This is a genomic window from Occallatibacter sp. FHG110214_02, from assembly GCF_059115385.1.
The window spans coordinates 230,687-346,029 of sequence record NZ_JBZYWK010000002.1 but is presented as its reverse complement, the minus strand read 5'-3'; the positions used below and the strand labels follow the sequence as shown (position 1 = coordinate 346,029).

The following is a 115,343-nucleotide window of genomic DNA, read 5'->3' as shown; positions in this document are numbered from 1 at the left end:
AATCCGAGCACCGGTAATACAAGCCCGTATTCTTTTTCAGTTGGCGACATCAGCCTTAGCTACTCACTCAATGATGACTCCTGGCGTATCGATAACTCCTACAGCTTCCTCGATGACATCAGCTTCTATCACGGGCGCCACACCATCAAGGCAGGTGTGGAAATTCGCGGTATGCAGGAAAACAAGCTGCATCCACTGCTGGAGCAGACCGTGGACTACAACACGGCAGACGATTTACTCAACAACAGGCTGCAGGAATATGACTACACACCCATTGGTGTAGAAACAGCCGCCCGCAAGAAGAACTACTACGGCTACATCCTGGATGAGTTCAAGCTGCGGCCAAACCTAACGATGAATCTCGGACTCCGCTATGAGTATTACGGCGTAGACCGCGAAGAGAATCCGTCCATCGGCCAGGGCTTCGATCCCTTTACCTGCGGCCTGCAGTTCTGCCCCGTTGGAGCCGCGTTCTATATGCCGAATGTGCTGGGCTTTGAGCCGCGCATCAGCATTGGCTACACGCCGGAGTTTCTGCATGGCAAGACCGCAATCCGTGCTGGCTTCAGCAGCAATGAGAGCGACGGCCAGTTTGGCGGCCTGTACGCTTTGCAGACGCAGATTGGCCAAGCCTTCAAGCTGCAGTCTTCCAGCATTCCCGACTTGAGTTGGCCTATTACCCCGTTCCTTTCGGACGCAAAGGGCAGCATCTCGTACTCTGCCAGCGACCGGAGACGCAAAAACCTTCAGGTCAACCAGTGGACGCTTTCTGTGCAGCATGAGTTGTTCAAGAACACAATTCTCTCGGCCGCTTATGTGGGCAGTAAGAGCACGCACTTGTTCAATAAAAACCTCTTGCTGAACGTCATTGATCCCGCAACCGGCAAGCGTCCCTACGCCAGCCTCACCAACTCCACAATTGGCTGGACCACCTGGAACAACATCAGCAACTACAACGCCCTGCAGATTGGCCTGAAGCGAAACTTGTACAACGGCCTGTTGGTCTCTGCAAATTACCAGTACGCGCATATCCTCGGCGACGGTTCAAATGGTGGCGGCGAATCAGATAGCCCGGAAAATGTGAACTGCCGCCCCTGTGAGTACGGCAACACAGATTTCGATGTCCGTCACAACTTCACCGCTAGCGCTATCTGGCAAGTGCCGATTGGCAGAGGCAAGCTTCTGCTGAGCAATGCCAACCCGGTTGTCGATGCTGTCATTGGCGGATGGGAATTCAGTGGCACAGGCGTTACGCGCGCCGGCTTCCCTCTCAACGTAACAATGAGCCGCAAAACGGGTGATCTTCCCGACGGCAACAACAAGAGCCAGCGCCCCGACCGCGTTCCCGGTGTGTCGCTGTACGCAGGGGGAAGCAACAGAGTCAACGGGTGGTTCAATCCAGACGCATTCGCCACACCCGTCAAGGGCCAGTGGGGCAACCTCGGTCACAATTCACTCTACGGGCCCGGATTTGCACAGGCCGACATGGGGATGCAAAAACAGTTCCACATTCGCGAAGAGATGGCGCTCCAGTTCCGCGCTGACTTATTCAATATCTTCAATTACGACCAGATTGGAAGTCCCAACGTCACGTTCTCAGGTGACGCGTCTAACCCGGGCAACTTTGGCACCATCACTAAGGCCTATAACTCAAACCCAACAGGTACCGGAACGCCGCGCCAGATGCAGTTCTCGCTGCGCTTCTCCTACTAATGGAACCCTGTATGAACCTGCGCCCGGCGCTCCGGAGTTTATCCGGCTCGCCGTGCGTAGAGCGAACGGTCAGTCTTCGCGGCAAACGGATTCGCATAGAAGGAAACAAATATGAAACTCGCCACCGCCGTTCTGCTCCTCGCCGTTGCCGGTAGCTACAGGCTTCCCGTGATTAGCCAGGAAGCAGCCCCAACGGAAACGCTGCGCAAAATACAGCCTATCCAGCTATCCAACAAGATAAGCGGTCCTTTCGATCATCTTGCCGTGGACCTAAAAAACAATCGTCTCTTCGCCACGCCGGAAAGCTACCACGCCGTTCTCGTAATGGATTTGGGCACAGGCAAAGTGATTCATGAACTCAGCGTAGTCAAGCCGCATGCAGTGCTCTACCGCGATGACCTGGACCGCATTTATATAACCGATGGCGAAGACGGCTCACTCAAAATATTCGATGGCAAAACCTATGCACTGCGTCAGCGTATTCCGCTGAAGACAGACGCGGATTCCATTGGCTACGACTCCATCTACGGCTTGCTTTATGTCGTGAGCGGTGGAAAGGATGCCGGTCAGAAGTTCTCCACACTCAGCGTCATTGACGTTGTCGCAGAAAAGAAACTCGCGGATATTGAAATCGAAGGCGATATCCTGGAAGCGATGGCGCTCGATACCTACCGGCCACGGCTCTATATAAATAATGCAGACAAAAATGAGATTGACGTAGTCGATCGCTGGACCAGAAAAGTGATTGCCAAATGGCCGGTCACAATGGGCAAGCGCAATGTGGCAATGGCTCTCGATGAAGTTCACCAGCGTCTCTTTGCCGCCTGCCGCAGTGGGCAGATCGCGGTCTTCGACACGAACACCGGCAAGGAATTGCAATCAATCCCGATTACCACTGGCGTAGACGATCTGGTCTACAACGCAGCAAGCAGTCGGCTTTATGCCATTGGAAACGGCGCCGTCGATGTTATCGGTCAGGTGGATGCCGATCACTATAAGGCGCTCGGCAGAAGTGACGTTGGCCCACTCGCTCGGAATGCTCTTCTGGTCCCAGATCTGAACCGCTATTTCGCAGCCGTCCCCCAAAATGGAGCGGATGCTGCATCCATAGTGGTGTTTGAAGTGATCAACACCCCCACACCGAAGCCGGCCCAGCTTTCCAATGCCGAGCCGCTTAGCGCGCCGTTCGCGGGCCGCTTGGTATTGTCCATGCTTTCAAGCCATCCGGACCTGCGCAAGATGGGCCTGCACGCAGTTCCTCCCGGTCGCGCCACCAGCGTCATTATTGCCAACGGAAACAGGAGCCGTGTAGGTGTTCCCACAACACAGGGCGACTTCGATGCGGTTAAGGATGGCAATACCTATTGCGCCAGCAAACAGAACGGAGCCTTTTATAACCTTAAAATGCCAATGTTTGACGCAGCAGGCCGGCGCATTGGAATTCTGGTGATGGAGATGCCGTTTACTTCAGCAGCAGACGAGGCAGATGCAATTCGCAAGGCAGAAGTGATTCGTAGCGAAGTAGCGCAAAAGATTCCGGACCTCAAGAGCCTCTTCGGAGAATGAATGCAGTGCTGTATTTTGTTTTTGCAATGGAAGAGTTTATCTAACTTCAATGGTCTCCACTAGTTCAGAATGGCCGATTGGCTCACAATCTTCTCGTAAGCCTGCCGCTTCGTCTTGGTGGCTGCCTTCGCACACAGGAAGGGGGATGGGGTAGCTATGCTAGCGCTCTCATAGCACATCAGTAGAACGTCGTTCGCTGATCTCGGGTGCCATCCCTCCATTCGTGTCTCATCCGATCTTGATAGAGGCTACATAGCGCGGATGAAAGGTCAGAGAGATTAGTGCGCTGCTCCCTCCTTGAATCTCTGTTCCAGCTTGAGAGTCATCTACCACATGGTCGAGCCTTCTAGCGCGAACGCGCGTCGTAGCACCAGCAGCCTGGGGCATATTCACCCTCGCTCATCCGTATTGTTCAACGGGAAGGTGAAAAAGGAGATTCCAGCCCCCTGTCAGGTCTTTCACCGCTTTGGACGACATGATCTGCGTGTAGTGCGCCATGGGCACGATTGTTTTGGCGTAGCGATAAATCGTCGGAAGGCCATTTAGGTTCTGAACGCTGAAACGGCAGGGGCTTTTTCCGCTGGAAGCTGGCAATGTCTGCTATTCATACTCACTCTCCGAGGCAAGTGCATGAGGGCCAAAAAGCATTGCTACTCCGAATGTAGAGGCAATCGTTCACAGCAGATCGCGGCGTAAGATGGATCATTAGATCCCGTTCTTGAAAGGCTTCAATGGTTATGGAACGGGCTGAATATAGAAGGAAAATTATCCCAGGTTGTGGTGCCAATAGAGGTGGCCGCACCTTCGTGAACTATCATTCTCGCACTACTCACACCTAAACCCAATATTGGGTAAACGACTTCGGTCCGATGGTAAGCGTTTCAATGAGTGCATAGCAGCCCATGTGCTCACGAGGCATTTGAATGCTTGTTAACCGAAGGTTTGGAACTTATAGTTTCCATCTGTTTTGAGTTAAGGAAGAATGTGACATGCCGCGACATCTGTTTCCCTGGAAACTCCTGCCATAGTTTGTGTTCGTAGCAATATTTCAAAATGCTGGGTGGGACTTGGGGATGTGATCCCGCAGGTCCGCAATGCGCTCGAAAGCCTCGGTAGATCTGTTACAAAATCTCCCGCAGCTGTTGTTCCTTCACCGTTGGTACCAGCAAGAAGAAGAATCTGGCCATTCTGATCAGGGTTTTGAATAAAAGCGATGACTGCGAAAGAGTAGCCAGTGCCGCCTCCGTTCGCGCTCGGAACATAAGTTTCCTGCTCTGGGGGGCGGGAATGAAAGTTGCGAATGAATTCGGAACCTAGCTGGTGATCGTAGACAAATCGAAAATCCAACTTATCTGCAAAAAGGGAAAACCATGGGTTGGACCGCGGGCTGCCTAAAAAAATAAAGTTATCGTTGCTCTTCAAAAAAGATAGCTGGAAGTTGCGGGCCGCCTGCACCTCCAGTTTTTTAGAAAAGGTTTGAGCAATTTGAGCAATCTTTGCGGTTGTTGGAGGATCCGGGGCTGCTGCGGAGCTTTCTTCTGTCAGGAGAATTTTGGTGATATCAACCTGTTCCGGTGTGAGCTTACCGGGATCTGCGATATATCGACGATTCGCGTAGTCAGAGAGAGACATATCTGTACGGGTAATTCCCTGGACTGCGTCGATGATGGGATCGCTTGTGACCACGTGTGTCACGGCAGAAGATTGGAACAGGGCGGGCCACGGAAGCGCCGAAAATGCCGACGAAGATACAGTATGGCTCAGCGAATGGATCCACCACCCCAATATGGTTGCCGCGATTAGAATTCCTGCCTTCTGCCAGAGAGGCCAGCTTTTCCTTGGAGCAGTAATTGCAGATGTAGGTTCAGGAGCAATGACCACTGACGGAAGCTCCACAGGCTGTAAGAGGATGGCTTCAGGCTCTGATTTTGGGGTAGCAGCATCGGCAATATCTGCCATCACAATGGCTGGCGTTGGATGAGGATCGGATGAGTGTTCTGTTATTGCCTCGGTATGAGATTTTCTGCCTATTCGGGGAACGTAGGAACCCGAAGGTAAATCAATGCGAAACTCTGAATCCGTTCCGAACCAGCCATAGTGCTGAAGGAGGCGCCTGCGCACATCCGAGGCGGTTACTCGTACAATTGCGTCTTCCCCTGTATCGTAAGAAGGCTGCCGATTGAAGAGTTGAACACCGATCAACCGCTCTTTCAGCTGGTCGAAGTTGCCGGCAATCCACGCTTCTACAACAAATTCGAGAAACTGCCCGCTACGGTGGCTTCCTCGAAAGGCCGGTCCCTGGATAATCTCCTTCAGGATCCTTCGTAATGTCGCAATATCCTGTTCCGATATATCCGATTGATGGGTTGTGGTAGTCTCCGTTTCCCTCTCGACCGTCTGATCGCTGGATTGTGCCCGCATCAACTATGGACCGCCTTCCGTTGCGCAACGGGTCCTACCCACCAAATGGGCTGACGAAGCCAGCTTATCGGCGGCCCATTTGCGCTTCCCATAAAGCCCCGGTTACCCATTTAACAACCCCCATAAAATGAATGTCAAGGCACCCTACCGAAGAACCTTGCTTGTCTTTGACTCAAGATATCTCAGGACTAATCCTGAAGATCGATAACGTTTTGCATCGAAAGCACTTTCTTCTATAGGGAGGTTTATTCCGGTTCTAGGCAAATTCCCTTGTAAAGTCAGATGCCTATACATCTGTCCGTATCTACCGTTAGGTCTCTGACTATCATTACAACTTGCTTATTATGAACAAGATATGCGAGCGTTAGAAAATTACGTAACCTTGAATTCACTAGCCGCTGAGGAGCAATGATTAAGTGTGCCTGAGGAGTTGCCTTCATGCAGAGCTTTTACATAAAGACCAGAAGCCTGCTGGAGTAGACACGGGTATCTGTCGGAAGCACAAAAGATAGCCTTAACCGCCGAACAGATACATAACTGCTAACCACTTTTCGGAGGAGCTTCAGTGAGCATCGCATCATTCCACCAACGATTAAGTCAGCCCCCATACAAATGGGAACAATCGCTTCCTGATGACTGGAAGCCCATGCTGCGGCTTTTCATTTTGCTGGCCGCTGTGGCCTGTATGGCTTCCCTGCCGGTCTTCGCCCAGGGAGCAAGCGCGAGTATTAGCGGCATCATTTCCGACTCTACGGGTGCGATCGTACCGGGAGCCACAGTGACGGCCACGAACACCGACACTATGCTGAAGCAAACTGCCATCAGCACGTCTTCCGGCGTATACTCGCTCGCACCGCTGCCGCCGGGAAATTACAGCATTACGACGGCTTTGCAGGGATTTGCACCCTATACGGTACTGCGGACGTTAAACGTCGGCGAAGCAGCCTCCTTGAACATTACGTTAAAAGTGGGAGCGGCTGAGCAGAGTGTGACGGTGAATGAGGGGCAGATTCTGATCAACACCACCAACTCGGAGATCAGTAACGTGATCGGCCAAAAGGAGATCACGCAACTGCCGTTGAACGGACGCGATCCGGCAAGCCTGATCTTTCTGTCCCCCGGCGTGCAGAATGTGCTGAACCAGAGCGGCGTGGGCACACTGCCGACCAGTAACACCTTCCTGACTGAAGTAGGCGGCTCGGGTAATGGCCTGCAGCAGGGAAGTACATTTGCCATGCTCGATGGCATACCGAACATGGATACCTACGATGGGCTGATGCAGCCGTTTCCGAACCCGGATGCGACGCATGCCTTTCAGGCGGTGACCGACAATTACAGCGCGCAATTCGGGTATTCTCCGGCGGCTGTCATTAATATTCAAACCAACAGCGGCACTAACGAGATTCACGGCAACGTATTTGAGTTTCTCCGCAATAACGATCTGAACGCCTCGAACTGGTTCAGCGGCGCGGTGGACCAACTCAAGCAGAACCAATTCGGCGGGTCCATTGGCGCTCCGATTATCAAAGATAAGCTTTTTGTCTTCGCCAACTATCAGGGAACGAGAGCTAGCGAGTCGTCGGCAACCCAGACTTCTTACACCCCTACGGCTGCCATGTTGCAGGGAGACTTCAGCGCCTTGCCGATAACGCTCAATGCCCCCTTCACCACCATCAATGGCAAAAAGAATCAGATTGATCCGGCCTTGTTCAGTCCCGCAGCAGTGAAGATGGCTCAGGAAACTCTGCCTCTCGGGCAGGTTGCCTCGAGCGGTCTCGTAACTTTTGCAGGGCCGGAAGTGGAAGAGTCGCAGAACGAAGGCTTGCTGCGTCTGGACTACACCATGTCCGACAAAATGCGCTTTTTCCTCCGCAGCTTCATCGCTGAATACGACTATCCGGGAGGACAGGTACCGGGGAACATTCTGGCGGGCGTGACCGGCCAAAGAGGCATGTTCTTTAACGAAGAGGTCAGCAACACATGGCTGCCGACACCGAGCATGGTCAATACGGTGAATGCCGCGTGGACCTATCTGAATGTGTGGGATGGAAGCCAGGTTCTGACTAAATCGGGTACGCCGTTTTGCCTTTCACAGATCATCAATGTTAGTGATCCGCAGGGATGCTATCTGCAAGCGGCCAATGCGGGTTTCAGTGTTCATGGTGGAACGCCGAACGAAAACCCCAGAACTACATGGTGGATCTCCGATGATGCCATCAAGACCTTCGGAGCCCACACTCTCAAGTTTGGCGGCAACTTTGCGCACCAGTATTCGAACAACCTGACCACCTGGCCGGCTCCGCCGACCGTCGGATTCAGTGGCCAGTTCACGGGCTATGCGAACGCCGACTTCCTGCTGGGCTACGCGAATAGTTTTTCTCAGGGCGCTGCTCAGTACACACAGATGGTTGGCGTTCAGTTTGCACTTTATGCCGAGGACCAATTTCGCGCGACCAGCAAGTTGACCCTGACCGCGGGCCTGCGTTGGGACCCTGATTGGGCGCCAACTGCGGTTAACGGAGGAGTGGGATTTGTGCCCGGACAGCAGAGCCTGCGATACCCCACGGCGCCAACGGGGGTGATCTATCCCGGAGACAAGGGATTGAACTCCACGTTGCGCGAATCAAGCAATAAATATTTTGAGCCGCGCTTCTCGGCGGCATACGCAGCTACGCCGAAACTGGTGCTTCGCGCAGGATTTGGCCTGTTCAATGCGCCCATGTTCTGGGCCTTTTACAACCACACGACAGGCATAGCTCCGACCGACCCTTCGTACAACTTATCGGCTACGGCGGACAGTTCTATTTCCTTTGAAAATCCGTGGGCCTCATTTTCGGCTACGGGTGGCAAGAACCCCTTCACGCCGGCTACACTCCTGCCGCAACCGAACCTGCCTCCGAGTCAGGCGATTTTCCTGTTGCCTATGTCCATCGGTGCAGTCTTCTCGCCTCACTTCAGGTTGCCCGTAACGCAGACGTGGAATGCCTCGATTGAAGATCAACTCACGAAATCCCTGGCGCTGCACGTGGCGTATGTCGGCAACCAGACGTATCACCAGTCCACAATTGTAGATCTCAACCCCGGCATCTTCCCATACGGCGCCCCATGTACTTTACTCGACCCCCGCCAATGTAACAGTCCGCGGACCACGTATCCGAACTTCTCGAACATTACAGAAACAAACAATGAGGGAACAGCTTCCTACCACGCGTTACAGTTAGGTGCGACCCTGCGTGACTACCGCGGTTTCGTAGTGGATTCTCACTTCACTTGGTCCAAGGCCTTGTCCTTGAGCGATTCCGGCAACACGGCCTGGCACGGTGGACTCGGTGATCCGTTCCCCGGCCAGAAAGACAAGGACTGGAACTACGGCGTGTCGGGAACCAACATTCCGTTGGCCTGGGTCTCGTCCATCGTATACACGACTCCGAAGCTGAGCACACAAAACGCCCTGCTGCGGACCATCGGCGGTTCTTGGGAAGTCAGTGGAATCGGGACACTGCAATCTGGCTACCCATTTTCGATTTGGGGCGGTAACGGAGGCGACAGCTCGGGGTCTTTGCAGTATGGTGACCGCGCCGACAGCGTATCCGGACAGCCGTTTGGCGTACGCCAGGGTTCAAAATCGCAGTGGCTTACGCACTACTTCAACACCGCCGCTTTTACTCCCAATCAGCCTGGCACCTTCGGCAATACAGGCAAAAACATACTCAAAGGGCCCGGCATGGACACGTGGGACATCAGCCTGATGAAGAACTTTTCCTATCGTGAAAGGTATAATCTGCAGTTCCGCTGGGAAATGTACAACGCGTTCAACCATCCCAACTTCGGCCTGCCTGACAACACGGTGACCGATCCAAACTTCGGGCAGATCACTTCTATAGGCGCGGTTGCCCCTCGTGTGATGCAGGGAGCATTGAAGCTGTCGTTTTAACATGTGGCTGAGTTTATCGGCCTTGGCATGGAGACATCCGTTTGCTGTCGATGAATGGCAAACGGATGTTTTCTATAGGGGAGAAAGAATTTGCAGTCGAGAAGAGCATTCCTTGGTCAACTGGTATCTGTTCCATTGGTTTCCTGCTGTACCAGCCCGATGCGGTTATTCGCGCTTCCGGGAATGGATGGGCGAACCGCACTGCTTGAGGAAACCGGGCCGCAGTTCAAGTATCCTCACGTAATCCGCTATGACGCTGACTGTTTCACGATTCACGATCGGGATGTTTTTATCTACAGCGCCGCATTCCATTATTGCCGGACGCCTAAGGAGCTTTGGCGCGACCGGATGCAGAAACTAAAACTGGCGGGCTTCAATACGATCGAGACTTATGTGTTCTGGAATTACCACGAGCCTGTCGAAGGCCAGGTGGACATGACGGAACTCGAAGAATTCATTCGTCTCGTCAAGGAACTGGATTTATGGCTGATTCTTCGCATCGGCCCCTATGTCTGTGCTGAGTGGGATGCGGGAGGTTTTCCGCACTGGCTTATTGCCAAACAGTTTCCGCTGCGCAGCGATCATCCGGAGAGCATCAAGAGTTCGCAGTATTGGTATGACCGCGTACTTCCAATTGTGAAGAAAAGCATGATTACGGCAGACGGTCCGGTAATCATGGTCCAGATTGAAAATGAGTACGATTACTGGAAGCTGCCGGACCAGCAAAAGACAAATTACATAACAGCCCTGGCACATATGGTGTGGAATGCGGGAGTTGATATCCCCATCATCACGAACTGGGTACGCCAGGCGCGCGAGAATACGAATCCGGTGATGGCCCGGATTATGGATACCGCTGATTTCTATCCGCACTGGAATATACAGAAAGAGACAACGCAGGCGCTTGCGAAGCTGCGCAAAGAAGAGCCAACTTCGCCGATTGGTGTTGTGGAATTGCAGGGCGGCTGGTTCAGCCAGTATGGCGGCAAGCTCTCAGAGGAGCAGGAAGGAGTTAGCGCCGCTCAGCTGAATCTGCTGACCAAGAGCATGATCGAGCGTGGCACAGCATTCACGAACTTCTATATGGGCCACGGTGGCACGAACTTTGAATGGGCGGCACGCAAGGTGACAACCACCTATGATTACGCCGCTCCCGTCAGAGAGCCGGGAGGTTTGTGGGACAAGTACTATGCAGCGCGCAGCATCGGGAATTTTCTCGATCAGTTTGGGCCGCTGGTGGTTCGGGCCAAAGAGGCAGAGAGTGCGACATCGACGAGTCCGGATGTCTCTGCCAGCTTGCGGAGAAATGGTAAGAGCGGAATCTTGTTCATACGAGAGAACGCGAATGAGGATCAGCAATTCCAAATCACATTTCCGGACCCCGCCGCGGAAGGCAAGAAAGGCATTACGATTCCGCGCGAAGGAAAACTCTCCATCCGTGCGCGAGGCATGAAGATGCTGCCGGTGCAGGTTGCGATCCATGGCGGGCAACTTCGCTACTCGACGGCTGAGATTCTGACCAGCGGAAGCCAGGGAGGCCGGAATTATCTGATTGTTTACGGCGAGCCGGGCGAACCAGCGGAGATTGCTCTGGCTGCGGAAGAAAAGCCTCATCTGCAAGGTGTGGTGAGCTATCAATATTTCGATGCGGAGACGAAGACTGCGATTGTGGGATTTTCGATTGGTACATCTTCGCAAATGTTTTTGTGGAACGACAAACTGCAAATTGTAGTGCTGCCGCGTGAGCTGGCGGAACGTACATGGTCGGCGGAATTGGCATTATCTGCGGGCGGAGAGACGGTTCATGCTCCGGTGATCACGGATTGCGCTTTGATGACGGCAAGCAAGGCTACGCAGGACAGCTTGGCGATAACGCTTGACTATGCGGCTGGCGAGCATGAGCTATGCGCGCTGGTACCGATTGAGCCGGCGCAATGCCTGGTGGATGGAAAGCCTGCGTACTTCCAATACAATTCACGCTTGCAACATGCACGTGTGAATATCAGCACTCCGCAACTTCCATTTCAGCCGATTTTGCTGGCAGAGGGCGAATTTCTTGTAGAGAGCTTCGATCTCGCGCATGGCGATTGGTTGAAAACTGCTCCCGTACCTCTCGAAAAGTTAGGCAAGCTTCCTTACGGCTATGTGAAATACCGGGCCACATTTGAGTATCACAAGGAAGCGAAGCTGTTTCTTGAGACACACACAGAGGACAGCAAACAGGTTTTCCTGAATGGTCAACATATTCCCGAACTTTCGAAGGCGAAGAAGTCTGTGTCATGTGATCTGGATGGGTGGGCAAAGCCGGGACAGAACGTTCTGGAAATTTCCTACGAGGCATTTGGCAGCGAAAACGGAAATGATGAGATGTCTGAACTAAAGGGCATTACCGCCATTCGCATCGGAGAAGATAGTAAATCGAGCGTGCTTGATGCCGTTGCGATTCAGAGATTTCCTGTAATGGTAACTTCGCAAGAGACAAATCGAACTGCGTCTCAAGGAACGTGGAATAAAGGGCATGCAGGCGACGCTTCAGGCGCGGAGGATCTTGTGCCCGCATTCACATGGTTTCGTGCCGAGTTTCCCTTGGCCGGCAGTCCGGAGCGCTTCACCCCCTGGAAGATCAGAATTGACGCGGACCGCGATGCACTGCTCTATGTAAACGGAAAATTCATTGGCTACTATCAGACCATCGGGCCACAGTCAGAGTTTTATCTCCCTGAGCCATATCTCCACTTTGAAGCAGGACAACGTAATGTTGTTATGGTGATGCTGGCTTACACAGATGGCCTCCAACATCTCAAGCAGTTGGTGGTATCACCTTACAGTGAATTTGCAACGCTCAGCACACAAGTTGAGTTCCATTGGAAGTCGCGCACCATTGCTTCCTGAAAGCTCATGCAACACACGATTGCGTGTGCATCAGTAGTCTCCGATGCACACGCAATCGCACAGCATGCACAGGCTCGAAACTGTATCAGTAAATCTGAATGCAGGCTCGGTTCTCTAAGACATTGCCGTCATTGCGTGCCTTCATGGTGTAGCCGTAAATTGCCGCGAGCGGCGCTGAGAGCAAAAATTCTTCTCGCATTGTTAATCAAAATGGGGGTTGTTCTGCTTAGAAGATATCTTCATCATTCGCTACTCGCCATGGGCATGTTGACTGTATCTGCCAATGCGCAGGTGGAGTATGTCGATCCGACGATCGGCAATGTAGCTATACTCCTTGCCCCGACACGGCCCACGGTCTATTTGCCGCACAGCATGGTGAGGATGTATCCGCTTCGTGAGGATGCCCTCGACGTCCGCATCCAGGCATTTCCCCTTTCGATCAGCTCTCATCGAGACAAGGAACTGTTTAGCATTATGCCCGGTGACGGAGCGCCCGCTGAGTATGATCAGGAAGTCACAACACCCTATTTTTACTCCACGCGATTCAGCAAATCGGGTGTTACAACGGAATTTACTGCAACGGAGCGCTGTGGCTATTTCCGCTTTACTTTCCCTCATGCCAAGGCTTCGCTGGCACTTGCGAATCGTATCGTCGGAGATCTGAATCTCCACGATGGCAATATCGTAGAGGGTGAAGAGCAGTTCAGCAATATGAAAGCATACGTCTATGGCGTATTCAGCAAGCCTGTCGCTTTCACTGCCAATCGCACAGCAAACAAGCAACACCTGCTAATCACTGCGGATGGCGGCGTACTTGAGTTTCGCTATGGGATATCTTTCATCAGCACGGATCAGGCGAAGAGCAATCTTCTGCATGAGATTCCGTCGCTCGGCTTTGAAGCAGTTAAGTCCGCCGCAAAGGACCATTGGGACAGCACGCTAGGCCGCATCACAGTCGAGGGCGGAACAGAAGCGCAACGCCGCGTCTTTTACACGGCGCTCTATCGTAGCTCCGAGCGAATGATCAACATAACAGAAGATGGGCGCTACTATAGTGGTTTCGATCATCGCGTTCATACAGATCCACGTCCCTTTTACGTAGACAACTGGCTCTGGGATACTTTCCGCGCGCTGGAGCCTCTGCAAACACTGCTCAATCCTGACATGGAAGCAGACAAACTGCAGTCCTACGTGCGTATGTATCAGCAGGGCGGCACCATGCCTACATTCGCGCTTGTCTCCGGACCATACGCCTGTATGAACGGCAATCACTCCGCTCCGTGGTTTGCGGACGCATGGTTCAAGGGCGTAAGAAACTTTGACCTGGCAACTGCTTATGAAGGCATCCGCAAGCGATCTCTCGACAGCACATTGTTGCCGTGGAGATTAGGTCCCAAGACTCCGCTGGACGATTTCTATGCGGAGCATGGTTACATGCCCGCGCTTCGCCCGAATCAAAAGGAAACCATTCCGCAGGTGCACCCGTTTGAGAAGCGCCAACCGGTGCCGGTTACTCTTGGCAATAGCTTCGATGACTGGTCTATTGCGCAGATTGCTCATGTGTTGAATGAGCCGGATGATGAGAAGCTGTTTCTGGGACGTGCCGCCAACTACAAAAACCTCTTTCGAAAAGAGAAAGAGCTAATGTGGCCAAAGGATGACGTCGGCAACTGGATCGAGCCAATGGATCCGAAGTTTGATGGCGGCATGGGCGGGCGTGACTACTACGACGAAAATAATGCCTATACATATACGTGGGATGTAGGCCACGACTATGCTGGGCTGATTGACATGATGGGTGGAGTCGAAAAAGCAGAAGCCAATCTTGATCAACTGTTTCGTGAACCCCTGGGCAGATCAAAGTATGAGTTCCAGGGAAAATTTCCAGATTCTACCTCGATGGTCGGTCAATTCTCGATGGGTAATGAGCCCAGTTTTGCTATTCCTTATATCTATGATCGCCTGGGGGCTCCGTGGAAGGCGCAGGCGCGTGTTCGGATGTTGCTCGATGCATTTTTTACGGACACACTTCAAGGTATTCCGGGCGATGAAGATGGCGGCGGCATGAGCGCCTTCGTCGTTTTCTCAATGATGGGCTTTTATCCAGTTACACCAACGATACCGACATACGACATCGTCAGCCCCGTCTTCGACAAGGTCACTATCCACCTTCACAACGGCAAGGATTTTGTAATCATCGCGCATAATTCTTCACGGCAGAATAAATACGTTCAGAAGATTGTGCTGAACGGAAAGCCTCTTAACCAAGTATGGTTTCGTCATGCGGACATAGCACAGGGCGGCACACTGGAACTGACAATGGGAGACACACCGAATACAGCACTTGGGTCAACCCCGCAGTCTTTTCCGCCGGATTCGATGAGCCTTCACCCCGAAGATTATCGCTAGAGTGAGATGCTGGTCAGGATTGCACGAGATGGTTGTACTGTGCTCTGAACCTCAGCAAGAAGTTACGAACTCGTGCGTCATTTTGAGAAATATGAAAGTGCAATTTTCTATGAGAGCCATCCTCTACATCGCTTTTGTCCTCACAACCGTTTCATTGCACTCTGCATCATTGCGCGGTAATGGGAAAAGCGTAACTCCAGCAGCACCCTTATCAACACCTTGGACTGCGGAAGCCAAGTCCGCAGCAGTACCCCTGCCGGAATATCCTCGGCCCCAGATGACGCGCGCGGATTGGCTCAACTTGAATGGAGAGTGGGAATACGTGGGAGGAGCCTCGCATGCGGATCCGAGTAACGCGCCGCTTAAGCCGCCCGCCTTTCCAGTCAGGCCAGAACACATCAAAGTACCTTTTCCTCCTGAAGCGTATCTTTCGGGCATCCTGCGAAACCAGGAAACCAACATGTGGTATCGGCGGAGTTTTATCATCCCGGATTCGTGGGAAGGGAAGAGGGTGTTGTTGCACTTCGGGGCAGTTGCATGCCAGTCCGCAATCTATGTCAACGGACATCTTGCCAAAACGCACAATGGCAGTTGGGAGGCTTTTGAAACTGATATCACGGACCTGCTTCACCGCGGGAGGAACGAACTGGTTGTTGGTGCAAGAGATTCTCACAATGGCCGGTTTTCCTGTGGCAAGAGCTGTCTGACGCACGGGGATTACACATTTGTATCAGGGATTTGGCAGACAGTCTGGCTGGAACCAGTTTCACGTACTTACATTCAAAGCCTGGTAATCACTCCCGATTTGAGTCGCTCGATTGTCAAAGTGCAAGCTGAAGTACATGGAGACGCAGGTCAGATTCGCATCTATGTAACCGCTGATGGGAAAGCTGTTAGCGAGGTTTCCGGCAATAGCGTAACTCAGTTTGAGATACCTATATCTCATCCGCGCCTTTGGTCGCCGTCCGATCCCTTTCTCTATGACTTAAAGGTCGAACTTACGGATCAAAAAAGCACAGGGACGGATGAGGTAAAGAGTTATTTTGGAATGCGCTCCATTAGCCTTGGAATGGTGGATGGTAAGTTACATCCTTTGCTCAATGGCAAGTTTGTTTTTCAATTGGGATTACTGGATCAAGGTTACTGGCCCGATGGTATCTACACAGCTCCAACGGATGAGGCGCTTAAGTCTGATTTAGAAACCGTCAAAAAATTTGGCTTTAATCTTGTGCGCAAGCATGCCAAGGTGGAGTCGCAGCGTTGGTACTATTGGGCAGACAAACTTGGATTGCTCGTCTGGCAAGACATGCCATCCATGTGGTATCCAGACAACCAGCCCGAGCGGACTCGGAAGCAATTCGAGCACGAGTGGCAGACGATCATCCAGCAGCATCATAATTCGCCCGCGATTGTCTCCTGGGTGCCGTTTAACGAAAACTGGGGCGCATATGATGTTTCACGCATTGCGGCATGGACCAAGACACTCGACCCAAGCCGGTTAGTGGATGGCAACTCAGGCTATAACAACGCTCCTAACTACCGTCCAGCGCCAGGTGATCCCGGCAATGGCGACTTTGGTGATATGCACATCTACGTTGGGCCCGGCGATCCTCCGCAGCCCAGCACCACGCGCGCAGCCGCTCTCGGGGAATACGGCGGTGTTGGTTTGTTCGTGCCGGGGCACATGTGGCCGGGAAAGCACAGCGCGTATGAGATGCAGCTCACGGTTAATGATTTAACGAAGCGCTTTGAGCAGATCCAGTCGTATCTACTGCCATTGATAGAGCAGAAAGGCCTTGGCGCTGCCGTCTACACTCAGCTCACTGATGTAGAAAAAGAAGTGAACGGCGCGATGACCTACGACCGCAAGTTCGAAAAAATGGATTTTAAGCGCGTGCATGCTGCCAATGAAGAAGTATTCAAAGTGGCAAACAAATTGAGCTCACCCCAATAGACGTTTTTCGTGCAGCTAGGAGCATATGCAATCGACTGCTATTCAGCAGCAATTTTTCGGCCGATCTCATCAAATGTAGTGGCATTTTCCCGAAGGCGAGCGGCATTTTGAATGGGGAATGCCGCTCGCAGCCGCGCATATTCTCGTGAAAACGGGCAAGCGCTCTCATAGCTAACAGAGGTAGCGTCCTGGTTTTCGATCACCTGCAGGTGGCGAGCCTATTGAAGACAAATTGCCTTCCGCTACTGAAGCGGACTCATGGTCGTAGCAGCCTTGAAGTGACGATGGGACGTAGACAGACTCATGCTCGGAGCCATCGGTGCTGGAAGATTCCTGCTTGAGCTCGTCTCATTGTGGGTAGTTGCTTTCCCTGCAGCTCATCGCCGATATCATCGGCGGATGATTACATAAGTCAAAAGGTTAATTGGGACCACACTCGATAGTGATGGCCCAATCAACCTTGCTTATTCGCTAATTCAACTCGCCCTTATTTGGAAGAGAGAACCTGCAGCACATAGGAAAATTCAGTCGGGTCAGACCACACAATGTATGGGTCCAGCGGTTTGGGACCACAGCTTGCAGAGCCTACACCGAGCGTTTTCGCACTCAGGATTAAGACTGTCTTGTTGCTCGCTGGCAGATCGACGGAATACTCAAGCGGGTCCATTTCCTCATCCGTATACGGCAGTGCAGAAACCTGCAGCAGCTTGCCGTCGCTCTTTGCAAGAAGGCTCGGCATGTCCTTCCCGGTTAGCTTGGCCCAGCGCACATCCTGATGATTTCCCGCCTCCATGGGCTTGGCGTACGGCGTGAGCTGCTGTTTCACAGAGCTGGAGTACAAGCCCACATCCGAGCCACGCATCCGGTCGTTATAGTTTTCCATCGGTCCGCGCCCCAGGTAAGTGAACTGGTCAAGTCGCCGGTCCAACTCCATGCGAACTCCAATGCGGGCCAGCGGAATGCGTTCCCCCTGCGGAGTGAACGTGTTCTTCACAGTGATGCTGCCGTCTCCATGAATCGTGTATGTCGCCTCATGTAAAGCAGACCATCCCGACAATCCACGCAGTGTGACTGCAGAATGCACACGCACCTCCGAAGCGCTGGCCTGTTCGCCGGCCAGCTTCACGGACTCAGCCTTGAGCTCCCTTACGCCATACTTTTCCCATGACGTAGCAGCCCACTCATCGTCATTGCGATGCGGAGCGCGCCACAGATAGAGGCTTGGCCCACCATGCGGCGTCAGCAGCTCCGTTCCATTCCGCGTAATACGGGAAATGTTGCCGTTGGCCTTGTCAAAGGCGATAGAGAATCCCTTGCCCTGTACGATGATTCCACCGTTATCTTGCTGAAGAGTTACTGGCGAAACTTCTTTGCTCGTGGTTGCCACAGCCGGCACATGCAACGGCAACTCAAACTGGTTCGTTGCAACTTCATAGCCGGTATTGGCCCAAATCTCGTTATGTACCAGCTTCATGGAAACCTGGAGGAAATACTCCTTGCCGGGCTTCGGCGTTATCTGGCTCACGGGAATATTGACCACGGTGCTCTTTCCCGGCTCAACATCCAACCGCCCAAGGTCGCCATCAGCAATGACAACTCCGTCTTCGCTGATGGTCCAGAAAGCATCGAACTTTTTGAGGTTTGTAAACGCGTAGCGATTCCGAACTTGAATCGTTCCTTGTTGCAAGTCCTCAGCATCAAAGCTGACCCACTGGTATACGCGCTTCAACTCTGGAAAATGCGGCTTAGGCGAACGATCAGAAAACACCACACCCTTGTGGATGAAGTAATGGTCATTCGGAAACTCTCCGAAGCCCCCTCCGTACGCCAGGTACACGCGCTTGGCATCACGCCGGTTCCAGATGCCTTGGTCTTCCCACTCCCATATCGCTCCGCCCATTAGCTTCGGATATTTATCGAATAGATCGTTATACTCGCCCACTGAACCCATGGAATTGTTCATGGCATGCGCGTATTCGCAGAGATAGAAGGGCTTCTTACGATTGGGGTCTTTCGCGGCCTTCTCCACATCAGGCACGCTCGTATACATGTGGCTCTCAATATCCGTCGGCTGCTTCTCTCCACCCTCAAACGGCTCGTAATGCGTCAGGCGTGTGGAGTCCATGCTTCTTACCTGCTTCAGAGCCGAAATAAAATTGCTGCCGCCACCACATTCGTTGCCCAGAGACCAGATGATTACCGAGGCATGATTCTTCAGGTTCTCCACGTTGGCAATATTGCGGTCAACAATCGCTTTCTCGAATCGCGGTTCGCGGTCCAGCACGCCGTAATATCCGTGACACTCCACGTTCGCTTCGGCCACAAGATAAATTCCATACTCATCGGCCAGCTCATACCAGCGTGGATCGTTCGTGTAGTGAGAGGTGCGCACATGGTTGGCGTTCACCTGCTTAATCAACTCCAGGTCGCGCCGCATTCGCTCTTCGGAAACATAATGTCCCGTGTCAGGCCAGTTTTCATGCCGGTTCACGCCCTTCAGCTTCACGGGGGCACCGTTAATCATGAACACGCCATCCTTGATCTCAATCTTGCGAAAGCCCGTATGCGTAGAGATATATTCTGCACTGCCTTCTGCCTCGCCCAACTTCAAAATAGTGGTGTAGAGAGCCGGAGTCTCTGCCGTCCACTTCGCAGGGTGTGCGACACGGAGCGTTACAGACACGGTCGTCTCTTCTCCGGGACCAAGCGCGGGCACATCGACGGATCCTGTCACTCCCGGAACGGTGTGCTTTGCGGAATCGACCAGTTCAACAGCCAGCTTGTTCGCTGGTGCGGCCTGCGCTGAGAAGTTCTTTACCTTCGCCGATACGTGGAGCAGCGCATCGTTGTAGTTCGCGTCCAACTCCGGCACAACAGAAAAGTCGCGAATGTGTTCATTGGGAGCGCTCCACAGCGTCACGTTGCGGAAGATGCCGCTCAGCCGCCACATATCCTGATCTTCCAGGTAGCTTCCCGCTGAGTACTTGTATACTTCAACCGCGAGAGTGTTCTTGCCCTTGGCGTGGATGTAATCGGTTACATCAAACTCCGCAGGATTGCGGCTATTGACGCTGTAGCCCACTTTCTGTCCGTTTATCCATACAAAGAAGGCGGAGTCTACACCAGAGAAGGTAAGAAAGATGCGCCTGCCTTCCCAGCCCTCCGGAACCTCAAAGTCACGTCGGTAGCTGCCCACGGGATCGCGCTCAACGTAAGCCGTATAGTTTTTCGGCGGCTCCGCCATCACACGCGGCCAGTCTTTCTTAAAGGTGTAGCCGTTGTTGCGATAGAACGGCGTTCCGTAGCCTTGAATCTCCCAGTTCGACGGAACAGGAATCTCTTTCCACTTGCTCACGTCATAGTCAAGCTTGTAGAAATCCGCGGGACGTTTCTCCGGGCGCGGCACCCAGTTGAATTTCCACATGCCGTTCAGGCTGTGCGCCCACGGTGACTTCGCGCGGTCCACCGCCAATGCCTCTACGCGTGTTGCATAGGGCATCAGCGTGGCGTGATAGGGCTCTTTATGAATGCCTAGCAACTGCTCGTTCTCAATCTCGGGAGGGACGGTGGCGTCGGCCCATGCTGGTGCTGCCGCCAACAGCACTGGAATCCAAATCAAAAAACAGAGGAAGCTCCATCCAATTCGTTTCAATGCCTATCTCTCCCAAGGAACCCTGCTTTGCAGGCAAAACCGATTCTACGCTTTGTTGCCGTCTGTTTACTGTCCCAGTTTTGCGTGTGCCGTTGCACCCGGTTTTACAGTGACAAGCGTACAGCTCTCGGGCTGGCCAGCTTCACCGCTTTTTGCCTGAGCTTTGACTACGGAGCCATCTACGATTATCGAGCCGTGAGCTCCGGCAAAACACGGCTGCCAGGTTAAATTGCTGCTGCCTTCATTGGTAAAAGCAGTTTGTTTTTCTCTCTCGTGCCGCACGGTAATGAAGCCGTCTTGTACCGGAAGATGACGCAACTCCACCCATACTGTCTCGGACGTCAGTTGCGGCAGCGTCTCCACCTCGACACGATACGGCTCATGAGGAGCCGCTAGATCCGCGCTCGCGGCGGGATGGACATTGACCCCCATCAACCCAGTCACGATCGCGCCGATTACGGAATAGGAAACTTCCGGATATTCCTGCCGCTTACGCCCGGCTCGGCTGAGATTCATAATCATGCCGTAGGCATCCTGCGACTGGCCGTAGCGATATAACACCTCCGCGTAATACGACGCTGGCTCAACTGCATCCTCTGGCGTTGCCTTCACTGCATCGCGCAGAATATGCAGTGTAGCTGCTGTTTTCTCTCCGAGATCTACCGCGTTGCGATAGAGCAGGTCGGCGCCGGCTCGTCCGTGCATCTGATGCTGCTGATCCATGAAGGAATAAAAAGAATGATCCTGTTCATTCCACCAGCGCGTATTGATGAGCTGCTTCACATCTCCCGCATGACGCTCGAAGAGCGTAGCCGTATCCTTGTCGCCGCGCATCGCTGTAATTTCCGCATAGGATTTGTATGCGGCGTACTGTGTTGCGAGCAAGTCCACGCCTACCATGATGTCGCGACGGCTTTCGTTGTAGCTCGGATCGCCTCGGAAAAACGGCGGAGGGCTCACGATGACATTGCGCTGCATCACGCGGTCAATGCCAAGGTCCCAGTGGGAGACATAATCCATAACTGTGCGGTCATAAAAATTCTGAAAGACCGGATCATGAATATAGGAGGAGTCTCCCGTCCAGAGAAACATGCGGTAAGAGGCGTCCAGAACATCGAAATTAGCAGGCAGGTTGTACCAGAAGGTCTTGTCATTGATGTAATCAACCGGAGCTGGCTGATTCTGTGAATTGATTTCCCAGTAGCTGCACCAATCGCGGGAAGCAGAGATGTTCTCCGCAAAGCGGCGCAGCATGTTGTGGTTGTAGCGGGCCAGTCCCAGAGCCTGCGCGCCCATCACCTGGTGCGAAACATCTCGCATGCAGAAAGCCCTGCGTCCCGGTAAAGCTGCCTCATACCACGGGCCCACCGGATCGCCGTCAAACACATAAGCCAACGCTTGCTGCTTGGCCCATGCAAAGGCATGCACAAGCTGCGTATCGGAAGAGGTCAATTCCAGCCGCGACTGGGCCGGATGATGTTCTTTCTGCGCCGAAAGAATGCTGCTTTTGCCTGCCAGCGATACAAACAAGATGCTCCCTGCCAAAATTGACCAACGGAAAGCGCGTGACTTACCGCTCTCCCGTCCATATACCGGCGCTTTGCCGGCCAAGATTTTCTTACCTGCAAACATCCTGTTCATTTTTCTTTCCTTTAGTTCGTAGCAATTCTTTCATCCTTCGTTGAACCAATCCGCCTAAGCGAATGCCAGCACCATGCCCGGCGCAGATTCATCTCCGGGTGTTCTCCGCTTCAATCCCACGGACTGGATGAGGTCGCCTGTAAGGTGCAGGCGGTTTCCATCTGCGCGCACATGCTTCGTAATGTCGATAGCCTCATCATCCGCAAGGTCCTGCGCCAGCACACCCTTGCCTTTGATGGGATAGTTGAAAGCAAAAGACAGATTGGTGAAGTTGCCAAAAATTCCGATGGGCCCCGGCGCATCTCCCGCATCAACGGTCACATCGCAAGCTGGCATATACCAGGCATGGTCCGGCTGTGTTCTCTCATGCGCGCCAACCGCTATCGCGCCATTCGGAAACCGCGCAGCAAAGACAAACGGCTTGTCTCCATTCGCGCGCACCTGCGGAAGAGCAATGTTACGCGTCAGAATTGCAGGTGCGCCTTGCCGCACGGTGGCGTCAAGAAGGTCTTTCTGCCATGTCTGTCCTCTGCTGAACTTCCACGCATCCGTCAGCACTTCCGTGCTTGCTGCAAACGAGCCAGTTCCCGGAGAAAACGGTTTTGCAATGCGCTGCCAGCGGATGGCGCGAACCACTTCATCCATACGCTTCTTGGTTCTGCGCGGACCGTTAAAGAAAAGGTCGAGGTCATCACCGGGCCTCTTGCCAATTAGCGAATGCCGCATGATGCCCATCGTGCATCCCATGACGGCAGCAATGTAAGCCTCGTCTTCCACGTTCAGCAGGCTCTTGATTTCGGAGTGTCCATCCGCGCCTTTCAACATTTCGCTGAGCCGGTCAAGAGTAGTCGGCACGGAAAGAATCGAAGTCACATCATACGTGCGATAGACATCAGTATTTCGCAGAATCTCAATCCTTCTTGAGCCCCACGGCTGAGCGCCAAATCTTCCGTCTCGGCGCCATTCTCCGTTCACGGGAATTTCGCCATTCACATGTTCGAAGGTCAACCCAAAGTTGTTCTGATTGCGAATCGGCACAAGATGAAACTCAGGATCACCAATATCAATCTTCCAGTAAGGAATCCCCGCATCCTGGCTGATGCGCTCCAGGCGGGCATCCTGTTCGCCTCCCGGCGTATTGCGGCACCATAACGCGGTATTGCGCCAGCCTGCCTGTTGAATCGCTTCGTTCAACCGCTTTAGCCGTTCACTTGTATCTCCCGTAAAGGACGGAAATTTCGCAGTATCTAATTCAAAGGTAGCCGTGCCACCCGCTTCCCATCCGTCATCCAACAGGAGCAGCAACTCTTTGCGTACTGCGGCGTGAAACTGGTGAGCCCAGCCGTCCTGCGCCAGCAACACATGTTCATTCATGGCATTGTGCGCCAACTGGCTGCCGGAGTCGCCCTCCAGAACCTCAGGATCAAGCTTGCTCAGCCCATGGCCGTACATATAGTTTTGCACCGCCCACGTGCACCAGTAATTCGGCGCGTTGGAAGGCTGCTCAGGCACCAGTGAACGGCCTGCCACTACTCCCCCGAGCGTGAAACGTTGTGCTTGTGCAAGTGTGACAGACGCGAAGCAAGCGCCTATAAAAGCTCTGCGATCCACTGTATATCCCCTTTTTGTTTCTTCCCGGCTGACTTGCCCGTGGTAATGGGCAGATGCTTGAAGCGGTTGTTATCACGTTTTTCTCCGCATTCGTAAGACAACACATCCCTTCTGGTTTCTGGAAGCTGCTTTGTAGACGGAGTGTGTTTGCCGAAAGAGGAGGCCGTGCGGAAAGTCTGAAGAGAGAGTGTCCGCCATCCCCCAGCATGCAGAAGGACGGCGGACAGGTTGAGTACGGAATTAGAAGGTAAAGTGCGCACCGAGCTGAAACTCTCTCGGCGTGCCGTTGGTCCCGCTGATAACTCCGAAGTTCGAGTCTCCAAGTGTCGTATCCGGAGACGAGTAATGCGGAGTATTCGACATGTTAAACGCATCGGCCTGAATGTTGAGCTTCATTCCTTCCCGCAACTGGACGGACTTCGACAACGAGAGGTCGGCGTTGTAATAGCCTGGGCTCCGTACATCGCCCTGCGTGGCGTTGCCCAGCATCAGGGGCTGCGGCGTAGCAAAGCAGCTTGTGTCAAACCACTTGGATACCGAGCCGTAGACCTTAACATGCGAGCAGGTCTGGTTGGCGCTGTTGGTGACACCGCTGCCAAGGACATCCGTGCTGGTCTTAATGCGCAGAGGCTGTCCCGCCTGCAGGCTGGTAATGGTGCTCAACTGCCAGCCGCCAAGCAGCATCTCCACCGGGCCCGATGCTGAAGAGAGCCACCGCTGTCCCTTGCCGAACGGCAGTTGATAGGCGAGCGAAGCGATGAAGTTGTGCGGAACGTCCGGCGCTTGGCTGTTGCCTACTGCGCGGTTGTACCTGTCATCCAGCGGCCACCACACATTCATGTCGTCGATTTCCTTGGACCATGTGTAGGAAAGCGTTCCTGACAGGCTATGCGTGAAGTTGGTTTTCAACTGCGCTTGCAGCGCATGATAAATCGACGAGCCATTCGCAGCGGCATGATCGATATGCAGCGCATATTGATTGCCGTCGTTGTCAAAGTACTGGTAAGGCAGGCGTGAGTTGTACGGAGTCGTACCCGGTTCGGGCGTGTTCAAGTTGTAGCGGCGGTACAGGTGCAGACCGTGCGTTCCCACGTAGGTAATGCTCAGCGCCATGGCGTTCGACAGCTTCTGCTGCACGCCAAAATTCCACGCATAGGCCGCGTCAGGCTGGAATTTCCTGTCCATCTGCGACACCTGGATGGATGCTGGGGGCACAGTGGTGCCGGTGCTGGAGGATACCGGAATGTAAGCCGGTAGACCGCTTACGCTAACGGAAGGCAGCGGTGTATTCAGCTCCTGCGCGTTGATGCTGAAGACCTCAAAGAACGGATAGTCTCTCTCAAGGAATCCGCCAATGCCGCCATAGTTTGCGGGGAAGTGCGTAATTCCAAAAGAGCCGCTAACCAGCAGGTCTCCGTGATTGGGTGTGTAAGCAAAGCCCACACGCGGCGACCATCCGCCATAGTAGGTGTCCACGTTTGGCGCACGGTTGTTGGAGTTTGCAAACGTGATAAGCCCGCTCGCCAGGTCAAAGTTGGACTGATGATTAGCCTTGTCCACTGCCGGAGTAATCAGGTCCCAGCGCAGAGCAAGATTCAGCGTCAGCCCATCGGTTACGCGGTACTGGTCCTGCGCGTAGACACCCAACAGGGTGGCGCGAGTGGCTGGTTCCGTCGCAACAAATCCGCGGTCCATGAACGAGGGCATACCAAGCAGGAAGCTGGCAAACTCGTTGCCGCCTGTGCTGCCTGAGCAGGTGGGCTGCATTGTGCAGCTTCCGGTGTAGTTCGCCTGGAAGGAAATATCGCCGTTCTTGTTCGCATCAGAGTTAGTCAGCGAGGCCTGCAGCTTTCTCCAGTCCTCTCCAACCGTCAGCGTGTGCTTGCCGAGCACCTTGATAAAGTTGTCGGTCAACTCGTATGCGGTGGTAATACGATGCGAGTTGGTCCAGCCCTGCGAGCCGGTGTTTACAATGTTGCCAATCTCGAAGTTCCCAATGCCGGTCGCGCCGAAAGCCTCGTCGTTGCCGTTGGGAATGCCCAAAGCTGTGTTTTCATTCGTTCCAATATCGTTGCCAAAGTCGGCCGTATTGAAGCGGTTGAAACCGGCGCGCAGTTCATTGGTCGTTGTCGGAGAGAAGATGTGGTTGTACCCAATCGCGGAGTTATGGTTGCGCGAGGTGGCATTCACATCCCCAACCTGGATGAACTGGGTTCCCGGAGAAGGCGCGGACAAGTCGCGGCGTTGGTACGACTCGCGAGCGAAGATACGGTCGCCATTCGAGAACTGGTAGTCGCCCTTGATGTCGAACTGGTGGTTGTGGTCCGGCTCCGAGGTATTGGCTTTGAAGTTGTTGCTGGCCAGGCTCTGGTCCGTCGCCGTGGGCCAGATTGTTGCTCCCGCTACCATCTTTGCCGAGACAGGATCGAAGCGCGAGGTGGGAATTCGCCACGCGTCTCCCTGGTCGGTAGTTGCCGTAGCGAACGGCTGCAGCGTCTGCGGGTCATAGATCGGGTTAGGGAACTGGCTCTTCAGGAAGTAGCCCTGCTTCATCAGGTCTGTCGGCACCGTCATGATGTAGCTGATGCCGTGCTCCAGCAGCAGTCCCTGGTAGTCAACAAAATAGAACGCTTTGTTCTTCAGGATGGGACCGCCCAGCGAGCCACCGAACTCATTGCTGCGGTACGGAGCCTTGCTGGTTGCGCCCCACTGCTTCGCGTTCAGTTCATCGCCGCGGTAAAACTCATACAGTGACCCATGCAGGGCGTTGGTTCCCGACTTGACGAAGGCGTTGACCTGGGCGCCGCCGTAGGTGCCCACTGAGGCATCCGCAGTGTTGGCCGAAACTTTCACTTCCTGCAGCGCGTCCAGCGGTGGAGTCACGTTGATAAACGCGTTCAGCAGCTCCATATTGTTCACGCCGTCCAGGGTGTAAGTGGTGCCGCCCCAGGGCATGCCGTTCACGCTCGCCGTAATGTTCGTGGTTGCACCGGCGCCCGCAGCCGACTCCGCCGCGCTCGAATAGCCCGCCGAAATGGAGCCGGGAACCGTCTGCACCAGTTGCGAGAAGATTCTGCCGTTCAGCGGAAGGTCCTGGATATCACGCTGGCTCAGAACCGTGCCCAGCGAGGAGTTGGTCGTGTCCACCAGAACCTCGTTCGCCGTGACTTCGACGGTTTCAGTCTTCGAGCCAATCTCCAGGGCAAAATCCGCTGGTGTCGCGTTGTCCACGGTCACCACGTTCTCTGCGGAAGTCGCCGTCTTGAAGCCGGTGGCAGACACCGTAATCCGGTAATTCCCCGGCTGCAGGTTATCAATGCGATATTGCCCGTGCGATTCCGTTTTGGCGGTTGAGGTGATTCCGGTGCCTTCATTGACTACCGTCACATCAGCATTCGCAATTACGGCCCCGCTCTTATCCTGAACGGTGCCCAGAATACGCCCGGTTACACCTTGGGCGTACAGGCCTGGGAGTCCGGCCACGAGGGAAAGAATGACCACAAGGAGCCCCGCAAAGTATTTGGGCAGCTTATTGGCCAAAGATTGTGCTTTCATACAGCCTCCAACAACATTCGTGCAGTGAGAGTTTCCGTGAATTAAATCGTGGTTTTTGTGAGACGAATTCCCGCCTCTCCAACCTGGCCAGAGAAGGATGGAAACCTTTACATTCCTTCTCCGGCTTGAACCTGCGTGACACAAAGACGTGGCACAACACCGCCGACCACCCTAGTGATTGGAAAGAACGGTTGTCTAGTTACCGCGGGAGGGGAAACGGTTAAACGTATAAATATCAATCAATTGAGGATACGTTCAGGGCACGTTTCACGATTGTTACATGGCAAAAGGGTCCCTCTTTCAGGGGAAGGCTTATTATTGTGCGCTCAAACTTCATTGCGCTCACGGTCTATGACAGTGAATTGCCGCCTCTGCCGATCAGGAAAGCGGCCTTCGTGAGCAAAGAGGGGAGCGCTAGTGCGCAGCGCTACCGGAGGGGGTAGAGCCAGGTGTCGGCGGAACTCCGGCAGAGGGCAGTCGGTGTAGTGCCAGGAGCTTGCTTTCAACCACGCGGTTGCCTCTTTCCAGCCGCACCCGGAGCAATGCCTGAAACGGCAGAATCTCTCCCTTGCTGGCGGGCGTCGCAAAAGCTGCCAGGGATTTGGACAGCTCTTCCGCGCCATATCGGGAGGTTATATATATGACAGCCCCGTGGGTGCCCATGGTATCCAGTCCCCCCAGAACCGCCAAATGCCGCCCCGACATCTCGTCGGTCTGTATCGAAATTAGGCTATAGTCCACCATCAGTACCTGCGTTTGGGGATTACGTTCCGTTTGGTACTCAGTACTTTCCCCAGGGCGTGGGGCGCTGTTGAGAATCTGCGACTGCCATGCCTGCAGGCGAAGCCCGGGCGTATTGCGCGGTGTAGGGTGATGGAACCGGAAGTCTCCGCTCACAAGCAGTTGATCCACCGCCACGTTCTGAAGCGAGGAGCCAAGCAGAATCACATTATGGTTTTTCAGGTCGCTCGGCGTAATATCCCGGCTGGGCTTGACTGTAGGCTCAATCCCCATGCGTCCAAAGAGCGCGGATAGCGCAGCAATTCCCTGCAATTCGCCGGCGCCGGTATAACCGCTCTCGTAATACAAGGTGCCGGCCTTGGCCGCCAGTTCTGGATTGGTCGCAAACTCGCGGGCCACATGTTCGTCTACGGGTGCTCCGCGGTCATCGCTGGCGCCATTAGGGAAACTGAACAAATCATTGGAGTTATCCAGCAAAAACTGGGCGTCTGGATAGCCGATGACCGGGTTCATGTCGTTGCCAAGAAAATTGGCCCAGAAGACCTTTACCGGGTCGGCAGCATCGGCTTTCGACAGCTTTACCCCGCCGGTGTGCGTCCAACTTCTGGGAAGAACCGAAGCCCCCGTAAACCACAACAGCGCCGCGCTAAGAACAGCGAGCAGCGCAATTCCCCCAGGCACATATTGGAATTTCGCATGTGAAAGAATCCAGCGGAAGCTCGCGCCGATGCCCGTCTGCGAATCTTCCGGCATGTTCGGAGCAACCGATTCGCTTACCGCAGGAGCCGAAGAATCCGATGAAGAGGCAATCTCATTCGCCGCGGTGGCCGCAGGAACCGTCTCAAAGCTCGGCAGGTAATGCCCCTTAGGGATTTCGACCAAAATCGAATCATTCTTGCCGATTGTGTCGTAGTATTCCTTCAGCTTTTGCCGAAGCCGGTGAATCTGGACGCGAACAATCGTATCTGTTTTGGGATCGAAATTCTGCGACCGGCCAAAGGCTTCCACACCGATGGTGTATTCCTTCAGCTGGTCAGTATTGCCTTCAAGAACCCGCGAGGTCAGATATTGCAGCAGTTGCTGGAGAGTGGAAGAGCTCTGAAACGTCCTCGAATGCAAAATACGATGGACTTGCTCTTTACAAGGTTCCAACGAAGTATTCATGTTTCGCGACGCTGTTTGAATATCCGCTGGCAAACTAGAATCCTCTCCAGACGGTCCAGAAGCCAATGCAGGTCTGGAGTCCTGGCGCCTTTCTCACAACGATTCCTTAACAGGTGTTCGCCTGCCAACCAGAAAATCTTTGAATGGCATGCCCTGTAGGATTTTACCGCACATTGGGATGTGGGCCCTTTGAGTCTCCGCCGTAAATGGCTATTTGTCCCGAAACACAGACAGAAAACCGCAATTCCGAAGAACTGCGGCATCTGGCTCAAAATTGAATTAGGAACGTCGAGAATACACGAGCTGAAACCCGGCCGGAACCAGGAACACCGTAAACAATACGGACATTGTGAGCCCTCCAATAAGCGCCTGCGCCAGCGGAGCATAAGACTCGCTCCCTTCTCCAAGCTTGAGCGCCATTGGCAGCAAGCCAATCAGCGTAGCAAGTGACGTCATCAGAATCGGACGCAAGCGAACGCGGCAGGAAGTAGTAATGGCCTGCCGAACATCCATCCCTTGCTTGAGTAGATGATGAGCAAACTCAACAATGAGAATGCTGTTGGAAAGCGCGATTCCTGCAAGCATCACAACGCCCATCAGCGACATGACATTCAACGTTGTTCCCCAAAGAAGGAGAGCGAGAATCACGCCGGTAATTCCAGGCGGCAGCGCAAGCAAAATGATGAACGGGTCAACGAAAGAGCGGAACTGTGCAACCAGGATGAGATACAGAAGCAGCACCGAAAGCGTAAGCCCAATCGCAAAGCTGCGGAATGAAGCATTCATCGAAGCCACGCTGCCTGCAAGCGTAACCTCAGTGCCATGCGGAGGATTGGCCGCGTTGACAATCTCCTGAATCTGCTTGGAAATCGTGCCGAGGTCTTCGCTCTGTGGACGAACGTAGATATCCATAACGCGGCGAATCTGTGTATGGTCCATCTCTGTCGGCGCATTGAATCGTTCAATATTCGCAACCATGTCCAGTCGCGTAGGCCGGGTAATGTTTGCTCCATGTAGAGGAATAGCCTTCAGATCTTCAAGAGATTGAACCTGTCCCTCCTTGTACATCACCGTCAGAAAGTAGTTATTGCCGCTCTTCGGATCAATCCAGATGCTCGGCGCAATCATCTGGTTGGAAGTAAGCGCGGTAATGATATTGGAGACAACTTCCTTCTCCGTGAGGCCAAGTTCGCTGGCGCGGGTGCGGTCGATGCCGATACGCAGCGATGGGTAATCGATATCCTGCGGAATGTAAACATCCGCCACGCCGCGCAGAGAGCGGATGCGAGAAGCAATCTGCTGCGCCACCGTATAGTCGGCGTTCATATCATTGCCCGCGACACGAATATCAATCGGCGCCGGCGCGCCCATATTAAGAACGCCATCGACAAGGCTGCCGGAAGAATAAAACGTCTGCAATTCTGGCAACTCACGAGAGACAGCCTGCTTTACTTCCTCGATATAAGTAAAGCTGCTGGTCTTGTGGTCCGGCACAAGCGCCACTTGGGTAAAGCCTGTGTGCATGGCGGAGTTAGGCGAGAACAGCGCAGAAAACCCCGGATCAACACCGATGTTTGTCACCGTCATGCTCATGTCGTGCTTGGAGACAATACGGCGCACGATTGCTTCAAGGCGCACGGCCTCACCTTCCGTTGCCTCCAGCTTGGTGCCGGAAGGAGCCTTGAAGCTGACGACAAACTGCCCCGCATCTGTACGCGGAAAGAAAGACAGCCCAAGCAACGGAAACATCAACAGACTGAGGATAAACACAATGCCGAAACAAACAAGCACGGCACGCGGACGATCAAGAACGCGGGCAACAAGACGGTCATAGCGATGCAGCAGAGTATCGAATGCGTGCGCGAAGCGAGCATTGAAACGCGCCCAAAGCCCCAGGGCATGCGTGTTTGGGCGTGCTTCGATCTCGTGTTCCTCTTCTGCCGACTCATGTACCACATCTCCATGGCCGTTCTTGATAAAGCGAGCGCAGAAAAGCGGTACAACCGTAAGCGCGACAAAGTAGGACGCAAAAAGCGAGATAACAACAGCCAGAGCCAATGCGGAAAAGAGAAACTTGCTAACCCCGTAAAGCAGCGTAACGGGGAAGAATACGACCACCGTAGTCAATGTCCCGGCAAGTACCGGCAGCGCAACTTCGCGTCCACCATTCTCCGCGGCTGCAGTAGCTTCTTCTCCCTCTTCAAGATGACGAAAGATGTTTTCAAGCACGACAACCGAGTTGTCAATAAGTCTCGAAAGCGCAAGCGCCAGACCACCAAGCACCATGCTGTTGACTGAGCTTCCGGCGATTCGGAGTACAAAGAAGGTAGCCAGCAACGACAGCGGGATAGAAAAGAAGACCGCAACAGTGGCTCTCATACTGCCCAGAAAAATAAGAATCATCAGGCAGGTAAGGAAAAGTCCGACACCTCCCTCATGCAGTAGTGTCTCGATAGCCGTCTTAACAAAGCGCGATTGGTCAAACACAACCTTGCTCTGCAGCGTTGCAGGCACGTCGTAGAGCTTTTTCAGAATCTCCTGCACGCCATTCACAATGGCGATGGTATTGGCATCGCTGCCAGCTTTGAAGATGGGAAGATAAACCGCGCGCTGACCATCTACACGCACAATGTTGTACTGAAGCCCAAAGGAATCCTGTGGTACAGCCACATCACCTACGCGCACCGGAGACTGGCCTTCCATCTTGAGCGGCACTTGAGCAATATCATCAGCGCCCTTAAGCATGGAGTTGGTGTAAATATCATAGTCGTAGCGGCCAATCTGCACGTCACCAGCGGGAAGAATAACGTTGGAATCATTGATGGCGCGCACAACATCCATCGGGCTAAGCTGGTTGGCTTCCAGCTTGTAAGGATCAGCATAAAGCATGATTTGCCGCCAACGCCCGCCGAATGGCTGCGGCACCGAGGCACCGGGCACACTGGCAAGCTGATTGCGAACGAAGTTCTGTCCCAAATCCTTTAGCTTGCTCTCATTCAGTCCCGAGCCACTAAGCGGAACCAATGCCACAGGAATACTCGACGCATCCTGCTTAAGAACAATAGGAGGATAAGTTCCCGGCGGCATATCACGCAGGTCGCTCATCGCAAGCGATGAGATAGTTGCCGCATCTGCGTCGGGATTGGTTCCCTCACGGAAATAGACCTTGATGAGGCTCACACCCGGCAGTGAGCGCGACTCCATGTGGTCGATACCAGCGGCCAGCGTGAATTGCCTCTCAAGGTGATAGGTGATATTCGTTTCAATCTGCTGCGGCGGCATGCCGGAATAGAACGTAGCCACGGCAACCACCGGAAGCTGCACCGGCGGAAACATATCAACAGGCATTTCAGAAACACTGACAGCACCGAGAATCGTGATGACAAGGCAGATCACGACAATCAGGTAGGGATTGCGAATCGAAAATCCAGACATGAGATTTCTTGGTCCTTGTCTTTTTTTATTTGGGGCTGTTTGCCGACTCGTAGGAGGCTTTGACCGCTGTTACCTTTTCCCCATCGGATAGCCCCGTATGCCTGCCAACAATCACTTCGTCGCCGCTCTGAATACCGGAGAGAACTTCAATGCGTGTCGGTGTCTCAAGCCCCGTCTTTACAGAGGCAAGATGCACAATGCCATCGCGCACAACATAGGCTTGCTCCGTGCTGGTGCCAATGCCATCGACGGCATCAAGAGGCACGCTGAGCACATTGGGCCGCGCTGCCAGATGCAGATGCACTTCGGCGTACATGCCGGGTACAACAGACCCATCCGGATTAGGCACATCCACTTCCGTATCCATCGTGCGCGTACTCGTCTGTACGCTGTCGGCGTAGCGCGTTACTTTACCGCGCAGCGTGCGTCCCAGGCTGACGACGTTGACATCGACAGCCTGTCCGTCCCGCACTTCCACCACATCACTTACAGGAACAGGCAGTATTAGGCGCAACAGGCTATTCTGAGCCAGCCGCACAATCGGCATGGCCTGTGTCTGCGACGCGGTTCCCGCTTGAATCATCGACCCGGTATTGGCGTAACGCTTCGTGATGACCCCGGTAAACGGAGCGCGAATCGTGGTGTAGGCAAGCATCGCCGCCGCACGCGCAGACTCTGACCGCGCCTCATCCAGCCGCTCTTGGGCCGCCTTCAGCGCGGAGTCCGCACGTGCAACCTGCGCGTTGGCCTCCAAGCTATGCGCTTCCGCCACGTCGATCTCTTGGCGAGGAACCAGCCCTTGATCGCGCTTGGCCACGTCTTGAATGCGCTGAAAAGAAAGAGCAGCGATTCGCTGCCCTGCCTGCGCATGTTGCAACTCAGCCTGTGCCGTGGTCACATTCGCCTGAGCAGCAGCAACACCGGCCTTAGCCTTGCTCGCTTCATCCTCAATCTCGGGCGCATCCAGAATTGCAAGCACGTCTCCTTGCCGAACATGGTCGCCAATATCCACATGGATTGTCCGCACATAGCCAGCAACCTTCGCCATCACATCCACATCTTGATAAGGACGAAACTCCGCTGTAAGAACCAGGTCATTTTCCAGCGTTGCCGGTTCTGCCGTGGCTACAGGAACAACCGGAGTAGCATTTGTCATCGGCGCCTTTGACCGGCAGGCCGTCAAAAGCCCAACCCCGGCAACAGCAAAGACACCTAGAGTACGCGTATATCGTAACTTCGCCATTAGTGCGGCCCCTTTAGTTTTCAGTTCAGCAACCCAGCAGCAAAGTCCAGCTCCGCACGCCGCGTCAGATAGGTGTATGCAGCATCGGCAGCCTGAATCTCTGCGGATGTTTCGTTTAGCTGCGCTTCATTGAGTTCCACAATGCTGCCAAGCCCCGCGTCATATCGGTCTTGAGCAAGACGCAAAGCCTCTTTGCTCTGGCTCACGAGGCGCGCACTTACGTCCAGGCTTTTCTGCGCCTCTTGAGCGCGCGACCACGCATCGCGCACCTGCTCGTTTACCTCAAGCTGCAGTTGCTGTGTATCGTGAGCGCGAGCCCTGGCCTGCAGTTCGGCTTCTGTACGCCGCGCAGCAAACAGCCCGCCTGTGAAAACGGGAATGTTGAGATTGAATCCCGCTCCTGCATAGTCATCGTGCAGCGTGTGATCGTGATAAGGAATCTGCCCCGCAGAGGCAAGCACGTTGAGCGTGGGATAGCTCAGCCGTTTTTCCGACTGTGCAAATGCTTCGGCTGCGTGCTGCTGTGCTCGTGTCGCATTCAAGTCTCCCCGTTGCGATTGTGCACTCTGCAACAAGCCATCAATGTTATCGGGCAATGCAGCTTGTGAAACGGGAACGTCGCTTAACTGGGCCGTCATTGGCTTTTCCAATCCCATTGCTGTAGTCAGTGCTGCACGCTTCTCAGAAACAATTCCTTCCGCACGCACCACAGCCAGTTCCGCTTCGCTCTCCAGAACCTCCGCAAAATGCACATCGAGCGTAGAGCGCAATTCACTCGCAGCAAGCGCCGAAAGCTGACGTACCACCAACTGCCGATTTGCCTGAGCATCCTTGGCTGCCCGCAGAACCGCTTCTGCACCGAGTACCTGATAGTAGGCCTGACGCACATTCAGCCGAAGCTCCGCCCGCGTCAGGGCAGCCATATCTTTCTGTGCTTCAGCGCTGGACCTTGCACTGCTGACCAGCGCGCTTGTCCGCCCAAAGTCAGTAACCAGTTGTGTGAGGTTGCCGCCATAAGCAAAGCGGTCCGAGATGGACGAAGTAGTAATGTTGCCTGCTGCCGTCGAAGTTCCTGCATCGGCAACCCGAACGCCAGTAGCGTTGAAGCCAACCGTCGGAAGAAATCCCGAGCGTGCTGCGCGCACCTGCTCCGCGGCAGCCTGCGCCCGCAAGCCTGCCGCAAGAATACGCGGCTGATTGGCCAGCGCCTCAGCTTCCGCCTGCGCTAACGTTAGAGTTTCCGTCGGCGCAGCTTGCGCGTTTGCATAACGGCCTGGGCCGCACAAAAATACGCCGAGAGTGACAAGAGAACCAACAAAAAGAACACTTGATTTCATTCGCATCGCCCCTTAGCGCGATGCGACGGTTGACTGCGCGTTCACCACTTCAAGCAGCGCCGTGCTGTACTTCCAAATCTTCGGCGAGACATGTGTAGAGGCAAGCGTCAGAGTGGAAGGCAGAGCTGGAGAGCCGGTTTCAAGCGCCGTAACCGAGACAAATCCATAAAGCCCGCATGCCGAGGCCGAGTAAATTCCTATCGATACCTCAACATCGCTTCCGTCGCAACGTCCATTAGCAATCAGATGGGCATACACGCCGTCATGCTTGTTATAGCCAACCACATCTCCATCGCGGTCGGTCACTTCATGGTCCACAGGCGTAAGCTGGTCGCCGCCAATCTGTGTCACGGTCCCCCAGGGATCGGCATCGTGTGGCAATGCCGGCACGCGGGCCGCATCGCTTTCCAAACGGTCAGCCATCGCACGCACGGTTACATTCAAAGGCAGGCTTTGCCCGTTCCACGCAATGGAGTCAAAGTGAATCGAAAGAACTGACTGCTTCTGGTGCGCATAGGGAGTTTTGTCATAAGCAAAGCCGTTTGCCGCCAGCACATGCCCCGTAATTTTTGTTCCTGAAGGAATCACGGTGCCATTTGCCAGATGAACCGCCTGGCTGGTTTTCACTTCCACCGGGTCGCCCGTGTGAGCATTGGCAGCGCTTATCGTGCTGGAAAAAACAACCGGCAGTGTCGTCGGAGCCTCAAGGGGCGTACGAGCCGCCTGTGCCAATGCAACTGTCGAAGAAAGGAAAAATAAGCCAAAAGTATTGCGAAACAACATGAAATTTCCTCCAGCGCCGTGTCCCGGCTGTCTGGAGTGGACCATTATCTTTCCTTACATACACTTACAAATTTCTGACATTTGCCACGACGGACTTGTCCCGCCCGCTTGTATTACGAAATGATGAATCTGTAAGGCTGATGCCCCTTATGCAAGAGCGCGCAAAAATTCTCATTATCGAAGACGACGGGAAAATGTCTCAGGCTCTTGCATCTGGTCTGGAATCAACAGGCTATGAGGCAGTTGCGGCCTCATCGGCAGAGGAGGGCTTCTTTCTGGCGCACTCCCTGCGTCCTGATCTGCTCCTGCTCGACCTTACCTTGCCGCAGCGAAACGGCTTGGATATCCTGCGCCAAATCCGCAAAGATGGCCTCGACATGCGCGTGCTCATCCTTACCTCGCACAACACAGTCGAAGACCGCGTAGAAGGCTTGCGCACCGGAGCCGACGATTACCTCGGCAAACCCTTTTCATTCCCAGAACTGCTGGCACGCGTCCACGCTCTTCTGCGCCGTTTTCTTCCCCCCGCGCCGGAAGACCGCTCCATCCATATAGCCGATCTCACAATAGACACCCGAGGCCGCGTAGCTTCTCGCAAGGGCGAACCACTGGAACTTACGCCACGCGAATTTGAACTTCTTCTCTACCTCGCGGAAAACCGTGGCCGCACCGTGTCCCGGGAAATGCTGGCTCGCGATGTGTGGCGAGAGAACGCTCGCTATACCCCCATCGATAACGTAATCGACGTTCAAATCGCCCGCCTTCGCCGCAAGATTGATGACCCGTTTCCTGTGAAACTGCTCCAGACAGTGCGCGGAATCGGCTTCAGCCTCCGGGAGCCAACATTGTGAGAACCCCGGCCACTCTTCGCGGAAGGCTGACGCTCTGGTACACGCTCGTCCTTGCTGCACTTTTGCTCATCTATGCCGGCCTTCTGTTCGCGTTTCAGTATGCAGCCCTGACGCGTCAGCTTCTACATGACGAAGTACAGGATGTCATCACCGTTGAAGGGCTGCTTTACTTTGATGCGCAGGGAAACCTGCAACTGCATCAGGATTACTATTCGCGCCCGCAGTCTCACCTGCTTCTCGACCGCCTGATGGAAGTACGCAATCTCAACGGTCAGAAGCTTTACCAGAGCCCCACTCTTCATGGCATGTCTCTCGGCGGTCCTAATCGTCCCGGCGAGGGAGACACTGGCTTTGATGAGCGCATTGTCCGCCTTGAAGATGGCTCACATGCCTTTCTCGTCAGCCACATTCACATCCTCGATGGCCGAACCTTGCTGATTCGCCTTGGATACAGTCTTGTGCCATTGCGTGACCGCATGTTGCAGTTTCTTCTGCTCCTGGTCATAGCCATCCCCGTTGCTCTCGTCCTCGCTGCCATCGCCGGACAAGCTATCGCGCAGCGCGCACTCAAGCCTCTTGACGACATGACAGCACGTGCCGAAAGCATCACGGCAAGCAATCTCAGCGAGCGTCTGAACTTGGATGGGCCAAATGAGCTTACGCAGATGGCGCATGCCTTTAATCATTTGCTTGACAGGCTGGAACAGGCATTCCTGCAGCTCAAGCGATTCACGGCAGATGCGGCCCATGAGTTGCGCACGCCGCTAGCCGCGCTCCGCACAATTGGAGAAGTTGCGCTCGAGAAAGGCGAAAGCCCCGCAGCGTACAGGGATGCGTTGGGAAACATCCTGGAAGAAACCACGCGCCTGAATGAGACCATCGAGAGCCTGTTGATGCTCGCACGCGCCGAGACTGTCTCGCCCGATAACAAGCGAACAACCTTCTTCGCAACGGAGCTCGTCGATGAAGTGCTCAACCTGTTTGGCATCGTCTTGGAAGAGCGGCATATTGCTGTCTTTCGTGAAGGCGAATCCATAGGCCGTGTAGCTCTCTTTACCGACAGAGGCCTGCTACGTGTGGCCATCCTGAATGTCATTCACAATGCCATCAAGTTTTCGCCGGAAGGCTCGACGCTGCGCGTCGCATACTCCTCTGCGGTGTCAGGTTCTGCTTTGTCGATCAATATTCAGGATGAAGGTCCGGGCATTGCTCCAGGAGAGCACGAACGTGTCTTTGAAAGATTCTTCACCAGCGCTTCACGCGCCACAGCCACTGCAAGCGGTGCAGGATTGGGTTTGTCTGTTGCCAAACTGGTAATTGATCGCCTCGGCGGCAGTATCCGGTTCCATTCGGAGCGCCAATCCGGAGCGGAATGTGTAATAGAACTTCCAATATTAGGCAAGGCCTAGCAATCCCCGCACATGCGACAGAGTCAAATCTTCTGACCAAATCGACAACAGCCTGTGTCGATTTCCCTTCAGTAGGCGCCTTTAGCCGAAGGGCGATAAGCGTGTCCATACTCATCCGTGTGCGAAGACGGCCCAGCCTGGGCGGCGGGAATCTGCAACTCGCCAAGGTCTGCAGCGTGGGAGCCTACATGTACCGTTCGCGTAAGGCTACTGAGAGTAGCCTGCGTAACGCCTTCTACCCATACATGAAGGTGATAGTCGCCGGCGGGAACCTCATGCAATGTGAAAGCCGTTCTGGAATCGCCCACGGCAAAGATAGGCGTAGAGAGCGCGACAATAACAGCACTCATCTCAGGATGGATATTGCAAAAGATGTAGGAGACGCCCTCACGTGAAAAAGTAACGGCCTTGGTTGATCCGGCTTCGTATAAGCCAAGGTCAAACCGCTTGCCATCGAAGAGCGAGAAGACATTATGGAAGAAAGGATCTGCGTTAGGGAACTGCACAACACTGCCAACAGGGATGATGAGCAGATGAGGATGGAAGATACGATTTTTCTGTAGCAGTGTGTAGTGTTCACGCGGTGCGAAAACTGGCACAGTAGTTCCGGCAAGCGGCTCCAGCCAGACAACAGCAGGAGCAGGATGACTGGCATGTTGAGACGGTTCCGCAAGGTGCACATGCACCTCCGATTTCTCCTGCGCCTGCGAGCCAGCGGCAAGCAGCGCGCAGCCAAGAAGTCCGGCAAGGAATCGTGCCTGCATCAGAAGCTATACCCCGCGGCCACGCCGATAATGTTGCTTGCCGCCGATGCTCCACTCGCCGGAGTGCTCTGAAGATAGCGGTACTCGAGCGAGAAAAGGAACCATGCACTGGGACGGAAGATGACATTGCCCGTAAAAGTGCGGTTAGCTACAAGATTCTGCGCAATGGTGGTTCCTGTTGCGTAAGGCCGAAACTGGTGCGCGACAATCTGGTCAGTTCCAAAAGCGGCGTTGAACTCAAGCCGCTCGGACGGTCTTTCTTTAAACTGCGCCCAGCCTCCGAAACCGTCAAGCGGGCGAAAGTAATATCCACCTGTATCGGCGTCCTCGCGATAGGCGTAGTCCTTGTACACTCCGCCGCCGAGGCCGCCAAGAGCAAGCCCGCGATAGAGGCTGCCGCTAAGCTCCAGCCCGGCAGGAAGAGGAAGCCGGCCATCGATGCTCGTTGCCCAGGCGTCGTATCGATTACCCAACGCATGATGCGGAGCAACATAAGCGCCAATGCCAAGCATGTGGCCACGGCCTTCCTGGCCATACGTGGTGCGTTCCGGAGCGGCAAGAGCAATGCGCGCTTCCACGCCGGGCCAGCGGCTCTGTTCCGCTCCGTTGGGCGCATAATAGATACCCGTAGCAGAGCTGGCAGTGGAATAAGGCGCGTCACCAACATCGATGAGTGCAGTCTGTAGACGCAAGTCACTGGACGCATTCAGCGCAAACTCATGCGTAGCTCCAAACTGCGGATTCCACGTCCACAGATTGCCAGACCAGGAAAGCGCAGGTTGTGAAACAGCAGTGAGCGAGGCGGGGGTAAGCTGACTGAGCAGCGAGCGGTCAAGCGAAAACCATGCCTCCGTGCTGGCGGAATCCGCATTCTCCCAACGAAGACCGGCGTGTGCTGTACGCAGGCGCGCGAGTGAAGACGCGTAGGAAGAAGAGTTGTCAGTAGCGGCAAAGTCCATATCGAGATCGGCATAGCTCTGCGCGCCGAAAACATGTGGGCCCACGGCATCGAGGCCAAGAATCGTCTGCCTCATCGAGGCTCCAGTGCTGCCCGCTCCGCCGAGAGCAATGGCCGGCGCAACAGATTGGTCTACACGATTGGTATTAGCAAAGGCATTGAAGAGTACAAGCCCGTGCAGCCGCAGGGGATATTTGGACACAGTCTCCACTTTGTCCTGCTCGTGCGTAGCAATCTGCGACTCCACAACATCCTGGCGTTCACGAAGGTCTTCTACGGCGGCACTCAAGGAAGATGCAGCCTGCTCCGTGGATACTTGCGCAGACTTGGCAGCGTCGGGCTCAGCAGAAGATGCTCCCGGCTGCAGCTCATGAAGTAGTCCTGCCAGCTCATGGCGCATCTGTTCAAGCTCGTGCTGCGACTCTTCCAGTCGGGCTTCAGCGCGCCCCATGGCCTCAGTCAACTTTTGCACGCGCAGGGCAAGGTCATTCGCGGGTGGACCATCTGCGGGTGGATTGTTCGCTGCCTGGCCCGCGCCTGGATGCGCACAGACAGCCAGCACAACACCAAAAACGGATACCGCGCAGACAGCATTAACTCTCCGGCGTAATCGCGTGTTCGTGTTCGCTATGTGTCCCTTCATAGTGCAAGACCTCGTGGCACAAGACCTGATCCTGGATTTCACTTCCCGGCTCTGCGTGGATATTTCCCCGCTCCAGCCGCATCTGAAAGACCGTCTCTCCCGGACGGCTGCTCACTAACTTGACTTCGCCGCCGTGCTCAATGGCAACGCGGTGCGCAAGTGTAAGACCAAGGCCAGTACCTTTTTGTTTACCTTCACTGACAAAGGGCTCAAAGAGGCTGTTGCGAATCTTTTCTGGAACGCCAATACCATTATCGGCGACCTGCATGATTAAATCTGCGGGGCGCGAATCGAGCGATACAAGGATGCGAGGCGGTTGCCCTTCGGTGCGCCCGGATTGGCAGGCATTCAAAATCAAGTTGAAGATGGCGCGCTCTATCTGTTTTCCATCCGCCATGGCGCAGCTCGCGTAGGTATCTCCCACCCTTGTCTCAATGGTCACGCCCTCGGCATCCGGATGCGCATGTGCCAGTGCGACCGCGCGATCTATCAGTGCAGCCACCAGCACGGGAGCCCGTTGCGCATTGGCTCCGGTGCGGCTGAACACAAGTAGCGATTCGATCATGTCTGTAGTGCCCAGCACGGCGGCGCGAATGTCGCTGAAGATTTCCGCGCGCTCCTTTTCCGTGAGCGGCCCGGATGCAAGAAACTCGGCATTAGCATATATGGCTGCAAGATAATGCCTGAAGTCATGCGAAACGGAACTGGCCATCCGCCCAATCGTTGCCAGGCGCTCGGACTCGACCAGCGCGTGATTGGCATGTTGAATCTCGTGGCGCATCGACGTGAATGCGGCGCTCAACTCGCGTACTTCTAGCGTGCCTCCGTGGGGAACATCATGCGCGACATCTCCCGTACCGAAGGCGCGCACACTCCTGGACAGCACTTCCAGCGGACGCGTCAACAACGTGGCCAGCGTAACCATCAGTGCGGTGCCGCAGAGCAGAGCCAGTAGTCCGACGCTGAGAATCATGCTGTCAATGTGCCGGATGGATTTCTCTGCAGGAGCAAAGGACTTGAGCACCACAAGGTGTAGCGGCGCAGTGGATGCGGAAGAAAGGTCTTCCGTCGCAGCAAGAAACTGCGTGCCCCCCAGCTCAACCGTTAGTGGATTGCGCGGTGTAGCAGACAGTAGGTTGGGCCGCGCCGAAAGTTGCGACTGCACAGCAGGAGCAAGCGTCGAGGCTACAGCTCCGCCTCCGCTCAGAAAGGCCGCTTCTACGCCCGCTGGCTCGCTAATCTGGCGCACAGTACGCTCAACGGAGGTGCCGCTGATGACATAACCAAGCAGTGTGCCGTTTTGGTCGCTTCCAAAATAAAGCGGACGCATCGCACAGGCATAAAGGGCCGTGCCTTGTACAAGGTAGCGGTGGTCCGGAGAGTCGAGCAGCATCTTTAGACCGGCACGAAGGCCGTCATCCACCTGCACGCCGCGTGCGTAAGCGGCAACAACGTCCCCGTTCGTATCCGCAAGCGCAAAAAGGTCAGCGCCGCTGATCTGCCAGAACTGTGCAGCGCCATCCTGGATAGTCAGGCTGTCTCCGCTGGTCATCAGCGCTTTCAGCGTTGGCAGATTCGCCAATAGCGCATTCTGGCGCTCAAGTGCGGCCATGCGTTCTGCCTGGCGGTCTTCAAAAGCCGCGACCGAGTGCGACAAATCCTGTGTCAGGTTATCCGTAACTTCCGCCCGCAGCAGGATGCGGATAACAAGCAGGCACAAGCCCGTGACGAAAACCGTAACGAGTGCCATGGCAAGCACCAGCAGCACATGTGTGCGAATACCCTGTGTGCGGCGAGAAGGGAAAGAAGAATCAAAGCGTACTTTCGAGTTGATTTCAGGGGACAAATTTGTATCCTGCACCGTAGATAGTGAGCAGATGCCGGGGATTCGCCGGATCTGGCTCCAGCTTCTGCCGCAGCTTTAGGATCTGGTTATCCACGGTCCGCGTAGTTGGATACGAATTGTACCCCCACACCTCGTTCAACAGCACTTCGCGCGACAAAACGTGTTCGGCCTTGTCGATAAAGAATTTCAGCAGCTTGAATTCGTGCGCGGTGAGTGCCACCACGTTTCCATCACGCCACGCGCTCATGCGCTTAAAGTCGAGTTCACAGTTGCCAAAGCGGTAGATGGCGGCTTCTACTGGTTTGCGTTGGCGGCGGATAGCGGCCTGCACGCGGGCCGTAAGCTCGCGCGGACTGAAAGGCTTGGTGACATAATCATCAGCGCCAAGCTCCAGCAGCAATACTTTATCCACCACTTCCGTAATCGCGCTGAGGATCACAACCGGAGTCTCCCGCGAAATATTCTTGAACGTCTGGCAAAGCTCGCGCCCTGAAATCTGCGGCAGAATTAAATCAAGCACAACCGCGGTGGGCCGCTCCTGGCGAAAGGCATCGAGCGCAGTCTGCCCGTCTCCAGCAACAACAACGGAAAACTGCTCTTGTGTAAAGATTCGGCGCAGCACCTTCTGCATGCGCGGATCGTCCTCTGCAACCAGCACAGTGTCTGTATGCGGCTTCACGTGCGAGTCCGCCGGTTCAGCGTGCGTGTTTTCCATACGGCTTCCAGCCGCCCATTCGCTAGGCATGGGTTGTATCCTCTCTTTCTATTGTGGTCGAAACTCAGACGTGACAGCAGGAATTCTGTAGGGTAAATCCCCTGAAAATTACAATCCAATGACAATTCGCCGGTCATTGCCGCTCGTGGCGGGCTGCAAGCACGCTGACGAGCGCAACCATCCACAAGGGGAGAAGCAAATCAAAAGGTTCTGCTTCCGCAAGGCCGCGCACAAGAACGAAGACCAGCATAGCGCTAAGAAGTATTTGTGGGCTACCACGATTCATGCGACGAATAGCAGTGAACAAGCTCCCGTAGACACCGGCCAGCAGCGCGAGCCCAGCCACCCCATAGGCATAGAACTGCTGAAGCAGCTCATTTTCCGCGTGCCGTGCCTCATAGCGATCTGGCCCAAAAGGCGGAATCACCTTCCACATTGAGTCAAAGCCATGTCCCAGCCACGGCTTTTCCACGGATTCCCCTGCAACCACAGCCCAGATTCCCGTGCGCCCGCTAAGCGTCTCGGACTGATTGCCTTCACTGCGGTAAACCTCGGTGTATGCCTCAATGAGTCCCCAGAAAACGAGAACTGTAATGATCGCCGTGACCATGAGGCCGATCTTGGCGCGGCGAGAGATGGAGCGATCCCACAGAAGCACAAAAATCTGCGCCGCAATAAATGCCGCAAGCGTTGTTTTGCTCAAGCTGCGTAGCAGCGTGAGAGAAAGAAAAGCCATGGCAATACGCCACCGGCCATCAGCGCGCCGCACAAGATACTGGCAAAAGAAAATCGCATACGCACAAAGGTTGGCAATCTGGTTGGTATTGAAATAATCCGGATCGCCAAGCCGCAGGTCCTTCTGCGCAGGCATGATCCATGCCACTACGCATAGCACGCATGTGCTGGCAATAAAACCCCTCATCACCGCATGCGCCTTGGCCTCAACCGGTTCATCGCGGAGCAGCACCATGATGATGGCCACGTCGGCAGCCAGGGCGCACCAGTAGGCAAAAGATGCTGCAACGGAGACCGTAGCGCTCCACGCAAAGCTCAGCAGTGTAAAGGCGAGATACGCAAGCACCCAGCGAATAGGTGATTGGCGCACCACCATGTTCCATGCGCCACGTCGCATCGCAAGCGAGTGAAAACAGACAGCCAGAAGGAGCAGCAAATTCAGCACAACGCTGAAAGCCGCCCCCGTACTTGCCTCCATGCCAAGAAGATTGGCCGCAATCAAAACAATAGCTGCGCGAACGGAAAAGAAGAAGCCCACAACAAAGGCCATGCCTGAAAACGCAAATGGACGCACCTCTTCCACGATTGCATTACGAGGGAGAGGCGTGATGTTTCCAGTAGCCATATCGCGCCTCAGTGCGTGTACATCTCCGGTTCGCCAAGACTGCCCGCGGGAGGCAGATGCCGGATGTAGGTAACGATGGACCACAACTCGTCGTCGCTCAAGACTCCATGTGAGCCGGGCATTCCGGAGGGCCAGATTCCGTTGTCAAGAATCCACTTGAGCTGACCGTCTGTGTATTGCTGCACTTCAGCGGAAGTCAGCAACGGAATAGGAGGCGACATGTGCTCCACAAAAGGCACGCCTGTGTTCTGGCCATCAAGCCCATGGCACGCAGCGCAGTAATGCGAGAACGCCTCCTTGCCGTCATCGCGTGTCTGCTGCGTGTCAGGCAGCGGATTCTTCTGCTCTTTATTTCCAACCGTCAAATGGTGCTTCGCATAGATAACAACCCGCGATTCCAGTTTGCCGGGAGCCGCAGCTTTGCAACCCGCCATAGCCATAGCAGAGAGAGAAACAACAGCGATGAGCGTAGTGTGGCGCAACATTGTTACTCCACTACATGCAGCTTGAGCGTCATGGAACCATGCCCCGAGCCACAAAAGACGGAGCAGTGCCCCACAAAATCGCCGGTCTGCTGCGGCGTAAACTGCACTTCTCCTGTCTTTCCTGAGCGAGCATTCACTTCAACGTTCAACTCGCGAAAACGAATGCCATGCGCCACGTCTTCGCTCTTGATAACCAGCACAACTGGCTGGCCGCGCTTGATGGTGATCTCCGCAGGCTCATAGGAAAACTTCTTCGCTGTCACTTCAATGCGTTTCGGTGCGGAAGCATCTTGTGCGAGGTTGACATTGGTTACGGCAGTTGCAGCAAAAAACAGGATCATGGAAGCAAAAATAGTTTTCGGATTCATGCACTCTTCCCGGAACGTATGGATTCACGTAAGACAAAACGCATTCTCAAGCTAACTGGGTCAACCTATGTGGTTGTCATATGTGAGTCAGACGATTGTCAGAATTCTGTCGCAGTCACTTCGCCGCAGCGATACAGTGTGCATCGGTTGCATGCGTGCGATGCCACATCTCTGTGCGTCCCAGCAATGAAATACCCAAATATCCCCGTAAACTCAGCGTGTCGCCTTCCAGCGTCATCCTTCCGCGATAAGTATTTCCAGAACGAGGATCGTAAAGCCGCCCCTGCGAGGCATGCGCTGCATCGTACACATGGAATCCGCTGCCAATCTGCAGATCACAGAGCGAACGCGCCCGCAGGGAAGCATCAGGATTATGAGCATCCGTGGTTGCAGGCGCATTGGGACTGAGCACGCGCAACCGCATGCAAAGCTCATCTCCACAGCGCTCAATGCGAACGACAGAGCCGCCCGGCTCCTGCCAGTCACCCAAAAACGCGGTATCCTGCGCCGACGCATGCGCGGCACCCACAAGAAGCATTGCAACGCACGCCCATCTCACAATCTCGCAGTCTCCATTCCCGCGCCGGGAACGCGCGTTGCAAGAAAGATCTCGCGAAGCACAGGAGGCCACAGTCTCACAGCGTGCATCATCCACGGCGCCGTAACAATCAGCCGAGAAATCTGCGTAGCCAACTGTATGCGTCGTGACAACTGCTGCCGAATTTCCTGCTGAAAATCAGCTTGTGATGTGCCCTGGAGATACATCCGCGCAGCGCGGTGCGCCGTATCGAGTGCAATCGCCATGCCATCGCCACAGAAGGAAGGAATGACGGCAGCCTGGTCTCCGAGCCGCCATGGAGCAGGTCCATTCCTCTGCGGTGCGGCGCGAAATCCATACGGGATCGCCGAAAGCGCCAGCGGCTTCTCAAGCATCTGTTTCGCACCACTGAGCCGTCCAGCCAAAAACGGAGAATGCTCCTGCATGTACTCCAGCAGTGACTCCCAGCGCCCACCGAGCCGCTGCAGGCGGCTGCGCAACACCAGCGCGCAAAGATTCGCGCGGCCACCTTCCACTGGCTGCAGGCCAGTATAGCCTCCGGGATAAACAACTAACTCCACATGTCCCGCGAGATTCCTTTGTTCTTGCGGCGAAAGTGCAAAGTACATCTTGAGCGCAACAAGCTCGCTCTGTGTGCCATTCTCCGTGCGCGCCCATCCGCGCAGGTCGTGCTTGCCAGTAGCAAGAAATGCTTCCCGTCCACGCATCCACATTGACGTGTGTTCGGCATCGGTAATGCGCGCATGCCAGTCTCCGCAACCATCCCACGCCGGGCTCTGCTCAAGATGTTCAACAGTAAAACCGCGCAGTACATTGGCGCCGGCCTTCCTGGCACTGGCTAGCAGAGCCTCGTCAAGCACGCGCCGTGTGAGCGCCCATCCCTCTTCGGGCAGCTCCACTTTTGCAATCACATCACGAGTGGCAATACGAAGCGCATGAATCCGTTGTGCCCCCAAAGCCGCAGGGCGAACCCCCATTTGCGCAAGCAGCGGCAGCGCCTCAGGACTAAGAAACTCACCACATACCTTGTCGCGCGCTTCGCGGCTTCGCTCCAGCAGCACCACGCTGCGTCCGGCAGTGGCAAGCTCCCGCGCCAGTGCGGCTCCCGCCGGGCCTCCGCCCACCACAAGCGCGTCATGAGACAGCAAAGGAATCATGCCTTCTTCTCTCGCGAAACACAGATTCGCACCGGCCATTGCGCAGAGATGTGTACATCGCCGCCAGCAATTCCAGCCTGCGCCACATACCTGCGCCATTCCGTCGGCAAAAAAGCGCGCCGAATCGAGATCACGCCATCCTGCCTGACAAAGGAATGCCACTGTGCCGCCCATGCCATAGCGTGAAAACCCGCCACCGCCACGCGTGAGCGATAGAGATCGTGAATCAGCCACCCATGCAAAGCCGTGTGCTCCATCCAGTCAAGAAAACGCACAATCCCGTCATCATCAAGATGATGCGCAAGATAAGAACTCACAATCAGGTCTACCGGCTCATCAAACAGCTTCGCATCACCCACAACCCAGCGAATCGCACTCCCCGCGGGCGTAAATTCCTGCGCTGCACGGATAGCATCCGAGTTAAGATCAACTCCAGTCAGCACAACAGGAATACGCTTGGCGGCAGCCCACTGCTCCACGCGCTGCAGCAAATGCCCGCCGCCACAGCCAGCATCGAGAATACGCAGTGTCGTGCCGCTACTAGAAAGGCGGTCCAGCCAGCGAAGAATCAACTTGTGCGATCCCAAAACGCTGCCGATGCGTCCAAGGTCATGCAGGCAGCTCCGCAACTCTTCATAGCCGCACGGCTCATCCATCCATTCCGTAAGCGCCGCGCGATGGCGCGTGGAGCCTCGCAAGCCCGCCCCGGCTTTTATCTCGCGAGCCATCCACGAAATCTCAGAGAACATGAAAGCTCATCGTTTCCGCCGTCAATCCCGGCCCAAAGGAGATTCCACACCCACGCTGTCCGTTACGCGCCGTGTGCATCAACTGCTCCAGCACAAACATTACCGTCGCCGAACTCATGTTGCCAAAGGCGCGCAGTACAGAGCGCGACGTACCAAGCATTTCCGGCTCAAGCCCCAACCCTTCTTCCACTGCATCCAGGATTGCCCTCCCGCCGGGATGCACGGCCCATAGTTCTGTGTCGCTTTGTGGATTGAGCTGTGTAGCGTACTCCCTCATCGCATGTCGCAACGCACCCGGCACTTGGCTTGAAAGCTCCATGTTGAAGCCGCCATCGCCAATGCGCCACGAAATCATCTCCTTCGTCTGCGGCACTGAGATAGCGCGGAATCCATCAAGCGCTACGCCTGCGTCATCCATGCGAATCAAGCTGGCGGCACAGCCATCTGCAAAAAGCAGGAAGGAAAGTATCTTCTCTATCTCGCTCGTTTCCTGAAAGTGCAGGGAGCAGAGTTCAAGGTTCACCATCAGCACGCTCTTCTCCGGCTGCGAGCGCACAATATGCCGCGCCAGCTTGAGCCCATTGATAGCGGCATAGCAGCCCATAAAGCCCACCATGGTACGCTCGGTGCCTGGCTCAAGTCCCAGGTAGTCCATGGCCACAAAGTCGAGACCCGGCGCAAAGAGCCCCGTGCAGCAAGTAACAATAATGTGGCCGATACTCTTGCGTTCTTCCTCTGTGAGCGCAAGCCTGTCCAGCGTACGGCGCAGTAACTCCGGCGCAAGCTGCTCAAAAAGCTCCATGCGCTTGGCCGTCGCTGGAAAATCTCCCGTGCGATAGAGCACATGCCCATTCACCGAGCCTGTCTCGCCATTCTCTCCTACGCGAATAAACGAGTAGCGATGATCGATGGCGGACCTGCGTGCCAGCGCTCGCAGCAAGGTCTGTTCTCTCCCCTGCATAAGCTCAGAGGCATACTCCACAAATGCGGCATGCACGTCATGCGGGGGTGTTGCCGTGGCAATACGGCTTATACACACTTCACTCATGAACGCGCCTCATATTCTTGCCGCGCATCGGCGGCATCGTGTTGCGTGGTTCCCATTTCACGGCGCAGACCTGCCAGTTGCAGCGCAACGCGCCATACAAAAGCCGGATTGTTCCGCAGATAGCGCGGCGCAAGACGACGCGGCTCCTGCACCATCCGATGCAGCCACTGTAAACCTGCGCGCTTCACCCAGCGAGGACAATCCTGCAGAAGGCCCGCATGATAATCAAAAGCAGCGCCCACGCCCACCAGCAATGGCACCTGTAAGCGCTCCACGTACCGCGCCATAAACCGCTCCTGCTTCGGTGTGCTGAGGCCGACCCATAGGATCTGCGGCCGAGCCCGGTGAACCGCTGCAAGCATCTCCTCTTCTTCGTTCTCAGAAAGCGTGCGAAAAGGCGGCGTCCACGTTCCTGCTACGCATAGGCCGGGAAATTTTGCCTGCAGTCGATCACTTAAAATCTCCGCTACGCCCGGCTTCCCGCCATAAAGAAAAATTCTGTAACCGCGTTCCGCAGCAATACTGCACATGCATTCCATGAACTGTGGGCCTGTAACATAATCCATCTGGTCAAAGCCCTGCATATGTCCAACCCAGCTCAGCGGCGTTCCGTCCGGCGCGTTCAAGATCGCGTCATTCAGAATCTCGCGCAGCGTCTCATCTCGCTGTGCCTCCATCACGCCATGCACGCTCGTCATGCACGCGTAACCAGACCCATTGCGTTCAATCCACTGGCAGGCCATCCTGGTTGCCTGTTCCAGGTTGATCGCCGATACCCGCACGCCAAGAACATTCGCGTGCGGATGTACAAACTTGACGTCCCGCATTTCCTCTCCCTCGGTGCGCATTCTTCACGCACCGCCCAGCACAACTCCAAACCTGTCGCGGCTTTCAATGGATCGAGTCTCAATTAACCCGCGATAAAATCGCATGTATTGCACGCTCACCGCTTCTACTGACAACTGTGGAAAGCTCACCGCTTCCTGCCGTGGAGCCTGAAGCGCTCGAACAATAGCCTCAGCAAGCGTGCTCTCGGCATCGCCGCGCAAATCCACAAAGTGGCAGTGCTCCGCGCCAATCTCGCGATGCGCGCCAATCTCCGAACAGACCACGCGGCAGCCGGTCAGCAGCCCTTCAGCAACTGGGAGCCCAAAGCCTTCCGTAGAAGAAGGCGCAACCAGCGCCTCGCAGTTGGCATAGCACCAGTGCAGCTCGGCCTCACTCAGTCCGGATAGAAAACGTACATGTTCGCTTAACTTGCGTTCCGCCGCTGCACGATGAATTCGCGCCGTCTCCGGTCCGTTAATGCCGATAACAAGCAATCGAATCCGCGCATCAATTCTTCCTTCGCGGACAAGCCTCGCAAAGCTCCTTAGCAACAGAGGAATGTTCTTGTTACGCCTGTGCTGTGCCACGCACAGCAAAAAAGGCCCATCAGGCAGGACGTCCTTCGCAGGCCTTACCGCCTCGGGCATCGGCAGCACACAGTTGGGAATACACACTGCCTTCCTGCTCAGCCGTGCTGGGAAATATTCCCGCATTCGTTCCCGTGTTGTTTCGGAAACGCAGGCAATTCCATCCACTGCATTCAAGCACTGGCGCAGAATTCTGCGGTTCACCAGTGACTTTGGAAACCCAAAGTTGCCCGGAATCTCGCATGGATACAAGTCATGCAGCGTAACCGCCGCAGGGCAGGGAAGTGCGCGGGCATTCACCGGCACAGGATAAGCAAGATGCGCGATATCCACATTGAGCGCACGCGCCAACTCCGGTAGTTGTCTGTAATACCAGGCATTGCGTGCAACGGCGGAACTGCCCATCACGGCTTCATGCACAACCAGCCTTTCGCTCTGTTCCTTCACAACATCCCGCACAAAGTTTTTTGTAATCTTTCTCTGCCACGGCGCAATCACAAAATGAAGCGCACCAATCTCCTTGCGCAGCAAAAGCGCACGCACTGTATTGAAGGCATGGCGCTGCACACCTGATATTTCCGAAGAAAATGCCGCTGCAGCCATCAGGATTTTCATAACGATGCTGCCTCCTGTTGCCTGCTTATTCCTGCTGCGGCAGACGCGCTGCTCTCCCCTAGTTTCCGCATGAGCGGCACATAGACGAGAAGCGAGGAGGCGCCATACACCACGCGGCAGGCTGCGAGCCCCATCATGCCGCCGCGTTGTAAAAGAATTGCCATCAGCACAAGGAGTGCCCCACGCGAGCCAAGGCTGATAAGCGCCGCACTGCGAAACTGCCCGAAAGCGCAGAGAGCATAAACGCCGGTAACACTCAGTCCCATGAGCGCAGCGCCCGCAACAACCACCGGCAAAATCTCTACGGCTTGTCGCGCAATAGCCTCGCCAGCCCACACCGTCATCAAGCGATGTCCTACCAGCATCAGCCCCGCTACACCGCAAGCTACCATCAGCACATTACACGCAAAGGCCAGCACAAGCGTGCGCCGTAACGAGGTCGCGGACGAGTGCGCCACATGCCGCGACAGATAGGGAAAAAGAAACTGTAGCCCGGAAGCCGTAATGCCGTGAATGGGCTGCGAAAACTGTACGCACAACACATATGGAGCAACAGCTGCAGCTCCTGCCGAAACCCCCAGCAGAATGCGATCTACCTGCGCAAAGATGACTCCACCAAATGCCTGCAGCCATGGAAAAACGCCAACCGCAAACAATGTGCGCAATTCCTTCCAATCTGCTGCTGGAGCAAGAGAAGCACCACCAAGCATTCCTCGCGCCACGCGCCATTGCAGCACAGTGCCCACAAGAAGAAACACCCCCGTAGCAGCGAGAATGCTGACAACTCCTTGTCCTGCTGACGCCAGTGCCGCTGCCGTGCCAAGCGTCAGCCATCGCACCACGGCATTGATGCGCGTACTGCTTCCATATTCTTCAAATGCGCGTTGCGTGCTGATGCAGACGCTTTCCACGGCGCGCACAAGAATCAGCGCCGCCGCAATCCAGAGAGCAAGCACGCATTCACGCCATTCTTCCGGGTGCGCAGCAACGATCCGCCGTGACGCAATTGGAGCAACAAGCGCGACAAGCATGCAGATGCCGCAGCCAAGCGTGAGATTGATTCCCATCATCGCGCGCACGGTTGCTCTGATCGCCCCCTGTTCCGTGCTTCCACGCAGCCGTGCCACACGCTGAATGTTCGCGTCTGAAAATCCCGATGCAAGTATCCCGCCCGTGCTCACGACCGCCGTCGAGATCATCCACAGCCCATACTCCGCCGCACCAAGCCGGTGCAGCACCACCGGCGCGGCCAGCAGCATCCCCAGCGGATAAGCCGCATAATCCAGCACGCCATACGCGGCGTTTTTGAAATGCCGTTTCATGCCGCGCCCCGTTTCCTGTTTAGGCGTGTACGCGCCGCTGCCCATATCTCATCTGCCAGCACCCGCCGTGAATCGCATGTGTCCAGCTTGTTCCATGAATCTTCCGCAAGCACCCATGCAGCCGCAACGGCAACACTCACAGCCGTAAGCAGAAGAGCCAGCAGCAGCCTGGGCGGAAACGACTTCTTCTCCGGCACGCCAGGAGCGTCAATCACGCTGACCACCGGTACATCCTTCGCCTCTTCGATTCGCGCCAGTTCATACTGCTGCGTCAGCAGTTCAAAGACCGTCTCCTGTGTCTTTACTTTGCGATAAAGGTCAGCGTACGGCACCGCCAGTCGCGGCAACTGCCGTAGTTGCGGGCTAAGCTCGCCGCCGGTGCCGGCTTTACCAGCCGCAGGACTGGAAGACCCAGCTAAGTTTTCAAGCTCGCGCTTCAGCGAGGCAATGCTCGCCTCTGTCTGTCGCACGCGCACATTTGCATCTCCATAAATCTGCCGTAGCGACTCAAGCTCAGCCTGCGCCGCCAGCATCTCGCCTTCAAGCCGCGCGCCCGCATCCACCGTGGCTCGCGTCTGCTCCTTAATATCAATCGTGCTGTTCTTGCTGGAAAACTCGCTCAAATTAACTTGCGCTTTCTCCAGGTCTTTCTCCACAGAAGCCAGCCGTTGCTCAATAAAGATGCGCTCGCGCCGCGCTGTCGAGGTGCTTGTAGCAATCGTCAGCTTGTTCAGCTCATCGAGATACGCCTGAGCCATGTCTCGTGCTCGTATCGGACTTGTATCGGTTACTTCAAGCGTGATGACGCCGCTCTTGCGGTCATCCGAAATCTTGGTGCGCCGGGCAAGTTTCTTCGCCGCATCCACGCGATAGCGGCTGTGATACAGCTCTTGCAAATCAAAGCGGTCGATAATGTGGCCGCTCACCGTTCCACTGCGCATCAGGTCTTCCAGCAGCGCCGTTGTTGAATGGTTCGCCAGCAAGCTGCCCGCAAGCGTGCCCAGCGTACCCAGCCCGCCCTCGCGTGAGGCCATCGCAGCCAGCAGCATCGCTCCGGAGCTTTGCCCTTCCGGAGGCATCACTTTGGCCACCGACTTATATTGCTTCGGAATTACCAGCACAAGCCCAATGCTCAAAACCAGTGCAATAACAGCCACGCGTACAAGCAGTCTGCGTTGTCGCCACAGCAGCCATGCGCGCATCACCCAAAGCGGTTCTTCGGTTTGAAATGTTTCCATCGCTGTCGTCATCGTTTACAGCGCCGCCACCGCTGCCGTTATCGCAATTGAAGAAGCCACTTGCGCCGCACTCAGCAGGTTTCTCCACAGGTAAGAAGCGCCGATAATCTTCTGCGGAGCCACCACCACATCACCCGGATCAAGTTTGGTAGCGAGTACATCGCCTTCAAACCACCCATTCGAGCGCCGTCCCACCACGCTTCCATTGGCGCGAATAATAAAAATCTCCTTCCGGTTTGCCGCCGAATTCGTTCCCCCGGCACGACTCAGGTACCACTTCGCTGTTTTACCCGGTACAAAAGTCAGCGCTGTAGCGTTGTACACCTGCCCAGTAATCAGCACGAAGCCCGGCTGCTTCGGAATCGTCAACACATCCCCGGCACGCAGTTCCACATCCGCTGGCGTGTTAGCCCAACTCGCAATGTCCGCGCCGATGTGAATCACCATGCGTCCTGCTGGCGGATGATTCCGCAAGTCAGCAATCGCCTGCTCTTGCTGCGCCTTGATAAGCTGCAGTGCCGCGCCACCGTCTCCGGTGCTGGTAGCTGGAGATATCCGCGCCGCCGATGCAGTGGTCTCAATCTGCCGAATCAACTCATCGCGGCTCTTCTCTTCCAACTCACGCACCTGCGAACGAATCAGCACCGCGCCCGCAGGATAAGCCGTCGGCAAAAGTCCTCCGGCGCGCTGTAGAACCGTGCTCAACTTCTCTCCATCCTTAAAGCCATAGCTGCCCGGATAGCGCACCTGTCCTTCAAGGCGAACGGATTCTCCAATGTTTTCCCACCCCGTAATCTGGTGAACAGAGAGCACGTCTCCGGGCTTGAGCTGAACATCAGCGTTAGCATCGTTGCCCGCAACCGCCGCGCCCACGCGCACTGTTTGCACATCCTCCAGCACTTCATGTCCATCTACCACTTGATAACTCGCCAGATCAGCGCGGTCACGCAACGCACCGCGCTTGAATCCGCCCGCCATGCGCACCAGTTGCGCAGCCGTCATCCCCTCAGACATCGGATACTGGCCCGGCCGCCGCACTTCACCCTGCACCGTTACTCGCGGCGCATCGGTTTCGTAGCGGCTGTAAATGCGAATCGTATCGAAGGACTGCAACTCAACATTCGCGTTGCCAATCAGTACATCCGGCAGATGAAACTCAATCGTCTCTGCGTGCAAGTCCGGTCCAGCCAGCCGCACAATCTCTCCATGCGCATCCGGCTCAGGCAGCAAATCACGATAACTATGCAGAAGATCACTCAGTCGCATCCCCTCGTGAAACGCTACGCGTCCCGGTCGCGCCACATGCCCTTCCAGGTACACTGCCTTCTCGCTGTAAGAGAGAATGGGACGCACCAAAACCCGATCTCCATCCTGCACGGAAAAACTCTTCAGACTAGCTTCACCACCTGCAGGCAGCGTCAGCGTCTCACGATTTTTGTGTGCATCAATTCGCTCAATGGTGATGTGGTCCAGATCGGCAGCAGCCGTCAACCCACCAGCATCCTCAACCACCGCAGCCAGTGCGCCTTCCCCGGCTCTTAGTTCATAAATCGCAGGCCGCTTCACTGCGCCCGTAATCGCCACCTGTGCGCCAGCTGCGGGAACGCGCAGCGTATCTCCGCTCTGAAAGCGCGCACTGCCATTCCGCACTCCACGCAACAGAAAGTCATACAGATCTACCGTGTCCACCAGTTGCGATCCGCGCCAATGTTCCGCCACGCGCAGCGAGCCAACAGACGTAGGTCCACCCGCCGCATACAGCGCACTCACCGGCGTTGCCAGCGAGCTGATCTCATACGCCCCAGGCCGCTGCACATCACCCACCACAAATACGCGCACCGTATGCAGCCGCGCCAGGCTCACAGCCACCTGCACATTGCGAAGCTGCGGCTTCAGCGCACCAGCAATCAGTTGTTCCGCGCGCTCCAGCGTAAGTCCGGCAACTTGCGTCGAGCCCGCCTCCGGCAGCATCACCCGCCCATCACGCTCTACTACCCGTGTCAGGCTTTGCGTCATGCCGCCCCACAAATCAATCTGCAGCGTATCGCCCGGCCCCAGCACATAGTCCGGTCCTGCGGACATATCAAGGGAATCTCCTCCGCGCATCCCCGCACCCGCTCCACGCTTCACAAAGACATCCGATCCAAACCGTTTCAACGTCGTCGTTGGCTCAGGAACTTGTGTATAGGTATCGCGCATGGCGCGCAGATTGTACGGCGCTGGCTGGCGTAAAACCCGCGGCTCATCCGTAGAAGAGTTTCCACGCTCCACCCTTGCTGGCTCGCGTGCGGCAGTTGAATCAGGTAAGCCAGCTCCACTCAAGCCCGCTCCATCCAAACCCGCTCCCGTCGCCATCCCAGCACGTGAATCAGCCGACACTCCACTGCCGTTCAGCCCACCAGCCATCGCAGCGTAGGCACTTCCCCCGGAAGCATCGAGGGAATTCAGCGCACGCGGATTTTGCAGCGAGTCCATCTCTCCCGGCGTTAGCGACTGCGCGCTCGCCGCATCAAGGTCCTCTTGCGAAACAAAGCCGCGCGCCTCAAGAAATGCCGTCACACGCGCACGCACAGCCACACTGTCTGCAATTTGGCTGTAAAGCATCTGGTCGGAAATGTCATTCGCATCAACTTGCGTCCCTTGCTGTCGCATTCGGTCCGCAACCAGTTCTTTCAGCTCCACCACCAGCCCGGGATTACTATCCAGCAGCCGGAAAATCTTCTCCGTCGAAAGCACAGCAGGCGCAGACGAAGCTGACAATCCGCGGTTATCTACACGTCCTGCGGCATTCGAGTCAGTTGCCTGCTGTGAAGCATCACCCAGGCTCGCGCCCGATTGTGTATCCACTGGGGCTGAAGAAGGAGCAGGCGTAACCTGCGCGTACAGAGCAGTCGCGCCGCATCCCAGCAGCACGCCCGCAGTGCAGCGTGCAAACAAAACCCATAGTTGATGTTTTCTTCTTGATTCGTAGTTTTTCGCAATGTGCGGCATAGGCATATCCTGCTGCGTTCACCGTATCCACCGCACTGCGCGTGCGTGTCATGCCTCGGTCAGTGAATTGTCATTCCTTTGTTCGCCGCGCAGAAAGCCGTAGAATCTGTGCTTTCCAGCTCCTTCAGGCTGCGCCTCCACCGCCGCGATTCCCAAACGAACCGCAGCCCTTCCACCGCGTGAAAGCGCAGCCGCAGCAGCAGAAACCTCATCTGCAGCCAATACCGGCCAAGCCGTATACCGAGCGATTCTCCTGCCTGCCCCTTCACCACCATCGCCGGCAACCGTTTCGGAACCAGCCGCCCGCGTGCCGAGGTAAGCCCCGCATCCTGCCCGGATCTTGCCTCCACAGCAAGCCCGGTATTCCGCGTTTCATATCCTTCTTCTTGCAGTTGCCGCGCAAGCAGCACATACAACTTGTTCCCCGGAACGCAGCCCAGCGCGGCGCACCATCCATACTGTTCCACCCACAAGCGCACCGGCCTGCTCAGCCGGTCCACAGTCCACCGGGTAAAGCTCTCCGGTGCGCATTTACCCAGCATCAGCTCATCCAGCAGCGTAACCACGCCCAGCGCCCAGGCCGCAGCTTTTGTCTCGCGAGCGCGCTCCATCACTTCGTGCCAAAAGCGCTCATCGCCACACCGCGCTGTCACATGCCGATGAAACTCAACCAGGTGTGCTGCGCGATAGTGCGCACTGCTTACATGCTTGAACAGGTGAAGCCCCTGCCCAAGAAAAATATCCTGCGCGCATAGCACCGGCATCTCCACACCGCAAAGAGTGCGTGTCTCTCGCCGCGCCAATCGCAACCCGCCGTCCGTATCGTGTAACTCCGCATGAAGCTCCACGCATCGCCAGGGAACATTGCGATAGAGATTTTGCATCGAGCCATTCGGCACGGCGTAAGTTTTGAACTCCCAGCTACGCGCAGAAGCCGCATGCAGATAGTAGCCGCGCTCTTCCAGAATCTTTCCCGCCGCAGCCATCCCTTCCGGCGCCACCAGGAAATCAATATCAAGCTGTGAGCGCAACTCAGGCCGCGCAACGGAGTCCGGCGTAAGCGAAAGCCCCTTCAACAATGCAAAGCTCACACTCACATCATTCAGTGCATCACGAATCGCAACAGCCTCATCAATCATCGCCTGCGTTCGCACAGCATTGTCGGCAAGATTCTTCTCCAGCCGCCGCCACACATCTGCGGGCAGCAGCGTGTTCTCGTCCATCTCCTGCAGCCGGTCGAAAAAATAAAGCGCCAGGCCGCTTACATCCAGCCAGCGCAGCAGCCCGCGCCACTCCTCATCCTTCACGCGAGCAAGCGGCGCAATGCCTTCCCGCGATCCTTCACTCACAATCCGCATCACTGCACGTTGAATTGCTTCCTGTCGGGACCATCGCCGGGGCTTCGCTATAAAAGAGTGCGTCAACATCGGCTTCAACTTACTCCCGCACCCACCAGTGCATGTCACTCCGTCGTCAACGCTTTGTCACTGTGTTGTTGCTGCCCCAAATGGCGCGCTATTCCCGTGTTTTTCTCTTTTCGCAACAACAATTTCGTCAATGACAATCCGCTGACAAACAAACGACCTTCCCAAGACACCCCCAATTCACAGCGCCGCTAAAGTCACACTCATGCGCGTCCTCCTTGCAACCGTCGCCCTCGTAACGCTCTCTGCAGCGGCGGTCTCCTCCCCTGCCTCGGCACAGGACGCGCCCCTGATCTCCGGGGGCGCGGCTTTCCTGCACTCAACCAACGCTGGCCAAACCTCATACCTGCCTCTGATTGAGCCGCTTCTAGCCGCGCCCATCGGCTCGCATATACTCGTCGAGTCTCGCGCCGCCCTTGCGGAAAGCATCTTTCCCAGGCCCGGCGGCCAACCCGGCGACCACTCTACCTTCGTAGCCAGCCTCACCTATCTGCAGGCCGGCATCACCGCCACGCCACATCTCACTGTTGTAGCCGGCAGCTTTCTTGTCCCCTTCGCCACCTATAACGAGCGCCTGTCGCCCGTCTGGATAAGCAACTTTCAGGATGGCCCCATCACCGCGCCACTTGGCCTCATGTCCAGCGGAACCGCGCTAGGCGGCATGCTGCGTGGCAACGCCATCAGCAATTCGCATTACTCGATCGACTACGCAGGATACTTCTCCGCACGCAGCGGCAACGAGCAGTTCAACTCCGAGCGCTCCGCCGGAGGCCGAGTCAATCTTTACCTTCCTCCCCAGCGACTTGAAGTAGGTCTTTCTTATAACCGCCTGCTGCAAGGCACGCAGGAAAACTTCTACTCCACGCATCTCTGGTGGGAACCCAAAGATGCAGGCCTGCGCCTTCGTTCGGAGTACGCACGCGGCCATCATGCCCAGGGCTACTGGATAGAAGCCGACTACCGCACGCAGGCCTTTGGCGGACTCGATAGCTGGGTAGGTCGCATCGAACCCGTCTTCCGCATGCAGCAAACCTTTCGCCGCGACACCGTCGTAAGCGATGGCGTGCCCATGCAAAACACGCAGCGCGCCGACTTCGGCCTCAATTACAACCTTCCTCACAACACGCGAATCATCACCAGCTACTCGCGCCAGTTTTCTGCCACCGACAACCACAACATCTGGGAGACAGGAATCGTTTATCGCTTTCTCTTTCCCGCATGGAAGAGAAAAGCACAATGAAACCCACTTCCCTCAAGAGCAGCATCCTTGCTGGCCTGGCGGTATTGGCCGCAGTGGTAATGCCCGCGCTATACGCGGCGGCGCAAACCGGCACAAGCAATACGCCGCCAGCCCCGACAAAGCACGTGCACATCCAGCACATCGCCACACCGCCGCAAAGCGATGGCGAGCGTATCTTCCAGCGCAACTGCGCCCGCTGCCACAATGCGCCCGACGGCTTTCCTCCCAGCATCTCCGGAACAGTCGTACGCCACATGCGTATGCGTGCCAACCTCAGCGAGCATGACGAGCGCGAACTCCTCCGCTTCTTCAACCCTTAGAAGACCGCACTCAGGCAATTGAACAAATGAAATCACGGGAAGAGAATTCAGGAGGCGCAATGGCACAAAAACGGGCACTGGTATGCGGTGCGGGTGGCTTCATCGGAAGCCACCTGGTAAAGCGCCTCAAGCAAGAAGGCTTCTGGGTGCGTGGCGTCGATCTAAAGATGCCGGAGTTCAGCTTCTCCGCCGCGGATAGTTTCGTAGTCGCAGACCTGCGAGACGCATCCACATGGCGCAGCATTCTCGACACGTCCTTCGACGAAGCCTATCAACTAGCCGCCGACATGGGCGGCGCAGGCTACCTGTTTACAGGCGAGCACGACGCTGCCGTCATGCACAACTCCGCCATGATTAACCTGCACATGGCGAACTTCGCATTGCGTGCAGGCGTCGGAAAAGTATTTTATTCCTCCTCCGCATGCATCTATCCCGCATACAACCAGGCAGACCCCGCCAATCCCGATTGCAGGGAAGCCAGCGCCTATCCTGCACAGCCCGATAGTGAGTACGGATGGGAAAAGCTCTTCAGCGAGAGGATGTATCTCGCGCATCATCGCAACCATGCCCTCAATGTCTGCATCGCGCGTTTGCACAATGTCTTCGGCCCCGAGGGAGCATGGCGCGGCGGCCGCGAAAAAGCCCCAGCCGCTCTTTGCCGCAAAATTGCCGAGCAGCCCAACGGTGGCGAGATAGAAATCTGGGGCGACGGAAAACAAACACGGTCTTTCCTCTTCATTCAGGAATGTATAGAAGGCATCCGCCGCCTGATGAACTCCAAAACATTCATGGGCCCCGTCAACATAGGTTCAGAAGAGATGGTCACCATCGACGAGATGGCGACCATGATTATGGAGATTGCCGGAAAGCAGCTCAGCATCCGCCACGTTCCAGGCCCCACCGGCGTTCGCGGACGCAACTCCAACAACGAGCTCATCCTCACCAAGCTTGGCTGGGCGCCGTCTGCCGCATTGCGCAATGGGCTTGCGCATACCTATCGTTGGATTGCCGCGCAGATGGAAGAAAGCGTAGCTGAAATCTCCATGACCGCGCATGTCGCGGGAGATTCCTCAACGCTTCCCTACAGCAGAGGGATATAACGCCTCAACTCTTTCGATAGCCCACATTGCAGCTTTAGTTTTCACGCCGCACAACAGGTCCAATCAGCAGTAGAAACAGCAGCGCAATCCCAAGCGCTGCCAGTGCAATTCCCATCAACGTATGCGGATACCCAAACTGCGTAAACAGAAACCCCGCGCCCGCTGTAGCCGCAGCACCAGCCAACGAATTCGCAAAGAGCGTCATCGCAGTAGCCGTACTGCGCTCCGCATCCGGCGTCACATTCATCAGCAGGTTGTAAAGCGCCGGCGAGCTCATCCACTGCGCTGCCGAATAGACAAGATACAGCCCTACCGCTAGCCGTACATCCGTCACTGTCGCCATGCAACCAAGCACCACGGCAGCCGCGGCCTGCATCGCCGCAATGCCTTTCACCATACCCAGCATTCGCGTCACCACTGGCATAAGCAGCCCCATGCAAAGCTGCACTCCCTGCACAACAGAAAAGATCACTCCCACCTGTTCCATCGGCACATGCAAATCGCGAGACAGGTAAAGATTCGCGAACGGAGTAAACGTCGCCAACACCGCAGCCCACAGCGCCATCAGAGGCAGATAGCGCCAGAGGAACGGACTGAGCCTCCAACCCGAAAGCCATGCACTCCCAGCCTTCGTCCCGTCCTCATGAACCTCTACAAATCGCAATCGATAAATCGCAAACAATCCCAACGGCACCACCGCGCAGGAAGCCAGCAAAATCCATTCCTTCACTGCGACAGCCGAAAGAGCAAATCCAGCCATCTGCATCCACTTCTGCAGATAGCTGCACACTACGCCGCCCAATATCGCAGCGCCCACGCTTGCGGAATAAGTAAGGCCGTACGCCGTTGCCCTGTGTTCTTCTCTCGTCAACCGCGCAACCGCAGGCAGATAGCAAACACCCCACGCAGACATCGCAATTCCCGCAACAAACGCCAGCACAATCTGCGCAGGCTCCCAAACCCAAAGCACGCGTGCCGCATTCGACAACGGCGCCGCAACAAACAAAGCAGCCATCAATCCGCGCAGTCCCATCCTGCGTGCCAGCGCACCGGCAGGCAGAGTTCCCGCCATCGAGCCTAGCGTAAACGCCCCGCCAACCAACCCAATTGTGCGATCAGAAAAGCCGCGATCCATCAGGTAAAGATTGAAGAGAAAGAAATAGATAACGAAGCCCGCGTCATAAAAAAATGCCGCCGTAAAAAACATCCAATATCCGCGGCCAAGATTCTTTTCGCGAAGCCATGCAACCGGATCACTCCAGAACACCGCACGTTTTACCGCAGTCTGCTCAGTCAGGGACGATGGTTCCATCATCGTCCCTCCCGCACCAGCATCTGTAGTCGCACAATCGCATCCTCAAGCCGCGAATACCGCAGTTCAAGCACGCCACCTTCCAACAATCGCTCCAGCACTTCGTACTGCTCAAGCCGAACCTGGTCCGGAGAAAAGAACGCTTCGCGCATCGAAGCCCTTGCCGCATCCTTGCTATAAGGTACAATCTCAGCCGGCCCGCCCTGTCTGCGATTCAGAAACACAAGAAAGTCCGCTCGCGCCGTCTCCGCACAATAAATCCCCGGCATCGATGCGGTAGGTACCTCAATCGACGGCTTGCCCGCAGCCCTTGGCGTAATCTCTAACCCCTCCAACTCCGGAAACAACTCTGCCGCACTCGGCCGAAAGCGTATCTGATGACAAGTCCCAATCACCTCACGAGCATCGCCGTCATTCATCAGCAGCGAAGCATCGTCACTGACATACGTCCATCCCGCACGCGCGCAAGCATAGGCCAGCGTGGACTTACCCGCACCCGACTCGCCGCTAAGCAACACGCCTTTGCCATCCAGCGCCACGCACGCTGCATGAATCGGCGTCACATAGCGCGCCGACACACAACTCATCGGCATCGCCAACAGAAAATACTTCGCATATAACGGATAACGCAGCGTAGCCCGCGTCATCACAATGCGCGACTCGCAGCGGTTCAGGTCAATCAAGCAATAGTTATTCGCATCAGCAATCGAAACCCACACACCGGAGATGAGCCGATGCGTTGGCTCAGGCGGACATTCCGTAGCATCGTTCTCCGTCACCCATACCTCGACGCGCATCGGTTCCATCTCGCGCCGCATGGAAAACGCGCCCCAGTTTTCCCCGCATAGCCGAAGCACCTCTTCTGCATTCGTCCGCACAGAAAACGGAAATCCCCATGCGTAGAAGGTGCCTTCCAGCGCAAGCTCCGGCATCTCCATCGCATGCTTCTGCACAACGTCGCTCCGCATTGGTTCGCAAGCAACCACTCTCTCCTCCATGCTCAGAAAAGAATCCGTCCTGCAAACTGAATAATCCTTGGATTCGCAACCGTTCCCGTAATCAGCCCAAATGTGGAGCTTGCCGAAGGATGCTCAAGCGTCGGGTCGGTATAACCAAGAGAAGTATTGGGATTGCCAAACTGCGGCGTATTCGTCAGGTTGAAGAACTCCGTGCGAAAGTGAAAGCTCAGCCCTTCCTTAATCGGAAACGCCTTCTCAATCGCCATGTCGAAATTGTGCTGCCCCGGCCCGCGTAACATTCCTACGCCGCTGTTGCCAAAATCCTGATCGGCAAGGCTTGTTCCAAACGGAGCCTCCGGCGCGCGCGTAAATGCAGCCGAATCCAGATAGCCATTCGCCACACGCGAAAACAACGACCCATGCGTATACGGATTACCTCCCGCCGTCTCCGCACGAACCTCGCCCGGAATCAGTCCATAAACAGACCCTGCATTGGTGTCGAAGACACTCTGCGGAATCCCTGTCTGAATCACCGCAATCCCCGAAAGCTCCCAGTCATTCGCCACCCACCGCGCAGCAGCCGAGTTCACGCGCAGCTTCGGAGTCTGCCACATAAAGCTCGCCACAAACCGATGCGTGCGGTCCGACCCCGCCGGACCATACGACGAATGCCGCAAATCACGCTGGTTATTCGTAGGCAACTGCAACTCAAACAAATCCGTGCCAACCTCGCCGTTCACTTCATCCAGGTTCTTTGACCACGTATAGCTCGCCTGCATCTGCAAGTTGTGTGCCAATCTCCGCGTCAACTGAGCCTGCAGCGCGTTGTAGTTCGCAATAAAATTGGAATCCGTATATAGCGAACCCTGGCTAACCCCCTGGATCGGCATGCGTGCATTTACGTTCTCAATCGAATTCGCAATCTCACCATTCACCGGATTCTGCGGACTAGCAAGGTATGCCTGGTCAAACTCCCACTGCCCCGACCGATGCTGCGACCGCGTACCCACATACCCAACCGTCAGCAGAAACCCATGCCGAAGCTCCGTTTCCACATTCAGGTTGTACTCATGCGTACGGCTATCCAGCAGGTCTGGATTCGTAGCCTCAATAAACGGCGTAGACGTACTCGTCCGCGGAGCAAACACCGGAAAGTTCTCGCTCGCTTCCACCTGCGGAACAAACGGACTCGCCAGCGTCGCATTGCCGTTCGGTGCACCGCTCACAATCTGCAACATAGTGAACGGAGGGTCATTCACAATCTGCTCAGCAATCGTTGCCGAATGCCGGTCATAGTAAATGCCATAACCACCGCGCACCGCCACCACCGGCGAATCCGAAGCCTGCCATACAAAACCAATTCGCGGAGAAACATCCCCATGCGGCGTCCTGTAAAGCGACGCATAAGGCGTACGCGCAACCCCTTGCGGAAAGCTGCCCTTATAGTTCGCTGGCAGCGTAAAGCCAGAAAATGTTCCCGCATCCGGCACAGGCCCAGTCGTAGCAAGATTCGGATTGAAGTTCGCAAGCAGCCCCTTCGTTTCAGAAGGCGCGCCAAATATCTCGTAACGCAATCCAAGGTTCAACGTCAGCCGATGCGTCAGCTTCACATCATCCTGCGCAAAGCCCGCCACATCCGTAAACCGCTCGTTACGCCGATAGATCCCCCCACCAGCCAGGCTGGTCGTCACATTGCTCAGCCCCTGCGGACTGCCATTCTGTCCCGGCCCATTTCCCGCGCTCTCGCCAATCAAAAAATCCGCAAAGGTGGAAATCTCTAAAAGCCCATCCGTCTCTTCCGGAAAATCCTGCCCCACCTGGTGCCTCTTAGCCTCGCCACCAAAGCGCAGGTTGTGCCGCCCATGCGTCCACGCAACTGTGTCCTGCCAGATAAACGAATTCGTCACCTGCCACATTGAAGGCGTGCCCGCATCGCCAAGAATGAACCCGCCCACCTGCACACCTGGCATGTTCAAACTCGCGCCCGTCGCACCCGTCGGCGCGCCCATCCCCACATCCGCCGCCGTCAGCGGATTCTCCACCGTAGAGTTCCCATAGAAGCGCATGTATCCAAAGCGCGCCACGTTCACCAGTCTCGCATTCACCACATGCGTATCCGCCAGCACAAACATCACGTTCTCGTTCAGCAGATTCGTGCCCCATCCCGGCACATTCGCCGCATTCGGAGAGAAGGCCTTCGTCGTCGGCGCATGCGAATAGAAAAACCGTTCTGAAAGCGTATTGCGCGGATGAATCAACTCATCCAAATCCGCCGTGAACTGGTCCTCGCGATAATGCGCCGGAATCGTGAACGTCGATTGCCCCACCGGCTGCTGGTCAGAGGCATCCGGCCCGCTCACCGGCAACGGTGTTTGCGGACTCGGCACCACAAACTGCCCATTCGCAAACTTCGCATTCAGAATCTTCAGCGCAATTGGGTTGATATTCGACCCATTGCACGCAATCTGCACGCCGCCCGCTCCAGACAAGTACCCGCTCGCAGGCTTGCCCTGTGCATTCAAATGCCCATCCGGGCAAAACTGCGCTCCCAGCGTAGCCGCGGAACGGTCGTTCGTCAGCAGCGGAAGAATCGCCGTCGTAGCATCGCCCAGCCCATTCACTTCCAGCAACCCTTGGTAAGCGCCAAAGAAAAACGCGCGATTATGAACAATAGGCCCGCCAAGTGAGCCGCCAAACTGGTTGTGATTCAGCACCGCACGCGGCTGCTGGGCTCTCTTCACAAAAAACAAATTCGCGTTGAGGTCCGTATTGCGCAAAAATTCCCAGGCGCTGCCGTGGAATTGATTTCCACCGCTCTTGCTCACCAGGTCCACATTCGCGCCAGAGCCTCTTCCATACGCCGCGTCATAATTCGCCGTCTGCACGCGAAACTCCTGGATCGTATCCGGAGCAGGAATCGCCGTACCCGCATCGGTCTGAGAGTTTGCGGCAGAATTCTCCGCGAGGTTGTTCGCATCAATTCCATTGAACTGAATATTGTTCGCCAGCGGAGACCCGCCATCCGACGCCACATTCTGCGTCCCGCTCCCCAGCGTCGTCGCATCCGGCAAGTCCACAACCACGCCTGGTGAAAGCCCAAGAATCTGCGTATAGTTTCGGTTGGAAAGCGGCAGTGACCGTACAGCGGCCTCGTCCACAAGCCCGCCAATCGTGGAGCTTTCCAGGTCAGCATTCGCAGCCGCTGCCTTCACCTGCACGCTCTGCCCCACCGCAGCAACCGCGAGCGTAATATTCAGCGCTGCCGTTTCGCTTGCCGTTACCGGAACCTCATCAGAAACGCTCTGCGCAAATCCCGTCGCATCGACGGTCACCACATACGTTCCCGGCGGCAGCACTGGTACTTGATAAAAACCCGCTTCGGTCGTCACCACAAACCGTGACAGATGTGTAGCCACGTTGACCGCAGCCACCTTGGCACCGCTCACAGCGCGACCCGACGGATCATCAACAGACCCGGCAATCGCGCCCGTGCCCGGCGTCTGCCCCAGCGCATAACTCAGCAGTATCGCCGGCATTCCTATCATCACGACAACACTTCGCCACAAAATTCTTCTCATACTCGCGTCTACAATCGCTGGCATCGCCATCTTGATGCTGAGTATGAGCAGCGCTCTCCTTGAAGTTGTTATCGCAATGTCACTCTATTGTCCGCATGTATTCGTGTGCTCCAGGCGCATCGTTGCCTGCAATCTAAGTGCGGTTTTTTCCGCGTGTATGAAAAATCTCAGGCACGGTTGCGATGCTGTCTTCTGCCGTTCTCTAGGTTGTGATCACGTATGCGGTAACGTACACATTATTCGCGCCAGAAGAAGAAAAAACTCTCACCCGCCCTGTCCACCTCCCAGCGGAGGAAATGGGTGGATTCAGAGACAAGCTACGAGCGCAAAGGCCACCATAGTTACCTTTGAAAAATGTTCCTTGACAATTCTTAACTCATGAGATTAACGTCTTTCCGTTAACGTACACACCCTTTATTACCTCCGTATCGTTAACGTACACGATTCGGAACCATAAAACGGGGCGAACGCAGACACACCGCCACTAGGAGAGAAAGAGCGATGGCGAAACAATTTTTGAGGCCGGCTAATTCCATACGCACATATTTCACTCGCGTTCTTGGAGCAACAGCGCTGCTGTTCATCCTGCTTGCCGCGACAAAATCCAGCACTGCCCAGACAGATCAGGGCGCCATTACCGGCATTGTGCAGGATTCGTCCGGAGCACTGATCCAGAACGCCCAGGTCACCGCCACCAATGTTGATACCGGCCTGGTTCTTCAAACCAAGTCGAACACCAGCGGCGTCTTTGTCTTTTCGCCGCTCAAAATCGGCAACTACGCCGTCACGGCGTCCTCGCCAGGTTTTCAAACGGTGACGCATGAAAACCTGCACCTGGACATTCAGCAGCGCCTGAACGTGAATTTCACGCTGTCGGCGGGCTCAGTTTCACAAACAGTTCAGGTAACCACGGAAGAGCCCGTCCTCCAAACGCAGGATGCGGCAGTAGGGCAGGTAATCAGCACCAAGGCAATCAACGATACCCCTCTCAATGGCCGCAACTGGGTCTACATCGCGCAACTGACCAATGGCGTTGCGCCGCCGCTAGGCAACACCCGCGGTTCAGGTTCAGGAGACTTCGTCGCCAACGGCCAGCGCGCCGAGCAGAATAACTTCATCCTCGACGGCGTAGACAACAACACCAACCTCGTCGATTTTCTCAACGGTTCAAGCTACATCATGCGTCCCCCGCCAGACGCTCTCTCGGAGTTCAGCCTGCAAACCAGCAACTTCAGCGCGGAATTCGGCCACTCCGCAGGCGCGGTTTTACAAGCCAATATCAAATCCGGAACCAACCAGATACATGGCGATGTCTGGGAATATCTGCGCAACACCAGGCTCGATGCCATCAACTGGAACGCCGGTCCCGACGCGACTGTCCCTCCCTATCACCAGAACCAGTTCGGCGCGACGCTGGGCTTTCCCATCTGGAAGAAGAAGCTCTTCTACTTCGGTGACATGGAAGTCAACCGCATCTCCATCAGCAACCCCACGCCCATCAATGTCCCGTCCGCGCTTGAGCGGGAAGGAGATTTCTCTGAGCTGCTCAATGGAGACCTGACAGGCGTAGGCGCGCCAACCTTGCTCTATCAGCCCAACACCGCCGATCCCAACCAGCCGCTCGTATGCAACGGCAGGCAGAACGTATTCTGCCCCAATCAAATCAACACCGTCGCGCAGGGCATATTAAAGCTCTACCCCTCGCCCAACGCCAATAACGGCAAGCTGTTCAACAACTATCTGGTCAATCTCGGCAACACTGACAACGTTGTCCAGTGGGACCAGCGCCTCGACTGGAACGTCAGCTCAAAAGACCAGAGCTACGCCCGTTACAGCTACCTGCATGAAATCAAGACCAACGGCCTGCCGCTGGGACCAATTCTTGACGGCAGCAACTACGGCGGCGAGTACGACACCAACCTCGCCATGAACTTCATGGGCAGTGAAACGCACATCTTCACGCCAACGTTCACCAACGAGCTGCGCTTCGGCTACAACTGGGGCGTGTTCAACTTCCAGCAGCCCAACGCCTTCAATCCTTCGCTCAACTCGTCTCTAGGCCTCGGCCCGCAACCCTCCAACCTGAAGCCGGGCCAGTATGGTCTCCCATTGGGCTATGTCAACGGAACCATTCAGGAGTGGGGCTCGCAAGGCATCAGCCGCGAATCGCAAAACGTGTATCAGATCATCGACAACGTAACCAAAATATGGGGCAACCACTCGGTAAAATTTGGCGCATCCTTCCAGGCCATTCGCTTCTACTACATCTACGCCCCATCTGACCTTGGCCAATATCACTGGGACGGCCAATACACTGGCCTAGTCGGCGTAGCCAACACCGGCAACGCAGTAGCGGACATGTTGGTTGACCAGGAAAATTACGCGCAACTTTCCGTCTCCCCCAACGTCAACGACGCGCAGTGGTATGACGCCGGTTATGTACAAGACGATTGGCGAATCACAAGGAACCTCACGCTCAATCTAGGCGTGCGGTACGACTACTTCCAGCCCTACAAAGAGAACAGCGGCCAGCAAATGAACTTTGTCGTGACCGGCCCATTGGGCTTTGGCACAGGCGCAGGCGTCGTGCAACTCCCAGCCAGCCAGCGCAACATCGTTCTCGGCGCACCCTTCCTCGACGCGCTCTCCAAAGACAACGTCAAGGTGCAGTTTGTAGACAATGACCGCCTGGCCACCGTGCAGAAAACAAATTTTGCACCGCGTATCGGCCTCGCCTACTCACCCTCGAATAAAACCGTAGTGCGCACCGGCTTCGGAATCTTCTACGGCGGCCTGCAGTCGGAAGGCAACGGCAACCTCGGCGCAAACTTCCCATGGTCCAACACAGCGAACTTCTTCGCGCCCACCTGCGTGCAGGGCAACTGCCCATCGCTGGCCTCACAAGGCGTCACGATACAGGCAGGCTTGCTCCCAGCCTCTGACGGAGGCCAGTTGCAAACCTTCATCTCGCAACCCGGCTTTCACTCCATCGACCCGCAAATCAAGCCGACGTACACCATGACGTTCAGCCTCGGAGTAGAGCAGCAAGTCTCAAACAACATGTCCCTTACCATGACGTATGTTGGCAACCTCTCCCGCCATCTGGAGCTCTACGGCGCGCCCAACACCGCGCCCGGCCTGTGGCGTCCCGGCACCAACACCAACCCGTTTAATCCCTTCCCAGACCTCGGCGGAATCGGTCAGATACACTTCGCCGGTGTCAGCACCTACAACTCATTCCAAACCAAGTTGGAAAAGCGCTACTCGCACGGACTATCGTTCCTCGCAACCTACACGTGGTCCCACGCACTCGATGACGCAAGCGACGCCGGCGGCCTCTTCTCGGCAATTGGCAACCGCCAGCCCGCCATCATTCCGTACATCGATGAGCTAACCAACTCCGTCTTCGATATCCGCCACCGCTTCACCATCAACGGCAACTACGAGCTTCCATTCGGACGTGGCCGCACATTCCTCAGCAACTCATCCCGCTGGCTCGATGAAATCGTTGGCGGCTGGTCATCAAGCCTCACTTACGCCGCGCAAACCGGCTCGCCGTTTTCCGTCAGCCCCAACATCAGCACAGCATCAGGCGGCGGAGCGCGCGCATATCCCGTGCGCAGCCCATTCGTTGCCGGAGGCTCGCCAGACCCAACCAACCCAAGCCTCACCTCTTGCCCCACGCAGGTCAAAACCAAGCAGAACTACTTCAACCCATGCGCCTTCCGCAATCCCTTGCCCGGCGAAATGATTTCGGACGCAACGCATCCCGTAGGCTCCATCAACCCTGACGGTGTCCCCGTCACCTTCCAGGCTCCCGTCACGGACAAGGCAACAGCAATCGCCCTGCTAGGCACGGTGCAAAACAACATCTACGGCCCCGGCTACTATCAGGTCAACATGTCCATGTTCAAAAGCTTCCCGGTATGGCGCGAGCAGAACCTGCAGTTCCGCGCCGATGCCTTCAACGTGCTGAACCACCCGACACTTGGCACTCCAAATGGTGGCATGAACGCGAACGGCGGCCTTATCTCCGGGCCAAAGTTCTTCCAGAACAACACGCCCGACGCGCGCTTCTTCCAGCTCGCATTGAAGTACGTGTTCTAGTCGTTCGAGTCTCCATAGAGAAGCGGCTTCTCACTACGGGAAGCCGCTTCTCTATCATTCTGATTTGCATTGAATCTCGTATCCAATGTTTATGATTCGCCCCGGAGGGTGACATGCAGCAATGGAAGTTTTCCGCCTTGAGCCTTGCTTTGATCGTTGGAGTTAGCGCCGCGCTGCCCGTCCATGCACAGCTAACCCCAAACGACGTAAGCTCACCCGACCATCAAATCACCGTGCACTTCTCCATACAGCCCGGCAAAGGCCAAACGGCTGGTCAAGATGGTCAACTCGTGTACTCCATTACCTTCCATGGCAAGCCAACCTTCGAGAACTCCGTCCTGCGCCTCGAACTGGCAAACCAGTCTCCACTAGGTGCGGCGGTCCACATTGCATCCGCCTTCGCAGGCTCCGGAGCAGACGACTACACACTGCTCGCAAGCAAAACCTCCGCCGTGCATGACGCCTACAACAGCCTCACAATCCACGCCGCAGAAAGCGCAAGCCCGTCTCGCCAATTCGACATCGAAGCACGCGTCTACAACACCGGCGTCGCATTCCGCTATCACATCCCTGAGCAGCCTTCGCTCACGCGCTATCAGCTCACGCAGGAAGACACCGAGTTCCGCCCCGTAATGGACGCCGATGCCTGGGCCCTACGCCTCCCGAATTACCAAAGCGCGTATGAAAGCGAATACGTCCCTCAAGTCCTAAGCGCATTAAGCAATCAAGGCGGTGTCTCCAGCTACATCCTCAACGGAGCGCCCATGCTGTTGCACATGCCCGGCGTAACATGGGCCGCTGTAGGAGAAGCCGACCTCGAAGGCAACGCCGCAATGTATCTTGAGAACCCCACCGGCAACTGGGGTGGTCACCACCTCATCAGCAAAATCTCTCCACCCGTCGATGGAAAAGGCCCTGCAGTCGATGCAAGCCTGCCTCACAACACCGCATGGCGCGTAATCCTGCTCGGAGACTCCGCAGGCCAACTCATCGAATCCAACCTGATTACCGACCTCAACCCCGCCAATCGCATAACAGACACAAGCTGGATTCATCCCGGCAAGGCCTCATGGAACTGGTGGAACGGCGACTTAGGCCCCGATGGCCAATCCGCCTACACAACCAAAAACATGGAGTATTACGTAGATTTCGCCGCCGAGTCCGGCTTCCCCTACATGATGCTCGACGCAGGCTGGTCCGGCAGCGACATCACAAAGCTGCGCGGCAACGTAGACGTGCCCGCGCTGGTGCAATACGCCGCCAAGAAGAACGTAAAAGTCTGGATATGGCTCTACTCCAAAGCAGTAGCCGCGCAAATGCAAGACGCGTTCCCTCTCTATGAGAAGTGGGGCGTAGCTGGCGTCAAAATCGATTTCATCCTGCGCAACGACCAGCAGGGAATCGAGTGGTATTACAACGTAGCCAAGCTCGCCGCAGAACATCACCTCATGGTGGACTTTCACGGAGCCACGCAGCCCTGGGGAATCCAGAGAACCTACCCTAACGTCCTCAACTATGAGTCAGTGCTGGGCCTTGAGAACAACAAAGAAGGCCGTCGCGACACTCCGGTGAACCGCACAACATTTCCCTTCACGCGCATGTTGAGCGGCCCCATGGACTACACCCCCGGCGGATTCAACAACGCCACGCAGGAGGAGTTCGTCGCGCAAGACAAGAGCCCCATGGTCATGGGCACCCGCGCGCAACAGCTAGCTCTCTACGTCGTTTTCGAGCAGCCGCTAGCCATGGTCTCCGACGCACCCTACGCCTATGCGAACCAACCCGCCTTTCAGTTCATCAAGGATGTTCCAACATCATGGGACGCAACCCATGTGCTCAACGGCGAGCCCGGCGAATTCGTAACCATCGCACGCAGCCACGGCAAGGAGTGGTATCTAGGCAGCATCACCAACTGGTCGCCGCGTGAGCTGCACATCCCTCTCAGCTTTCTGGGCAAGGGAACATACAAAGCCGAGATTTACGAAGACGCTCCCGACGCAACCAAAAATCCAAAGCACGTCTCCATCCGCCAGCAGAATCTGCGAAGCAGCGACACACTCACAGTCTCACTGGCCAGTGGCGGAGGCTGCGCAATCCGCTTCATACCAGTGCAGTAGCAGTCAGTCGTAACCTGTCAGGCTTGTTGCAAATTAGCAAGGCGGCTCGCGAAGAGCGAAAGATTGCTGCGCAAAATAATATGCGGAGCAAAGCGATGCGTCTTAACCGGCTTATCCTTGTCCATCAGGTGGCCAATAAGCGTTTCAAAAGCCGTCTTGCCCTGCGCCTCCGGGCGCTGATACAGCGTAGCCAGCACCTTCCCGGACTCCAGCAGCGGCACCAACTCAGGAAACAAGTCGGTAGTAATAACCTGCACGCGCCCCAGCAGCTTCAACTCTTCCAGCGCACGCAACACAGGCAGGCTGTTCGCCGTGCTGATGTAAAGCGCATCCGGCCGCGCCTTCCCCTTCAGCAGCGCAATCGTCTGTCGATAAGCATCTTCCGGGCTCTCATGCGACTCCACAACCGGCAGAAGCGTCAAATGAGGAGCAAGCATCGCCAGCGTAGCAGCAAACCCGCGAAGCTTCTCCGCATGGTCATAAGTAGCCAATTCACCGGTAATCGTAGCAACACGCGACGGCGCCTGCAGCTTGTGCGAAAGCAACTCAGCCGCCAGCGCTCCGCTGATGTAAGCATCCACAGTCACGGAAGAAACACGCCCGCTATCCGGCGCATCACTCGCAACGCAAAGCATGGGAATACCCTGCCCAACAATCCGGCGAATCACGCTGGCCAGCTCACGCGGACGTCCCGGCGTAAAAAGTATCCCGTCATATTTCTTGGCAGCAGCGCTCTCCAGCGCAGCCAGGTCACCCGACCCCAGTCGCGGATAGTCAATAAAATCCAGCGTAAGCCGCATCCCCAGCGCCTCATCCGCAGCAGCGCGAATACCGCCCCGTAGCGGATCAAAGAACGCGGCAATCTCACGAGGAAGAACAGCAGCGACCCGCAGATTGCGATTCAGCTTCAGCGACCGCGCCGCAATGTTCGGCTTATAGCCAAGCTGCTCCGCCATGCGCAACACGCGCGTCTTTGTCTGGTCGCTTACGCCGCTGCGTCCATGCAGCGCCCGGTCCACCGTTCCGATAGACGTTCCCAGCGCATTCGCAATCTCGCGAATGCCTACAGCCTTGCCGCTTTTGTTTGTCGTTCCCATTCTTAGGCTTCGCTCAACAGTTTCGCACATCCAGCCGCAATGACTTCACGCCGGCTCTCACGCGCCCGTTGCCCGCTCTTCAATCTCTTCAAGCGTCCGCCCCTTCGTCTCCGGCACGCACAGCAGCACAAACCCTACGCCCGCAAGGCAGATTGAGCCATAGACAAAAAAGCTCCCCGCGCTGCCAATGGAGTGAACAAGAAACGGAAACGAATAAGTCAGCGCAAAAGAGGAGACCCACAGCGCCGACACCGCGGCAGATACCCCCACCGACCGCAGCCTGTTCGGAAAAATCTCCGCAATCAGCACCCACGTCAGCGGAGCCAGCGTCATCGCATAGCAGGCAATCGCGCAAAGCGTCAGTACCAGCACAGAAATCCCATGCATCCCGCTGCGATAAGCAAACCCAGCCAGCAGATGCGAAACACCAATGCCCGCGCAGCCAATCAGCATCAGCGGACGCCGTCCCAGCCGATCCACAAACGCCATAGCCACCAGCGTAAACAGCAGGTTGATAGCCCCGGTAATCACAATGTCGAGAAGCACCTGGTTCGCGCCCAACCCAGCCGCGCTAAAAATCTCCTCCGCATAGTTGAACAGCACATTGATGCCGCTCCACTGCTGCAACACCGCCAGCACAATCCCGACAACAAACACCGCACGCGTGCCCGGATGAAGCGCACTACGCCATCCTGCTGACTCCGTCTTTTCCGTGCGTAGCGCCGCAGTAATCGCATTCATCTCCGCAGCCGCATACTCCGCACTGCCGCCAATCTTGCGTAGCACACTCTCCGCCTGCTTCCTGCGTCCATGCACAAGCAGCCACCGCGGGCTCTCCGGAATCCCAAACGATGCCACAAGAAAAATAACCGCAGGCAAAGCCACGGCAGTAAACATCCATCGCCATCCATACTGAACATTCCACGACGCAAGCAGCGCATCCTGCGCAACATGTTCCGGCATCGGAGCAGCAATCTTCCAGTTGGCAATCTGCGCAAGCAGAATGCCAACCACCACTGCAAATTGGTTCAGGCTCACAAGCCTTCCACGATGTGAAGCCGGACTAACCTCCGCAATATAGAGCGGCGAAACGCTGGAGCTAAGCCCAATTGCCACGCCCCCCGCAATGCGCCACACAATAAAGGCCACAAACGAAGAAGCCCACCCCGTCAGCACCGACGAAACAGCAAACAGCACAGCAGCAATCAGCAGCACTGGCCTGCGCCCCCACTTATCCCCCAACGCTCCGGCGACAAGTGATCCAACAAAACATCCCACCAGCGCGCAGCTATTCGCCCATCCCACTGCCGCAGCGCTTTCAAGATGAAAGTAAATCTCAAAGAACTGCCGCGCCCCGCCAATGACCACCCAGTCATAGCCAAACAGCAGCCCACCCAGGGCCGCAACAACCGCTATGCCCCACGCATATCCCGTAACGCGATTGGAGTGCAGCGGATTGTTGTTTTCATTGGAAGCGATAGAGACATGCACGGAGAATAATCCATTCAGTGAGTCAGATTGCCACCGGGAAGATCCTGTATCCCCGTGTGAGATTGATCCAGCCTGCGAACCTCATCCAGCGCCACGCGTGCCTCTGCATCTCGGCCAAGCCCAGACAGAGCCTGCGCACGCAAAAATGTCGCCGTAATATGCTGGCGCTGTTTCAGGTCCTGGTCAAACAGCAGCATCGTCGGCAGCGAGGTTGCAAAGTAATCAATCTTAGGCTCCTCGTTTTCAAGCGCCGCCGCATAATCAAGAATGTCCGTAAACAACGCAACCGCGTCGTCCTCGCGCCCCAGCCGCCGCATAGCCATGGCGCTCCAGTAAGTCATCTCAGACACAGCGCGAATCTGCATCTGCTGAAAATCGCCGCGCTGCCGCACAGCCTTTTCCCAGTGCAGCTTTGCACGTTCCATCTCCCCCGCCGCAGCCCATGCCTCACCCAGCCAGAACTCAATATTGCTGCTATTCGCCAACAGATGCCGGGCCTCATTGAGCGTCTGCGGAGGATGATCTGCCGCCTCAAAGCACTTGATCGCCCCACGCGCATCACCCACAGCCAGCAACGCTCGCCCAAGCTGAAGCTGTGCGCGAACATACTCTCCAGACACCAGTCCTTCGCCGCCTTCCCAAGGCTGAAACTGCCTCGAAAGCAGCAGTGCAAGCGCATCCGCAGGCTTTCCGGTCTGGTTGTATAAAGCAGCAAGCTCCACCGACAAATCATCCCGTCGCGCAACCAGATTCCACCGCGCCTCAAGCTCAGCCAACCGCTCTTGCGGCGCATCCCCAAGCCGCTTGCGAAGCTGGTCCTCTTCATACAAAATGCGCGCATCATCCGGGTCTGCAATCCGCGCATGATGAAACGCATCGCGAGCTTTCGTCGCATCATGCTCCACATTCAGATAAGCAATTCCAAGATTGCGCCACACCGTAGGAAACTCAGGAGCCAGCCGCGCCGCCTTCTCCCACTGCGCAATCGCATCATGATGACGCCTTCGGTCATACAGAAAATTGCCCAGGTAATAAGGTGCACGAGCATCCGCAGGATTCGCAGCAATCGCCGCCTGCAACACCTTCATTTCTTCCAGCAGACTCGGAAAAACATAAGCAGGCTCGGCCTTCTCAGCCTGCGCAGCATAAGCACGCCCACCATCATCATCCCCGCGAAGCCCACAAATCAGCGCCCGCGTATAAAGCGCCAGCGCACCTGCATCTGCTTGCAAAACCACCTCAGCATCCTTCAGCAATCCAGCGCGAATGCAATCATAAGCCAGATCCAGCCGCTTGCCCGCATCCACAGGCGCAGCACCAGTCTTCAAAAACCTCGCCCATATATCCAGCGGGTCCACCCGCAACACCGCATCCAGTTCAGCATCAGCCTCGCTTGCTCTTCCCAACTGCCGCAAAACCACAACCCTCAAATTCCGTGCATTGGAATTCTCAGCATCCGCCCGTAGGGAGCGTGACAAATGCTCAAGCGCCGCTGCCAAACGCCCGCGCCACACATCAATCTCAGCAAGCCGGTGATACCCCGGCCCGCGCCACGCTGCCGACCACGTTGCCTTGTAGAACGCATCGTAAGCCTCGTCCGCACGGTCCTCAAACAACAGCGTCATGCCGAGGTTGTAATAAGCCTCGCTGTCATAAGGATTCGGATTGCGCAAAGTCAAGCGCGCAATCGCCGCACGAAAGCAGCTCTCTGCCTGCTCCAACTCACCACGCCGCAGATGCACGCGCCCCAGCGCATTGTTCACGCGGCTATCCTGTGCATCACGCCGCAAAGCCTCGCGCCAATAAGGTTCAGGCGAGCGCGTAGCGTGCCGATACTGCTCCAGGTGAAGTCCCGTCAGATACAGCTCATCCACGCTGGCAATCTCTTCCGGCGCAGCAGGCTCACTCGCCTGTACAGGCTCCGGCGCAGGCGGAATCTCCGCAGGAGCATAGCGCAGCAAAACCTCGCCATCCGCCTCAAGCTCAACAGCCCAATCCGCAACCTCATCCGGAAGCGCCAGCGTAATCACGGCAGCGTCTTCCGGCTTCAATCCACCATTCCACACCGCCTGCGATTGCCCCACAGCAGTAAGCCGCAGCGTAGAGGCCTCAATGGCCTTAGTAACCAGCAGATGCACATGCGCGTTGCCGTCTTTACGCACAACGCGCAAAGCCGCATGGATATTGGCCGCATCCGGCACGCCTATCTCACGAATCGGATACCAGAACTGGCGAAAGCTCTTCGTCTCTCCCGGCGCAAGAAAAGAAAAATCCGGCTGATTATCCGTATACACACCGGCCATCAACTCAATGTACGGCCCATCATTATCTGTAAGGCTGCGGTCCCACGCATATCCAAACTCGTGATTGCCCCACGTCCACTGCTTCTTCCCCGGAGCAACATGGTGATCCGCCACATGCACCACGCCAGCACGCGCCGCATGGTCATATCCGCCAAAAAAATCCCCGCGCGAATTCACAATCATGTAGCTCGTAGGCACGGGGATATTCGCATACCAGCTCAAATCGTTCGCAGGATAAGAGCCATCCGGCACAAAATGCCGCGGCATCTCCTCCGCGGGAACGCCCTGCAGCGCCCGCTCTCCATACGGAATGCCGTAATACTCCCCAAGACTGCACGGAAACTCCGTAACCGCGCGCTTCGCATGGTCTGCGACATAACGAACATCGCCAGGAAAGAACGACTGATAGTGTTCATGCACACGCGTCGCCGCATTCGCCCACCACAAAAACGTCTGCGTATCCCACGTACGGTTAGAAAGGCGAACCTTCAGCTCAAGATAAGCGCATCCCGGCCTCAGGCATACGCCGTGCATCCCCTTCATTCGCGAAATCGGATCATGATCGCTGCACCAAACCGTAACCGACCCATCGTCCTCGCGCTCTATCGTCACCTCAACCGGCATAAACGTAGCCGGGCGATGATGCTGCGGCCAGTTAAACTCCACGCCGCCTGAAATCCAAGGCCCCGCAAGCCCCACCAGCGCCGGCTTAATCACATTCTGCCGGTAGAAAAAGTCATACCCGTTCCGCTTGTCATACCCCACATGAATTCGCCCGCCAATCTCCGGCAGAACCATCACGCGCAGATACTCATTCTCCAAATGCACAGCCTGCCACGCATGCTCGCACGCCTCCGTCGCAATGCGGTCAATCACCGGCAGCGGGTAAACCTTCCCATTGCTGCCCTGGTAAACACGCTTCTCCAGGAACAGCGGATTGCGGTCCGGCTCGTCAGGCAGGTAGGACTTCATCACCACAGGCTCTTCCCACGCCTTCACCGCGGCGGTTTCGCCCGCAGGCGCGTCAGGGAGTACCAGCAGCGGCATTTCTGTAGTGTGCGAATTCGTCATCAGGTCGCTCGTGCTGCCGTGTACGCAGCCATTCGTCTCGTTAACGTTACCGTCAATGCCTCCAAATTGGCAACAAGTTTTCTTCTGAAAGCAGTCATCCCAACTTTAGAAGCTGCCGCCAATCAATGCAGGCGCCATAACCAAACCGCCCGCAAAGATTGATTCTTAATATATTTCTATTCAAGCTTGACAACACTTTAACCGCAGGAATAAAGTGCCCATGTTTTTCGATAATCCATCTACGTTAACGTTACCGTTAATCAGCCCAACTTAACCAATCTCCTTGTTCGATGGAGGAAATCCCCAATGTCGCTTTCCACCTTCTTCCGCAGCCCCCTCAAGCCGCACCCGGGCACCTCGCATGCGCGTAAAAGCCGCAGCCCCCTGCTCAAACCCGCTGTTTGCATGAGCATACTCCTGCTCGCATCCGTCATCGCCCCGGCACAAGTCAACGGGGTCAGGGAGCGCCCTTATCTCGGCTGGAGCACCTTCAGCGAACAAACCATCAACTCCAGTTTTCTCACGCAGGCCAATATAACAGCGCAATCGGACGCCTTAGCCGCATCCGGCCTGCAGGCGCACGGCTTTGAATACATCAATATCGACTCCGGCTGGCAGGGCAGCTTCGATGCCAACGGCCGCCCCATCCCCAACACCACCACATTCCCCAACATCAAGTCGCTCGTCGATCACATCCACCACAACGGCCAGAAAGCCGGCATCTACTGGATTCCCGGCGTCGAGTATCCCGCCGTCGCCGCCAACTCGCCCATCCTCGGAACCCCGTACCACATACAAGACATCCTCACCGTTCCCAACACCGCAGGCAACGCCTTCGGAGGCCCCGGCACATCGCCCTACCACTACAAAATCGACTTCTCCAAACCCGGCGCGCAGGAATATATGAACTCCGTCGTAGCGCTCTTCGCCTCCTGGGGCATCGACTTCATCAAGCTCGATGGCGTAACCCCCGGCTCCGACAGCTATGACCTCTCTATCGACAACCGCCAGGACGTAGCCGCATGGTCCAAAGCCATCGCCGCCAGCGGACGCCCCATCTGGTTCACCATCTCCTGGGCGCTCGATCAGGATTACCTCAGCCTCTGGCAGCAGTACGCCAACGCGCGCCGCATCGATCAGGATGTCGAATGCGAAGGCGGCTGCGGCACGCTCACCGACTGGTCACGCATCTACGAGCGTTTCCGCGACCTCCCCGGCTGGGAAAACGCCTCCGGCCCCACCGTTGGCTGGAACGACCTCGACTCCCTCGACATCGCCGACGGCACACTCGACGGCCTCACCAATGAAGAGAAGCGCTCCGCACTCTCGCTCTGGTCGCTCGCCAACGCGCCCATCTACCTCGGCGGGGACCTCACAAAAATCGACAGCTTCGGCAAGCGCCTCGTAACCAATGACGAAGTCCTCGCCGTCAACCAGTCCGGCAAACCCGCCAAGCAGGTGCTCGATGGCGACATTCAAGTCTGGGCCAGTGACCTCGGCGACGGCAGCTATAACGTCGGCATCTTCAACATGAACGCCACCGTCACCAACGTGCGCATCCCGTGGAGCCTCCTCGGTTTCACCAACGCCATCGCGGTGCGCGACCTCTGGACCCAGCGGGAACTAGGCCCATCGCCCGCCGGCTACTCCACCATCCTTCAGGCGCACAGCGCGCGTCTGCTGCGAGTTCGCGGCATCGGCCATCCCGCCCCATCGCACTCCACCAGCTATGAAGCAGAAGCCGCAACGCTCAACGGTTCCGCGGTCATCGCAGACTGCTCCGCCTGCTCTGGCGGAGAAAAAGTCGGCGGCCTCGGCCTCGGCACAGGCAACAACGTCGCCTTCAACAACGTCTACGTTCCCCATGCCGGCGAATACCTCATGCAAGTCGATTCCATGACCCAAGGTCTTCGCTCTTACCTCTACAGCGTCAACGGTGGTGCCTACCAGACACTCGACAGCGGCGGTGGAAGCTTCTTCCTCCCCGCCAGCACAACGGTCCCCGTCTATCTCCAAAAGGGAATGAACACCATTCAATTCGGCAGCCCCGTCAGCTACCCGCCAGACCTGGACCGCATCGTCATCAGCGGCAACGGAGACTTCCCACGCCCCGAGTCAACAACCTATGAAGCAGAAGTCGCCACCCTCAGCGGCACAGTCGTCGGCGAGTTCAGTAACTACTCCTCAGGCTTAGGCAAAGCCGGAAACATCGGTGGAGGCGCAGACAACTCCGTAACCTTCTCCAACGTAACCGTCCCCGCCAGCGGCATCTATCAACTGGAAATCGATTACCAGACCAGCGGCCCACGCTCTTACTTCATGAGCATCAACGGAGCCACCGCAACTGAGCTCGACCTCAACGGAACCACCTTCAGCGACCCCGTGCCCACAGTGCTGAAAGTCCGCTTGCACGCAGGCGCAAACACAATCAGCTTCAGCAACCCTTCCGGATACTCTCCCGATCTCGATCGGATAGTAGTAGCCCCGGCTCTGTAAGCAAACATCAGCCCGGCAGCGGCTGTTTATCTCGCAGCCTTCTTCTCATCTGCAGATAAAATGTCGCTGCCTTCCACATTCGTCATCCGCAGTCCAAGCAGCGCGGCAACCGTCGGAGCAACATCCACAATATGCGCTCGCGGCAAGCGCCGGTGCGCAATCCCCGGCCCAACCACCGCAAACGAAGCATCCATATTCCTCGGCCCCGGCACATACCCATGCGCGCCGTGCCCATGCGAAGGAGTAACCCACGGACCATCATCCCCGCCATCGGCGGAAAATCCCGGCTTCATGCCAATCGCCAGAAACGAAGTCGCATATCCCTTCGCAGCCTTCAATTGTTCCCGGTTAAAAATCTGGTCAATCCCATACGAGCCCTTCTGTTTCAGCTTCAAAAAAGCCTTCGTAGCAAGGTCCATCGCCACCTGGTCCTTCGGATCATGCACAACCAGCCCAAACGATCCGCCGCCCCCAAACGAAGTCACGCGCCACTCTTCCGGATGGTCCTTCGGAGCCAGCAAATTCAAGCTAGCCAGTACCGCATTGGGATGAAATGACTGGCTCATCGGCAAAAAGCCGTGGTCGCTCACAATCACAATATAGGTCTGCTTATCCATGCCCGCAGCGGCAATCGCCTTCCGCAGCGTGCCAATATCGTTGTCAATACTCTTCAGCGCCCGAATCGCTTCCGGGCTATCCGGACCATATTTATGTTCCGCATGGTCAAAGTCCTGAAAGTAGACAAACATAAAATCAGGCTTCCGCGTCTGCAGCAAAAAGAGCGCCATCTGCGTAACCACGTGGTCGTCAAACGCCCTCGCCCCTATCGGCAACTCACCATACTTTTTCTCATACTCAGCAACAAGCCCCGGCGTGCTGATCGCCCGGTAGAGCATCCTGTCGCGTTCATTCTTCATCGGCGCGTGGTTCGGAAAATCCGCATCAATCGGAGCACCAATCGTCGTCGGCCAATAAGCACTCGCGATCCGCAGTCCCGCAGCATGGGCAACTGTCCACAAAGTCGGCACATGAATCAGCTCCGCATACTCATTCCCACTATCATCCGTGGTCATCATGTGCTCAGGGTCAAAAAGAAAATTCGTCGGAATACCGTGAACGGCAGGGGATACGCCCGTAACAATCGAGGCCGTGCTGGGAGCGGTTACCGTTGGCAGCACGCCAATCGTCCCCTCGGAGACGGCGCCCCGGTTCACAATCTCACTTAGATTTGTAAGACCCCAGCCCAGGCTTGGTGCGGAAGCCAGCTCAACTCCGCGAAGCCCGTCAATCGAAATCAAAACAACTTTGCGGCGTTGTGCCTGCAGGGGAAGCAGAGAAAAGAACGCAATTAGGACAAGTACCATCAGCCTCATGCCGACTCGCTTTCTCATGTCCTATATTTTTTCAGACCTGAGCGGACATAAGGGAATAGGTAGTATCTGACGAATCACAGATAGAGTGTTTGGGTAGGTCAGGGCTTTAGCCCTGACATTCTGTACTGTCAAATGAGTGGGCCTTTAGGCCCTGCGGTATGCCTTTGCGCATCTCACTGACCCAACTTCAATCCGGCAGATACCGCTTAGATGACACACACTTAAGCATTGACGAACATTAACAAGCCCGTAACAATAACCATCGCACCGCCATCAACAATTGCGGATGCGGCAACATGTACATCAGGTTTTCAACTAGAGTCTAACGGCGCTATGTGAACAACAGATGAATGCGCGTATGGAGCAGGGAAGTCCTCATCCACTATTCTGGATTGTTACGACATTTTTTTGTGATTGCAGCGGAAAAGAGGCATTGCGACTCCCTTTGTATCCCATTGATACGCCTATTCCACAGCAGGGTTGGTTATACAAGGAACATGAACATCTGACAGCTATATTTCAGCAGTGTTACAGATGCTCATGTTGCATAGTTCAGGAGATCAGCAGACCCGGGAACAAGCTGCCATCATCAATTGATTTACACGTTCTTAACATAGGCGGCTTGTTCAACGGAATTTGTTCAAACCAACTGCGCGAATTTTTTTCAACGCAGTTGCAAAAACATGTTTGGAGTAAAGATTCATGAGAGGCAAATCCTTATCCATCCTGGCCATAGTCATCGCTCTGTGGTTTCATGGAGCGCTTGGTTTCGCGCAGTTTGAAACCTCTGCGGTTCTTGGATTCGTTCGCGATACCAGTGGCGCCCCAGTTCTTGGCAGCAAGGTTACGTTGACCAACATCGCCACCGGCGGCGTTATGGCAACACAGACAGACGATCAGGGACACTTCCAGTTCTCTGACGTGCACGTTGGCCGCTACAAAATTTCGGCTGGCGCATCCGGTTTTAACGATTCCGTCACAGAGCCCTTCGCGGTCGATGTCAGCACCCGCCAGCGCGTAGACGTGACACTCAAGCCCGGCAATGTTTCTGAAACGGTAACCGTCTCCGGAGCAGCCACGCAGCTCGAAACCGAAACCAGCAGCACCGGCACCACCGTCAACCAGACCCAGGTTCAGGACCTGCCCCTCAACGGTCGTGCATACGGCGACCTCATGGCGCTCGCCCCTGGCGTCCGCCGTAACACTCTTGAAAACCAGTCCGTCACCAGCCGCGACGCTTCTTACAACGTCAATGGCCAGCGCTCCGAGTTCAACAACTTCCTGCTCGACGGTCTCGACAACAACGCATACGGCACCTCGAACCAGGGCTTCTCCAACCAGGCCATTCCTCCCTCTCCTGATGCCATCAACCAGTTCCGCATTGAAACCAGCAACTACAGCGCCGAGTATGGCCGCGCCTCTGGAGCCGTCATCAACGTCTCCATCAACAGCGGAACCAACCAGCTCCACGGCAAGCTGTGGGAGTACCACCGCAACACCATCTTCAACGCCATCGGACCCTTCTACGTCACCAACAAGCAAACGGGAGATGTAGAAAAGCCCACGCTCATCCGCAACCAGTTTGGCGCTGCGGTCGGCGGTCCCATCCTGAAGGACAAGCTCTTCTTCTTTGGCGACTACGAAGGCAACCGTCAGGTGCAGGCGCAGTACACCACTGCAACCATTCCCAATGACCTCCAGCGTCAGGGTATCTTCCAGACGCACGCAGGCGCTGCCGTCAAGCTGCGCAACCCGGTTACCGGCGCGCTCTATAACGACGGCATCGTACCGCAGTCAGATTGGACTCCGCTCGCCAAGCTCGTTATCGGCGCGCTTCCTTCTCCCAACGTCGCTGGCACGGTCTCCGGTGATTCGAATAACTACGCCTCGTTCCCCAGCGCAAAGCTGACGGACGACAAGGGTGACGGTCGCCTCGACTACATCATGAGCAGCAAGACCACGCTCTTCGGTCGTTACAGCGACCACAAGGGCGACATCGTCGATGCCAGCTCCATCCCCGGCGACGCCGGTGACGGCGGCAACGGCACCATCCATGCTTACAACCGACAGATCGCCGCGGGCGTAACGCACTCCTTCAGCACCAACACCGCACTCGACGCCCGCATCGGCTTCACCTGGACGCAGGGCGGCAAAACCCCCTACCTCGCTGGCGAAGAGAGCTTGAATACCCAGGCCGGCATCCCCGGTCTTCCTACAGACCCGACAGTTATCCGCCGCCTCAGCTCTGAGAGCGTCAAGAACTTCAGCGCATGGGGGGCACAAACCTCCAACCCGCAGTTCCAGAACCCCTTCGTCATCAACCCGAAGGTCAACTACTCCTGGATCAAGGGCCGCCACAGCATGAAGTACGGCTGGGAGTTCCTCTCCATCAACACCGAAATCGACGACTTCAACCCCGTCTACGGCGGTGAAACCTTCAGCCAGGGCTTCAGCCAGAACGGCAGCGGAACCAGCGACTCCGGCGCAGCGCAAGCGGCCTACCTCGCCGACTTCCTCACCGGCGCGCGTGATAGCTATCAGCTCAACAACTTCCGCATCGTCAACTACCACCAGCTCATGGATTACTTCTACATCCAGGACGACTGGAAGCTGCTTCCCAACCTGACCGTCAACATGGGTCTCCGCTACGAGCTGGTTACGCCGCAGTACGTCGATGGCGACCACCTTGCCAACTTCGACCCCGACACCAACAGCCTCATTCAGGCCTCCAGCGGTTCGCTCTACAAGCGCGCTCTCGTTCATACACCCAAGCTCGATTTCGCGCCCCGCGTAGGTATCGCCTACCAGCTCGACCCCAGGACGGTCATCCGCTCGGCCTACGGCCTCAGCTTTGACCAGTTCAACCGCGAAGGCGGCGAAAACCTCCTCGCCTACAACGGTCCGTACATCATCAACTCCGCCGTCAACCAGGTTGCCCCGTTCGCCTTCAGCGGAACCCCGCAGCAGCTTTGCACCGGCGACAACTACCTCAACTGCTTCCGTACCGTGTCGCAGGGGTACCCCACTGACTTCGTGGACCCCAGCAACTTCAACACCTCGGTCACGCAGAGCCGTTATATCCCCAAGGACATCCCCACGGGATATGTGCAGTCATGGCACTTTGACGTGCAGCGCGAGCTTGCCCGCAACACCGTCCTCACCGTCTCCTATATTGGGGAGCACGGCGTGCACATCTGGGTTCTCGCCGACTACAACCAGGCTGCACCCAACGCACCCGGAGCAGCGCTCAGCGTCAACGCCCGCCGCCCCATCACCAACTTCACCACCATTGAAGAGTCGATTCCCGCAGGCTTCCTCAGCTACAACGGCCTTCAGGCTCGCTTCGAGCACCGCTTTTCCGGTGGCGTCTACGTTCTCAACTCCTTCACCTGGTCGCATGCCATCGACAACGCATCCGGCCACCTCGACACGCCCAACGGCGACAACTCCCGCGTCAACCTTGCGAACCTCGCAGCGGAAACCGGACAGTCCGCCTACAACCAGCCTGTCAACAACACCCTCAGCGTCGTGTGGGATCTCCCCATCGGCAACGGTCGTCAGTTCGGTAGCCACATGAACCGCGCACTCGACACCGTGATCGGTGGCTGGCAGCTCACCGCCATCAACACCAATACCAGCGGTCAGCCGGTCAACCTCACCTACAGCCCCTCGGCTGCGATGCAGGTCAGCCCGCTGCTCAACCAGCGCCCCTACGTCACCGGCAAGGTAGCCAACTCCTCCAGTGCGTGGGTCAAGACCGCCACTTCGTTGACCGGCTATCTCAACGCGGCCTCCGTGCGCACGCCCACCAGCACCCTCACGGACCAGCCCTATGGCAACGCCGGCCGCAACACGCTGCGCTCGCCAACCTTCAACCAGCTTGACCTCGGACTGCACAAGAGCTTCCGCCTCTGGAACGAGCGTTCCTCCTTCGATCTTCGTGGCGAAGCCTTCAACATCCTCAACAAGGTCAACTACCAGGCTCCGGCCTCCAACACCAGCAGCAGCAGCTTCGGTAGCATCACCAGCGCTTTGCCTCCACGCCAGCTTCAGGTGGCCGGCAAGTTCACCTTCTAGGAGAAACAACCCATGGCACTCATCACGCGACGCCACTTCGGATCGCTGACAGCTGCCGCCGTAACCGCCAACCTCACGCGTTCCCTCTGGGCGCGTGAGGTTGTGCCGCATTCGGGCGGCCGCCGCTTCTATATCGCGCTCATCGCAGACACCCACATCATCGACAACTTCTACGTCAAAGGCAGCGAAAACGGCGTCGAGGACAACGAAAGCATCCTCGTCACCACCCCGCGCCTCACCTCCGCTCGCGACCTCATCAACTCGCTCTCGCCCGCCATCGAGCAGGTCTTCCTCATAGGCGATTACTTCCACAACTACCCATCCACCGACTACGACTTCTACTTCCAGAACACCACGCGTCTCGACAATGCCAAGGCCATCACCGACGCCTTCCGCATGCCCGTGCATCTCGGCTTCGGCAATCACGACTACGACGTCAAGCGCGTCCCTCGCGAGATGAGCCACCGCCTCTTCAAGGCCAAGTTCAACGCCGAGCCCTATTCCGTACTCGACTACAAGGGCTACAAGTTCATTCACGTAAACAATTTTCTTGGCAGCACGCAGGACCGCACCACCTCAGACTTCAACCCAGGCATCGGTTCGATCGGAGAAGAACAGCTCCACTGGCTCGAAGCGCAGCTCCAGCAGCGCAAGCCAACCTTCGTCTTCGTGCACTACCCGCTGCTCTCCATCCAGGCCACCGAGTTCCACGACTTCGGCCTGCACCCACTCCTGCGCAAGTATCAGGACACCATCCAGCTCGTAGTCTCCGGCCACGTCCACAAGTGGGTAGACTTCGCGCACACCTACGGCCCGCAGCACTACATCATGGCCGCCACGCGCTACGACCCCAACGCCTACATGCTGTTAGAAATCGACCCCGACAAAGGAACCTACCGCTTCCTCAACCAGGATCTAGTCGAGTGGTCCACCCACTACAGCAAGCCCTACCACTCCGCCTGATTACAAGCGATAACAAGCACAAGGAAGGCATAGAAACACAATATAGTCATGAACGGATAGGCCGGGGCTTAAGCCCCGGCCTATCCTTCCCCAAAAATTAAAGAGTGTCATCCTGAACGTAGCCGTATTTCAGGCGCAGCGAAGGATCTGCGGTTGCTTTTTCACCAGCAACAAAAAAGGCAACTCAATCAAGCGTAAGGTAAGAGATCATCGGAGGGAGCAGGGCATTCAGGCCCCTGAAAAATCCAAACATTTACAGCCGAGGCTCAACCGAAGGCGAATTATGCACCCCATCCGTCACCGGATGCCAATGAACCGCAACCTTCGACCGCACCATCTCGGAAAGCTCACGAAGAACCTGCCGTTTCATCTGATTCTGCTGCTCAATGCTGGGAATATTCGGAGCCACATCCGCGGAAGCAGACTGTTCCTGCGTCGCAGCAACCTTCCCATCCGGCAGCAGACCCGCATGCGTCAGAAAAATCCCGCAATAAGCAAGCAACAGAAAAGCCAGAAAGCCCCACGTCGCAGGCCGCAGCCAACTGCTTTTCTTCACCACCGCCATCGGAGCTTCAACCGGAACCTTCTCAACCGCAAAAGGCTCCACCTCCACAACCGACTCAAAAACAACCGGCTTCATAACCGGCTCAGTCTCAGCCACTGGCGGATGATTCGCCGAGCGATGGAACCTGGGAACATACGTCCCCTTGGGAAGCAGGATGCGAACCTCGTGGTTCTCCCCTTCCTTCTGGTAAAAAAGCTCCAGCTTGTTCCGTAAACGTCGCGCAGTCACCCGGACAATGGGATCAAGCTTCGTGTCATACCCCGGCGAGCGCCCAAAACAGAAAATCCCAATCGTCGTTTCCTTGAGATTTTCTTCATTCCCTGTCAGGGCGGCATCCACGCAGAACGTAAGCAGTTTTGCAATGCTCCGGGAACTGACAAACTGCTCGGAGTCGAGCAGTTGAGTTACATGCTCGTGTATTTCCTGCTGGCTGACCATGCCACGAGCCTAGCAGCCACATGTAAAGAATTCATGAACGCATGAACGCCACGTTACAACCACCACCCCAAACCACCAGAATCCGACACACCCAGCCTCCAACTCCCCTCCCCCCATCACACGTTCTCCCACAAAAGTCAGCGGTGTCATCCTGATCGAAGCGCACTGGGTCCCCGCGAACGGTTTCATCGTTCGTGGGGGTAGACGGAGCGAAGGATCTGCGGTTGCCTTTCGCTGCCCCCACCCCCATCCCGACCCCGACCACCGGGAGGGCCACAAAAGCCCCGTGGCGCGCCAAGCGCGCAGCCGCTGCATGCCATGCAAAATAAATCTCAAATCTGTGGATAACTCTTGCGCTCAATTAACCCCATCTGTGCCATACTCAAAATCACCAACAAGAAAGCCCGGTTCTAACGAACCGGGCTTTCTGCCTTTCCAGACCACAAAAAAGTTTTTTCGCGCCATTTTTTCTGCAAAGTAACCATTTTTCAGAAACCTGTTAACCAATCAAGAAACACCCAATATCGCCTCTAAAATGTTGATTTAACGCGCATTAAACAAAAACCAAGAGCACCGGGCACATCAGGAACAAAAAGCAGGCCGGGGATTTATCCCCCGCAATCAAAGCCAAAGGAAAGCACCGGGGCTGTAGCCCCTGAGGCATGCTTTGCAATCTCTGCGCATCTGGCAAGCAGGAGGAGGGTCACCGCAACCGTGAACCCCTCCCCGAGCCAGAAAAAAGGAAAGAATTTTTTATTTTTTGGAAAAGTAACCACTTTTCCCAAACCTATTAACCAACAAGTAAACAGGAAATATCGGGCATATATCATTGTATTTAAATAATTTACATGCGTAATTGTGCGCCTGCGGCACATCAGCACAAAAAGTAGGCCGGGGCTTCCGCCCCAGCGAACAATACATCCAGCAACAGGCACAACCAACTGAAATCTGTAACCTGACACCTGCCTCCCCTCCTACGGTTTCAACTCCCCCGCATACCCAGCCGCAACAACATTCCGCTGCACAGCCTCCATAACCTTGGCATCCGGCATCCCCTTGGTCATCACGCCCTCAAAAAAGTAGCCCGTAGCCCAATTGCTGTTATCCCCGCCAATGCCGAGAATAATCGCCCCTTCCTGCTGCATAGGCTGGTACCCCTTCGGCAGAGAAATCACCCCGGTACTCGTCAGTCCCCCCGACTGCGCATTGCCCTGGTAGATAGCGTAAGAATGCTGCCCATCGCTGGCCCCCATATCCGTAACAAAAGCCGTCCCCGCAGGCACCTTGAGATGCCCATAGATGCCATCCTCCATATCCAGCCCCGCATCCGGATTGCACCCAGCGCCGCGGCACATAATGTTGATCGCATCCATATGCCCGGCCTTGTTATCAAGGTCGTTCGTCTCCGCATTGCCAAAGTCAAAGCAGCACTTCTCGTTCAGATGCAGAGCAGAAGTCACCATGTATACACCCTCCGGCTGCCCGCGCACTGCAGTCTCCTTCGCCGAGTCATTGCGATATCCCATCCCCGCATCGATGGCAATGCCATAGGCCTTATGCCCACCAACCGTAACCGGCAGAGCATCCGCAACAGCAGGCAGTTGATAACCATTCGGCCCCGGCCCTTTCGCCGCGCCGCCCGGAGGCGCAGGCGTCAGGTCGCTATGATTAGGCGACTGGTCATAGAGCTTGGTAATCGTGCAGGAACTACGAGCGCAAAAAGCATCCTGCGCAGCCGCGTTAGCATAGCCGTCGGGAAGTAAACCAACATCCGCGGAAGCCTTATCCGACTGCCGCGTCACCTGGTAAAGCGGTCCGGCATATCCGCGATACAGCGAGCGCGTAGTGCTGAAAGCCGCAACACAAGGAGTAGTAGACGCATAGATATCGCACGGACGAGCCGCACCCTTCTGCGCCGCAGCGCTGCCATGCAACGCCATTGCAACAGCAAAAAGAACAGCTGCAGTTGATAAGATTCTTCCAAACAATGACCGCGATGTAAGTTGCATGGAGCTCCTTCGCTTCCTCAATTTCGCTTCTCAGTCAGGCAATGGATGAGAAGCAATGGCATTCTCGCATCGAATAGAGTGCCCTGCGCAAGAGCCGCTTTATCAAAAGACAAGTTGAACGAAAACGAAAGATGGGAATACTGTAATTCCATGGCAGACCCCGAAAAGAGAATCAAAGTGCTCGTCGTCGATGACCATCCAGTAGTCAGGCTGGGTCTGCGCACCATGCTCGAAAGTGAAGCGCACATTCAGGTAACGGGCACAGCGGGCTCCGCAAAAGAAGGCATAGACGAAGTGCGCAAAGCCCGCCCGGACGTAGTGCTCATGGACCTCCGCATGCCGGAAATGGAAGGCCTGGACGCCATCGCGCAACTCCGCCACATCGATCAGGAGATACGCGTCCTCGTACTCACCAACTACGCCGAAGACGAATACATATTCCGCGCCATGCAAGCCGGCGCCATGGGCTACCTGCTCAAAAACACCCCGCAAGAGGAGATTATCCGCGCAGTAGAAACAGTCCACCAGAACAAGCTCTGCGTCCCGCCTGACATCGCAAGGCGCTTGACCGAGTCAATCGCCCGTCAGGAACTAAGCCAGCGCGAGCTGGAAGTGCTCAAGCTGGTAGCCAACGGATTGACCAACAAGGAAATCGCCGACCGCCTCTTCATCAGCGCCAAAACCGCCCGCAACCACGTAGCAAGCTGCCTCTTAAAGCTAGGCGCAGACGACAGAACGGAAGCAGTAACAACCGCAGTCCGCCGCGGCCTGATTCGCCTCTCAGAGTAGAGCAAGCAGCCCTAATTGCTCAAAGCCGACACATCCCCAACCCTGCGTTTAATCAGCGCGGCAATCCTGTCACGCAACCCAACATTCTGCAGGCTGGCTTTCACGCGTACCTGCGTGCCTTGCCCCAGCGTACTTTGGATGTGCAATATTCCTCCCACGCTGCGAGCCCGCTTCTGCATCCCAAGAATCCCAAACCCCTCTTTTTCCTGCGAATACTCAAACCCACTGCCATTGTCTTCCACAATCAACTCAACACAGCCGCCCTGGTAACTCAACGCAATCCGCAGAAGAGTGGGGTCTCCATGACTCAACGCATTCGCAATCGCCTCTCGCCCGATATGCAAAAAGGCGTCAGCAAGCCGCAGGTTCAACGGAACAGGATCTCCACGCATCTCAGCAGTAGTCTTAATCTTGTTTCGCGCAGTCTTGCGAGCAGTTTCCGACAACTCACCAAGAAGATTGTTTTGTATCGAAGGCGAAGCCAATCCAAAAATCGCAATCGTCCTGCTGGCTTCCTCATGGCAGCTCCGAACCAGCTGATAAGCAACATTCAATTGGTCCGCAATACTCCGGGCATCAAGAGATTCCGCACGAACAATGCTTGTTCGAATCCCCTGGATCTGGTACCCAACACCGGCAAATCCCTGCGCCATCGTATCGTGAATCTCATGCGCCAGCCGCTCGCGCTCACGGTTGATAGTTCGTATCTTCCATGTCTGAAAACGAAAATAAGCAAGCTGAATCAGCAAAGCCGCAGATAGGATTCCCACAAACAGCATGCCCACATGCCACGGTGTCCACCACGGCGGCCCACTCGCATGGATAGGGTGCTGAACAAAAGCAACATGCTTCGCCAGCTCATGATAGTCATTCCATGTAGCCGGCTCCACGCTGATATTGCTCCACTTCGCATTGGCGTTCAGGCCTCGCACTCCAAACCGCCCATGCGTAAAGCAAAAGTGTTCCTGAAAAGCAATCCACGCAGTCTGCTGCGTAACAAGGTTTGTAACCGATGCGGCAATATTGCATCCATAAGCTGTAACCCGCAACCGATACCACGTATAGGGCCGTATTCCACCGGGCATGATAACGGGAGAAACCTCAAGCCACGCATAGTTCGCCCGTCCCAAAACCAGCGTCCCATCCAGGCTGCGCAGACCCACAAAGTACCCGTTATACGAATCAACTCCACGCATTTCATCATTGCTTCGGATAACGACGCCCATATCCGCGGCCGGTCCATCAAACCAGATATCGGTGTTCAGCGTGTAATTACTCCAATACTGAGAACCGGCAAGCAGCTTAGCGCCCCGTTCATACGAATTGGATTGCACCGCCCCATTGGCAATCTCCCAACTGCCGCCAAAGCCTGTCCACTCATGCGCATTTTCGCGTTGCAACAAGAAGCTGCGAGCAGGAACAGCATTCTCTTCCTGCCGGTAGTGGAGCCATAGCCATGTAGCGAAGGACAGCCCCACAACAGCCGATAAGACCGCCAAAAACTGGATTAGGGTTACTCGTGGTAAGCGCATACTCTCACTCTTCTGTTCACTTCAACAGGTTCCGCCACATCTCGCTGGCCGAACCGTGGGCTCTCAACGCAGAGGCAAATGCTTGAAATGGTATTGCTCGATTCTATTCATCTCACGTGCAACGCAATCATAGGTCCTTTGACCCACTCGAAATTGGTTCCGTCGTCCTATTGCCTATCCTGTTCAGTCAAGCCTAGGATTCTCGGCGACACAGGAACAAGAGTCAGGGATGTAAATGTTTACAGGTAGTCAAGATGCAATCCCTGCGGCAAGCCCGAGTTGGTAGTTCTTTTTTGCAGGAGGAAGACCGAATGAAACACCAATTGTTGCAGCTGAAGTCATGGCTGCGTTGCGTGGGAATGCATTCGAGCATAGTGGCATTTGGAGTGACGCTGGCAGTCATTTTCGCGAACCCGATTTACACTCATGCGCAGACCACAACAAGCCAAATCAATGGAACAGTGACAGACAGTTCTGGCGCTGTTGTGACTGGCGCAAGCGTTGCCGTTACAAACTCCGCAACAGGCATCGTGTACCAGGCAGTGACCGGCGACCAGGGCGCATACCATGTCACAAACCTGCCTCCCGGCAGCTACACAATGGAAGTGACCAAGTCCGGCTTTGAGACGCAGCGCATTCAGGCCTTCACGCTGGTTGTAGGCCAGGTATTCCAGAACAACATCACACTTGCGGTTGGCTCCGCGGAACAGACCGTATCCGTGAACGCATCCACCCTGCTGTTGGACACGGAATCGTCCCACTCTCAGCAGCTCATTGAAAGCCAGCAAATCACGGATATGCCTTTGAACGGGCGCGAATACCTGCAGTTGGCGTTGCTGTCCTCCGGCGTAGTTCCCGTTACCGTCTCCGGCATCTCTTCTCCCGCTTCCGGCTGGAGCGCCGCCGGCACGGTAGCCGTAGACGTAAGCGGCCTGCGCGAAGACGACAACAGCTACCTCTACGATGGCATCGAAACGCGCAACGCGTGGTACGGTGCCGCAGGTCTGCTTCCTGATCCCGACGCGGTGCAGGAATTTGCCGTCATGAATTCCGGCGCGCCAGCGCAATACGGTGCAGGCGGTGCCTTCATCAACGTCGTTACCAAATCCGGCACAAATCGCTTCCACGGAACAGCGTATGAGTTCCTTCGCAACAACGACTTCGATGCGCGCAACTACTTTGATATCGGAGACGCGCCGGCCTTTCATCAAAACCAGTTTGGAGCCAGCGTAGGAGGACCGATTGTAAGAAACAAGCTGTTCTTCTTCGCCAACTATGAAGGTTTCCGTCAGAGCCAGCCAAACGACTTATACAACCTGGTTCCGAATGATGCACAGTTGGCAGGTGACTTCAGTTCCGTTTCGCAGCAGCTCTACAACCCTTACCAGCAGGACCCGACTACGCCGTCCGGTTATGCTGCATTGCCAGGCAACCAGGTCCCACAGTCGCTTGTCAGCGCTATTGGGCAAAAGATATTGGCGTTGTACCCAAAGCCAAACGGCAGCTATAACAACGGCACCGCCAATTACTTCAACGTTGCCACTACAGTCAACAACTGGGACCAGTACAGCGGCAGGGTCGATTACACAATCGGTACAAGAGATGTAGCCTTTGTGCGTTACACAGGCAACAATCAAACGGTTACCACTCCCGGAATGACGGTCGCCAACACACAGATTTATCCGTCATCTCCAAAGAATCTGGCAGTTGGTTGGACACACACATTCACTCCCAATCTGGTCAACAATCTTCGCTATGGATGGAGCCACACCGCAGTGGGACTACAGCGCGGCCTTGGCTACGATGCCTCTCAAGCCAACCCGCTAGGCCTGATTAACGAAACAGATGCGCCCGGTTCCTACGGTCCTCCTTCGTTCGGTGTGTCGGGATATGGCAATCCTGGTTCCTCGAACGGCACTGACCTGGTGAGGGAAGGCCTGAATATGTGGACAGAGTCCCTGATGTATCAGAAAGGGAAGCATCAGATTACAGGTGGAGTGGACATTCGCTACGAGCCGATGTACCTGTACGAAGACTGGTCCGCCACTTCAATCGGCTTCAATGGCGCATACAGCGGAGACCCTGTTGCCGACCTTCTAATGGGCGTACCGGCGACTACGCGAACCTCTCTTGGCGATCCCACCTTGAATCTGAGAATGTGGTATCAGTCCTACTACGTTCAGGACAATTACAAAGTTAACCGCAAGCTCTCGCTGAACTACGGCGTTCGCTGGGAGCATCGTTCTCCCCCCGTTGAAAGAGACAATCGCGTCGGCAGTTTCGACATTTCCACCGGACAGGACCTCACCTACCCTGATACCAAGGTCATGGGCTTGGGCAGAAACATGGTCAAGCCGACGTGGAGCAATGTCTCACCGCGTTTCGGTTTCAACTGGAGCCCATCGGAAAAAGCCAATACCTCCGTCAAGGGTGGATTCGGAATCTATTTCACGCAACCGAATATCAACCAGTATGAAGTGGAAGTAGATACCACCAAACTCTACGAGGTAAACAGCTTCAACAACCCTGCAGTTGGCAGGCCGATAAGCTTCAATCTCGACGGCACGCATGGTGCTGCGGGAATGTACTCGGATGAGATGACGAGCGGAAACTTCTCAGGTGGTGGCCCGACTGTCTCCTTCATTCAGCCGGATGGAAAGACACCCTACGCGCTGGAATGGAACCTGATGGTCGATCACACGGTCAAGGACTGGTTCTTTGAAGTCGCCTATATTGGAACGTCCGTGCGCCATTACGAGGAGCGCAATGAGATTAACCCGCTCAATACAGATGGAGTCACAATTTTGTGGGCCACTTGCGGGACGCCACCAAACCTCGTTGGCTGCTATAGCGGTGTGCAGGAGAACCAGAACACAGGAACCTCAAGCTATCACGCGATACTCGGCCGCGTTGAGAAGCGATTCAGCTCCGGCTTCTCGGCAATGGCCAACTACACATTCTCCAAGTGCCTCGGAACTCCCTACCAGGATGAGTTCACATGGCATACGGATATGCGTCTTGACTACAGCCACTGCACGGAGGACATCAATAGCATCTTCTCTGCAAATGGAATCTACGAGCTTCCGTTCGGACACGGCAAGGCGCATCTGAATCGAGGTGCGTTCGTGGACGCGATTGTCGGAGGCTGGAAAGTTGCCGGCATCGCCTCTCTGCGTACCGGCCCGTGGACAACATTGGGCAGCGGCCAGAGTCTCGGATTTTTCGTGAACTCCCTGCCTGATGTTACAGGCCCCATCAACGATCATTCGCTACATTCGGGTCTTGGAAGGCACGGACGGCTTGGTCCCTACTTCAACACTCAAAATGTCGTACCGCTCCACGCCGTTGGAATCCAGGGAAACTCAGGAACACACAATGTTCAAAATCCGGGATATCAGGATTATGACCTTTCCGGATACAAGAGCTGGAAGCTTGGAGAGCCCGTTAGCCTGACCTTCCGCGCGGATTTCTTCAACGCCTTCAACCGGGTCAATTTCAACGCCGTGGACACAGGCAGTCTTGACGCGAATTTCGGCATGGTAGGAAGTGCAAATGCCCCGCGTGTAATTCAGCTAAGTGGACGCATTACCTTCTAAGATTGCTGAATGGGTTTTGATTTGCAATTGATGAGAAAACGCATCCTTCTAGCTGCCCTGGTTGTTGGCTGCCTGTCTGGCAGGCCAGCAGCCAGGGCGGAGGACGGAAGTGGGCAAGCTGCGTCTTCAACTCATTCCAGGCAAGTCCATTCCACATCAGGAAGAAATTGTCCCTCACAAAATGAAGTGGACGCCGCGCTGGAGAAAGCCAGCATGTCGATGGGCCAATCGCAATATCAGGATGCGGCTGCCATATTACAGCCACTTTCTGAAAAAAATTGCGATGCAAGGGTAAGCCTATTGCTTGCGGCTGCTGATGAAGGCAACGGAGATACACCGAATGCAATAGCTGTATTGCAGCGAGCACACTCTGTATGGCCTGCAAACAACAGCATTGCGGCGTCTCTGGCGCGTCAATACCTTGCCAGCAAAGATATAGATAAAGCAGCAAAGTCCCTGGCAAACTTCCACCCGAATTCAGAAACACCGGAGCAGGAGATGGAGATGGCTGCCGTCGTATATCTCTCAGCCCATCAGCTCCCTCAAGCACAAAACACGGCGGAAGCTGCCTACAAGTTCTATCCATCGCTTCAAACGCTGTTGTTACTGGCCAATACACTTCAGATGCAAGGCCGTTATCCGGACGTCAATCATCTTCTTGGAAAGCAGAGGGAAGCATATACGGATTCCCCAGAGTTTTTCGTCACGTTGGCGGAAAGCGAATTCGACGCATCCAGCTATGTTGAAGCCAAACAGGACTTGCAGCACGCCATCACGCTAAATTCCAGGTCATATCAGGCGCATTATCTCCTCGGAAATGTACTTTCCAGGATGCGTGACACGGATGGAGCAATAGCCGAGTATCACAAGGCAATTGATTTGGCCCCCGACCAGCCGCGAACCTACTTCCAGCTTGCACTTGCCCTGAGAGTAAAGCGAGATGAAACCGGGGAACAAGACATGCTCCGGCAAGCGTTGAATGCAGATGTGCACTACGCCCCTGCGCAGTGCGAAATGGGGGCTTTACTTCTCGATGGGCATCACCTAGCGGATGCCGTAACCCATCTTACTGCGGCAATCCAGGACAATCCACGCTACGAAAAATCGTACTTTCTCCTTGCCAAGGCATATGCGCAGCTAGGTGACAAGGATAAGAGTCAGCAGGTAGTGCAACGCCTTTTAGCAGTGAGGGATGAAAACAGACCAAACCAAAACAACAAGAGCAAAGATCCAGAAGCTTCCAATAGATCGACTACTCCATGATGTATAGGGTCGTCTCAAGACATAGGTAACGTAGACATCTCGAGTTAGCACGGGGGGAAACAGTATGAAGAAGTTCATGTTGAGCGTAATGGCTGCTATTGCGCTTTTGAGTGTAGAGGGAAGCCTGTTATCAGCGCAGAATGATCCCATCCCTGCGTTACGAGCTCCCGCAACACCGTTGGTTGTGCATGATCCGTATTTCAGCATCTGGTCTGCATCGGATAAGTTGACGGACGGAGCCACGCGGCACTGGACTGGAACGCACCAGGCGCTGAATGGCATTATTCGGATTGACGGCAAGAGCTATCGATATTTAGGAGATGCCAATTCTTCGATTCCAGCGCTGGAAGAAACACAGCGGCAGGTAACGCCCACACGCACAATCGTCACACTTCAAAATGAAAAAGTCGTCATTCGCGTGCGTTTCCTTACTCCTGCATTCCCTGACGACCTACGCGTAATGTCGCGGCCTGTCACCTACCTTAGCTGGGATGTAAAGTCGCGCGATGGTGCCGAGCATGATGTAACGCTCTACTTCGATGCCGATGGGACGATTGCCACCAACACTCCCAGCGAGCCAGTCGTATGGTCGCGAGCACGGATTGAAGGCCTAAACCTGCTTCGTGTTGGTTCCCAGAAGCAACCGATGCTCGAACAGTGGGGCGATAATGTTCGCATCAACTGGGGCTATTTCTACATAGGAGTTCCAGACGGTCAGGGCGCTGCCACACTCACAGCAGGCAACGAAAATGATCGCAGACAGTTTGTAGCTTCGGGCAACTTGCCCACGCGGGACGACTTGGACCAGCCTCGCATGCCGCAAAGCAGATATCCGGCACACCCGTTATTGAGCGTGGCGTTGCCACTAGGCAAGGTTGGATCGTCGGAAGTCTCGCGGCATATTCTGTTGGCATACGATGACATTTACTCCATCGAATATATGCACCAGAGACTGCTGCCTTATTGGCGCAAGGAGTTCCCGACATTTGCTGATTTGTTGCATGCGTCGGAACATGATTACCCATCGCTCGCAAAACGTGCAGAGCAGTATGACGCAGACCTGGAGCACGACCTGGTTCAAGCCGGTGGCCCAGAGTATGCGGCCATTTCCGTACTGGCCTTTCGGCAGGCAATTGGAGCCCACAAGCTGGTGGAAGACGCCGCTGGCGCTCCCTTCTTTATGCCGAAAGAAAACTTCAGCAATGGGTCGATCTCTACGATCGATGTGATTTACCCATCTGCTCCAATGTTTCTATTCCTGAATCCCAAGCTGGTGGAAGCGCAGCTCGAACCCGTGATGCGCTACGCACAAACTCCTCATTGGAAGTTTCCATTTGCCCCCCATGACATCGGCGTATATCCGTTAGCAAATGGCCAGCTCTATGGCGGAGGAGAGGTTAGCGAAGACGATCAGATGCCAGTGGAAGAGTCCGGCAATATCATTCTGCTCGTTGCCGCGCTGACGCAGGCGGAGCACGATACTGCGTTTACGACGCGCTATTGGCCTCTACTGACAAAGTGGGCCGAATATCTCCTCGACAAGGGCTTTGATCCAGAGAACCAGCTTTGCACAGATGATTTCGCAGGACACCTGGCACACAACAGCAACCTGTCAATCAAGGCCATCGAGGCATTGGCGGCCTATGGGCAGCTTGCCGAAAAGTTAGGCGACCATAAGACTGCAGAGAAGTATGGAACTGCTGCCAAGTCCATGGCTGGAAGATGGGTAGAAGCAGCCGCGGACGGCGATCACTATAAGCTGGCCTTCGACAAGCCAGGTACATGGAGTCAGAAATACAACCTCGTGTGGGATAACATTCTCGGTTTGCATATGTTTCCTGCCCAGGTTGCAGAGCGCGAGCTTGCCTTTTATAAAGGCAAACTGAATGAGTTTGGCCTACCTCTCGACAATCGCGCGACATATACCAAACTGGATTGGACACTATGGACCGCTACCCTGGCGTCAAATCCCGAAGACTTTCGCGCGATTGTGCATCCGATCATCCCGTATTTGAACCAGACAGCCGATCGTGTGCCGATGTCAGATTGGTATGACACGAAATCAGCGCGTGAGGTCAGCTTCCAGGCGCGATCCGTAGTCGGAGGCGTGTACATTAAGATGCTTACGAATTCCACTGTCTGGAATCAATGGGTAAAACGCAGCACGCAGTCGCAGTAAACTTCCACAGCAATATCGAGATAGCATAGTCCATCAGGCGCTGCTTTCAATAAGTGAAAGCAGCGCCTGATAGTTTCTAGGGCAGTTGCGGCAGTTGGGAACTATTCCATCCCCCGCCTAGAGCTTTAATCAGAAGGACAGTTGATTCAAAACGCCGACGCGTGATTTCGATATCGTTGCGCTGGTTCTGCAGCAAAGATGTTTGCCACGTAATAACCTGGAGATAGTTGTCCACGCCGTTCTCATAACGCGTATTGAACAAATCGAGAGATTGCGCTGCAGATGCGGTTGCATCGTGCTGCTGGTTCGCCTCGATCTCGAGGTTGTGAAGTGCGTTCAGATTGTCTTCCACTTGTTGGAAGGCCGTGAGCGTGGTCTGGCGGTAGTCAGCAATCGTAGCATCGTATTGCGCAAGAGCAATATCAGATGTAGCGCGACGGCGGCCATTATCAAAAAGCGTTTCTGAAAGTGTTGGGCCAACGGCAAAGAAGCGACTTGGCCATGTGAACCAGTTAACCGCGGAAGTCCCCATAAATCCAGCCGCAGCGGAAAGAGACAGCGTTGGGTAGTAAGCCGCGCGTGCAATGCCAATCTGTTCGTTAGCGGCAGCCATGCGGCGTTCCTTTGCCGCAATGTCCGGACGGCGCTCAAGTAATTGCGATGGCAGCATGCCTGGGATTGCAGGAAGGGCCAGCGATTCTACTGTGATGGGAGAAGGCGTAAGCGTGAATGAAGAAGGCGCTTTGCCAATGAGCACAGCGATGGCGTGCTCATAAGCCGCACGCTGAATATCGACGTCCGTAGCCAGTACCTGCGCGGCCTGCAACTGCGTCCGTGCCTGTGTTACATCGGAAAGCGGTGAGGCGCCACCGTTATAGCGGTCTTCCGTCAACTGCACAGCATCCTGAAATGCCTTCACCGTGTCATGCAACAGCCTGCTCTCGGCGTCGGCAGAGCGCAGACTAAAATAGTCAACTGCCAACTCGGCATGGAGCGAAAGGCGCGATGTTTCTAAATCAGCCGCAGAGGCTTGCGCCTGTTCGCGTGCCTGAGTGACGGTGCGGCGAATGCGTCCCCAGAGGTCAATTTCATAATCAAGGTCGAAAGGAAGAACAAAGTTCCCCTCTCCATTGTCAGCAGCAGATGAGTTGAAGTAGGGCTGATTCTTGGAATCACGCACAGCGCCGACACTTGGCCCCGTCGAGATCGTAGGCTTCTCTGCGGAGCGGTTCAGGCGAACAGCGGCTCTGGCAGCCCGGAAGTTAGCTTCAGCTTCCTGGAGTGTCTGGTTAGCCGTATCAACTTGCGCTTCAAGAGCATTAAGCTGCGTATCTTGAAACAACGTCCACCAGTCGCCCTTAAGCTGCGCATCACTGGGCTGCGCAGGTTTCCAACCATCCTCTGCCTTGAAGTTTTCCGGCAGAGGCTCTTTGAATGCGGGCGCGGTTGGAGCGGAAGGACGCACATAATCCGGCCCCACGCGGCAGCCTGCAAGAACAAGCCCGAGCGCAGCAGTTCCAGAGAGAAGAATTGTGTTTTGCCAGCGAAGCTTCCTCATTGCTTGCCTCGCGGAGAAACAAGCTGAGCATGCACTTCTGTGCCTGCAGCCAAGGAATCAGGTGGATCAAGAACCACCTGATCGTTCGTTGTGAGTCCGGAAGTAATCTCGACCGAGCTTCCAAAGTCCTGACCAATCGTCACGGCAACAAGCTCGACGCGGCTATTGCGTACAACTCCGACACGCAGGCCTTCAGAGCGGAAGAGCAGTGTATTCGAGGGCAGTGTGACAGTGTTGGACGAAGCTGGCAGGTGGAAGTGCACAAACACATATGCGCCGGGACGAAGAACCCCTTTTGAGTTATCGACGTCAACTTCGACATTCAGCGTACGGGTGGTATGGTCAATGGCATTAGCATTGCGCACAATGGTGCCGGAAATTTTAGCGCCGGGGTTGGAGTCCTGTGTGAGCATTGCGTTGTCGCCGTTATGGATAGAATCGGAGTAAATCTCAGGCACGGCAACATAGACGCGCAGTTTTTCAACTGCTGCGAGATGGAATAGTTCACGTGGATTATTTGAGCCAGAACCAGCATCGATCAGGTCGCCAATATCCGTATTGCGGGCAGTGATAACACCGTCGAATGGCGCAATAATGCGCTCGTAGCTTTGAAGTTGTTCAAGCCGGCGAACATTCGCGCGGCTTGCATCCACAGCCGCCTGCGCAGCAATGTAGTTGCTGCGGGCTTGATCGGCTTCCTGCTGCGAGACAGCATGCTTGGCAAGCAGTGCCTGCCAGCGATTACTCGTTACTCCGGCAAGTTGTTCGTTTGCCTGCATGCGCTCCAGTTCAGCGCGCGACTGCTGCAATTGCTGATCGATTTCCGGTGTTTCAATTTCAGCAAGAAGCTGCCCTTTGCGAACACGTGCGCCAATGTCGAAATACCACTTCTTGAGGTAGCCATTCGTGCGCGAGTAGATAGGAGTTTCCGTAAATGCTTGCACGTTGCCTGGTAGCGTAAGATCGCCTGACTGCGACCCTGCAATCGGCTGCGTAACATTGACCGAAAGAATGGCAGCCTCGCTCGTCGCCTGCGCAAGCTTGTTCTCGCTCGCAGAGCGCTGGTAAAGCCCGTATCCAATTGCAGCAAGCAGGGCAATTGCGGCAATGATTCCAATCGTGCGCCCACCACCGGGGTTCTCCGGCGTGGCCGATGCGTGGCCGGCATCTTCGTGCGCGGGCACCACATCTTCTGTTGCAGAGGCTGCCACTTTTTGCTCCTGTGCGGTCATCCGTTTCTCCATTTCGTTCGTGGCGCTCATGCGTGCTCCTCCACAAGGCGTTTCTGTTCACGTGCCTTTTGGCTCTTCTTTGAGCCATGAATGAGTGCAAAGACGGTAGGCACAAAGAGCAGCGTAGCAACTGTTGCGCAAAGCAGGCCGCCAACAACAGCGCGCCCAAGCGGTGCATTCTGTTCGCCGCCATCCCCAAAGCCGAGTGCCATGGGTACCATGCCAATAATCATTGCCAGCGCTGTCATAATGACGGGACGGAAGCGTGTAGCTCCCGCTTCAATTGCAGCTCGAACCGCATCGCTATGGTCTTCCAGGCGCGTCTTGGCAAAGGAAACAACCAGGATGCTGTTTGCCGTAGCCACACCCATACACATAATGGCTCCCATCAAAGCCGGAACGCTCAGCGTGGTGTGCGTCAGGAAGAGAAAAAGCACAATGCCGGCCAGCGCGGCGGGTAGCGCCGTAATGATGATGAATGGGTCCACCCAGCTCTGGAAGTTCACCACGATCAGCAGATACACAAGCACAATCGAAAAGATGAGGCCGCCAAGCAGTCCAATATAGGAGCTGCGCATTGTTTGCACTTGGCCTTTGAGCGTGATAAAGGTGCCGCGTGGAAGCGACTTCGAGTTATCGTTCAGAATCGTTGTAAGCTGTTGGCTGATGCTGCCCAGATCGCGTCCTTGAACATTACCGTAGATGTCAACCACACGCCGGATGTTGTAGTGGTTCACCACCGACATTTCATGGTTGCGCGACACGGTAGCCAGGTCGCTGAGAATCTCAGGATTGGAAGAAGCAGCCGCAGGCGTCTGCGTGCGCGCCGTCCGATTGATGGGGATATTCTGCAGGTCCTGCATCGAATCCATCTTGTATTGCGGCGTCTGAGCTACCACGTTGTAGTTCACCATGTTCTTCCAGTTGAGGAAGAACATAGGAGTTACCTGGAAGCTGCCGCTAAGTGTATTGAGCACGCTGGTGGCCACGTCGCGCTCGGTGAAGCCTCCCTGTACAGCCTTTGTGCGGTCCACGTCCACCTGCAGCGTCGGGTAGTCGAAAGGCTGTTGTATACGCAGATCAGTAAGCCCCGGAACCTGGCGCATCATTGCAAGAATTTTGTCAGCCTGTGCCTTGCTGGCATCTACATCGTTGCCTTCAATTTGCACGTCAATCGGGGCGGGTATGCCGAAGTTGAGAATCTGCGCAGTAATATCGGCAGGCAGCGTGTAGAAAGTCGCCTGCGGAAACATGCGCGGCAAATTTGCGCGCAGGGACTTCACATAATTAGCTGTCGGGTGATGCTCGGGTTTAAGAGTGACAAGGATATCGCCGTCACTGGCGCCAAGTGTGCCGTTCGTTAGATGCTGCGTATTCATCGTGCTATACGGCATGCCAATGTTGTCGAGAATGTTGTCGATTTCTGAGGCAGGAATCTCTTTGTGCATTTCAGCTTCGACCAAGTCGAAGAGGCGGGCAGTATCCTCAATGCGCATGCCGGACGGTCCGCGAACATGCATGATGAACTGGCCGCTGTCGGTGTCCGGGAAGAAGTCTTCACCGAGAAAAGGAACAAGCGCAAACACAATCAGGCAGACGCCGAGAAAGACAGGGATGAAAATATACCGGCGCAGTACCAGGGCCTGCAGCAGCGCGTGATACCTGGTGCGTATGCGCTCGAATACGCGTTCAAAGCCACGCTGAAAGCGTCCAAAAAATCCCTTGGTAGCCGCGCCATGCTCTTTGGCGCGCAGCAGATACATCGCCAGCGTGGGAACCAGCGTACGGCTAAGAACATAGCTGGCGAGCATAGCAAAGACCACAGCCTCTGCAAGCGGGACAAAGAGATAGCGCGCCACACCGCCAAGGAAAAACATCGGTAGAAAGACGATGCAGATACAAAGTGTGGAAACCAGTGCTGGTACGGAGATTTGTGCAGCGCCTTCCAGGATGGCTTCACGTAGTCCGTAGCCATCCTCGAGGAACCGCTCAATGTTCTCAATTGTGACAGTAGCGTCATCCACAAGAATGCCGACAGCCAACGCCAGGCCGCCAAGTGTCATCGTGTTGATGGTCTCTCCAAGTAGCCCAAGAATGATGACCGACGTGAGAATCGACAATGGAATGGACACGGCAATGATGAGCGTGGAGCGCCAACTGCCAAGGAACAGCAGAATCATTAGCGCCGTCAGTGCGGCGGCAATAATTGCCTCGCGTACCACGCCTTCCACGGCGGCACGAACAAAGACGCTCTGGTCCGAGAGTGCTGAAATCTTCAACTCTGGCGGAACCATGCTGGCCACGCGTGGTAGCAAGCCACGAACGCCTTGCACAACATCGAGCGTGGAAGAGTTGCCGTTCTTCAGAACCGAGATAAGCACGCCGCGGTGTCCGTCTTGCCGCACCATGTTGGTCTGTATCTGGAAGCCGTCACTTACGCTCGCAACATCTCGCAGGTAAATCGTGGTGCCGTTAACTTGCTTGAGGGGGACGTTAGCAAGCTCTGCTACAGTGCGCGGCGTTCCATTGGTGCGCACATCATACTCAGACTGGCCAATCTTGATGGTGCCCGATGGCGTGACAACATTCTGCGTGGACAAGGCATCGAGAATGTCTCCAGGAGCAATGCCCTTCGATTGCATCGCAGCCTGATCCATGCTGATGTTGACCTGGCGCTGCTTACCTCCATAAGGCAGAGGAATAACCGCGCCGGGCACCGTTACGAGCTGGGTACGAACATAATTTGTGGCATAGTCATTCAGTTGAGATTCCGACAAGCCATTGCCGGAAACACCCAGTTGCAGAATCGGCACACTGGATGCGGAGAAGTTGATAATCTGCGGCGGAAGAATCCCCGGCGGCAACTGGCGCAGCAGGTATTGTGAAGCCGCGGTAATCTGTGCGTTAGCGGTATCGAGAGACGCGCCGGGCTGCAGAAAGACCTTGATAACAGCCTGGCCGTTATATGTGGTCGATTCGATGTGCTGAATGTTGTCTACAAGAGTGGTGAGCGCCTTTTCATAAGGCGAAGTGAGTCGCCCTTCAACTTCTTCCGGGTTGAGCCCCGTATACTGCCAGCCGATCGAGATCACCGGGATATTGATATTCGGAAAGATATCTGTGGGCGTGCGCAGAATCACCACAGGCGCCGCCAGCAGGATGAGCAGCGCCAGGACAATGAAGGTATAAGGCCGGTTAAGGGCTAGTTTAACGATCCACATGCAGTCCGAGCCTCATTTTTCACAATTCTCCGGGGAAGATAGATTCCGGTATATTTATTGATTCTACTTCCATCTAAATGTTTCACAGTTATTCCCGTTGTTAGCCATCGGGAAAACCGATACCATGAGGATGGAATGGAACTCAGGCACCTGCGTTACTTCGTTGCGGTTGCGGAATCAGGCAGCTTTAGTGCGGCTGCGCGCCTTTTGCACGTAGCGCAATCTGCCATCAGCGAGCAGCTTGCAAGCTTAGAGCATGAGATAAATGTCTCGCTTTTCTCACGACTGCCTAAGAAGACGGAATTGACTCCTGCGGGAGATGTGTTTCTTAAGGAAGCCCGGAGCATCCTCGCGGCTACTGACAGAGCCGTGCACATGACCCAGAGCGTGCATCGCGGAGAAGCTGGAACCTTGCGTGTAGGTTTTTTTGCCGGAGGCTCTGGTGTTAATTTCCCCAGGCTGATCCAGAGTTTTCGTAAACGCTATCCCGGCGTCCACCTTTCGCTGCTGGAAATGGCTCCTGCACAGCAGTGGCCGGCATTGGTCGATGGCCGGATCGACGTTGCTTTTTCTCGCCGACTGGAGCCGGAGTTCCACGCAGAGCTGCGCGCCATCACAATTCATCAGGACCCGATTGTCGCAATTCTTCCCAAGAACCACCCCGCCGCGCCGGGGCCAGTGGATTTGCGTGACTTAGCCAATGAAAATTTTGTGCTATCGTCGCGCGAAACCTCACCGGTAGTTTTTGACAAGGTAATCGAACTCTGTTCAGAGGCTGGATTTTCGCCGCGCATCGCCAGCATCTCTTCGGTCTGGTCAAGCGTTGTACTCATGGTGCAGGCAGGGGAAGGCATAGGCCTCTTGCCAGTAAATGAGCAGCAATTCCGTACTCGCGACCTGGCTTTTTGCCCACTCAAGGCAAAGGATGCGTTTGTGGATTTTGTTATCGTCTGGTCGCCCAGGCACGAAAATACCCTGATCCGCAGTTTCCGAGACCTGGCGCTAATGCACGTGACGCATCCCATATCGCAATAGTCCATGCACGGCGGCATTAAAGGACTAAACCAGTAGACTTATCTTGCATGAAGAAAATCGGCTTCCTCTCATTCGGCCATTGGACGCCATCTCCGCAATCGCACACGCAGTCAGCGGCTGACACGCTCCTGCAGTCCATCGATCTAGCCATTGAGGCCGAACGCCTCGGCGCAGATGGGGCTTACTTCCGCGTTCATCATTTTGCACGGCAACTGTCATCCCCGTTTCCGCTGCTCGCGGCAGTTGGAGCCAAGACGCAAAGCATTGAAATAGGCACTGCGGTAATCGACATGCGCTATGAAAACCCTCATTACATGGTCGAAGATGCGGGTGCTGCCGATCTTATCGCTGGCGGACGCCTGCAGTTAGGCATCAGCCGTGGTTCGCCAGAACAGGTCATCAATGGCTGGCGCTATTTTGGCTACAGCCCGGCTGCAGGTGAGACCGATGCGGACATGGGCCGAAAACATGCCACGGAATTTTTCGAGCTGCTGCGAGGCGAGGGCTTCGCGCAGCCGAATCCACGTCCCATGTTTGCCAATCCGCCAGGACTGTTGCGTCTTGAACCCCACTCGGAAGGATTGCGTGATCGCATCTGGTGGGGCGCAGGCTCCAATGCAACTGCCATCTGGGCCGCCAAACTCGGAATGAATCTGCAAAGCTCAACACTGAAAAATGACGAGACAGGTGAGCCATTCCATATACAGCAAGCCACCCAGATTCGAGTCTTCCGCCAAGCCTGGAAAGACGCTGGTCACACCCGTACCCCTCGCGTTTCCGTCAGTCGTAGTATCTTCCCGCTGATGGACGACCGTGATCGCGTTTACTTCGGAAGAAGTGGGCAGCAAGAGGACTCAATCGGCTTCATCGACACAACCACGCGGGCAATCTTCGGTCGCAGCTACGCCGCCGAGCCGGAGCTCCTGATTGAGCAGCTTAAGGAAGATCAGGCAATCGCAGAGGCAGACACGCTGCTGCTGACTGTCCCAAACCAACTTGGAGTTGCCTACAATATACATGTCCTGGAAGTAATTCTGACAGTGGTTGCTCCGGCTCTCGGATGGCGCTAAATAGCGGAGCGACCATTGTGTCATCGCTTAGAAAAGTTCATCCGTCGAAATCGCCGCGTAGATCGAGATCGTTCTCTCTGCGCCGGGATGAGCAAGGGCAGACGCATAAGTATCGCCCATGGGGAGATCATAAAGTGTCCAATTCTTCTCTGACGCTCCATGCACCTCGTCTTGAAGCCATGGCCTTTTCACATCTGGAAGGACATTGACGGAAAATCTGTCAAAATGCGTGAGCAGCCCTCCGCCAATTGCTTTGGCATAAGCCTCCTTACGCGTCCAGCACGCAAAGAATGCGCTCTAGTTCCTGCGGAGAAAGCCCGTGAAGCTGTTGCTGCTCTTTCGCAGAAAACATGCGACGCATCACCTGGTCCATTATTGGCAACGCTGCGAAGCTGCTCAATGTCGATGCCCACCTCCTCCTCGGAAGAAAAGGCATAGGCGGCGACGTTTCCTGAACGCGAACCATTGAAAAATATGTGCGCATCACTTTGTATGGATGGTTTGCCATGAGCCATATATGCAAAACGAATTGTGTTGGGTTCTCGATTGAGGTAGTGGCTGAGCAAAGAACGAAGCGCGGCTGCGCAAGTACAAATGTATTTTGCGTCGCGCGTGAGCCGATGCAACTGGCGCAGCTTTATTTTGACCTGCTCAATGAGCTGAACGAAACGCGCGCACAGTATGAGAGGGAATACTTCTCGCTTGTCTTCCTATCGCCTGAACCTGCGCGGGCCAAGTGTCGCGGTGCAGACAACCTGTTCAACGTCTCTGGTCGCCGTCTCCCTGGCATGTGAAAGCCTGCTCAGTCGCAGATGCGACATGGCATTCGCAGGTGGTGTTACCGGACGCGCTGCAAATCATAGCGCTTCGCGGACGGCCTATCTCCAATCTCCCACACGGCGCAATGCTGGTAGTGATGACGTCTGCCGATGCGCTCGACGCGTTCCTCCGCAAAGACGTTTCCGTTGCCGCAATCAACGCGACAAGCTTCTGCGTACTATCCGGCCCCAGCACCTCCGTGCGCTCTGTTGAAACAAAGCTAACCAAGGCAGGCATTGTAAGCCGCCGTCTCCACACCTCACACGCCTTTCATTCCGCAATGATGGACCCTATACTCGCCGAGTTTGAAGATGTCGTCGCGAAGGTTTCTTTGTCGCTCCCAGCGCGACCTTTTATATCGACACTTATTGGCAAATGGGTAGACGAGCAAGTAACCAATCCTTCTTATTGGAGCGAGCAGGTCCACCGTGCCGTGCGCTTCGCGGATGGAATCGGAACACTGCTTGAGAGCGCGCCGGCAAAAGACGCAGCGTATGTCGAGGTCGGTCCCGGCAACACGCTGACCACATTCACCGTCGAGAGAATGCGCAACGCAGATCGTACGCCATTATGTTTCACCTCGTTGCCCGGCCCGGACTCTCGGCGAGCCGACACAGAAGAAATTCTCTCCGCCGCCGGAGCTCTGGGCGCCAGCTGCGTTTCCATCGATTGGGACAGCTTTCATCAGAATGAGCCGGGCCGTCGTGTCAGCCTTCCCACGTATCCGTTTGAACGGCAAAGTTACTGGGTAGGCAAGCGGCCAGAAAACCCCGCAGCACTTGCAGAAGTGCGCGACACATCACAATGGCTTTACCTGCCGGTATGGACAGAATCCTCATTGGACGGCATCGATGCAGGTAAACTTGCAGGCCAGCGCATTGCCCTCTTTGATGAACCGGGCCCCCCGGGGCAAATGATCGCAGACAAGCTGGCCGCGCATGGAGCAAACGTAATCCGCGTGACACGAGGCGAAAGCCTGCAACGCACAAGCGAGACGGAATTCACTGCGGGAACTGTATCGAAGGACGATTTCAAAATACTTGCGGAGAAGATCAGCCAATCGGAGCCACGCCTTGCCGCTGTGTGTATTGTTGGGGCGCTACTGAGCCCGCCGATACCACACTGGATGCCGCGTCCGTTGCCGCGTTGTCTGCCCCTATGCACATCGTTAGCGCCTTCAGCATGCAGCCTACTGTCCGTCCGCTGCCAGTGATATTCGTTTCACGCGGAACAGTAAAAGCCAATAAGGAAGATGCAGTTGACCCGAACCGCGCGCTAATTGCCGGCATGTCCCGTGTCATTCCCCAGGAGTATCCCGGCATTCGTACATGTCACATGGACGTGGACGCAGCAGATTCCGTACCGCAGATGGTAGTGAGCGAATTAACCGGCGGACTACCTCAGCCCTGTGTTGCCTTGCAAAAGGGAAGCCGCTTTCTTGAAACCTACGTGCCGGTGAAAGCCGCGCAAGGACAGGAGCAGGTGGCCCTGCCGGCGAATCCTGTTGTTCTCATCACGGGCGGCCTGGGACATATGGGGCTTCATCTTGCAGAGGCCCTATTTCACCGTCTCCATGCACGCCTCGTTCTTCTGGGCCGCAACACGTTGCCTGATTCATCGCAGTGGCTCACCAAAAGCGAAGATGCCGCTCTGCCCGCAGAGCAGCGCACAATGCTCAAGCGTTTGGCTTTGTTACAAGCAAAGCGGGATGACGTGCTGGTCCTAAAAGCCGATCTGAATCATGCCAAGAGGTTCAGGCTGCTGTGGACGCAGCTATTTCACATTTCGGATCCATTGATCTTGTGATCCACGGAGCAGCGCGCATTGATGCTGCCGCCTTTGCCACCATCGCAGAAACAGGCCCAGAGCAGATTGAAGCACAGTTTTCACCCAAGCTGCGCGGTCTGGAGCATCTGGCAAATGCCATGCAAGACCACGAGCCGCGTCGATGGGTTCTCCATTCCTCAATCTCCACAGTTCTTGGCGGGCTTGCGCAGCCTTCTTATTCCGCAGCAAACGCCGTGCTCGACGCCTTGGCTCTGCGTGGAGGAAATCGCTGGCTCAGCATTGATCGGGATGCGTGGACAATGCTGCCGAGGCGCAGAGCCTTAGCCCCCCACTCGCGATCAATCCCGCCGAAGGCGGCAATGCCTTCCTGCGACTGCTTCGGCTTCCGCTTGGCCTGCGTGTTTTGGTTGCCATCAATCTTGAGGAACGGCCCAATGCATGGGTTGGACATGCAGCATCTGACCAGGCTGGTGCAGATGTCGAACGTCACCCTCGCCCAAACCTGACCACCGCGTATCAGGAGCCACGAACGGAGACAGAGCACAAAATAGTCGATATCTGGGCCTCGCAACTCGGCCTTGAATCCGTCGGCATCCACGACCGCTTCTTTGACCTCGGCGGCATTCGCTGCTGGCCGCTCAAATCGCATCGCAAATCTGCGATACATTCCAGATCGAGCTGCCGGTCCTGAAGCTCTTTGAGGCTCCTACCGTATCGGAACTCGCCGTCATCGTAGGCAACGCGCAATCAGGAGCTCCAAAAGTACAGCAGCCTGAAACTCCCGCTGCGGAGATAAGTGGTAACCAGCCAGAGCTGCTAGGCAATGCGGCAGACGTTGCGGCGAAATCAAGCTATCGCAGCTTCTATAACGATGTATCGCGGCGGCTGGGATAATCCGGAGTCGGCGGCGCGTCCTTCTTCCTCAATTACGGTTATGTCAGTCTGGGCAATGGAGACGAAGCCCGCTTTGAAGTTCCAGATGGCGTCTTCAATCGAAACTCCGTGCGGCTTGCCTTTGAGCTCATCGGAGACACCATGCTACAGAACCAGGCTGTCCTTGATGTAGGCTGCGGACGCGGCGGCACGGTCGCATTGATGGCAGAAGCATTCGGCGCAAACGCTACAGGTGTTGACCTCGCTCCGGAAGCGGTAGCCTTCTGCCGCAAGACACACACGCAGTGCGCATATTTTGAAGTAGGAGACGCTGAGCACCTGCCCTTTGACGACAACTCATTTCAGATAGTGACGAATGTTGAGTCGTCGCACACCTATCCGAACCTCCGCGTCTTTTATGCAGAGGTCCGCCGCGTCCTTCAACAGGGAGGCCGTTTTCTCTACACCTACCTTCTGCCAGTAGAGCGCTGGATGGAAGTTCGGATGCTTCTACCTTCGCTAGGACTTGCAATTGGCAGCGAACGCGAAATCACCGCTACGCGCGCAGAGGCCTTCGGCGGACATACCGAGATGATCGATAACTTCCTCGCCGTGCCCGGTTTCGGAGTCTATGAGCAAATGCGCAACGGCGCGTGGCAATATCGCATCCTGCGCGCCACGCGCCGTTAGCATTCAAGAAAAAGTCAGTAGCAGCCGCATCCATATTCGGAGCGATATGCCCCGCAGTGATTCGATAGCACTGCCACGGCAATCACCAGGGGCCGAATGTCGCATCCTTCCGCCCGCAGTGTTGCATAGGCCACTTTGCAGGAATCAACCTCCCCCACTTACGGAGGCGTTGTTATCTGCTTTCACGTCAGAACCCTTTACATCAGAATTGCCGCATTGCACAGGAACCGTAAGCAGTACGGTCTTTTCCCCGCAGGGAGGCAGTGTGAACGTAGTATCAGAAAGCGTTGCCTGCCATCCCAACTCCGTGCCTGACTGCGTAGCAAATGTACCTAGAGTCAACACAACATTCCGCTCACGCCGCGTATCATTTTCAAGGGTAATGGGAATCAAGCGAACTTCCCCGCAACGGGCATACTCTACAGCGTCCGCGCAGTGAACGTGGCAATCGCATTCACAATTGCAATCATGCTCATGCCGTTCGTGTTGCTTGCCATATCTGCTTGGAGATTCATATTTCGTTGAACCTGTGTTGCTCAGCATGTCGCTCAACTGCTGCAGAATGGTGGCCGGGCTGCTCACCATGTTGTTATATGTGGTCTGCGCGCTGTTCACATACTCGGGATAGGTCATCATCTTCATCTGGCGCGAATCGTGGCAGTAGCCATAGAAAAACGCCGGGCCATTGTTGCCCGCACTCTCATGAGAATGACAACGATACTGTTCTGTGTACATGTCTGTTCCTTCCGTCTCAAGATTTCGTGTACGGTCCCTTCAAACGGTTTCAATCATCCACGCGGACACGCAGTCCGCCCGCTCCGCGCGGTGCATCCGATACAGGTTGGACAGATCTCCGGGTAGGTTCTTTCTCCTGTTCGCAAGGCGGGCACGGATGTACATTTTTGGGCGTGTGCAGCTTCATGACCGAAGTGCCTGACAAGTTAAATCCCAGAATCTCCATACCCATGTACGTAATTCCGAAGTGTTGCGAATACGGTTGCTCCATATGAATAGGCGGCAACGGCGCTAGGCGAATAGTCTGGCAGGAATCAACAACAACGGGCTTCAGATCGATAAGTGACTTGGAATCGCTCTCCACGGAAAGCGGCTCAATCTTCAGATCGAGTGGATCAACCTTGACCTCAACCGGGTCTACCTTCAACTCAAGGCTCGACGTGGATGTTGCCGTACCGTTACTCGTCGATTGCGTAACAACCGGCTGTATCACCGCTAGGTTGGAGTTAACCGTGACGGGCTGAAGGTCCAGGTCAACCTGCAGAGGAGAACTTGTGCCTCCCACTCCAAGTGTGTAATTGCTGGGGATGCTAACGCTGCTGCCGCCTTTGCTCACGCCTCAAAGGCCTCCTCTTTCACTGGACCCGCTTGTCAGGATGGTTTATCCGACCCCACCTTGGCAGTGGTATAGATATCCACCTCAAGGGTGGCGTTATAAAGCTGCAGGTTTGCATGGTAGTGGCGCAGCGGCTTAAGTCCCGCAGGCAAAACAAACTCCGCCTCAGCTGTTACTCTTTGCCCAGGATGGATAGTGAGTGGCAGGCGATTGATAAGCAGCGTATCCACTTCAAGCCTAGCCTATTCGTCCAGCAGGCCCTTCACCATCGTCTCGACGGACGTTTTATCCGAATCATGCAATCCAGTAAGCAGGCTGCTGACAATGTCGAAGGAATCAAAGATGGTCGCCTGGCACTGAGAGCCGGTAGACAAGTCTACGTTACCGGCATTTTCAATCACGAATTGGCGCGTGTAGGAACTGGCGCTTCCGGCAAGCAACGTGATTTCACCCGGAGAAATACGGAAGTCAACCACTTCGGTAACTTGTGCCGTTGCAGACATGGTTTTGCCCGCCACCGTTATCTCAAAGTCATATTTGCTGGGCCGGGTAGTCGGGTCCAGCGCAATATAACTAGGCACACTAGCCTGCTGACCGGGATAAAGCTTCGCATGAAATGGGATTTCGTTAAGCGGCAGGCCTGCAGGCCCTTTCAGGCTCGCCGCATTGACAGCAAAAGAGCGAACTTTCTCTCTCGCAGAGCCGGTATTGCCTAGTGGAATATTTCCAGCGAGAGCTTGGGGTGGACCAAAGAATAGGAGCGGAGCATCAACAGCCGCAGGCTGAATGGCAACCTGAGCCGTGGACGCCCCGTATCGCCAGCGTTCATAACGTCTCCAAGCCTCCTGATTGACCGGCAACTCGGATGCCAAACGATACCAGCATTTTGAGAGCAATGTCAACGGTTTTCCTGATGAATACTTGGAGTATTTGAGTAAGCTTTTTTCTGGCGAATATCCAGATCGTGATTGACTAAACGCACTACGCAAAGCACCCGCTCGCAGCCACTGTTGAAGTTTGTAAAACAGCCTCGGAATCCCCGCAGGCTTCCCTGTTGAGACACCACTAGCTCCAAAGCCACAGCTCTTTTAGCGTAGTCGCAGAAATTCTTGTGTTCTACCAGTGAATTTTATATATCGCTAATGATAAATTGTTGCCGGACCAGTTCTACCGGATTGACTGCACCGAACTTTGCGGCGCGCCGGAGTTGGTTCAGTCACCAATCAGAGAGGGGAAGAGTCCATGAGGGTATCGAGGCGAGAATTTTCAAAAACTATCGCTGTTGCCGCATCAGGTTTGGCAGTCAGCGGAAAAAGCATGCAGGCCTGGGCACAGATTCAGGGCGAACACATTGCAACCTCAACACAGCATCCAGTGCCATCTATTCAGGACACAGAGACACCAGCGCAGAAAGACGCGCGTTTGCGCTGGTTCCGTGAGGCGCGGTTTGGAATGTTTATCCATTGGGGGCTTTACGCCATCCTTGCAGGGCGTTGGCAGGGGAAAGAAGTTTCAGGCATTGGCGAATGGATTATGAATAGCGGCTCCATCTCTGTGGCGGATTACAAGGCGCTCGCAGCGAAGTTCAATCCAACGCAGTTCAGCGCAGCCGGAATTGTAGGGCTGGCAAAGTCGGCTGGCATGAAGTATATCGTCATCACCTCCAAGCATCACGACGGTTTCGCCATGTTCGACTCCAAGGCAGACCCGTTCAATATTGTTCAGGCATCGCCATTCAAACGCGACCCCCTGAAGGAGTTGGC

Annotated in this window: 71 protein-coding genes and 4 pseudogenes (2 of these 75 running past the window's edge); 30 read left to right on the top strand and 45 right to left on the bottom strand. The window is 55.6% G+C overall.

The annotated features are described in order from the left end of the window. Both AC5S3R_RS03370 and AC5S3R_RS03365 read left to right on the top strand, forming a co-directional pair. Positions 1–1,713: the 3' portion of a TonB-dependent receptor gene (locus AC5S3R_RS03370; protein WP_494265245.1), read on the top strand. The gene continues 1,290 nt to the left of window position 1, outside the view; only the last 1,713 of its 3,003 coding nucleotides appear in the window; its start codon lies off the left edge, out of view; its stop codon occupies positions 1,711–1,713. 111 nt (positions 1,714–1,824) lie between these two features. Beyond that, complete coding sequence (locus AC5S3R_RS03365) at positions 1,825–3,279, top strand: YncE family protein (protein ID WP_494265244.1); 1,455 nt, start codon at positions 1,825–1,827, stop codon at positions 3,277–3,279. Between the two features lie 972 nt (positions 3,280–4,251). Here the strand turns inward: AC5S3R_RS03365 and AC5S3R_RS03360 are convergent. Then, entirely contained in the window at positions 4,252–5,700 is a 1,449-nt protein-coding gene (locus AC5S3R_RS03360; RefSeq protein WP_494265242.1) for a hypothetical protein, read from the bottom strand. 646 nt (positions 5,701–6,346) lie between these two features. On the opposite strand from AC5S3R_RS03360, the gene AC5S3R_RS03355 reads away from it, so the two are divergent. The 5 genes from AC5S3R_RS03355 to AC5S3R_RS03335 all read left to right on the top strand — a co-directional run bounded on the left by AC5S3R_RS03355 (position 6,347) and on the right by AC5S3R_RS03335 (position 16,889). Continuing rightward, positions 6,347–9,634 carry a TonB-dependent receptor gene (locus tag AC5S3R_RS03355; protein WP_494265241.1) on the top strand — a complete coding sequence of 1,096 codons (3,288 nt, stop codon included), beginning with the start codon at positions 6,347–6,349 and terminating at the stop codon, positions 9,632–9,634. Positions 9,635–9,675: 41 nt separating this feature from the next. Then, positions 9,676–9,843, top strand: a complete 168-nt coding sequence (locus AC5S3R_RS03350; protein ID WP_494265408.1) for a hypothetical protein — start codon at positions 9,676–9,678, stop codon at positions 9,841–9,843. Continuing rightward, positions 9,794–12,526: a beta-galactosidase gene (locus AC5S3R_RS03345; RefSeq protein WP_494265240.1), complete on the top strand. Its 2,733-nt coding sequence runs from the start codon at positions 9,794–9,796 to the stop codon at positions 12,524–12,526. Before AC5S3R_RS03350 ends, AC5S3R_RS03345 begins: the two co-directional genes overlap by 50 nt. A 159-nt stretch (positions 12,527–12,685) precedes the next feature. Beyond that, entirely contained in the window at positions 12,686–14,935 is a 2,250-nt protein-coding gene (locus tag AC5S3R_RS03340; RefSeq protein WP_494265239.1) for a GH92 family glycosyl hydrolase, read from the top strand. A gap of 91 nt (positions 14,936–15,026) precedes the next feature. Continuing rightward, positions 15,027–16,889 carry a glycoside hydrolase family 2 protein gene (locus AC5S3R_RS03335; RefSeq protein WP_494265238.1) on the top strand — a complete coding sequence of 621 codons (1,863 nt, stop codon included), beginning with the start codon at positions 15,027–15,029 and terminating at the stop codon, positions 16,887–16,889. A gap of 487 nt (positions 16,890–17,376) precedes the next feature. Here AC5S3R_RS03335 and AC5S3R_RS03330 read toward each other — a convergent pair whose 3' ends face one another. The 9 genes from AC5S3R_RS03330 to AC5S3R_RS03290 form a co-directional block, all read right to left on the bottom strand. Then, positions 17,377–20,508: a glycoside hydrolase family 2 TIM barrel-domain containing protein gene (locus tag AC5S3R_RS03330; RefSeq protein ID WP_494265237.1), complete on the bottom strand. Its 3,132-nt coding sequence runs from the start codon at positions 20,506–20,508 to the stop codon at positions 17,377–17,379. Positions 20,509–20,607: 99 nt separating this feature from the next. After that, positions 20,608–22,071, bottom strand: a complete 1,464-nt coding sequence (locus tag AC5S3R_RS03325; RefSeq protein WP_494265236.1) for a hypothetical protein — start codon at positions 22,069–22,071, stop codon at positions 20,608–20,610. Positions 22,072–22,236: 165 nt separating this feature from the next. Next, entirely contained in the window at positions 22,237–23,712 is a 1,476-nt protein-coding gene (locus tag AC5S3R_RS03320) for a hypothetical protein (protein ID WP_494265235.1), read from the bottom strand. A gap of 321 nt (positions 23,713–24,033) precedes the next feature. Then, positions 24,034–27,348 carry a TonB-dependent receptor gene (locus AC5S3R_RS03315; RefSeq protein WP_494265234.1) on the bottom strand — a complete coding sequence of 1,105 codons (3,315 nt, stop codon included), beginning with the start codon at positions 27,346–27,348 and terminating at the stop codon, positions 24,034–24,036. A gap of 414 nt (positions 27,349–27,762) precedes the next feature. Beyond that, positions 27,763–29,208 carry a hypothetical protein gene (locus AC5S3R_RS03310; protein WP_494265233.1) on the bottom strand — a complete coding sequence of 482 codons (1,446 nt, stop codon included), beginning with the start codon at positions 29,206–29,208 and terminating at the stop codon, positions 27,763–27,765. A gap of 324 nt (positions 29,209–29,532) precedes the next feature. Continuing rightward, positions 29,533–32,688: an efflux RND transporter permease subunit gene (locus tag AC5S3R_RS03305; RefSeq protein ID WP_494265232.1), complete on the bottom strand. Its 3,156-nt coding sequence runs from the start codon at positions 32,686–32,688 to the stop codon at positions 29,533–29,535. Positions 32,689–32,713: 25 nt separating this feature from the next. Then, on the bottom strand, positions 32,714–33,931 hold the full coding sequence (locus AC5S3R_RS03300; RefSeq protein WP_494265231.1) for an efflux RND transporter periplasmic adaptor subunit: 1,218 nt from the start codon (positions 33,929–33,931) through the stop codon (positions 32,714–32,716). 20 nt (positions 33,932–33,951) lie between these two features. Then, positions 33,952–35,268 carry a TolC family protein gene (locus AC5S3R_RS03295; protein ID WP_494265230.1) on the bottom strand — a complete coding sequence of 439 codons (1,317 nt, stop codon included), beginning with the start codon at positions 35,266–35,268 and terminating at the stop codon, positions 33,952–33,954. A 12-nt stretch (positions 35,269–35,280) separates the two neighbouring features. Further along, the gene (locus tag AC5S3R_RS03290) at positions 35,281–36,051 is read right to left on the bottom strand and encodes a hypothetical protein (protein WP_494265229.1); all 771 of its coding nucleotides are present in this window, start codon (positions 36,049–36,051) and stop codon (positions 35,281–35,283) included. 140 nt (positions 36,052–36,191) lie between these two features. Between AC5S3R_RS03290 and AC5S3R_RS03285 the strand changes: the two genes are divergently transcribed. After that, positions 36,192–36,902, top strand: a complete 711-nt coding sequence (locus tag AC5S3R_RS03285; RefSeq protein WP_494265228.1) for a response regulator transcription factor — start codon at positions 36,192–36,194, stop codon at positions 36,900–36,902. Beyond that, positions 36,899–38,311, top strand: coding sequence for an ATP-binding protein (locus AC5S3R_RS03280; protein WP_494265227.1), 1,413 nt, complete (start codon positions 36,899–36,901; stop codon positions 38,309–38,311). The genes AC5S3R_RS03285 and AC5S3R_RS03280 overlap by 4 nt, the downstream gene beginning before the upstream one ends. 68 nt (positions 38,312–38,379) lie before the next feature. Here the strand turns inward: AC5S3R_RS03280 and AC5S3R_RS03275 are convergent, their stop codons facing one another. From AC5S3R_RS03275 to AC5S3R_RS03195, 17 genes are all read right to left on the bottom strand, one after another. Further along, positions 38,380–39,075: a cupredoxin domain-containing protein gene (locus AC5S3R_RS03275; protein ID WP_494265226.1), complete on the bottom strand. Its 696-nt coding sequence runs from the start codon at positions 39,073–39,075 to the stop codon at positions 38,380–38,382. Continuing rightward, a complete protein-coding gene (locus AC5S3R_RS03270; RefSeq protein ID WP_494265224.1) occupies positions 39,075–40,676 on the bottom strand; it encodes a hypothetical protein in 1,602 nt (533 codons plus the stop codon). The genes AC5S3R_RS03275 and AC5S3R_RS03270 overlap by 1 nt, the downstream gene beginning before the upstream one ends. Then, positions 40,627–42,522 (bottom strand): ATP-binding protein, encoded by a 1,896-nt coding sequence (locus AC5S3R_RS03265; protein ID WP_494265223.1) that lies wholly within the window; start codon positions 42,520–42,522, stop codon positions 40,627–40,629. The genes AC5S3R_RS03270 and AC5S3R_RS03265 overlap by 50 nt, the downstream gene beginning before the upstream one ends. After that, complete coding sequence (locus AC5S3R_RS03260; RefSeq protein ID WP_494265221.1) at positions 42,512–43,267, bottom strand: response regulator transcription factor; 756 nt, start codon at positions 43,265–43,267, stop codon at positions 42,512–42,514. Before AC5S3R_RS03260 ends, AC5S3R_RS03265 begins: the two co-directional genes overlap by 11 nt. Before the next feature lie 103 nt (positions 43,268–43,370). Further along, a complete protein-coding gene (locus AC5S3R_RS03255; RefSeq protein ID WP_494265218.1) occupies positions 43,371–44,597 on the bottom strand; it encodes an O-antigen ligase family protein in 1,227 nt (408 codons plus the stop codon). Between the two features lie 8 nt (positions 44,598–44,605). After that, positions 44,606–45,082, bottom strand: a complete 477-nt coding sequence (locus tag AC5S3R_RS03250; protein ID WP_494265217.1) for a c-type cytochrome — start codon at positions 45,080–45,082, stop codon at positions 44,606–44,608. 2 nt (positions 45,083–45,084) lie between these two features. Next, entirely contained in the window at positions 45,085–45,450 is a 366-nt protein-coding gene (locus tag AC5S3R_RS03245; protein ID WP_494265215.1) for a cupredoxin domain-containing protein, read from the bottom strand. Positions 45,451–45,565: 115 nt separating this feature from the next. Then, entirely contained in the window at positions 45,566–46,009 is a 444-nt protein-coding gene (locus AC5S3R_RS03240) for a DUF2147 domain-containing protein (RefSeq protein WP_494265214.1), read from the bottom strand. Then, positions 46,006–47,166 carry an NAD(P)/FAD-dependent oxidoreductase gene (locus tag AC5S3R_RS03235; protein WP_494265213.1) on the bottom strand — a complete coding sequence of 387 codons (1,161 nt, stop codon included), beginning with the start codon at positions 47,164–47,166 and terminating at the stop codon, positions 46,006–46,008. The genes AC5S3R_RS03240 and AC5S3R_RS03235 overlap by 4 nt, the downstream gene beginning before the upstream one ends. After that, a complete protein-coding gene (locus tag AC5S3R_RS03230; protein ID WP_494265212.1) occupies positions 47,163–47,915 on the bottom strand; it encodes a methyltransferase domain-containing protein in 753 nt (250 codons plus the stop codon). The genes AC5S3R_RS03235 and AC5S3R_RS03230 overlap by 4 nt, the downstream gene beginning before the upstream one ends. Further along, a complete protein-coding gene (locus AC5S3R_RS03225) occupies positions 47,905–48,963 on the bottom strand; it encodes a type III polyketide synthase (protein WP_494265211.1) in 1,059 nt (352 codons plus the stop codon). The genes AC5S3R_RS03230 and AC5S3R_RS03225 overlap by 11 nt, the downstream gene beginning before the upstream one ends. Next, the gene (locus tag AC5S3R_RS03220) at positions 48,960–49,790 is read right to left on the bottom strand and encodes a WecB/TagA/CpsF family glycosyltransferase (RefSeq protein ID WP_494265209.1); all 831 of its coding nucleotides are present in this window, start codon (positions 49,788–49,790) and stop codon (positions 48,960–48,962) included. Before AC5S3R_RS03220 ends, AC5S3R_RS03225 begins: the two co-directional genes overlap by 4 nt. 24 nt (positions 49,791–49,814) lie before the next feature. Beyond that, complete coding sequence (locus AC5S3R_RS03215; RefSeq protein WP_494265208.1) at positions 49,815–50,993, bottom strand: glycosyltransferase family 4 protein; 1,179 nt, start codon at positions 50,991–50,993, stop codon at positions 49,815–49,817. Continuing rightward, complete coding sequence (locus tag AC5S3R_RS03210; protein ID WP_494265207.1) at positions 50,990–52,315, bottom strand: lipopolysaccharide biosynthesis protein; 1,326 nt, start codon at positions 52,313–52,315, stop codon at positions 50,990–50,992. The genes AC5S3R_RS03215 and AC5S3R_RS03210 overlap by 4 nt, the downstream gene beginning before the upstream one ends. Further along, positions 52,312–53,553, bottom strand: a complete 1,242-nt coding sequence (locus tag AC5S3R_RS03205) for a GumC family protein (RefSeq protein ID WP_494265206.1) — start codon at positions 53,551–53,553, stop codon at positions 52,312–52,314. Before AC5S3R_RS03205 ends, AC5S3R_RS03210 begins: the two co-directional genes overlap by 4 nt. Positions 53,554–53,568: 15 nt before the next feature. Next, positions 53,569–56,544, bottom strand: coding sequence for an SLBB domain-containing protein (locus AC5S3R_RS03200; RefSeq protein ID WP_494265204.1), 2,976 nt, complete (start codon positions 56,542–56,544; stop codon positions 53,569–53,571). 59 nt (positions 56,545–56,603) lie between these two features. Beyond that, complete coding sequence (locus AC5S3R_RS03195; protein WP_494265201.1) at positions 56,604–57,893, bottom strand: nucleotidyltransferase family protein; 1,290 nt, start codon at positions 57,891–57,893, stop codon at positions 56,604–56,606. Positions 57,894–58,173: 280 nt separating this feature from the next. On the opposite strand from AC5S3R_RS03195, the gene AC5S3R_RS03190 reads away from it, so the two are divergent. From AC5S3R_RS03190 to AC5S3R_RS03180, 3 genes are read left to right on the top strand one after another with little or no spacing between them, the layout of a single operon-like run. Beyond that, positions 58,174–59,208 (top strand): hypothetical protein, encoded by a 1,035-nt coding sequence (locus tag AC5S3R_RS03190; protein WP_494265199.1) that lies wholly within the window; start codon positions 58,174–58,176, stop codon positions 59,206–59,208. After that, a complete protein-coding gene (locus tag AC5S3R_RS03185) occupies positions 59,205–59,528 on the top strand; it encodes a c-type cytochrome (protein ID WP_494265198.1) in 324 nt (107 codons plus the stop codon). The genes AC5S3R_RS03190 and AC5S3R_RS03185 overlap by 4 nt, the downstream gene beginning before the upstream one ends. 59 nt (positions 59,529–59,587) lie before the next feature. Continuing rightward, entirely contained in the window at positions 59,588–60,628 is a 1,041-nt protein-coding gene (locus AC5S3R_RS03180; RefSeq protein ID WP_494265196.1) for an NAD-dependent epimerase/dehydratase family protein, read from the top strand. Positions 60,629–60,662: 34 nt separating this feature from the next. Here the strand turns inward: AC5S3R_RS03180 and AC5S3R_RS03175 are convergent, their stop codons facing one another. Genes AC5S3R_RS03175 through AC5S3R_RS03165 form a run of 3 tightly spaced genes read right to left on the bottom strand, consistent with a single transcriptional unit; the run spans position 60,663 to position 66,435 of the window. Further along, entirely contained in the window at positions 60,663–61,943 is a 1,281-nt protein-coding gene (locus tag AC5S3R_RS03175) for an MFS transporter (RefSeq protein ID WP_494265195.1), read from the bottom strand. Beyond that, the gene (locus tag AC5S3R_RS03170) at positions 61,940–62,926 is read right to left on the bottom strand and encodes an HPr kinase/phosphorylase (RefSeq protein ID WP_494265194.1); all 987 of its coding nucleotides are present in this window, start codon (positions 62,924–62,926) and stop codon (positions 61,940–61,942) included. The genes AC5S3R_RS03175 and AC5S3R_RS03170 overlap by 4 nt, the downstream gene beginning before the upstream one ends. Before the next feature lie 14 nt (positions 62,927–62,940). Next, complete coding sequence (locus AC5S3R_RS03165) at positions 62,941–66,435, bottom strand: TonB-dependent receptor (protein ID WP_494265193.1); 3,495 nt, start codon at positions 66,433–66,435, stop codon at positions 62,941–62,943. A gap of 543 nt (positions 66,436–66,978) precedes the next feature. On the opposite strand from AC5S3R_RS03165, the gene AC5S3R_RS03160 reads away from it, so the two are divergent. Continuing rightward, positions 66,979–70,584, top strand: a complete 3,606-nt coding sequence (locus tag AC5S3R_RS03160) for a TonB-dependent receptor (protein ID WP_494265192.1) — start codon at positions 66,979–66,981, stop codon at positions 70,582–70,584. Between the two features lie 137 nt (positions 70,585–70,721). After that, positions 70,722–72,701 (top strand): glycoside hydrolase family 97 protein, encoded by a 1,980-nt coding sequence (locus AC5S3R_RS03155; RefSeq protein WP_494265191.1) that lies wholly within the window; start codon positions 70,722–70,724, stop codon positions 72,699–72,701. A gap of 17 nt (positions 72,702–72,718) precedes the next feature. Here AC5S3R_RS03155 and AC5S3R_RS03150 read toward each other — a convergent pair whose 3' ends face one another. Genes AC5S3R_RS03150 through AC5S3R_RS03140 form a run of 3 tightly spaced genes read right to left on the bottom strand, consistent with a single transcriptional unit; the run spans position 72,719 to position 78,663 of the window. After that, positions 72,719–73,798 carry a LacI family DNA-binding transcriptional regulator gene (locus tag AC5S3R_RS03150; RefSeq protein ID WP_494265190.1) on the bottom strand — a complete coding sequence of 360 codons (1,080 nt, stop codon included), beginning with the start codon at positions 73,796–73,798 and terminating at the stop codon, positions 72,719–72,721. Between the two features lie 57 nt (positions 73,799–73,855). Next, a complete protein-coding gene (locus AC5S3R_RS03145; protein WP_494265189.1) occupies positions 73,856–75,289 on the bottom strand; it encodes a sugar porter family MFS transporter in 1,434 nt (477 codons plus the stop codon). 14 nt (positions 75,290–75,303) lie between these two features. Beyond that, complete coding sequence (locus AC5S3R_RS03140; RefSeq protein ID WP_494265188.1) at positions 75,304–78,663, bottom strand: DUF5107 domain-containing protein; 3,360 nt, start codon at positions 78,661–78,663, stop codon at positions 75,304–75,306. Positions 78,664–78,969: 306 nt separating this feature from the next. Between AC5S3R_RS03140 and AC5S3R_RS03135 the strand changes: the two genes are divergently transcribed. Beyond that, the gene (locus AC5S3R_RS03135) at positions 78,970–81,159 is read left to right on the top strand and encodes an alpha-galactosidase D (protein WP_494265186.1); all 2,190 of its coding nucleotides are present in this window, start codon (positions 78,970–78,972) and stop codon (positions 81,157–81,159) included. 26 nt (positions 81,160–81,185) lie between these two features. Here the strand turns inward: AC5S3R_RS03135 and AC5S3R_RS03130 are convergent, their stop codons facing one another. Further along, the gene (locus AC5S3R_RS03130) at positions 81,186–82,550 is read right to left on the bottom strand and encodes an alkaline phosphatase family protein (protein WP_494265185.1); all 1,365 of its coding nucleotides are present in this window, start codon (positions 82,548–82,550) and stop codon (positions 81,186–81,188) included. Positions 82,551–83,234: 684 nt separating this feature from the next. Here AC5S3R_RS03130 and AC5S3R_RS03125 point away from each other — a divergent pair. Both AC5S3R_RS03125 and AC5S3R_RS03120 read left to right on the top strand, forming a co-directional pair. Then, a complete protein-coding gene (locus AC5S3R_RS03125; protein WP_494265184.1) occupies positions 83,235–86,609 on the top strand; it encodes a TonB-dependent receptor in 3,375 nt (1,124 codons plus the stop codon). A gap of 12 nt (positions 86,610–86,621) precedes the next feature. Further along, entirely contained in the window at positions 86,622–87,572 is a 951-nt protein-coding gene (locus tag AC5S3R_RS03120; protein ID WP_494265183.1) for a metallophosphoesterase family protein, read from the top strand. A 253-nt stretch (positions 87,573–87,825) separates the two neighbouring features. On the opposite strand, the gene AC5S3R_RS03115 is transcribed toward AC5S3R_RS03120, so the two are convergent. Both AC5S3R_RS03115 and AC5S3R_RS03110 read right to left on the bottom strand, forming a co-directional pair. Next, the gene (locus AC5S3R_RS03115) at positions 87,826–88,575 is read right to left on the bottom strand and encodes a hypothetical protein (protein ID WP_494265182.1); all 750 of its coding nucleotides are present in this window, start codon (positions 88,573–88,575) and stop codon (positions 87,826–87,828) included. A gap of 974 nt (positions 88,576–89,549) precedes the next feature. Next, entirely contained in the window at positions 89,550–90,584 is a 1,035-nt protein-coding gene (locus AC5S3R_RS03110) for an arabinofuranosidase catalytic domain-containing protein (RefSeq protein WP_494265181.1), read from the bottom strand. A gap of 150 nt (positions 90,585–90,734) precedes the next feature. Here AC5S3R_RS03110 and AC5S3R_RS03105 point away from each other — a divergent pair, with 150 nt between their 5' ends. Next, entirely contained in the window at positions 90,735–91,373 is a 639-nt protein-coding gene (locus AC5S3R_RS03105) for a response regulator transcription factor (protein WP_494265179.1), read from the top strand. 11 nt (positions 91,374–91,384) lie between these two features. On the opposite strand, the gene AC5S3R_RS03100 is transcribed toward AC5S3R_RS03105, so the two are convergent. Further along, entirely contained in the window at positions 91,385–92,905 is a 1,521-nt protein-coding gene (locus tag AC5S3R_RS03100) for an ATP-binding protein (RefSeq protein WP_494265178.1), read from the bottom strand. A gap of 311 nt (positions 92,906–93,216) precedes the next feature. Between AC5S3R_RS03100 and AC5S3R_RS03095 the strand changes: the two genes are divergently transcribed. From AC5S3R_RS03095 to AC5S3R_RS03085, 3 genes are all read left to right on the top strand, one after another. After that, positions 93,217–96,501 (top strand): TonB-dependent receptor, encoded by a 3,285-nt coding sequence (locus AC5S3R_RS03095; RefSeq protein ID WP_494265177.1) that lies wholly within the window; start codon positions 93,217–93,219, stop codon positions 96,499–96,501. Positions 96,502–96,510: 9 nt separating this feature from the next. After that, positions 96,511–97,764, top strand: coding sequence for a tetratricopeptide repeat protein (locus AC5S3R_RS03090; protein ID WP_494265176.1), 1,254 nt, complete (start codon positions 96,511–96,513; stop codon positions 97,762–97,764). Between the two features lie 64 nt (positions 97,765–97,828). Next, the gene (locus AC5S3R_RS03085) at positions 97,829–99,943 is read left to right on the top strand and encodes a glutaminase family protein (RefSeq protein WP_494265175.1); all 2,115 of its coding nucleotides are present in this window, start codon (positions 97,829–97,831) and stop codon (positions 99,941–99,943) included. A gap of 76 nt (positions 99,944–100,019) precedes the next feature. Here the strand turns inward: AC5S3R_RS03085 and AC5S3R_RS03080 are convergent, their stop codons facing one another. Genes AC5S3R_RS03080 through AC5S3R_RS03070 form a run of 3 tightly spaced genes read right to left on the bottom strand, consistent with a single transcriptional unit; the run spans position 100,020 to position 105,954 of the window. After that, positions 100,020–101,501, bottom strand: coding sequence for an efflux transporter outer membrane subunit (locus AC5S3R_RS03080; protein ID WP_494265173.1), 1,482 nt, complete (start codon positions 101,499–101,501; stop codon positions 100,020–100,022). After that, the gene (locus AC5S3R_RS03075; protein ID WP_494265172.1) at positions 101,498–102,763 is read right to left on the bottom strand and encodes an efflux RND transporter periplasmic adaptor subunit; all 1,266 of its coding nucleotides are present in this window, start codon (positions 102,761–102,763) and stop codon (positions 101,498–101,500) included. The genes AC5S3R_RS03080 and AC5S3R_RS03075 overlap by 4 nt, the downstream gene beginning before the upstream one ends. Continuing rightward, positions 102,760–105,954, bottom strand: coding sequence for an efflux RND transporter permease subunit (locus tag AC5S3R_RS03070; RefSeq protein WP_494265171.1), 3,195 nt, complete (start codon positions 105,952–105,954; stop codon positions 102,760–102,762). Before AC5S3R_RS03070 ends, AC5S3R_RS03075 begins: the two co-directional genes overlap by 4 nt. A gap of 135 nt (positions 105,955–106,089) precedes the next feature. Here AC5S3R_RS03070 and AC5S3R_RS03065 point away from each other — a divergent pair. The 3 genes and pseudogenes from AC5S3R_RS03065 to AC5S3R_RS03055 form a co-directional block, all read left to right on the top strand. Next, positions 106,090–106,260: pseudogene (locus AC5S3R_RS03065) on the top strand (LysR family transcriptional regulator); the annotation flags it as partial. Between the two features lie 69 nt (positions 106,261–106,329). After that, complete coding sequence (locus AC5S3R_RS03060) at positions 106,330–106,989, top strand: LysR family substrate-binding domain-containing protein (RefSeq protein ID WP_494265405.1); 660 nt, start codon at positions 106,330–106,332, stop codon at positions 106,987–106,989. A 47-nt stretch (positions 106,990–107,036) separates the two neighbouring features. Continuing rightward, positions 107,037–108,059 carry an LLM class flavin-dependent oxidoreductase gene (locus tag AC5S3R_RS03055; protein ID WP_494265170.1) on the top strand — a complete coding sequence of 341 codons (1,023 nt, stop codon included), beginning with the start codon at positions 107,037–107,039 and terminating at the stop codon, positions 108,057–108,059. Positions 108,060–108,086: 27 nt separating this feature from the next. On the opposite strand, the pseudogene AC5S3R_RS03050 reads toward AC5S3R_RS03055, so the two are convergent. After that, positions 108,087–108,341: pseudogene (locus tag AC5S3R_RS03050) on the bottom strand (4'-phosphopantetheinyl transferase family protein); the annotation flags it as partial. Between the two features lie 399 nt (positions 108,342–108,740). Between AC5S3R_RS03050 and AC5S3R_RS03045 the strand changes: the two are divergent. From AC5S3R_RS03045 to AC5S3R_RS03035, 3 genes and pseudogenes are all read left to right on the top strand, one after another. Beyond that, positions 108,741–108,845, top strand: a pseudogene (locus AC5S3R_RS03045) (beta-ketoacyl synthase N-terminal-like domain-containing protein); the annotation flags it as partial. A 46-nt stretch (positions 108,846–108,891) separates the two neighbouring features. Continuing rightward, positions 108,892–110,091, top strand: coding sequence for an acyltransferase domain-containing protein (locus AC5S3R_RS03040; protein ID WP_494265169.1), 1,200 nt, complete (start codon positions 108,892–108,894; stop codon positions 110,089–110,091). Continuing rightward, positions 110,037–110,860, top strand: a pseudogene (locus AC5S3R_RS03035) (SDR family NAD(P)-dependent oxidoreductase); the annotation flags it as partial. The gene AC5S3R_RS03040 and the pseudogene AC5S3R_RS03035, both read left to right, overlap by 55 nt. Before the next feature lie 20 nt (positions 110,861–110,880). Here AC5S3R_RS03035 and AC5S3R_RS03030 read toward each other — a convergent pair. Next, on the bottom strand, positions 110,881–111,333 hold the full coding sequence (locus AC5S3R_RS03030; protein WP_494265407.1) for a hypothetical protein: 453 nt from the start codon (positions 111,331–111,333) through the stop codon (positions 110,881–110,883). Here AC5S3R_RS03030 and AC5S3R_RS03025 point away from each other — a divergent pair. Further along, entirely contained in the window at positions 111,294–111,560 is a 267-nt protein-coding gene (locus AC5S3R_RS03025) for an acyl carrier protein (protein ID WP_494265404.1), read from the top strand. The two genes, AC5S3R_RS03030 and AC5S3R_RS03025, sit on opposite strands and share 40 nt — an antisense overlap. Before the next feature lie 48 nt (positions 111,561–111,608). Then, positions 111,609–112,229, top strand: a complete 621-nt coding sequence (locus tag AC5S3R_RS03020; RefSeq protein WP_494265402.1) for a class I SAM-dependent methyltransferase — start codon at positions 111,609–111,611, stop codon at positions 112,227–112,229. Between the two features lie 144 nt (positions 112,230–112,373). Here the strand turns inward: AC5S3R_RS03020 and AC5S3R_RS03015 are convergent, their stop codons facing one another. The 3 genes from AC5S3R_RS03015 to AC5S3R_RS03005 form a co-directional block, all read right to left on the bottom strand. Next, positions 112,374–112,964, bottom strand: coding sequence for a hypothetical protein (locus AC5S3R_RS03015; RefSeq protein WP_494265168.1), 591 nt, complete (start codon positions 112,962–112,964; stop codon positions 112,374–112,376). 49 nt (positions 112,965–113,013) lie between these two features. After that, positions 113,014–113,580 carry a hypothetical protein gene (locus AC5S3R_RS03010; protein WP_494265167.1) on the bottom strand — a complete coding sequence of 189 codons (567 nt, stop codon included), beginning with the start codon at positions 113,578–113,580 and terminating at the stop codon, positions 113,014–113,016. 242 nt (positions 113,581–113,822) lie between these two features. Beyond that, complete coding sequence (locus AC5S3R_RS03005) at positions 113,823–114,482, bottom strand: hypothetical protein (RefSeq protein WP_494265166.1); 660 nt, start codon at positions 114,480–114,482, stop codon at positions 113,823–113,825. 415 nt (positions 114,483–114,897) lie between these two features. Between AC5S3R_RS03005 and AC5S3R_RS03000 the strand changes: the two genes are divergently transcribed. Further along, positions 114,898–115,343 carry the 5' end (the start) of an alpha-L-fucosidase gene (locus AC5S3R_RS03000; protein WP_494265165.1) on the top strand. Its footprint extends 943 nt past the window's final position, so the window shows 446 of its 1,389 coding nt (coding positions 1–446); the start codon lies at positions 114,898–114,900; its stop codon lies beyond the right edge, outside the window.

Coding starts and splice junctions, on each gene's coding strand:
- AC5S3R_RS03120 (WP_494265183.1), top strand. CDS start 86,622: ATGGCACTCATCACGCGACGCCACTTCGGATCGCTGACAGCTGCCGCC.
- AC5S3R_RS03285 (WP_494265228.1), top strand. CDS start 36,192: ATGCCCCTTATGCAAGAGCGCGCAAAAATTCTCATTATCGAAGACGAC.
- AC5S3R_RS03075 (WP_494265172.1), bottom strand. CDS start 102,763: ATGAGCGCCACGAACGAAATGGAGAAACGGATGACCGCACAGGAGCAA.
- AC5S3R_RS03125 (WP_494265184.1), top strand. CDS start 83,235: ATGAGAGGCAAATCCTTATCCATCCTGGCCATAGTCATCGCTCTGTGG.
- AC5S3R_RS03085 (WP_494265175.1), top strand. CDS start 97,829: ATGAAGAAGTTCATGTTGAGCGTAATGGCTGCTATTGCGCTTTTGAGT.
- AC5S3R_RS03130 (WP_494265185.1), bottom strand. CDS start 82,550: ATGAGAAAGCGAGTCGGCATGAGGCTGATGGTACTTGTCCTAATTGCG.
- AC5S3R_RS03100 (WP_494265178.1), bottom strand. CDS start 92,905: ATGCGCTTACCACGAGTAACCCTAATCCAGTTTTTGGCGGTCTTATCG.
- AC5S3R_RS03205 (WP_494265206.1), bottom strand. CDS start 53,553: ATGGAAACATTTCAAACCGAAGAACCGCTTTGGGTGATGCGCGCATGG.
- AC5S3R_RS03030 (WP_494265407.1), bottom strand. CDS start 111,333: ATGTATCGCAGATTTGCGATGCGATTTGAGCGGCCAGCAGCGAATGCC.
- AC5S3R_RS03140 (WP_494265188.1), bottom strand. CDS start 78,663: ATGACGAATTCGCACACTACAGAAATGCCGCTGCTGGTACTCCCTGAC.
- AC5S3R_RS03070 (WP_494265171.1), bottom strand. CDS start 105,954: ATGTGGATCGTTAAACTAGCCCTTAACCGGCCTTATACCTTCATTGTC.
- AC5S3R_RS03215 (WP_494265208.1), bottom strand. CDS start 50,993: ATGAAAATCCTGATGGCTGCAGCGGCATTTTCTTCGGAAATATCAGGT.
- AC5S3R_RS03210 (WP_494265207.1), bottom strand. CDS start 52,315: ATGAAACGGCATTTCAAAAACGCCGCGTATGGCGTGCTGGATTATGCG.
- AC5S3R_RS03365 (WP_494265244.1), top strand. CDS start 1,825: ATGAAACTCGCCACCGCCGTTCTGCTCCTCGCCGTTGCCGGTAGCTAC.
- AC5S3R_RS03090 (WP_494265176.1), top strand. CDS start 96,511: ATGGGTTTTGATTTGCAATTGATGAGAAAACGCATCCTTCTAGCTGCC.
- AC5S3R_RS03335 (WP_494265238.1), top strand. CDS start 15,027: ATGAAAGTGCAATTTTCTATGAGAGCCATCCTCTACATCGCTTTTGTC.
- AC5S3R_RS03110 (WP_494265181.1), bottom strand. CDS start 90,584: ATGCAACTTACATCGCGGTCATTGTTTGGAAGAATCTTATCAACTGCA.
- AC5S3R_RS03245 (WP_494265215.1), bottom strand. CDS start 45,450: ATGAATCCGAAAACTATTTTTGCTTCCATGATCCTGTTTTTTGCTGCA.
- AC5S3R_RS03160 (WP_494265192.1), top strand. CDS start 66,979: ATGGCGAAACAATTTTTGAGGCCGGCTAATTCCATACGCACATATTTC.
- AC5S3R_RS03055 (WP_494265170.1), top strand. CDS start 107,037: ATGAAGAAAATCGGCTTCCTCTCATTCGGCCATTGGACGCCATCTCCG.
- AC5S3R_RS03095 (WP_494265177.1), top strand. CDS start 93,217: ATGAAACACCAATTGTTGCAGCTGAAGTCATGGCTGCGTTGCGTGGGA.
- AC5S3R_RS03235 (WP_494265213.1), bottom strand. CDS start 47,166: ATGATTCCTTTGCTGTCTCATGACGCGCTTGTGGTGGGCGGAGGCCCG.
- AC5S3R_RS03200 (WP_494265204.1), bottom strand. CDS start 56,544: ATGCCGCACATTGCGAAAAACTACGAATCAAGAAGAAAACATCAACTA.
- AC5S3R_RS03060 (WP_494265405.1), top strand. CDS start 106,330: ATGACCCAGAGCGTGCATCGCGGAGAAGCTGGAACCTTGCGTGTAGGT.
- AC5S3R_RS03295 (WP_494265230.1), bottom strand. CDS start 35,268: ATGAAATCAAGTGTTCTTTTTGTTGGTTCTCTTGTCACTCTCGGCGTA.
- AC5S3R_RS03260 (WP_494265221.1), bottom strand. CDS start 43,267: ATGCCTAGCGAATGGGCGGCTGGAAGCCGTATGGAAAACACGCACGCT.
- AC5S3R_RS03105 (WP_494265179.1), top strand. CDS start 90,735: ATGGCAGACCCCGAAAAGAGAATCAAAGTGCTCGTCGTCGATGACCAT.
- AC5S3R_RS03185 (WP_494265198.1), top strand. CDS start 59,205: ATGAAACCCACTTCCCTCAAGAGCAGCATCCTTGCTGGCCTGGCGGTA.
- AC5S3R_RS03175 (WP_494265195.1), bottom strand. CDS start 61,943: ATGATGGAACCATCGTCCCTGACTGAGCAGACTGCGGTAAAACGTGCG.
- AC5S3R_RS03290 (WP_494265229.1), bottom strand. CDS start 36,051: ATGTTGTTTCGCAATACTTTTGGCTTATTTTTCCTTTCTTCGACAGTT.
- AC5S3R_RS03015 (WP_494265168.1), bottom strand. CDS start 112,964: ATGTACACAGAACAGTATCGTTGTCATTCTCATGAGAGTGCGGGCAAC.
- AC5S3R_RS03230 (WP_494265212.1), bottom strand. CDS start 47,915: ATGTTCTCTGAGATTTCGTGGATGGCTCGCGAGATAAAAGCCGGGGCG.
- AC5S3R_RS03135 (WP_494265186.1), top strand. CDS start 78,970: ATGTCGCTTTCCACCTTCTTCCGCAGCCCCCTCAAGCCGCACCCGGGC.
- AC5S3R_RS03305 (WP_494265232.1), bottom strand. CDS start 32,688: ATGTCTGGATTTTCGATTCGCAATCCCTACCTGATTGTCGTGATCTGC.
- AC5S3R_RS03190 (WP_494265199.1), top strand. CDS start 58,174: ATGCGCGTCCTCCTTGCAACCGTCGCCCTCGTAACGCTCTCTGCAGCG.
- AC5S3R_RS03315 (WP_494265234.1), bottom strand. CDS start 27,348: ATGAAAGCACAATCTTTGGCCAATAAGCTGCCCAAATACTTTGCGGGG.
- AC5S3R_RS03250 (WP_494265217.1), bottom strand. CDS start 45,082: ATGTTGCGCCACACTACGCTCATCGCTGTTGTTTCTCTCTCTGCTATG.
- AC5S3R_RS03275 (WP_494265226.1), bottom strand. CDS start 39,075: ATGCAGGCACGATTCCTTGCCGGACTTCTTGGCTGCGCGCTGCTTGCC.
- AC5S3R_RS03165 (WP_494265193.1), bottom strand. CDS start 66,435: ATGCCGGCGATACTGCTGAGTTATGCGCTGGGGCAGACGCCGGGCACG.
- AC5S3R_RS03300 (WP_494265231.1), bottom strand. CDS start 33,931: ATGGCGAAGTTACGATATACGCGTACTCTAGGTGTCTTTGCTGTTGCC.
- AC5S3R_RS03255 (WP_494265218.1), bottom strand. CDS start 44,597: ATGGCTACTGGAAACATCACGCCTCTCCCTCGTAATGCAATCGTGGAA.
- AC5S3R_RS03220 (WP_494265209.1), bottom strand. CDS start 49,790: ATGCGGGACGTCAAGTTTGTACATCCGCACGCGAATGTTCTTGGCGTG.
- AC5S3R_RS03150 (WP_494265190.1), bottom strand. CDS start 73,798: ATGGGAACGACAAACAAAAGCGGCAAGGCTGTAGGCATTCGCGAGATT.
- AC5S3R_RS03080 (WP_494265173.1), bottom strand. CDS start 101,501: ATGAGGAAGCTTCGCTGGCAAAACACAATTCTTCTCTCTGGAACTGCT.
- AC5S3R_RS03180 (WP_494265196.1), top strand. CDS start 59,588: ATGGCACAAAAACGGGCACTGGTATGCGGTGCGGGTGGCTTCATCGGA.
- AC5S3R_RS03360 (WP_494265242.1), bottom strand. CDS start 5,700: ATGCGGGCACAATCCAGCGATCAGACGGTCGAGAGGGAAACGGAGACT.
- AC5S3R_RS03225 (WP_494265211.1), bottom strand. CDS start 48,963: ATGAGTGAAGTGTGTATAAGCCGTATTGCCACGGCAACACCCCCGCAT.
- AC5S3R_RS03115 (WP_494265182.1), bottom strand. CDS start 88,575: ATGGTCAGCCAGCAGGAAATACACGAGCATGTAACTCAACTGCTCGAC.
- AC5S3R_RS03345 (WP_494265240.1), top strand. CDS start 9,794: ATGCGGTTATTCGCGCTTCCGGGAATGGATGGGCGAACCGCACTGCTT.
- AC5S3R_RS03355 (WP_494265241.1), top strand. CDS start 6,347: ATGCTGCGGCTTTTCATTTTGCTGGCCGCTGTGGCCTGTATGGCTTCC.
- AC5S3R_RS03270 (WP_494265224.1), bottom strand. CDS start 40,676: ATGAAGGGACACATAGCGAACACGAACACGCGATTACGCCGGAGAGTT.